Source organism: Streptomyces sp. NPDC005496 (assembly GCF_042872045.1).
Lineage (GTDB): Bacteria > Actinomycetota > Actinomycetes > Streptomycetales > Streptomycetaceae > Streptomyces.
The window spans coordinates 1-106,926 of the sequence record NZ_JBIAJQ010000017.1; the positions used below are offsets into that span (position 1 = coordinate 1).

Sequence of the window (106,926 nt, forward strand, 5' to 3'; positions counted from 1 at the left end):
GCGGGCGGGTGCGGCCCGGGGGGGCGGAGCGGCGGCGGGGTGGGGGGGGCCCGGGGGGCCGCGGGGGGGGGGGGGGGGGCGGCGGGGGGGGGCGGGGGGGGGGGCCCCGCCGGGTCCGTCCGCGTAGGCGGCCGTAGGCGGAGGCCGACCGACCGGCGGGTATGGAGCCGCGTTACCATCGCTCTCGCCATGCAGACGAAACCCACCCACACCAGTCTTGTCGCGGTCGGCGACTCCTTCACCGAGGGCATGTCGGACCTGCTGCCCGACGGCTCGTACCGCGGCTGGGCCGACCTCCTCGCGGCCCGGATGGCCGCGCACACGCCCGGCTTCCGCTACGCCAACCTGGCGGTCCGCGGCAAGCTGATCGGCCAGATCGTCGAGGAGCAGGTGCCGTTGGCCGCCGCCATGGAGGCCGACGTGATCACGCTGGTCGGCGGGCTCAACGACACCCTGCGGCCCAAGTGCGACATGGGCCGGGTCCGCGGCCTGCTGGAAGAGGCCGTGGAGCGGCTCGCGCCCTCCTGCAAGCAGCTCGTGCTCATGCGCAGCCCCGGCCGCAACGGCCCGGTGCTGGAGCGCTTCCGGCCCCGCATGGAGGAACTGTTCGCCTGCATCGACGACCTCGCGGCCCGGCACGGCGCCATCGTGGTCGACCTGTACGGCGCCGCCTCGCTGTCCGATCCGCGCATGTGGGACGTGGACCGGCTCCACCTGACGTCCGACGGGCACCGCCGGGTCACCGAGGCCGTCTGGCAGGCGCTCGGCTACGACCCCGAGGACGTCGACTGGCACGCACCGATGCCGCCCAGCCTGCCGCCCGGCTGGGTCGCGCGCCGCACGGCGGACGTGCGGTTCGCCCACCGGCACCTGCTGCCGTGGATCGGACGCCGGCTGACCGGCCGCTCCTCGGGTGACGGCCTGCCGGCCAAGCGTCCCCACCTGCTGCCGTGGGAGAAGCCGGAGGCATGAGCCCCGGCGCCCGCCGACGGGCTCGCGCTGCGTCGGCGGTGGCGTGGACCGGCGCGGTGGCGCAGGATCGGTTCGGCGGGACGCGCGGCGAAGGGAGCCAGGGTGAGCACCTCCGTGATCAACCTCAAGGGGCGGATCCACGACTTCGGCCCCCGGCTGGAGGACGCCCCCGACGACCTGGTGTACATCGGGCGGCGCTGGACCTTGGGCCACTGGGACCTCCCCCAGCACCCGCTGTACAACCCGTTCGCCTACGACACCCCCAAGAAGAAGCGTGACGGCACCCGCGCCGAGGTGATGGCCAAGTACCGGGCGTACCTCCTCGAACGGCCCGAGCTGCTGGAGCAGGTCCCCGCGCTGCGGGGCAGGACGCTGGCGTGCTGGTGCGCCCCCGAGCTGTGCCACGGCGACATCCTGGCGGAGCTGGCCGACGCCTCGTGAGCGGCCGGCCGCCGCCCGCCGGCCCGGGACGCTCCCCTGCCCCGGCGCGCACTCGTAGCTTCCGACGAACAACCCCGCGGCGCTGGCCTGCACGAATCGCCAGTAGAATCCGTACACGTGACTGCCGCGCCTGCAAAGCCCCGTATCCCGAACGTACTCGCCGGACGCTACGCCTCCGCCGAGCTCGCCACGCTCTGGTCCCCCGAGCAGAAGGTCAAGCTGGAGCGTCAGCTCTGGCTCGCCGTGCTGCGGGCCCAGCGGGACCTCGGGATCGAGGTGCCGGACGCCGCCGTCGCCGACTACGAGCGGGTGCTCGACCAGGTCGACCTGGCCTCGATCGCGGAGCGCGAGAAGGTCACGCGGCACGACGTGAAGGCGCGGATCGAGGAGTTCAACGACCTCGCCGGGCACGAGCACGTGCACAAGGGCATGACGTCCCGTGACCTCACGGAGAACGTCGAGCAGCTCCAGATCCGCCTCTCGCTGGAGCTGGTGCGCGACCGTACGGTCGCCGTCCTGGCGCGTCTGGGCAAGCTGGCCGGCGAGTACGGCGAGTTGGTCATGGCCGGCCGCTCGCACAACGTGGCCGCGCAGGCCACCACCCTCGGCAAGCGGTTCGCGACCGCGGCCGACGAGCTGCTCGTCGCCCACGCGCGGGTCGAGGAACTGCTCGGCCGCTACCCGCTGCGCGGCATCAAGGGCCCGGTCGGCACCGCGCAGGACATGCTCGACCTGCTCGGCGGCGACGCCTCGAAGCTCGCCGACCTGGAGCAGCGCATCGCCGGGCACCTCGGCTTCTCGCAGGCGTTCACCTCGGTCGGCCAGGTCTACCCCCGCTCGCTCGACTACGAGGTCGTGACCGCGCTGGTGCAGCTGGCGGCGGCTCCGTCCTCGCTGGCCAAGACGATCCGGCTGATGGCCGGCCACGAGCTGGTCACCGAGGGCTTCAAGCCGGGCCAGGTCGGCTCCTCGGCGATGCCCCACAAGATGAACACCCGCTCCTGCGAGCGCGTCAACGGCCTGATGGTGATCCTGCGGGGCTACGCCTCCATGACGGGTGAGCTGGCGGGCGACCAGTGGAACGAGGGCGACGTGTCGTGCTCGGTGGTGCGCCGGGTCGCGCTGCCGGACGCGTTCTTCGCCCTGGACGGCCTCCTGGAGACCTTCCTGACCGTCCTCGACGAGTTCGGCGCCTTCCCCGCCGTCGTCGCCCGTGAGCTGGACCGCTACCTGCCCTTCCTGGCGACCACGAAGGTCCTCATGGGCGCGGTGCGGGCCGGTGTCGGCCGCGAGGTCGCGCACGAGGCCATCAAGGAGAACGCGGTCGCCTCCGCCCTCGCCATGCGCGAGCAGGGTGCCGAGCGCAACGGGCTGCTCGACAAGCTCGCCGCGGACGAGCGCATCCCGCTGGACCGCGCCCAGCTCGACGCCCTGATGGCCGACAAGCTGTCCTTCACGGGTGCCGCCGCCGGTCAGGTCGCCGTCGTCGTCGGCCGCATCGAGGAGATCGTCAAGCAGTACCCGCAGGCCGCGGGCTACACCCCGGGGGCGATCCTCTGACGCGGCCCACTCCCGCGGACCTGGAGGCCGCCCGCGACCGGCTGGTGCCGGATGTCGTCGCGGACGGCCTCCGCGTCCTGTTCTGCGGCATCAACCCGGGTCTGATGACCGCCGCCACCGGCCACCACTTCGCCCGGCCCGGCAACCGCTTCTGGCCCGTGCTGCACCTGTCGGGTTTCACCCCGCGGCTGCTGAAGCCGTCCGAACAGGGCGAGCTGCCGTCGTACGGGCTCGGGATCACGAACGTGGTGGCGCGCGCGTCGGCGCGGGCCGACGAACTGACCGCCGAGGAGTACCGCGAGGGCGGACGGCTGCTCGCCGCCAAGGTGGAGCGGCTGCGTCCGAGGTGGCTGGCCGTGGTGGGTGTCACGGCGTACCGCGCCGCGTTCGACGACCGCAAGGCCAAGGTGGGGCCGCAGGAGCGGACGATCGGGAGCAGCCGGGTGTGGGTGCTGCCCAACCCGAGCGGTCTGAACGCCCATTGGACGGCGGCGTCGATGGCGGAGGAGTTCGCCCGTCTGCGGGAGGCCGCGGAGGCGGACGGCGGGGGTCCCTCGTAGGGACCGGTCCGCGGAGCGCGTGCCTGGCGTCCTCCGGACCCTGCTCCGAGGCGGTGCGGGCGGGCGCCGTCAGGTCAGGGCGGGTCCATGACCGTGACCACGGCGAGGAGTTGCAAGGGCAGCTCCTTGTCCCACTGCGAGACGCCGAGGGCTATCCAGCGGCCGTGCGCCTCCGCCCGCCAGAGGTGCAGGTCGGGCACGTGGGCGCTCAGCGAGCCCCACGGCTCCGGTATCTCCTCGCCCGCCTCGGCCCGTTCGAGGACGCTCATCAGGGAGAACCTCCGCGGCGGGCCCCAGCGGTCCGCCAGCCGCTCCGCGAGGCCGTCCCGGTCGGCCTCGTACTGCTCCTCCGCCTCCAGGCGGCGGGTGCCGTCGTCCTCCCAGAAGTCCTCGCTCGTGGCCAGTTCCGCCAGGTGGTAGCCCGGTCCCCCGGTGCCGACGTCCGATCGGCCGGGCTCCGGGGGGAACGCCTCGGAGCACAGCCGGTCGATCGTGGCGAGTTGCCGCGCGATGGTCATGCCGTCCAGTAAACCGACCCCCACTGACAATTGGCGGTCCGTCAGCGCCCCACCCCCGTGGGCCCGGTGACCGTCAGGGGTCGCGCCGCCGGACGCTCCACGCTCCCGCGCACAGGGCCGCCACCGCCCAGGCGGCGGTCACGGCCAGTCCGGTCCAGGGGCCGAGGGCGCCGTCCCAGCTGTCGCGCAGCGCCACTTGGCCCGCCCGGTCGGGGAGGTAGTCGGCCGCGCCGCCGGAGACCCCGCCGACCACGAAGGAGACGATGAGCAGGAACGGGATCAGGATGCCCAGTGTCGCGACCCCGCTGCGCAGCAGGGCGGTCAGTCCGGCCGCCAGAAGGGCCATGAGGGCGAGGTAGAGGCCGCAGCCGACGACGCCGCGCAGCGCCTCGGCCCCGGTGACACCGCTCCAGCGGGAGCCGAGAACCGCCTTCCCGACGGCGAGCGTCACGACTCCGGTGACCAGGCCCACGGCCAGTGCCGGTACGCCGACGGCCACCGCCTTGGCCGCGAACCAGCGCCATCGGTCCGGCATCGCGGTCAGCGAGACCCGCAGGGCCCCCTCCCGGAACTCGGCGGCGACGGCCTGCGCGCCGAAGGTGACCGCCGCGATCTGCCCGAAGCTGACGCCGAAGAACGCCGAGTACAGGGCGTCGAATCCGGTGCCGTCGGACTCGTCGGCCCCGGCGAGCGCGGAGAAGGAGGCGGTGAGCAACGGGACCGCGAGCAGCGCTCCGAGGAGTGGGCGCAGCGTACGGACCTTGATCCACTCCGCGTGGAGTGCGGGGACGAACGGCACGGTGAGGCCTCCTGAGACGGTACGGGGGACGGTGTGGCGGTGAACTCGGCCTCCGGTGAGGTCAGTTCGAGGTAGGCCTGTTCCAGGGTGGCTTCCTCCGCCGCGAGTTCGAGGATCGGGAGCCCGGCGCCGGAGACGAGGTGCCCGATGTCCTCCACGCGCGCGTGCGGCACGGTCCAGCGTCCGTCCTCGCCCTCGACGGCCTCGTGGCCGTGCCGTGCCAGCAGGCGGCTCAGCTCCTTGCCGTCCGTGGTCCGCACCCGGACGCGGGGCCGCACGCGCGCGTGGATGAACTCCCGCACGGGCGTGTCGGCGAGCAGGCGTCCCCGGCCGAGGACGATCAGGTGGTCGGCGAAGGACGCCGTCTCGGTCATCAGATGGCTGGAGACCAGGACGGTGCGGCCCTCCCGGGCGAGCCGGCGGAGCAACTCCCGTATCCAGACGATGCCTTCGGGGTCGAGTCCGTTGGACGGCTCGTCCAGCAGCAGCACCGGGGGGTCGCCGAGAAGCGCAGCCGCGATGCCGAGCCGCTGCCGCATGCCCAGCGAGTACGTTCGCACCCGGTGCCGTGCGACCGGGGCGAGTCCCGTCTCCTCCAGGACCTCGTCCACCCGGCGTCCCGGGACGCGGTTGCTCGCCGCCAGTGCGCGCAGGTGGTCGCGCGCGGTGCGGGAGCCGTGCGGGGCGCCCGCGTCGAGCAGCGCGCCCACCTGACGCAGCGGCTCGCGCAGCGAGGCGTAGGGCCGTCCCCCGATCGTGGCGGTGCCGGACGTGGGCCGGTCCAGCCCCAGCACGAGCCGCATGGTGGTGGACTTCCCGGCGCCGTTGGGCCCGAGGAACCCGGTGACCCGGCCGGGCCGCACGCTGAACGTCAGCCCGTCCACGGCGCGTCCGGTCCCGTACTCCTTGGTGAGGTCCTGTACGTCGATGCTGGTCATGGCACCAGCGTGGCCGTGTCCGGGCCGCCGTCCCTCCCCCGCGCGGGGAAAGCGTCTCCCCCGCTCGGGGGAGCCCCGCTGTCGGTGCCGCCTGGCACGATGACGCAATGGACCGGTTCCTGCGCCCGCTGACGAGCGCGACGACGTACACGCGTCTGCTGCACCTGTGGGTGCCGATGCTCTTCGTCAGCGTGTGGCTGTTCATCGACATGTCCCGGCCGTGGGTGCCGGCCCTGCTGCTGATCCCGCTGGGACTGGTTCCGGCCGTGCGGGCGGGCGAGGGTGTGCAGGCGCGCCTGATGCTGATGCCGGACGGGGGGACGGCCGTCTCGGTCACCAGGTCGGCCGCGTGGCGGGACCGGCTGCGGACGGTGCTGTGGCTGGAGGCGCGGATGGCGCTGGGGGCGGTCACGACGGCGGTGTGCGTGTGGCTGCCGGTGCTCGTCGTCGATCTGTTCCGGGCCGCCTTCGGCGACGCGCCGGTCCACGACCCGCTCCTGACGGTGGACCACCCGCACTGGGGCTACGTCCTGCTCGTCCCGCTGCCCGTGCTCGCCCTGTACGCCGCGGTCCTCGGTCTGGGCGGCCTGGTCACGGCGCTCGCGCGCCGCCTGCTCGGCCCCTCCCCCGGTGAGCGGCTGGCGGCCCTGGAGGAGCGGACCGAGCAGCTGCTGGAGCGCAACCGCATCGCCAGGGAACTGCACGACTCCATAGGGCACGCGCTGACGGTGGCCGTGGTGCAGGCTGGAGCGGCGCGCACGGCCCGGGACCCGGCGTTCACGGACCGGGCCCTGGCGGCGATCGAGGACACCGGCCGGGCCGCTCTGGAGGACCTGGAGCGGGTCCTGGGTGTGCTGCGCGAGGCGGAGCGCCCGGCGAGCAGCCGTCCCGCGCTGACCGAGGCGGACCGCCTCCTGGAGTCCGCGCGTGCCTCCGGCGCCGAGGTCGACGCCGAGGTGACGGGCCCCCTGGAGAGCGTTCCGGGCCCGGTCTCCCGGGAGGGCTACCGCATCCTCCAGGAGTCCCTCACGAACGCGCTGCGGCACGCGGGCGGAGTGCCGGTCCGGGTCCGGGTCGCGGTCGCGGACGGCACCCTCGGCCTGGAGGTGCGCAACCCGCTGACGGCGACCGTCCCCGGTCCCGGCCGGGGCAGCGGACTGCGGGGCATACGGGAGCGCGCGGCGCTGCTCGGGGGCCGCGCGCGGACGGGCCCCGACGAGGGCGAGTGGCGGGTGCGCGTGGAGCTGCCGCTGGGCTGATCTACGCTGGCCGGATGCCGGTCACCCCCGTCACCGTTCTGCTCGTCGACGACGAACCCCTCGTACGCGCGGGTCTGCGTGCCGTCCTCGAAGCGCAGCCGGACATCGAGGTGTGCGGTGAGGCGGCCGACGGCGCGGCGGTGATCCCGCTGGTGCGGCGGCTGCGCCCCGACGTGGTCGCCATGGACGTGCGGATGCCGCTGCTGGACGGGATCGAGGCCACCCGGGCGGTGCTGCGGACCGTCGCCGACCCGCCGAAGATCCTCGTGATCACGACGTTCGAGAACGACGAGTACGTCTACGAGGCGCTGCGCGCCGGCGCCGACGGGTTCCTGCTGAAGCGGGCCCGGCCCGCCGAGATCGTGCACGCCGTACGGCTGGTCGCCGAGGGCGAGTCCCTGCTGCTCCCCGCGTCCGTGCGGCAGTTGGCCGCCGAGTACGGCGACGGCGGCGGGAATCCGGCGGCCCGGGCGCTGCTGGAGCGGGCCACGCTGACCGGGCGGGAGGCGGAGGTGCTGCGCCTGATGGCCCGGGGTCTGTCCAACGCGGAGATCGCCGCCCGGCTGATCGTCGGGACCGAGACGGTCAAGTCCCACGTCAGCGCCGTACTGGCCAAACTGGGCGCCCGCGACCGCACTCAGGCGGTCATCACGGCGTACGAGTCGGGGTTCGTGTCACCGGGCTGAGACGGACCCGTCGGTAACCTGGGGGTGCCCGGCACTCGCCGGAGGCCGCCACGCCGAGTACGATCCGGCCAACACGCGCGCGAGCTGGGAGGAAAGACGTTGGGGCGGTTGACCGGCGGGGACCCCTCTCTGCTGCGAAGGATCAATTCCGCGGTGGTGCTGCACGCCCTGCGTGCCACGGACTGCGCGACCCTCACCGAGATCACCCGGGTGACCGGGCTGTCCCGGCCCACGGTCGAGGGCGTCGTCGAGGGTCTGATCGAGGCGGGGCTGGTCGTCGAGAAGGCCGCCGACGACAGTGCCGCGAGGCGCCAGGGACGGCCCGCCAGGCGCTTCAGGTTCCGGGCGGAGGCGGGGCACCTGCTGGGCCTGGAGATCGGCCCGCACCGGGTCGCCGCGCTCCTCGCCGACCTGGACGGCCGGGTGCTGGGCGCCATCTCCAAGGAGGTCGAGGAGACCGCTCCGGCGGACGAGCGGCTCGAACGGCTGCGGGGCGCGGTCGCCGAGCTGCTGCGCCGGGCGGGCGTCGCGCGCAGCTCCCTGCGGGCGGTGGGGGTGGGCAGCCCCGGCATCGTCGAGGCGGACGGCACCGTCCGACTCGGTACGGCCCTGCCGGAGTGGACGGGCCTGCCCCTCGGCGAACGGCTCAGCCGCTCCTTCAAGTGCCCGGTGCTGGTCGAGAACGACGCCAACGCGGCGGCGGTCGCGGAGCACTGGAAGGGCTCGGCGACGGAGTCCGACGACCTGGTGTTCGTCCTGGCTGGGCTGAGCCCGGGCGCCGGATCGCTGATCGGCGGCCGGCTGCACCGGGGCTACGGCGGCGCCGCCGGGGAGATCGGGGCGCTGCACCTGCTGGGCCGCGGGGCGACCCCGGAGACGCTGCTGTCGACGACGGACGAGCCCCTGCACCCCCTCGACGAGCAGGCCGTCGCCGACGTCTTCGCGCTCGCCCGCGAGGGCGACCAGCGGGCCCGGGCCGCCGTCGACCGGTTCATCCAGCGGCTGGTCCACGACGTGGCGGCGCTGGTGCTCGCGCTCGACCCGGAGCTGGTCGTCATCGGCGGCTGGGCGGCCGGTCTCGACGGTGTACTGGAGCCGTTGCGGCGGGAGTTGGCGCGCTACTGCCTGCGGCCCCCGAAGGTGGCGCTGTCCCTGCTGGGCGAGGCGGCGGTCGCCACGGGCGCGCTGCGGCTGGCCCTGGACCACGTGGAGGAGCAGCTGTTCGCCGTGGAGGGCACGGTCACCGCACGTCGCTGACACGTCCTCAAACGCGGCGAGAGACGTCGACGCCCCGGCCGGTGGCCGGGGCGTCGACGTGTCCCGCGTGAACTCGGGTGCGGGCGCTGTCGCCCGCCGGGTCAGGAGGCGCGGCGCTCCTGGTCGTGGTGGATCTCGACGCCGCCGGAGTCCCCGAAGGTCAGCCGGCAGGTATCGGCCCGGTACGTGGCCAGCGAGACGGCCACCGTGCGCCCTTCGGCGAAGAAGCGGGTCGTGACGACGAGGACGGGGGCCCCGGGGAGGCGGTCGAGTTCCTTGGCGTCGTCCGCGCGCGCGGAGCCGAGTTCCACCGCACGGTCCTGGCCCTCCAGGCCCAGGCGCTGGAGCTCGCGCAGCACGGCACGCGCGCGGGCCGGACCGGAGGGTGCGTCGATGGAGCTGAGGTCCGGCACCGAGGCGGCCGGGACGTAGAGCAGTTCGGCGGCGACCGGCTGCCCGTGCGTCACCCGGGAGCGGCGCACGACGTGCACCGCCTCGCCGCGGTCCGTCTCCAGCATGTCGGCGACCGCGCCGGGCGGCACGGCCAGTGTGCAGTCCGCGGGCTGCCAGGCGTCACCGGCCGCGCCCGGCCAGGTGTGCTGCTCGGACCCGACGGCGACGCCCACGCGCGGCGGGGCGACCGTGGTGCCCACTCCGCGGCGGCGCTGCAGGCGGCCTTCCAGTTCCAGCTGTTCGAGGGCCTGCCGGAGCGTGGCGCGGGCGACTCCGAACCGGGCCGCGAGGTCCCGCTCGTTGGGCAGGATCTCACCCACCGAGAACTCGGAGTCGAGTGCCTCACTGAGCACGGTCTTGAGATGCCAGTACTTCGGCTCCGGCACCGTTTCCAGCTGCGTGGTCCCCACCCTGTCCTCCGCAATCGCCGTGGCCCGGCGGCGTTTTAGCGCCCTTGTTTATTAAAGGTTCCTGCACTATCCCTGCGACCATAGGACGGGCCCCACCCTTGGTCAAGACCAATCCTCGATCCCTTGCGGATTGCTCGGGCGCCTTGCCGCGCAGCGTTCATACGGCGTTCGCGCCGGGTCACGTGCGCGACACGAGCGCGCGGCACGGGGCGCACGGCCGCCCGGGGACCCGGCCGCGCGTGAACCGGCGCACGGCAGGAAGCCCCCGCCGGGACGACGGGGGCTTCGGGGACTTCCGGGGCCGGTGGGGCCGGTGGGGCAGGTGGGGCCGGCGAGTCAGTGGGGTGACAGGGAGAGCAGCTTCTCCGGGTTGCGTATGACGTAGACGCACTGGATCCGGCCGTCCGTGACGTCCAACTGGAAGACGCTGTCGACCTTGTCGCCGGACAGCACCAGGAAGGCGGCGCCGCCGTTCAGCTCCACCATGCGGAACGAGACGTCCGGCACGCCCTTGCCCGAGACCGCGTGCAGGAAGCGGCCCACCTTGTCCGCGGAGTGCAGGACCCGAAGCGGCGCCTTGGACAGCCCGCCGCTGTCCCCGACCAGCTGGACCTCGGGGGCCAGCAGGGACATGAGGCCCGCCAGGTCGCCGTCCACCGCGGCGGCGAGGAACCGCTCGGTCAGCGCGCGGCGTTCGGCCGGATCGACCTCGTAGCGGGGCCGTCGTTCCTCGACGTGCCGGCGCGCCCGGCCCGCAAGCTGGCGTACCGCCGCCTCGCTGCGGTCCAGGGTGGTGGCGATCTCCGCGTACGGGAATCCGAACGCCTCCCGCAGCACGAACACCGCGCGTTCGAGGGGCGACAGGGACTCCAGGACCACGAGCACGGCGAGGGAGACGGAGTCGGCGAGCACGGCCCGTTCGGCGGTGTCCGGCGCGGTGTCCCCGAACTCGGTGACGTACGGCTCGGGCAGCCAGGGGCCCACGTAGGCCTCGTTGCGCGACTGCACCTGGCGCAGCCGGTCGATGGCGAGCCGGGTGGTGACGCGCACCAGGTAGGCGCGCGGTGTGCGCACGTCCGAGCGGTCGGAGTCCGACCAGCGGAGCCACGCCTCCTGCACCACGTCCTCGGCGTCGGCGACCCTGCCGAGCATGCGGTAGGCGACGCCCATCAGGACGGGGCGGTGCTCTTCGAAGACGTCGGTGGCGGTGCCGGTGTCCGTGGTCACCCGTCCATCCCATACGACCTCCGGCCTCGTGTCCAGGCGATATCCCACCCACGGCGCGGCGCCGGGCACTCGGCGCGCCCGCGCCGGCCGGGCGGGGCGTCGAGCCCGCGCCGTCGGGCGTTCGGTGCCGGTCGGGCACGATGTCCGGCGGGCCTTCCAAGTCGGGCCGGTACGGGGGCTACCCGCCGGTAGCCATTGCTGACAAGCTGTCTACGAACGTGTCCGTCACCCGTGCCCGTCGCCCGTCAGCGCGTCCCATGTGAGGAGCAGCACCATGTCCGCCACGGTCTCCTTCACCGTCCCCTCTCCGCACGGCCCCGAGCCGGTGACCCTGTCCTACACGCGTGTGGGCACCGGCGAACCGCTGCTCCTGCTGCACGGCATAGGCCACCACCGGCAGGCCTGGGACCCCGTCCTGCACATCCTGGCGGCCGAGCGGGACGTGATCGCGGTGGATCTCCCCGGGTTCGGCGAGTCCCCCGCCCTGCCCGTCGGGCTGACGCACGACCTCGCCACCATGAACGCCGCGCTGAGCGCGTTCTGCGACGCCCTGGACCTGGACCGACCGCACGTCGCGGGCAACTCCCTCGGCGGCCTGCTGGCCCTCGGACTCGGCCGCGACAAGCTCGTACGCTCCGTCACGGCACTGTCGCCCGCGGGCTTCTGGACGCAGGCCGAACGTCGGTACGCCTTCGGGGTCCTGACCGCGATGCGGCACGCCGCGCGCCGCCTGCCGCTGCCCCTCGTGGAGCGCCTCTCCCGGACGGCCGCCGGGCGCACGGTGCTGACGAGCAGCATCTACGCGCGGCCTCACCGCCGTTCACCCGAGGCAGTCGTCGCCGAGACGCTCGCGCTCGCCCACGCGGAGGGCTTCTCCGAGACCCTGCGGGCCGGCATCACCGTCCGGTTCACCGACGACGTCCCGGGAGTGCCGGTCACCGTCGCGTGGGGCACCCGGGACCGGCTGCTGGTCCGCCGTCAGGGCGTCCGCGCCAAGCGGATCATCCCCCGCGCCCGCCTCGTCCGGCTGCCCGGCTGCGGCCACGTCCCGATGAACGACGATCCGGCCCTGGTGGCGCGGGTCGTCCTGGACGGCAGCCGCTGACCGGCGCGCCCGCACCCTGAGCGCCCCCGAGCCCAGGGCGACACCGGCCCCCACGAGGGCACTGCCGACGGCCTGCGCGGCGCCGTACGCCCCCGTGCCGACGAGGGGCGCTGTGCAGGCGGCGGCGACGGGGATGAGCCCGGAGAAGAGCGTGGCGCGTTCCGCGCCGATGCGCTGCATGCCCATGTACCAGCAGACGAAGCCGACGACCGTGACGACCACCGCCTGCCACAGCAGGGCCGCCGCCTCGGTGGCGTCCGGTACGCGCAGCCACCCGCCGCCGTCCGCGAGCAGCCCCGCCGCGGCCGACTCGGCCGCGGCGACCGCGCAGACGGTGGCGGACAGCAGCCGGGGCCCCAGCGGGCGCAGCACGGGCACGGCGAGGACCGCGAAGCCGACCTCCCCGCCGAGCGCGCACGCGGACCAGGCGATCCCCGCGCCGTCCGTACGCCCCCATCCCTGCACGGTGAAGGCGCCGACCGCGACCAGCAACGCCCCGTACAGGACGAGGCGTTGGGGCCGGCGCCCGTCCAGGAGGGGGACGAGGACGGCGACCGCCACCGGGGCGCAGCCGACGAACACCCCTGGAACCGCCGGTTCCGCGGTGCGTTCGGCCGCGATGACGGCGAGGTTGAAGCCGACCATGCCCACCGCCGCGAGGAGAGCGAGGCGCGTCCACTGGCGCGGGGCGAGGCGGCGCAGCGGTGCCGTGCCGCCCCGGCCGAGGAGGGGCAGGAGCAGCAGGCAGGCCAGGCCGTAGCGCAGGAACTGGCCACCCGCGTACGGGTAGTGGCCCAGCACGCTGTTGGCGGTGAAGGAGCCTCCGACGAGGACGCAGGCGAAGGCGGCGAGCAGGGCTCCGCGGGTGGTGGCGTTCATGGCGGTGACGCTACGAAGCGTCCCGGTCCGGTTTAAGGTCCACTTCCATGACGCCATCGGGGACCAATCGGGACGAGGGGGCCGTGGCGCGGTCGCCGTGGGCCGCCGCCTGGGAGCTGCTGCTGCCGGCCGCGTCGGCGCCCGCACGCGCGCGTGGCCGCACCCTCCAGGCGGCGCTGCGGGAGGCGGTGCGCTCGGGACGGCTCGCGCCGGACACCCGGCTGCCGCCGAGCCGGGAACTCGCGGCCGATCTCGGGGTGTCACGAGGGCTCGTCACGGAGGCGTACGAGCAGCTGACGGCGGAGGGATACCTGCGCAGCGGCCGGGGCGCCGGGACCTGGGTGGGCGGCGCGGCCCGGGCGGCCCGACCGCCCGCGCGCGATCTCGCGCCGCGCTCCCCGGGCGCCCGCGCCGACTTCCTGCCCGGCACACCGGACCTGTCTCTGTTCCCGCGCGCCGCCTGGGCCGCCGCGCAGCGCGGGGTGCTCGCCGAACTGCCCCACCACGCACTCGGTTACCCCGATCCGCGGGGGCTGCCCCGGCTGCGGACCGCCCTGGCCGAACTGCTCTCCCGGCGCCGGGGCGTGGTCGCGGACCCGGAGCGGGTGGTGGTCGTCTCCGGGGTGGCGCAGGCGACGACGCTCCTCGGATTCGTGCTCCACGCGCGCGGGGTGCGCACCGTCGGTGTGGAGGACCCCGGCAGCCCCGAGCACGGCGCCCTCTACACCTCGGCCGGCCTCACCGCCGTCCGCCTGCCGCTCGACCGCGAGGGCCTGTCGACCGGCCCCCTGTACGACTCCGGAGTGCGGGCGGTCGTCACCACCCCCGCCCACCAGTTCCCCTCGGGGATCGCGTACTCGGCGCGGCGCCGTGCCGAACTGCTCGACTGGGCCCGCTCGGTGGACGGTCTCGTGGTCGAGGACGACTACGACGGGGACTTCCGCTACGACCGTGCCCCGGTGGGCGCGCTCCAGGGCCTGGACCCGGAGCGCGTCGCGTACACCGGGTCGGTCAGCAAGTCGCTCGCGCCCGGGCTCCGGCTGGGCTGGCTCCTCGTGCCCGGGTCGCTCGCCGAAGAGGTCGTCGAACGCAAGCGGACCATGGATCTCGGCCATCCCGCCATCGACCAGGCCCTCATGGCGCGGTTCCTGGAGCGCGGTGACTACGACCGGCAGCTGCGGCGCTGCCAGCGCGCCTACCGGGAGCGGCGCGACACGCTCGTGGCCGCCCTCGACGAGCACTTCCCCGGCACGAAGGTGTCGGGGATCGCCGCCGGACTGCACGCCATCGCCGAACTGCCCGACCGGTACGGGCCCCCGGACCGCTTCCTGCGGCTCGCGGCCGCCGAGGGCATCGCGGTGCGGCCGCTGTCGGACTACGGCACGGCGGTCGACGAGGGCGTGCGGCTGGTGCTGGGGTACGCGCACCTGTCCCCGGCCCGCATCCGGGAGGGGGTGCAGTTGATGGCGGCGGCGGTACGCCACGGGTGACGGGGATTCGCCGGTGTGTCGCCGGCCGGTGGCGCACGCCGGTTCCCCTGCCGGTGCGGTCAGTTGTTCACTTGGGGTTTCCGTGTGCGCTGCGGCGCACCAGTAGTTGTGGCACTGCACACTGGCCGGAACCCGTCCCTGGAGGCGCATCCATGTCACACCGTCCGCCGTTTCCCGGCCGCCGCAGCGTGCTGCGCGGCTCTCTCGCCGCGTCGGCGGCCCTGGCCGTGCCGGCTGCGGCCGGCGCCGCTCCGGCGTTCGCCCTGTCGGGACGGCCGGAGGCGGGCTGGGGCGTCCAGGCCGGCGACGTCACGACCGACTCCGGTCTGGTGTGGGTGCGTTCCGACCGGCCGGCCCGGATGATCGTCGAGACGTCGGCCACCGAGTCCTTCCGCAACGCCAGGAGATGGCACGGTCCGCTGCTCGGCCCCGGCACCGACTTCACCGGCACGACCAGGCTGCGCGGGCTGCCGCCGGGCGAGCAGATCCACTACCGCGTGCTGCTCGCCGACCCCGACGACCCGCGGCGCACCGGCGAGCCCGTCCCCGGCACCTTCCGCACGGCACCGGTCCGGCGGCGCGACGGCGTACGCTTCCTGTGGTCGGGCGACCTGGCCGGGCAGGGCTGGGGCATCAACCCCGACCGCGGGGGCTACCGCATCTACGACGCCATGGCGGCGCTGGACCCGGACTTCTTCCTGTGCAGCGGCGACAACATCTACGCCGACGGGCCGATCTCCGCGACCGCCGCCCTGCCCGACGGCAGCACCTGGCGGAACGTCACCACCGAGGAGAAGTCCAAGGTCGCCGAGACCCTGGCGGAGTTCCGCGGCAACTTCCGCTACAACCTGCTGGACGACAACCTCCGCCGCTTCAACGCCCAGGTGCCGTCCATCGTGCAGTGGGACGACCACGAGGTGCGCAACAACTGGTACCCGGGCGAGGTGATCGCGGCGACGGACACGCGGTACACCGAGAAGAGCGTCGACGTGCTGGCCGCGCGCGCCAACCGCGCGTTCGGCGAGTACTTCCCGGTCTCCACGCTGCGTCCGGGCGCCCGGGAGGGACGGGTGCACCGCGTCGTGCGCCACGGCCCCCTGCTCGACGTCTTCGTGCTGGACATGCGCACCTACCGCAACGCCAACACCCCCGGCACCCAGACCACCGACCCCCAGGGCATCCTCGGCGAGGAGCAACTGCGGTGGCTCAAGCGGGAACTGTCCCGCTCGCGCGCCGTGTGGAAGGTGATCGCCGCCGACATGCCCCTCGGGCTGGTCGTGCCGGACACCACCGAGGGGCAGAAGAACATCGAGGCGGTGGCCCAGGGCGATCCGGGGGCACCGCTCGGGCGCGAACTGCAGATCGCCGAGCTGCTGCGGTACATCAAGCACCGGCGGATCACGGGCACCGTGTGGCTGACGGCCGACGTCCACCACACCTCGGCCCAGCACTACCTGCCGGAGCGCGCCGCGTTCACCGACTTCGAGCCGTTCTGGGAGTTCGTCTCCGGCCCCCTGAACGCCGGCGCGTTCCCGGCCAGCGCCCTCGACGGCACGTTCGGCCCCGAGCGGGTGTTCGTGAAGGCGCCCACCGCGTCCAACGTCTCGCCCGCCGGGGGCTACCAGTTCTTCGGCGAGGTGGACATCGACGGCGGCAGCGGCGACCTGACGGTCCGGCTGCGCGAGCAGGACGGCACCGTGCTGTTCACGAAGGTGCTGCGACCGGGCCGGGTCGGGCAGTGACCCGTCGCTGAGCCGGACGGTCCCGTACCCTCGAACCGATGGGCAGCGCACCGGAGTCATCCCCCGGTGCGCCGCTCCGTTCGCCGTGCGCCACCACGGTCTGCCGGGCACAACCACCGGCGGCACAGGGGCCATTGTCAGTGGTGGCCTCTACGGTTCTCCCATGACGCGATCTCCGCACGCCGGGGTCGGCGCCCGGCCGCACCAAGCCGCGAGGGCGCGTTCCACGGCGTCCTCCACCCTCGCGCGCGCCGCGCGGACCGTGCGGCCCGGGGTCGTTCCCGGGCCGGGGCCGCCGCCCGCGCCGGGGTCGTGCGCACAGTGGGGGCCGGGAGACCGAGGATCGACGGGGGCGTGCGATGGGTGTGCTGATGGAGGCCGTGCGGGCGGGGCGGACGGCTGAGGTCGTGAGCCTGCTGGACGGCATGACCGATACGGAACGCAGGGCGTGCCTCCCGGGGCTGAGACAGCTCCGCAAGGAGCTGGGGGCGACTCCTTGGAACGTGGAGTCCCGCCGCGCCCAGCCCGCGCTGCACGCGGCCGGAGCGGCATGCCAGACCGGGGCCGCCGCGGCGGCCACCTGGCTCGCGGCGCCCGATCTGCGCTGGTCGCAGGCGTCGCCGGCCGTCCTGCTCGACGTGCTCGGGGACCGTGACCCCGCGTGGCTGGCCGACGTGACGCACCGGCTCGCCCAGCAGCCGCTCGCCTCCGGTGTGCCGTACGCGCTGATGGCGGGTCTGGTGCGGCTGTCCGGGTGTGCCGCGCCGACGACGGACGCCTATGTCCAGGGCTGGATGGAGCATCTCGGCCATGTCTGGAAGCGCGGGGACACCGTCCTGGACCGGCTGCGCAGGGATCCCCATCTGACGGAGCTGGCCACCGCCCTCTTCACGACCGACGGCATCGGCGCCCGCGTGGAGTGGCAGTACGGTGAGGGCGCCGACAGCTGGACGGTGGCCCTGGCCCGGCTCGGCGGCGAGGGCCTGCTGGACCGCCGGACCATGGTCGACGCCTGTGTGGCCAGGCTGCTGCGGGGCGGGTCGCCGGCCGACCACCGGGTGTTCCTGCGGCTGTTGGTCTCGCTGAAGCTCACCCCGGACGAACGGCGGGAGCGTGTCGGCGACTGGATCGCCCTGGTCCGCGACGCGCCCTCGGCCGTGGCCGCACACGCCCAGGCCGTGCTGGGCGCGCTCGCTCTCGACGGGCAGCTGACCGCCCGCCGTATCTCGGAGATGTCCGGCGGGGTGCTGCCGCGTAGCGAGAAGAAGCTGGTCCGCACCCAGCTCATCCTGCTGGCCAAGGTGATCGGACGCGATCCGTCCACGGCCGCGGAGCTGCTGCCCGCGGTGGCACCGGCGTTCACGCACCAGGATTCCGGGGTGCAGGAGCGGGCGCTGAAGCTCGTGGAGCGCCACTTCGACCGGCTGGAGGACGCCGCCGCGCGGTCCGAACTGTCCCGGGCGGCGCACCGGTTGACGCCGGGACTGCGCGCGCGGGCGGCCCAGTTCCTGGGAGAGGAGCCCAGCGACGGGGAGGAGGCCGGCGCGCTGCTGGCGTCCGGCTGAACGCCGCGTGACCGGGAGTGTCTCCCGTCCGCGTCACACCCGGTGACGACAATCATAGAAAATGAAATAAAAAGGACAGAGAGACACTTAACCGATCAGTCACAAAGCGTTCGTGATCACGCAACACCGTTCCTTCACAGTGGCTGCATGACTCCGGACATGTCTGATGTGACGCGCACGAAGCACGGGCGCCCCGTGCACCACTGGCGGCGGGACCTCGTCGAGCTCGCCGCCCTGTTCACGGCCGTCGCGGTGGCCGACGCCGTGGCCAACCTGATCGGGCACGGCCCCGACGGCCCCGCCCTGCTGGGGATCTCGGCCGTCGTCCTGGTCGCCACGGCCGGATTCCACACCTGGTGGGCACGACGCCACGGTCACGCACCGCCGACAGGCGATACCGGCGCCCGGCCGCCCGCCGGGGCACTCCAGGCCGGGCAGCCCGAGGCCCCGGCGTCCGGGGACGCCGCGGAGGCACCCGTCCTGTGGCGGATGCGGACCACGGTGCAGGACGCTCCGGGCTCGCTGGCCGCGCTGTGCACCGCGCTGGCCCGGCACGAGGTCGACATCCTGAGCCTGCAGACCCATCCGCTGGCCGAGGGCACAGTGGACGAGTTCCTGCTGCGCGCCCCCGCCGCCCTGACCGCCGCCGAGGTCACCCGCGCCGTCGCCGGGGCGGGCGGCAGCGGCACGTGGATCGAGCGGGCAGACGCCCACGACCTGGTGGACGCGCCGACCCGGGTCCTCGGCCTCGCCACCCGCACCGCCCTGGACGCCGCCGAACTCCCGCTGGCGCTGCGGCAGTTGCTCGGCCGCTGCACAATCCGCTCACTGCCCGCCAGGTCACCGGGTTCCGGCCGTGCGAACGAGACCGCCCCCGTCGAGGGCGCCCTTGAGGACACGGTGATGCGGCTGCGGGCTCCCGAGGGCGGCGTGATCACCGTGGAGCGGCCGTATCTGCCGTTCACGCCGACCGAGTTCGCCCGGGCGCGGGCGCTGGTCGAGCTGGACGCGCGGCTCGGACCGCGCATCCCGCGCGGCCTCGACGTCCTGACGCTGCCCGAGGGCAACGCCATCACGGTGCGCCGGGCCGACGCCGCCGACCACGAGGCCGCGAAGGCCATGCACGAGCGCTGCTCGCCGCGCACCCTGAGCATGCGGTATCACGGCCCCGTCGGGGACGCCGACCGCTATCTGAACCACCTGCTCAGCCCCCGCTTCGGGCGGACGCTCGCCGTGCAGACCGCCTCGGGCCGCATCGTCGGCCTCGGCCACCTCCTGTGGGACGGCGACGAGACCGAGGTCGCCTTGCTGGTCGAGGACGAGTGGCAGCGGCGCGGTATCGGCGGGGAACTCCTCGGCCGGCTCGTCGCCATGGCGGTCGAGGCGGGCTGCGAGAGCGTGTACGCCGTGACGCAGGCGTCCAACACGGGCATGGTCGCCGCGATGCGTGCCCTGGATCTCCCCCTCGACTACCAGATCGAGGAGGGCACCCTCGTCATCACCGCCCGCCTCGAGAGCGCCCCGTCCGCCGCACCGCAGTCGCGGAACCACGCGGGCGGACGGGCCACCCGGGACTGACGACGGAGCCCGGTGCAGGTGCCATTACGGCACCGGCACCGGCACATCCGGTACGCGGCCACGTCCGGTACGCCGGGCAAGTCCGGTAGGCCGGGCACCCCGAGCACGTCCGGTACGCCGGGCGCATCCGGTACGCCGGGCGCATCCGGTACATCGAGCACGCCTGGCACGCCGGGCACATCCGGTACGCCGGGCGCGTCCGGTAGGCCGGGCACGCCGGGCACATCCGGTACGTCGAGCACGCCGGGCACATCCGCAACACCCCGCACGCCGGGCGCCCCGGGGCCGTATGGCACACCCGCAACCGTCCGACACGCCTGGCCCGCCTGGCCCGACTGGCCCGCCTGGCCCGCCTGGACACCGGCCCGCCTGGACACCGGCCCGTCAGAGACCGTACGCGCCCGACACCCGGAACCGCAGGCACCAGAAGCACCACCGCGCTCACCGCGACGGCCAGGCCACGACGGTCCGTCGGCGGGGCCACCCGCCTCGCCGCGGGCGGCGTGTGCACCCCAGGCACGGCAAGCCCCACCCGCAGCGGCCCGGCGTAGCCCGCCGGGCCGTTCGCGCGAGCCGGGAGAGCGCGGCGCCCCGCGGGCCGACGCGACCCTCGCCCATCGACGCGACTCCCACCCGTCGGCACGGCCCCGCCGGGCCTCGGCCGTCACCTGACCGCGGCCACCACCGGTCCGCAGCACCCGCCGGTCCGCGGCCCCCTCCCCTCGGCGCCCGCCGTCAGGCCCCCTGTGCAGCCACCTCGCGCCGGCGACCCTGGTCCCGCGGCTCCGGACGCGAACCCAGTGCGGTGTCCAGGTCGGCCCACAGGTCGTCCACGTCCTCCAGGCCCACCGACAGACGCAGCAACTGGTCGCTGACGCCCGCGTCCTGGCGGTCGGCCGAGGGGACGATGCGGTGGCTGATGGACGCGGGGTGCTGGATGAGGGAGTCGACGCTGCCCAGGCTCACGGCGGGGGTGATCAGGCGGACCCCGGCGATGACCTCGTGCGGGTCGCCGACGACCTCGAAGGCGATCATGGCGCCGCCGATGCGCGGGTAGTGCACGCGGGCCACCCGCGGATCGGCGGCCAGCCGGCCGGCGAGTTCGGCGGCGTTGGCCGAGGCCGCCCGGACCCGTACCGGAAGCGTCGACAGGCCCCGCAGCAGCAGATAGCCGGCGAGCGGGTGGAGCACCCCGCCGGTCGCGAACCGCACCTGGCGCAGTCCCCGCGCGAACTCCTCGTCGCAGGCCACCACCCCGGCCATGACGTCGCCGTGTCCGCCCAGGTACTTGGTGGCGCTGTGCAGGACGAGACGGGCGCCCTGCTCGGCCGGCCGCTGGAGCACGGGCGTGGCGAAGGTGTTGTCCGCGAGCAGCGGTACCGAACCGCAGGAGTGCGCGACGGCCCGCAGGTCGAGTTCGGCGAGCGTCGGGTTGGCCGGGGACTCGACCATGACCAGTCCCGTGTCGGGCCGCAGCGCGTCCGTGATCCCGGCCGGGTCGACCCAGGTCACCTCCGAGCCCAGCAGCCCGGCGGTCAGCAGATGGTCGCTGCATCCGTACAGCGGCCGTACGGCCACCACGTGGCGCAGGCCCATCGCGTTGCGCACGAGCAGGACCGCGCTGAGCGCCGCCATGCCGCTGGCGAAGGCGACCGCGCTCTCGGTGCCTTCGAGCCGGGCCAGCGCGGTCTCGAAGCGGGCGACCGTCGGGTTGCCGAGGCGCCCGTAGACCGGCGGCCCCTCCGGTTCGGCGCCGTCCGCGGCGAAGGCGTCGATGCGGGCGGCCTCGCCCCGGCTGTCGTAGGAGGGGTAGGTGGTGGACAGGTCGATCGGCGCGGCGTGCAGGCCCAGCCGTGCGAGGTCGTCGCGCCCGGCGTGCACGGCCTCGGTGGCCAGCTTGCGGGGCGCGGGGCGAGGATCGGGGACGCGGGAGGCGTTCGGGGTGACGGAGTCCATGGCCGCAGCCTGAACACCGGACGGGCCTACGGCGTCGAACCCCGTGCTACGTTCGGGCCATGGCCGAAACCGTCGTACTGGATCCGGTGGATCTTCATCTGCTGCGGCTGCTGCAGAACGACGCACGGACCACCTACCGCGATCTTGCCACGCAGGTCGGGGTCGCGCCGTCGACCTGCCTGGACCGGGTGACCCGGCTGCGCCGCGCCGGGGTCATCCTCGGGCACCAGCTGCGGCTCGACCCGGCGAAGCTGGGGCGCGGTCTGGAGGCCCTGCTGTCCGTGCAGGTCAGGCCGCACCGGCGGGAGTTGGTCGGACCGTTCGTCGACCGCATCCGGGCGCTGCCGGAGTCCCGTACGGTCTTCCACCTCACCGGCCCCGACGACTACCTCGTGCACGTGGCGGTGTCGGACATGACGGATCTGCAGCGCCTGGTGATCGACGAGTTCACGTCCCGGCGCGAAGTGGCCCGGGTCGAGACCCGGCTGATCTTCCAGCAGTGGGACTGCGGGCCCCTGCTGCCCCCGCAGCGGGACGCCTCCACGGCCACATCGGCGCACGGGGCACAAGGAGCCACGCCCTCAGCGGAATCGGGCTGACGCGGACGGGTTCCTCGTATGAGGATTGTCCGCATGTCAGACACCAAGAGCCCGCTGCCCCGCGAGGTCGCCGACACCTATGTCGACGAGCTCATCGCCCTCGACCCGGTCACCGGTACCTACCTCGGCGACAAGGCAAGTTCGACCAGGCTGCCGGACACCTCGCCCGCGGGCCAGGAGGCCCTGGCGGAGCTGGCACGGACGACGCTGGCACGGCTCGACGAGGCCGAGCGGCAGCCTGGCGCGGACAGCGGCATCGAGCGCCGCTGCGCCCGTCTGCTGCGTGAGCGCCTGACTGCCGAACTCGCCGTGCACGACGCCGACGAGGGACTGCGGGTGGTGAGCAACCTGCACTCCCCCGCGCATTCGGTGCGTGACATCTTCTCCCTCATGCCGACCGGGACGGACGAGGACTGGGCGGCCGTCGCCGAGCGGCTGCGCGCGGTGCCCGCCGCGCTGGAGGGCTACCGCGAGTCCCTGGCCCTCGGCCTGGAGCGCAAGCTGTACGGCGGTCCGCGTCCGACGGCCACCTTCATCACCCAGCTGACCGAGTGGGCGGACCCGCACGGGCAGGGCCGCGGCTGGTTCGAGGACTTCGTCTCGCCCGGTCCCGAGGCCCTGCGCGATGATCTCGACTCGGCCGCCCGCACGGCGACCGCGGCCCTGGTGTCCCTGCGGGACTGGATGCGCGACGTGTACGCGCCCGCCATCGAAGGCGCGCCGGACACCGTGGGCCGTGAGCGGTACGCGCGCTGGTCGCGGTACTACAACGGCACGGACCTCGACCTCGACGAGGCGTACGCGTACGGCTGGTCCGAGTACCACCGGCTGCTCGGCGAGATGAAGCAGGAGGCGGAGAAGATCCTGCCGGGTGCCGCGACCCCGTGGGTGGCGCTCGCGCACCTGGACGAGCACGGCACGCACATCGAGGGGGTCGACGAGGTCCGCGACTGGCTCCAGGGCCTGATGGACGAGGCGATCGACGCTCTCGACGGCACCCACTTCGAACTCGCCGAGCGGGTACGGCGGGTGGAGTCCCGTATCGCGCCGCCCGGGAGCGCGGCGGCCCCGTACTACACGGCCCCGTCCGAGGACTTCTCGCGCCCGGGCCGTACCTGGCTGCCGACGATGGGCCAGACCAGGTTCCCGGTGTACGACCTGGTGTCGACCTGGTACCACGAGGGCGTTCCCGGTCACCACCTCCAGCTCGCGCAGTGGGCGCACGTCGCCGAGGACCTCTCCCGCTACCAGGCCGGCGTCGGCGGGGTGAGCGCCAACTGCGAGGGCTGGGCGCTGTACGCGGAGCGGCTCATGGACGAGCTGGGCTTCCTCACGGACCCGGAGCGGCGGCTCGGCTACCTGGACGCGCAGATGATGCGGGCGGCCCGGGTGATCGTGGACATCGGCATGCACCTGGAGCTGGAGATCCCGGCCGAATCGCCGTTCCACCCGGGTGAGCGCTGGACCCCGGCGCTGGCCGAGGAGTTCTTCGGCTCCCACAGCAGCCGGCCGGCGGACTTCGTGGAGAGCGAGCTGACCCGCTACCTGTCCATCCCCGGGCAGGCCATCGGCTACAAGCTCGGCGAACGGGCGTGGCTGCTCGGCCGGGAGAACGCGCGGAAGCGGCACGGTGCCGCCTTCGACGCCAAGGCCTGGCACATGGCGGCGCTCTCCCAGGGCTCCCTGGGGCTGGACGACCTGGTGGACGAGCTGTCCCGGCTGTAGCCGGTCCGCCGTCCCCGGCGGGCGGGCCCGGGCGGGAGCCCGGACCCGGCCGCCGGTCCCGTGACGGGCGCCGGGTCAGCCGGTCAGCCGGCGCAGCTGTACGAGTCCCAGCCACGTCTCGGGTCCCGGTTCCACGTAGGCCGCGCGGACGCCGTACCGGCCGGGCTCCAGGGCGACCCGCAGGTGGTCCGTCCGCTCGGAGACCCGGCCCGGCCAGGCGGCGTCGAACAGGAGCACCGGTCCGGGGACGTCCCACCGCACCTCCGGCTCCCACACCGCCGCGTCGAGCGCGGCCGGGACGCCGGCGAGGAGTTCGGCCTCGGAGTCGGCGGCGCACCACCGTACGAAGGTGCCGTGCCGGGGCAGGAACGTGGTGGAGGCGGGTTCGTCCCCGAGGACCAGGGCCCGGGTGTCCCCCACCGGCACCAGGCCGATGAACCCCTCGACGTCGCAGGCCCGGTCGTAGTCGGACGACATGTCGTCGCCGTCGGCCCCCGACCAGAACGGCAGGACCACCTCGGGAATCGCTATGAGCGGCCCGCCGCCCGACTCGACCCACTCCACCGCACCCGGTTCCGCGTAACGCGCCATGCGCAGAAGTTACAGGCAGCGTTCCGCTCGGGCTCCTCCGCTCCCCCGCTCCGCCCGAATTCCCCTGTTCCGCCCCAACGCCTCGGCGTGGCAGGCCCCTTGGGGTGCGGCGGACGGCAAACTCAGCAGCCGCACTCGTCGGCGTCCACCGGCGCGGTCAGCGCGTCGGCGCTGCGCCGCTCGCTTCCCTCCCAGGTCTCGTAGGCGAAGCCCTCGCGCACCCAGTACTCGAATCCGCCGAGCATCTCCTTGACCTGGAAGCCGAGTTCGGCGAGCGCCAGGGCGGCGCGGGTCGCGCCGTTGCAGCCGGGGCCCCAGCAGTAGGTGACGACGGGCACGGAGCGGTCGAGGAGCTGCTCGGCCTGCTCCGGGATGAGCGCGGTGGGCAGGTGGACGGCGCCGGGCACGTGTCCCTGGTCCCAGGAGGCCGTGGAGCGCGAGTCGAGCACGACGAACCCGGGGTCGCCGCCCGCCGCGAGCACGGAGGCGACGTCGGACACGTCGGCGTGGAAGGCGAGGCTCGCGCCGAAGAAGGCGGCGGCCGCGGCCGGAGTCGCGGGGGCGATCCGCAGCACGGGGTTCGTGGCGGTCGCGTCGGTGGTGGCGGTCACGGTCATGGTCAGGCCTTCCTCCCGGTCCCGTCGTACCGGCGCTTTCACCGCGCCGGCCGTACGGGACTTCCTGTCCAGAAACCTACGGTCGGCGGCCGCCTCGATGAAGTGGCGAATCACGGCGTCGGTCTTGCCCGGCCGGGGATTTCCCTGTTGTCTCTCGGGTATGACCGCGTATTCCCCGGACGCCACCGACTGGCGCATCCTCGACGTCCTGCAACGCGAGGGCCGGGCCAGCTTCGCCGAGCTGGCCCGCGCCGTCTCCATGTCCGCGAGCGCGGTCACCGAGCGGGTGCGCCGGCTGGAGGAGGCGGGCGTCATCCAGGGCTACGCGGCCGTCGTCGCCCCGGAGAGCCTCGGGCTGCCGATCCTCGCCTTCGTCCGGCTCCGGTATCCGACCGGCAACTACAAGCCCTTCCACGACCTGGTGGCGGTGACGCCCGAGATCCTGGAGGCCCACCACGTCACGGGCGACGACTGCTTCGTCATCAAGGTCGCGGCGCGCTCCATGGCCCATCTGGAGGAGGTGACGGGCCGGATCGGCACCCTGGGTTCGGTGACGACCAGCGTCGTCTACTCCTCGCCGCTGCCCCGGCGCCCGGTGGGCCGCTGAGTCCGGCAGGGGCCCGCCGGGGCGGGTCAGCCCGCGCCCCGCTGGCGTACGGCCGAACCCGTCCGGCCCTTCACGATCTCCAGCTGGGCGTGGATCCGCCGCCGCAGGTCCCCGACGTGGCTGACGATGCCGACGCTGCGGTCGCGTTCCCGGAGGGAGTCCAGTACGTCGAGGACCTCGTCCAGGGTCTGTTCGTCCAGGCTTCCGAAGCCCTCGTCGATGAAGAGGGTGTCGAGCCGGACCCCGCCGGCCTCGTCCGTGACCACGTCCGCGAGACCGAGCGCCAGCGCGAGCGAGGCGAAGAAGGTCTCGCCGCCGGACAGCGTCGCGGTGTCCCGCTCCCGGCCGGTCCAGGCGTCGACCACGTGCAGGCCGAGTCCGCTGCGGCCGCGGCCGGAGCGGTCGTCGGAGTGGACGAGGGTGTAGCGCCCGGACGACATCCGTTGCAGCCGCACGGTCGCCGCTGCGGCGACCTGCTCCAGGCGCGCGGCCAGCACGTACGACTCCAGGCGCATCTTGCGCTCGTTGTCCGCGGAGGTGCCCGCGGCGAGGCCCGCCAGTCGCGCCACCCGGTCGTACTCCTCCCGCAGGGGCCCGAGGCGGCGTACGCCCGCGAGCGCCCGCGCGGACAGCCGGTCGAGCTCGGCGCAGCACCGGGCGGCGGCGTCCCCGGCCGAGACGGCGTCCTGGAGTCCGCGGGCCGCGGACTCGGCGGCCCGCTCGACGGCCCAGAGGTCCACGGGTGGCAGCTGGGCGGCGGCCGCGGTGTCGGCCTCGGCGAGGACCGCGCGAACGGCCGCCTCCTCCGACTGCCAGGCGTCGAGGCGCCGTTGCAGGTCGCGGTGGGCCGCGTCGTCCAGCAGGGCGGCGGACGCGGCGAGCGGGGTGTCGAACCCGGCGCGGAAGGCCGCGTCGGCGAGGCGCGCGTCCGCCGACTTGAGCCGCTGCGCGGCCTCTTCGGCCTCGCGTGCGGCGTCCGCGGCGTCGGTGAGCCTGGCGGCTCGCCGCTCCAGCTGCGCCGACCGTGCCGCCACGCTGTCGGCGTCGCCCCGGACGTGCGCCAACTCCTCTTCCAGCGTGAGCCTTTCACGGTCCAGCGTGTCCCGGCGGGCCACGCGGGACGCGGCCCGTACCTCGGCCGCCTGCTGTGCCGCGACCCGGCGCCCGTGCTCGCGCTCGGCCTGGGCGAGCGCCTCCCGGGAGCCGTGCAGCCCGGAAGCGGCGGCCCGCGCCTCGGCGTACAGCCGCTCCAACTCCTCGACCTCCTCGGCGAGTTGCCCGGTCGGGGTGTCGCCCGCCTCGGCGGTGGCCGCGGCCAGCGCCTCACGTACGAGGCCGAGGCGGCGTTCGTCCTCGGCGCGCTGCTCGTCGGCGTCCTGGTAGGCGGCGAGCGCCCGCTCCTCGGCCTCCCGGTCGACGTGTCCGTCGATCTTCCGGGCCGGTGCGGGGTGTTCCGTGGCGCCGCACACGGCGCAGGGTTCGCCGTCGGCCAGGTTCGCGGCGAGTTCGGCCGCGATGCCGTTCAGCCGCTGTTCCTTGAGGTCCAGCCAGTGGGCGCGGGCGTCCGCCGCCCGCTCCCGGGAGGCGAGCACCTGCTCCTGGGCCCCGTCCGTGTCGCGGGCGAACTGGTCGCGCTGACGGGCGGCGTTCAGCCGTCTGCGGGCCGGGTCGCGCTGGACGGCCAGCTGTTCGGCGCGGGCGGCGGCCTCCTGCGCGCCCTCGATGTCCGTCTGGAGGGCGGCGCGGGTGGCGTCCCATCCAGCGAGCCAGCTCGCGGCCTCCTGGAGCACGTCCTCGTCGGCGCGCTCCTGCCGGTCGAGTCCGTCGCGCTCGGCGACGAGTTCGGCCAGCCGCTGCTCGGCACGGCGCGCCGACTCCAGGCCGCCCAGCTCCTCGGCGGCCTTGCGCGCGGCGACGGCGAGCCCGGCCGCTCCGGCCCCGGCGAACGTCTCGGGCAGCAGCTCGCGCGCGCGGGTCTCCTTCGCGGCGGCGCGCCGGTGCTCGGCCTCGGTGACCTCGCGCAGGTCGAGCGCGGGGGCCACGGCCTCGGCCTTGCGGGCCCGCTCCATCCGGGCCCGCGCCTCGCGGTAGCCGTCGGCGCGCTCCTCCAGACGCGCGGCCCGCTCGCGTGCCTCGGTGAACCGGCGCTGCAGCCGGGCCACTTCGCGCGCGTCGTCGAGTTCCCGCTCGGCGGCGGCATGCGCGGACTCCGCGGTCCGCCGGGCGCACTGGGCGACAGTGAGCCGCTCTCGGGCCGTGCTGCGGGCGATCGCCGCCCAGGTCAGGACGGCCTCGGCGAGCCCGGGGTCGCCGGGCGCGAGGTCGGGCAGGGGCTCGGTGTCGCCCGCCGCCTGCTGCATGCGGTGCGCGTCGGCGAGCAACTCGGTGTCGGCGGCGCGCACCTGGGCCTCGGCCGCCCGGCGCCGCTCGGCGAGCCGCTTCTCCACCTCGGCGAACCGGTGGGTGTCGAAGAGGCGTCCGAGGAGCTTGCCGCGTGCCTCGGCGTCGGCCCGCAGGAAACGCGCGAAGTCGCCCTGGGGCAGCAGGACGACCTGGCAGAACTGCTCGCGGCTCATGCCGAGGAGCTGGGTGATCTCCTCGCCGATCTCCTGGTGCGAGCGGCTGAGGTCCTTCCAGGCGCCCGCCGCTGCGTCGTACTCGCGCAGCCAGCTCTGCGCCTTGTCGACCGTCGTGCCCGAGCCGCGCTTCTTGGGGCGTGCCCAGGGCGGCTGCCGGGTGATCTCCAACCGGCGCCCGGACACGGTGAGTTCGAGGCGGATGGAGGTGCGCGTGCCGGGCGCCGCGTGGTCGCTGCGCAGGCTCAGGCCCTGGCCGCTCTGCCGGGCGCCCGGCACGGCTCCGTACAGGGCGTAGCAGACGGCGTCGAGGACGGACGTCTTGCCCGCGCCGGTCGGTCCGTGCAGCAGGAAGAGTCCCGCGGCGGACAGCTCGTCGAAGTCGACCTGCTGCTCGCCGCCGAAGGGGCCGAAGGCGGTGATGTCGAGCCGGTGCAGCCTCATGCGGCCCTCACCTCCGCGCGGGCGCCTCGCCGTGCCTCGGGCGCGACCGCCGGCCCGGCGACCGCTCCCCGGATGCCACGGGCGTCGGTTCCGCCGCCCGTCGCCCTTTCGGCGTCGTGTCCCAGTGCCACCGGTGCCCCCGTCCTCTCCGGCCGATGCCGTGTCACCGGGCGACCTCCCGGACCGTCTCGTCGGCGCGGACCGCGTCGAAGGCGTCGCGCAGCACGGACCGCTCGTGCGCGTCGGGTCCGGCGCCGCGCACATGGGCGACGAAGTCCTCGGCGATCTCCTGCTCGCCCCGGCCCGCGAGCCGGCGCGCGTAGGACACCTCGGGTTCGCCGGACGCCCGCTCGGGGTCGAAGACGAGGCTGAGGGTGTGCGGGAACCGCTCGGTCAGCCGGGCCATGGGTTCGGCGGGGCGCACGGGGTCGGTGAGGGTCGCCTCGACCCACGCGTCCTCGTGGCGGATCAGGGCGGGGTCGGCCAGCAGGTCTCCAAGTCGGCCGCGGATCCGGGCGAGGGCTCGCGGCACCGGGCAGTCGACGCGCTCCGCGCCGAGGGCGCCGTCGCGGCCCAGCTCCACCAGCCACATGCTCTTGCGGTGGTCGGCCTCCGAGAAGGAGTACGGCAGCGGGGAGCCCGAGTAGCGGACGCGCTCGGTGATCGTCTGACTGCCGTGCAGGTGACCGAGCGCCACGTAGTCAACGCCGTCGAAGACGCCGGCGGGCACGGCGGCGACCCCGCCGACGGTGATGTCCCGCTCGCTGTCGCTGACCTGGCCGCCGGTGACGAAGGCGTGCGCGAGGACCACGGAACGCGTGCCCGGGGGACGCGCGGCCAGGTCGGCGCGGACCCGGTCCATGGCGGCGGCGAGCACCGCCTCGTGTCCCGCCCTGTCGACGCCGAACTGGTCCTTCACCAGGGCGGGCTCCAGATACGGCAGGCCGTAGAAGGCCACGTCGCCGTGCGGGTCGGGGAGGACTACGGGGGTCCCGCACGCCGAGGCGTCGGTCCGCAGGTGGATGCCCGCCCGCCCGATGAGCCCCGCGCCGACGCCGAGCCGGCGCGCCGAGTCGTGGTTCCCGGAGATCATCACCGTCGGCACGCCCAGGTCCGCGAGCCGGTGCAGTGCGTCGTCGAAGAGCTCCACCGCGGCCAGCGGAGGCACCGCGCGGTCGTACACGTCACCCGACACGACCACCGCGTCGACGCCGCGCTCGCGCACGGTCGTGACGAGGTGACCGATGAACTCGGCCTGGGCACCGAGCATGTTCACCCGGTGGAACGCCCGGCCGAGATGCCAGTCGGAAGTGTGCAGGAGCCTCATGATCCCCGAGACTAACGGGCGGGTCGGACATCACGGACGGCTACTCCCGTATCGGCCCGTTATGCGTCCCCATATGCCTCTCCGCCCAGTTCGAACCCAGCTGTCCCCGCTGTGACGTCGGCCAGCCAGGACCGGAACGCGTCCACGTCGGCGTCCGGCAGCCCGATCCCGATGGTGACCGCCTCGCCGTAGCTCACCTCGCGCACGGCGCGTCCGGTGGACCGCAGCTCGTTCTCCAGCTTGCCCGCGCGCTGGTGGTCCACGGTCACGGTCGCCAGCCGGAACCGTCTGCGGGTGAGCGTGCCGACCGCGTCCAGCGCCTCGCCGACAGCGCCTCCGTAGGCCCTGATGAGTCCGCCGGCGCCGAGTTTGACGCCTCCGTAGTAGCGGGTCACGACCGCGACGACGTACCGCATGTCGCGGCGCAGCAGCATCTGGAGCATGGGGACGCCCGCGGTCCCGCCCGGTTCGCCGTCGTCGCTCGCCTTCTGCACGGCGGCGTCGGCTCCGATGACGTAGGCGTAGCAGTTGTGCGTGGCGTCCGCGTGCTGTCTGCGGACGCCGGCGACGAAGTCCTGGGCCTCCTGCTCGGTGGCGGCGGGAGCGAGCGCGCAGAGGAAGCGCGAGCGGTTGATCTCGGTCTCGTGCACGCCCGCGCGGGCCACTGTGCGGTACTCGTCCTGCATTCCGCCAGCGTATGCGGTGCCCCTGTCGGCGGATCACCGCGTCCGGGACCGCCGGCGCCGGGCGGCGGTCAGGGCGTGTCGTCCGGTCGCCTGCCGCGCGGGACCGTCACGTCCGTCAGGAGTGCGGCGCCGGGCGCGAGGTCCCGCCAGGCGTTGCCGTGCCAGGCGAGGATCGCCACGGCCGAGGTCGGGAACTTGGTCCGTACGTGCTCCAGCGTGTCGTCGAGTCCGTCCCCGGCGAGGGCGAGCACCAGCTCCGCGAGCCCGGGGTTGTGCCCGACGAGCAGCAGTGTCCGCACCGGGTCCGCGACCTCGCGCACGGCCTCCAGCAGGTGCGCGGCGCCGGCCCCGTACAGCCGCGGGTCGAGCCGCACGGGCGGGGGTGTGCCCCACTGCGCCGCGACGAGGTCCCAGGTCTGGCGGGCGCGTACGGCGGTGGAGCAGAGCACGAGGTCGGGGAGGCAGTCCGCCGCGGCGAGCGAGCGTCCCGCGGCCGGGGCGTCGCGGCGGCCGCGCGGGGCGAGCGGCCGTTCGTGGTCGGGTACGCCGTCGGGCCAGGCGGACTTGGCGTGCCGCAGCACGACGAGTCTGCGCAACGGTCCCGCGCCCGTGCGCGCGATCATCCCGAGGTCCCGATGTCCCGGGTGAGTTCGAGTCCGAGGAGCCGGTCCGCGTAGGCGTACGTCTCGAAGCGGGCGCCGTCCGGGATGTCCTCGGCGTTCTCCACGCCGTGCAGCACCCGCAGCACGGCGGGCACGTCAAGGTCGTCCTCCCAGGCGGCGCGCAGCTGCTGCTTCACGTGCTCGGGAACGGGCTTGGAGGGCCGGGTGGCCCAGTTCGCGACGGCCTTGCGCCACCGGGCCAGCTGCTCCCCGGCCCGGGCCACCGTCTCGTCGTCGAGGTCGGCGCGCTCCCGGCGGGGCCGGGCGAGGAGGGCGAGCCGCAGCACCCCGGGTTCGGCGGTGCCGTTCGCCGGGGCGACCTCGACGCGGATGCCGTCCGCGGGGACCGGGTCCTCGTCGGCCGTGTCCGTCCCGACGACGTGCACGGTCTGGCCGCCGGGCGCGGTGCGGCCCTCGGGCGGCCTGATGCCGAGTTCGAGGGCGAGGGCGCGGAGTCCGGGAGGTGGATCGGCGACCGTGACGACGGGGGTTTTCCCGATCTCCAGGGCCCGGGCCAGCACGTCGGCCACCAGCAGGACGCGCAGGGCCGAGGTGTCGTCCCGCGACACGTGCGCCTCGACGCGGGTCAGGCCCCGGGGGGCGGCGACGGCGTCCGTGGGCTCGCCCGTTCGGGCATCGGTGATTCGCAGCACGGGGTGAGCGTAGGCGGGGGACGGCCCGCGCGCAGGGCGGTGGGCGCCATTTTGGACAGGCCGCGCGCGGGGTGCGGCTCGGCCGGGGAATCATCGGGTGCCCCGGACCGTTTCCCGGCTGAACGTTCTTCTCTGGGACTCTAGGAGGCCGACCGTGTACGGCGACCCGGCAACGATCCGCAAGATCCTCACGGAGCTCGGCGACACGTGGGCGATCGTGGGCCTGTCGCCGAACCGGCAGCGGGCGGCGTACGGCGTCGCGGCGGTGCTCCAGCGCTACGGCAAGCGGATCGTCCCCGTCCACCCCAAGGCCGAGACGGTCCACGGCGAGCAGGGTTACGCCTCCCTGTCGGACATCCCCTTCAAGGTCGACGTGGTGGACGTGTTCGTCAACAGCGACCTCGCGGGACCCGTCGCCGACGAGGCGGTGGCGATCGGCGCCGACGCCGTCTGGTTCCAGCTCGGTGTCGTCGACGAGGCGGCCTACGAGCGCACCCGCGCGGCCGGCCGGGACATGGTCATGGACCGCTGCCCGGCGATCGAGATCGGCACCCTGGGCTAGCGGACCCGGTGTCCGGGGCGGACGGCGGCGCTCGCCACGGGCAGGCGGGAGCCGTGAGACCCCGAGCGCCGCCCGCTCCTCGTCCCAGCGCCGGTGACGCCCGACCTCGCGAACGCCGGGACTCCGACCGGTGCCCGTTACGCCGACTCCGCTTGCCGCCGCCGGTGGAAGCCGTCTCCCTCCCGCGCCGCTCAGAGCCCGATCGCCCCGTCGATCCGCTCGCGGAGCAGGTCGGCGTGGCCGTTGTGACGGGCGTACTCCTCGATCATGTGGACGAGGACCCAGCGCAGGGACACCGTGCCGCGCCAGGAGTCGACGCCCTCGATGTCGAGGTGGGGCGCGTCCGTCACGAAGTCCTCGGCGAACGCCACTTCGGCGCGCCACGCCTCCCATGCCTCCGCCGCCACGGCCGGACCGGGCACCGCTCCGCCGAAGTCGCCGTCGGGATCGGCCCGCGAGGAGAAGCGGGCCGGAGCGTCCTGCCCGGCGAGCACGGACCGGAACCAGCGGCGCTCGACGTCGGCGAGATGGCGCACGAGTCCGAGCAGCGACAGCGTCGAGGGCGGCACGGAACGCCGGCACAACTCGTCGCCCAGTCCGGCGCACTTGAGTTCCAGCGTCGTGCGCTGTGCGGCGAGGAAGCCGATGAGCAGGCGCCGTTCGTCCCCGGTCGCCGGGCCGGTGTGCCGCGGGTCGGGGCCGGCGCCGGTGAACAGGTCGCCTCTTCTGCTGGGAGTCGTCATGGGTCCATCATCAACTCCCTTACGCACGGCCGGAGTACGGCCGCCGTCTCACCCCCGCGCCGTGTAGCGGTCCACCAGGTCGTACCAGCCCGCCTCGACGCGCTCCAGCGAGACGCCCCGCCGGGTGAGCAGGTGGTGGACGAGGGTCGGGTCGAGATAGGCGAGCAGGGTGTGCGCGACGAGTTCGACGTCGCCGCCCACCCGCGCCTGCCGCAGGAGCAGGGAGACGTGGGTCAGCCGCAGGCCGTACGCGGGCGAGGTGTGGCGGCGTCCCGCTTCCGCGTGGGCGGCCAGATAGAGGTCGCGGTGGGCCTGCTCGTGGCGGATGACGGCCGCCCCGAACGACCGCAGGCGCTCCAGGGCGGGGGCGTCCGGGCCCAGCGGCGGCGGGCCGGTGAGGAAGGCGGCCTGGACCTGCCGCTCGTAGTGGTCCAGGAGCGCCATGAGCAGTCCGGTGCGGTCGCCGAACCGCCGGAAGACGGTGCCCTTGCCGACCTGCGCGGCCAGCGCGACGGCCTCCATCGTCAGATTGGCGGCGCCGCGTTCGGACGCCAGCCGGGCCGCGACCTCCAGCAGCCGCGAGCGGTTGCGGGCGGCGTCGGCCCGCAGCTGGGGCGGCTCGTCGACGGCGGTCAGGGTGAGCTCCAGCAGCCCGGCCTGGGCATCGTTCGCGGTCGGGGGCGGGGGCGGCGGGAGCGAGGTCATGGCACCAGCGTAGCGCTCACCAGGGAAAGTGGACCCTGGTCCGTTTCAGTGATAGAAATCGTACCGGACCCCGGTCCGCTTAGTCGCGGAGCGTGGGGCCGGTGCGGGCCCTCCCCGCCGCACGCCGCCTTGACCCGCTCTCTGAGGAGTTTCGCCATGTCCGTCCGCATCCTGGCGCTCGTCGGCAGCCTTCGCGCCGGTTCGCACAACCGCCAGCTCGCCGAGGCCGCCGTCAAGCACGCCCCCGAGGGCGTCGAGATCGAGCTGTTCGAGGGGCTGGCCGAGGTGCCCTTCTACAACGAGGACATCGACGTCGAGGGCGACGTGCCGGCCGCCGCCGCCCGGCTGCGCGCCGCCGCCGGCCAGGCCGACGGCTTCCTGCTCTTCTCCCCCGAGTACAACGGCACCATGCCGGCCGTGCTGAAGAACGCGATCGACTGGCTGTCCCGCCCGTACGGCGCCGGTGCGCTCGGCGGCAAGCCGGTCGCCGTGGTCGGCACCGCGTTCGGCCAGTTCGGCGGCGTCTGGGCGCAGGACGAGGCCCGCAAGGCCGCGGGCATCGCCGGCGGCACCGTGCTGGAGGACGTCAAGCTGTCCATCCCCGGCTCCGTGACCCGCTTCGCCGAGACGCACCCGGCGGACGACGACGAGGTCGTGACGGGCCTGACCGAGGTCCTCCGGCAGCTGACCTCGCAGGCCGCCCCCGCCGCCGCCTGACAAGCGCGGCCCGCCGGACGCCCGGCACCGGAACGACACAGGGGTACGGCACAAGTGCCGTACCCCTGGCGTGCGTTCGAGGCCCGGCGCGGGCAACCCCCGCTTCCGGCGCGGGAATCAGGCGACGCCCAGCCCCTCCAGCACCACGGCGTTGGGCAGTTCGGCGAACGCCTTCCCCGGCACCAGCAGCTTCCCGCGCCGCCGCCCGCTTCCGACCAGGACGTACGGCAGGTCGACGACCGCCGAGTCCACCAGCACCGGCCAGTCGTCCGGCAGCCCGAGGGGCGTGATGCCGCCGTACTCCATCCCCGTCTCCCCGGTCGCGGTGTCCATCGGGGCGAACGAGGCCTTGCGTGCGCCGAGTTGGCGCCGCACCGCGCCGTTGACGTCGACGCGGGTGGCGGAGAGTGCGACGCAGGCGGCCAGTGTGGTCTCGCCGCCGCGCCTGCCCGCGACGACCACGCAGTTGGCGGACCGGTCGAGCAGGTCCTTGCCGTAGTGCTCGACGAAGACGGCGGTGTCCGCCCACTCCGGCTCGGTGTCGACGTACAGGATCTGGTCGGCGGGCACACTGCCGCTCCAGCGGCGTACGGCGTCGGCGACCGGGGCCGTGAGCACGTCGAGGCAGTCCGGTACGGGCGTGGCGGTGTCGAAGTCTCCGATGGGTGCGCGCATGCCGGCACGCTAACAGCCGGGCGGGCGGAGCCGGCCGGGGGTCTCAGTGCACGGGCGGCACCGACACGGCCATGATCATCTCGAGTGGCTCGTCACCCTGGTTGCCGTACGTGTGGGGGACGTTGGCCTCGAAGGAGACGCTGGCGCCGGTGGGGACGCGATGGGCGACCCCGTCGAGCGTGAGCGTCAGCTCCCCCGCGGTGACGTGGATCAGCTCGACCGTGCCGCCGGGATGCGGGTCGGAGTCACTGCCCTCGCCCGGCATCAGCCGCCAGTCCCACATCTCCAGCGGGCCGGGGGCCTCGGTGCCCGCGAGCAGCCGGTTGAAGCTGCCCGCGTCGGTGTGCCACAGCCGCACCGCCTGCTCGGCCGGGACGATACGGACCTTGGGCCCCTGCTCGTAGTCGAGCAGGGTCGTGATGCTGACCCCCAGGGCGTCACCGATCTTGACGACCGTGCCGATGCTCGGGTTGGTCCTGGCCTGCTCGATCTGGATGAGCATGCCGCGGCTGACCCCGGCCCGGGCGGCGAGCGCCTCCAGAGTGAAGCCCCGCTCGGTGCGCCAGCGCTTGACGTTGCGCGCCAGGGACTGGTTCAGCAGGTCGAGGTCCGACACATTCCGTCCAATATTCTGGATGACAGAGTTCATTGTGCTGCACTACGGTGTGGTGCACCGGATTGTTCACTGCACTGTACTGCGAGGCGACCCATGACAGCACTCTTCGCCCTGGCCACCAGTCTCCTGTGGGGCCTGGCCGACTTCGGTGGCGGACTGCTGACCCGGCGCCTGCCCGCGCTGACCGTCGTCGTGGTCTCGCAGACCATCGCGGCGGGAGTCCTCGGCGCGATCGTGGTGGCGACGGGCGGGTGGCGGGAGGCGGGGCCGCAGCTGTGGTTCGCGGTGGCCGCCGGACTGGTCGGGCCGGTCGCGATGCTCGCGTTCTACAAGGCCCTGGCGCTCGGTCCGATGGGCGTCGTCTCACCGCTGGGCTCCCTGGGCGTCGCCGTGCCGGTCGGGGTGGGCCTGGTGCTGGGCGAGCGCCCGGGCATCCTTCAGTTCGCGGGCATCGCGGTCGCCGTCGCCGGGGTCGTGCTGGCCGGCGGCCCGCAGTTCAGGGGCGCCGCCGTACAGCGCCAGGCGGTGCTGCTGACCCTGCTCGCCGCGTTCGGTTTCGGCGGGGTGATGTCGCTGATCGCCGAGGCGTCCTCGACTCTCACCGGCCTCTTCCTCGCCCTGTTCGTGCAGCGCGTCACCAACGTGGCGGCGGGCGGCGCGGCCCTCTGGGTCTCCGTCCGGCGGGGCGCCAGGGCGCTCCCCGAGGACGGCGGGGCGGCCGTCGTCCGCGGTGCGCTGCCCGCCCTGGCCTTCGTCGGGCTCGCCGACGTCGCGGCCAACGGCACGTACGCGACCGCGGCCCAGCTCGGTCCGGTCACCGTGGCCGCGGTGCTCGCCTCGCTCTACCCCGTGGTCACGGCCCTCGCGGCCCGCGGCATCCTCAGCGAACGTCTCCGCGGGATCCAGGCGGCCGGCGCGGGCCTAGCCCTGATCGGCACGGTCCTGCTGGCCACCGGCTGACCGGCGCACGGGCGCACAGGACGCCCCCGGCAAGGGCGACCGGCGACCGGGTACGTTCACGCGCGGAAAGCGGGACAACGGGAACGCCGGGCGTCAGGACTCCGCCCGCACGTCCTCGGTCTCCGCGCCCGGCTCCGTGAGGCGGGCCATCGTCTCCGCGTCCAGGTCCGTCAGGCGGCTGATCTGCTCCGCGTCGAGGTCCGAGAGCGCGAGCAGCTGCTGCGGCGTCACCCCGTCCGGGATCGGCACCGGCGCCGGCGTGCGCAGCGGCGGCTGCCAGCCGAGCCGCGCGTCCCAGCGTCGTACGACCCTCGCCGGGGCCCCGGCCACGACCGCGTGGTCGGGAACCGTCCCGCGCACCACCGCCCCCGCGGCGACCACCACGTTGCGGCCGATCCGCGCCCCCGGCAGGATCACGGCCCCCGTCCCTATCCAGCACCCGGGCCCGATGGACACCGGGTCCATCCGCGGCCACTGCTTCCCGATGGGCTCGTGCGGATCGTCGTACGAGTGGTTCGTGGAGGTCACGTACACGTACGGCCCGAAATAGCAGTCGCTGCCGATGGTGACCGTCGTGTCCGCGATGACGTGGCTGCCCCGGCCGAGGACGACGCCGTCCCCGATGCGCAGGATCGGGTCGGGACCGAGGTCGAGGTCGGGCATCAGACCGGCGGTCAGCGTGACCTGCTCGGCGATGATGCAGTGCGCGCCGACATGGATCCAGGGCTCGCCGAAGACGGTGCCCAGCGGGAAGGCGAGACGCGTGCCGGTTCCCATCGCGCCGAACCGGAACCGCCCCGGCTGCGCCGCCGTGACCGCCCCGGTGCGCTGCACCCAGGCCCAGCCCGCGTGGACGGCGCGCTGCGCGAGGCGGCGCCGCCATGATGAGAACGTGTTCTTGCTCGTGGGCACCCGCTCACCGTACTCAGCGTGCCGTGCGGGCACCCGGCCGTTCACCTGTGATCTTCGCCCCACCCGGCCGCCCCGGCCCCGCGTCCATCGCCTACGGTGCCGTTGACGAGGGCCCATCGAGGAACCCATCGAGGAACAAGGAGAGTGCGATGACGCACCAGGCGCTGATCGCGGGCGTGGGCGGCAAGGAACCCCAGGTCGACCCGGGGGCGTTCACGGCCCCCACGTCCGTGGTGCTCGGCGAGGTGACGCTGAGCGCGGGCGCGAGCCTCTGGTACGGCGCCGTGCTGCGCGGCGACGGCGGCCCGATCGTCGTCGGTGCCGACAGCAACATCCAGGACAACTGCACGCTCCACGTCGACCCGGGCTTCCCCGTGACCATCGGCGAGCGCGTGTCGGTCGGGCACAACGCCGTGGTGCACGGAGCCACCGTCGAGGACGACTGCCTGATCGGGATGGGCGCCACGGTGCTGAACGGGGCCGTGATCGGGGCCGGTTCGCTGGTGGCGGCGCAGGCGCTGGTGCCGCAGGGGATGCGGGTGCCGCCGGGGTCGCTCGTCGCGGGCGTGCCCGCCAAGGTCAAGCGGGAGCTGACGGCCGAGGAGCGCGAGGGCATCGCGCTGAACGGCGCCTTCTACGTGGAGCTGGCCAGGACGCACCGGGCCGCGCACGAGGAGAGGTGAGCTCGGACCGTCCGGTCAGTCGGCGGCGGGGGCCGGGACGGGCTCCGGCTCGATGGCGGCGGCCCCGGCCGCCGGCGCCTTGTCCGCCTCGGCGTGGGCGGCCGCCTGCTTCGTCTTGCGCCGGACGATCAGCAGCGAGGTGGCCCCGATGAGCAGCGCCACCACGAGCCCCAGCCAGGAGAAGCGCTTGAGCCAGGACTCGGCGACGACGCCGACGTAGTAGATGACCGCGGTCGTGCCGCCCGCCCAGAGGATCCCGCCGAGCACGTTGGCGATGAGGAACTTCCAGTACGGCATCCGCAGCACGCCCGCGAGCGGGCCCGCGAAAATGCGGAGCAGGGCGACGAAGCGGCCGAAGAAGACCGCCCACATCCCCCACTTCTCGAAGGACCGCTCGGCGGTGGCGATGTGCCCCTCGCTGAAGTGCTTGGGAAACTTCCTGCCCAGCCAGGCGAGCAGCGGGCGTCCGCCCTTGCGGCCGATCGCGTAGCCGATGGAGTCACCGACGATCGCGCCCACGCTGGCGCAGACGCCGAGGACGACCGGGTTGATGCCGGCGTGCTGGGAGGAGAGCAGCGCCGCGGAGACCAGGATGATCTCGCCGGGCAGCGGGATACCCAGGCTCTCCAGTCCGATGACCAGTCCCACGAGCGCGTAGATGCTGACCGCGGGCACCGTCTCGAGCCATTCCTGGACGTGCAACGCCGGTTCCTCCCGTATCGCTGTGCAAGGCCCGGGCCCACCGCTGTGCGGGGTCGCCCGGCGCGCACCCTCCCCCTGGGCGCCCGCCGGGCAGCCTACCCGCTCGGCCCCCGGAGGCGGAGTCCCGGAGGGCGCCCCGGTGTTCCCGCCGCCCGGAGCCGTTCAGGGTGCCACCGCCCGCGGATGGTCCCCGTGTGGCTGGGCGGCTGGTACGGGGGCCACAACTCGCCGCCCGTGCACAGCGGTTGCCGTGGGCGTGGTGAGGACCGCGCGAGGTATCAGCTCGTCACCTCCGCGGTCGTACGCAGCCGCAGGGCGCGCGAGGACGAACCCGCCCATACCGTGCGGCGGCCGGTGCCGAGGACCCAGCCGTGGCGCTTCGCGTCCCACGAGGAGAGGGTGCGCCGTGTCACCGTCACGCCGACCCGGTGCCGCTCCCCCGCGCGCAGGGTGAGGCGCCGGTAGCCGCCGAGGATCCGGACGGCCTGGTCGAGCCGCAGGTCGGGCGAGCGTCCGACGTAGACCTGCGCCACCTCGACGCCGTCGCGCCGCCCGGTGTTGCGCACCGTGAACGTCACCTCCAGGCCGCGCCGGCTCTCCCGTACCCGCAGGTCCTCGTAGGCGAAGGAGGTGTACGACAGTCCGTGCCCGAAGGGGAAGAGCGGGCGCACGCCCTGCGCGTCGTACCACCGGTGGCCGGCGTGGACGCCCTCCGAGTACTCCTCGACGCCGTCGCCGCCCGGGTAGCGGAGCGGGTCGCCGGCGACCGGGTGGTGGGCGTCGTCGGCCGGGAAGGTCTGGGTGAGCCGCCCGCCCGGGTCGCAGTCGCCGAACAGGACGGCGGCCGTGGCGGCGGCACCCTCCTGACCGGGGTAGTACATCTGGAGCACGGCGGCCGTCCGAGGCAGCCAGGGCATCGCCGTCGACGACGAGGTGTTGAGGACGACCGTGGTGCGGGGGTTCGCCGCGGTCACCGCCTCGATTAGCTCCGCCTGGTGACCGGGCAGGGCGAGCGTGGTGCGGTCCTGGCCCTCGGTCGCGTCCTCGTAGGCGAAGAGGACGACGCTCCGCGCGGCACGGGCGGTCCGTACCGCCTCGGCGACGTCCTGCGCCCGGGTCGCGCCGGTGACGCGCCGCAGCCGGAACACCTGGCCCCGCGCGCCGCCCTTCGCGGTGATCTCCACCTTGTGCGCGCCCGCGCCGAGCCGCAGCGTCCTGCGGCGCACGGACAGCCCGTCGGGCGCGGCGGTGACGAGGCCGCCCTGGAAGTACTCGGCGTATCCGGCCCGCACGGGGTAGAGGTCCTCGCCGTCGAGGCGGACCTGGGGCCGCTCACCGGAGTAGTGGACGACGAGCGTCCACTCGTCGGCGTCCGCGACGGTCAGCGTCCCCTCGTAGGTCCACGTCCGCCCGGCCGGGACCTCCTGACCCTCCGGGTCGACGGCGACGCTGAGAGCGCCGTCCGGCAGCGGCTTGCCGTAGAGGTCCTCGCCGAGCGCGTACGACACGTGGGCGCCGCGGCCCGCGCGGGCGCGGATGGCGTCCAGGGGGCTTTCGGCGCGGTCGGGGACGACGTGCGCGCTGCCTCCGCCGCTGACGAACGGGAACGCGCCGGTGGGGCCGACGACGGCGATGCTCCGGGCGGCGGCGCCGGCCAGGGGCAGCGCGCGGTCCTCGTTGCGCAGCAGGGTGGCCCCGGCCTTGGCGACCTCCAGGGCGACGGCCGCGCCCGCTGCCGGGTCCCGCTCCGGGCGGGGCGGGGCGCTGCCGTCGAGGAGCCCGAAGCGGTCCATCACGGTGAGGACGCGGCGTACGGCCCGGTCGACGTACCGCTCGGACACGCCGCCGTCCCGTACGGCCTTCTTCAGCGGCGCGCCGAAGTACGTGCCGTCCGGCATCTCCATGTCGAGGCCGGCGGTGATCGAGGCGACGGTGCTGTGGGCGGCGGACCAGTCGGTCATCACCCAGCCCTCGAAGCCCCACCGTTCGCGCAGGACGTCGGTGAGCAGCGGCCCGCTCTCGCAGGCGAAGGTGCCGTTGACCTTGTTGTAGGCACCCATGACGGCACCGACGCCGGCGTCTACGGCCGCCTCGAAGGCGCGCAGTTCGACCTCGTGCAGGGTCTGCTCGTCGATCCGCACGTCGACGGACATGCGGTCCTTCTCCTGGTTGTTCAGCGCGAAGTGCTTGACGGTCGCGACGAGTCCCTCGTCCTGGATGCCGCGGATCTCGGCGGCGACCAGGTCCGCCGCCGCCAGCGGGTCCTCGCCGAACGTCTCGAAGTTGCGGCCCCCGTACGGGGTCCGGACGAGGTTCACCATCGGCGACAGCAGCACGTCCTGGCCGAGCGCCCGGCCCTCGCGTCCGATGACCTGGCCGTAGCGCCGGGCGAGGTCCGGGTCGAAGGCGGCGGCGAGCAGGACGGGGGCGGGCAGCGCGGTGGCGTGGCGGGTGACGCGGACTCCGGCGGGGCCGTCGGCCAGCCGGAGCGGGGGGATGCCTAGGCGGGGGACCCCGGGGACGTAGCCGGCCTGCCCGAGCGGGTCGGGGTCGGTGGCGCCGTGCAGGAGGGAGATCTTCTCGTCGAGGGTGAGCCGGGCGATCAGGCCTTCGACACGCCGGTTCGCGGGCGCGTCGCCCCTTCGGGTGGCCGCGTGCGCTCCGGCCGCGGTGCCGGTTCCGGTGGCCGCCGCGGCGACCGCGACGGCGCTGCCCAGCAGCCGCAGGGCGGAACGCCGGGAAAGGGTGGGGGACATGGGCCGTCACTCCTTCTGTGCGCGGACACGTCGTCGTGGACCGCGTGCACACGTGCCGACGGCAGCCGTGTCCGGCCCTTGCACGCACTATGCGCCGACGCCCACTTGACAGCCCGTCAGACACCACGGGAGCGGCGCGAAAACTGTGACCGCCGGTGACTCGTGCCGGCGCAGCAGCGAAGGGCAGCGGGCAGGTGCCCCGGCAGGGCGCGGAATCAGGGGGTGACGGGCCGGCGGGACGGCCAGGTCAGCCGCAGGCCGGGCCTACGTCAGCACCGGGGTTCGTCAGCACCCGGGGACGTGCGCCATCCGCACGTCGGCGGACAGTCCGCACCGGGGTTCGTCACCAGGGGTTCGTCAGCACCGGGGGCGCGCGCCTTGCGCACGCCGAACGGAAGGTCCGCACCGGGGTTCGCCGGCCGGGGACGTGCGCGCCGGGGTCATGAGCACCCGGGACAGCAGAGCCGCGGAGTCGGCGGCGGAGGCGTACGACCGGGCCTTCGTCGCGGAGCCGACACCCGACACCCGACACCCGACACCCGACACCCGACAGCCGACAGCCGACAGCCGACAGCCGACAGCCGACAGCCGAGATTCGCACGCGCCGGGATGCCCCCCCCAGGGCGTCACAGGCGCGGCAGCGACCCCGTCCGGCGCACGCGGCGCGGTCGTCCTTGCGGGCGGCCGTCCCGGGCGGCCGGAGTGGGCCGGCTGCCCGGGGCGTGGAGGATCAGCCGTTCGGGCGGAGGGTCCAGACAACCGTCATCTCGCCGGTGACGGCACCGTCCGCGCGCTGGATGGCGATGGCGACCGGGAACTCGGGCCGCTGACCCGCGTCGAGTTCGGCGATGACCTCGGCGGCCGGACGGCCCAGCGTCGCGGTGGCGGTGACGGGGCCCATGGCGAGCTTCTTGTACGCGATCGCGGCGCTGACGGCGAGCGGCACGGCGCGCGACAGCTGCTCCCCGAACGCCGCCAGGACGATCGCGCCGCTCGCGGACTCACCGAGCGTGAACATCGCTCCGGCGTGCGGGCCACCGACGTGGTTGTGGTACTCGCCCTGGTCCGGCAGGGCTACCACTGCCTTCTCCGGCGTGGTCTCCAGGAACTCCAGGTTGAGGGTCCTGGCCATCGGCACGGTGGCGGCGAGCATCTCGCCGATCGACATCTGGTCTGCGCTCATGCGCTGATGTTACCCACGAGTAGCCACCGTTGGCCAGGACCCGTGGGCGATCCCCGCGTCCCCTCGGTGCGGGTATACGGCGGAAAGCCCGGGAAAGGGCGGAACCGGTCCCCCGCCCCGGGCGCGGATGCCGGCGCCCGGTACAGGTCTGACGAGAGGCAGTGACCCAAACGTGTCACGGGCGGCACTAGGGTTACTGCCCATGTGGCCAGGACAGCAGCCGCCCGGGGGCGAGCAGAACCCGCAGGACCAGAACCAGAACCCGTACCAGCAGTCGGGTTACCAGCAGCCGAATCCGTACCAGCAGCAGGGATACCAACAGCCGGGGTACCAGCAGCCCAACCCGTACCAGCAGCAGCCGGGTTCGGGGCAGTGGGGCGCTCCCACCCCCGCGGGCGCGCCCGAGCCGTCGCCCGGTGGCGGGAAGAGCACGAAGGTCGTCGCGATCGTGGCCGCCTCGGCCGTGGTCGTCACCGCCGCTGTCACCGGTGTGCTGGTCCTCGGCGGCGACAAGGACGACAAGGCCGACGGCAAGAACACCAAGCCGTCCGCCACCGCCTCCGAGAAGCCGAGCGAGTCCCCCACGGGTGAGAACCCGCGCGGCACCGACGACGAGAAGCCGACCATCGCCGGCTGGAAGGTCGTCATCAACCCCAAGTGGGGTACGGCGTTCGACGTCCCGGCGGAGTGGGAGGTGCGCACCCCCGGCACCTTCATCGGCTTCGAGGACGCCCAGAAGGAGGACGGCTCCGCGGTCGTCGGCATGTCGGCACCTGCCTTCCTCAAGGAGAAGTGGTGCACGACCGACGACGACAAGGACGGCACGAAGGACGACACCGAGCTCGCGGCGGCCGGCACCAAGGGCCAGAGCGGCGCGAAGAGTGCGGCCCAGGCCGCCCGCAGTGACTCCGCGACCTGGGCCTGGGCCGGTTACACGGACCAGACCAAGGCCGACGAGAAGAAGATCGTGATCGGCAAGGCCGAGGACTTCACCTCGGCGTCGGGCCTCAAGGGCAGCATCGCGACGAGCTACACACGCGGGGTCAAGAAGGACGACAAGTGCGACACCGAGGGCAAGGCGACCACGTTCGCCTTCAAGAACTCCTCGGGTGACTTCGCCTCCTTCACCTTCTACGGGGCCAAGGGCGTCAAGGACGAGGTGCCGGACGCGATCGTGAAGAAGATCGCCTCCACGGTGCGGCTGCACGGCGACCCCGAGTCCTGAGCCGCCGTCCGGCACCGGACGGTCCGGTGGGCCCGGCACCTGACGGGCAATCGACTTGATGGGACGGGACGCGGCGGGGGAAAGTCGGCGGGTGAACAGTGCCGTCGACGCTCCCCGCCACCGCCCCTCCTGGGCCGGCCGGAACTACTCCCTGCTGACCGCCGCCGCGGTCGTCACCAACCTGGGCAGCCACGGCGCCCTGATCGCGGCGGCCTTCGCGGTCCTCGACGCGGGCGGTGACGGCGCGGACGTCGGCCTGGTCGCGGCGGCGCGCACCCTCCCGCTGGTCCTGTTCCTGCTGATCGGCGGCGCGGTCGCGGACCGGCTGCCGCGCCACCGGGTGATGGTCGCGGCCAACGCGCTCAACTGCCTCTCCCAGGCGGCCTTCGCGGTCCTCGTCCTCGCCGGGGAGCCGAGGCTGTGGCAGATGATGCTGCTCACCGCGCTCGGGGGCATGGGGCAGGCGTTCTTCAGCCCGGCGGCCGAGGGCATGCTGATGTCCTCCGTCACCGGGGAGCAGGCGAGCCGCGCCTTCGCCCTGTTCCGGATGGCGATGCAGGGAGCGGGACTGGGCGGCGCGGCCCTCGGCGGGGCGATGGTCGCCGTGACCGGACCCGGCTGGGTGCTGGCCGCTGACGCGCTGGCCTTCGCGGTCGCCGGATCCCTGCGCGCGTTCCTCGACGTGAGTCACATACCGTCCCGCGTGCCCGGCGGCGGAATGCTCGCCGATCTGCGCGACGGATGGCGGGAGTTCACCGGGCGGCCGTGGCTGTGGGCGATCGTCGCGCAGTTCTCCGTCGTGGTCGCGGTGGTCGGCGCCGCCGAGTCGGTCTTCGGTCCGCTGGTCGCGCGTGACAGTCTCGGCGGCGCCGGACCGTGGGGCCTGGCCCTCGGTGCGTTCGGCGCCGGCACCGTCGGCGGGGCGCTCTTGATGACGCGCTGGCAACCGCGCCGGCTGCTGCTCGCGGGCACGCTGTGCGTCTTCCCGCTGGCCGCTCCGTCCGCCGCGCTGGCCGTCCCCGTGCCGCTGGGCGCGCTGTGCGCCGTGATGTTCGTCAGCGGCCTGGCGATCGAGGTGTTCGGTGTCTCGTGGATGACCGCACTCCACCAGGAGATCCCCGAGGACAAGCTCTCCAGGGTGTCGGCGTACGACTGGTTCGGCTCGATCGCGATGGTCCCGCTGGCTACGGCCCTCGCCGGCCCGGCGGAACAGGCCTTCGGCCGCGGCGCCTCCCTGTGGGGCTGCGCGGTGCTGGTCGTCGTGGTCACGGCGGCGGTCCTGTGCGTGCCCGACGTACGGAACCTGACGCGCCGGACGAAGGCGGTGGCGCGGGCCACGCCGGTGTCGGACGTCGTCCTGGGGTCAGCCGATGCCGAAGGCTCCGTCGGGCGGCTCGGGTGAGGGCACCGCGTCCTCGTCGTGCACGGGAGCCGCGCCGCCGATGAAGTCCCGCAGTGCGGAGCCGTGTTCGACGCGGGCGGGGAAGGCGTCGGAGGCGGTACGGCGGGCGAGGGCCGCGGTGTCGAGGGGGCGGTGGGACGCCACGAGCACGGCGTTTCCGAACCGGCGGCCGCGCAGCACGCCCGGTTCGGCGATGAGCGCCAGCTCCTCGAACACCGTGGAGAAGGTGGCCAGTTGGGAGCGGAGGAAGGCGAAGGGCGCCGCGTCGGCGAGGTTGGCCAGGTAGACGCCGTCGGAGCGCAGGGCACGTCCGGCGGCGCGGGCGTAGGCCACGGACGTCAGGTGTGCCGGGACGCGCGAGCCCCCGAAGACGTCCGCGAGCACGACGTCCGCCGACCCGGGCGCGGCGGCCTCCAGCCAGTCGCGGGCGTCCGCGCCGTGCACGGTGATCGCCGCCGCCTCGGGCAGCGGCAGGTGCTCGGTGACGAGGGCCAGCAGGGCGCGGTCCGCCTCCACGACGTCCTGGTGTGAGCCGGGCCGGGTCGCCGCGAGGTAGCGGGGCAGGGTGAGGGCGCCGCCGCCGAGGTGCACGACGTCCAGTGCCCGTCCCGGTTCCGCGACGGTGTCCAGCACGTGCCCGAGCCGCCGCGCGTACTCGAACTCCAGGTGCGTCGGGGCGTCCAGGTCGACGTACGACTGCGGGGCCCCGTCGACCGTGAGCAGCCAGGCCCGCCGCCGGTCGATGTCCGGCATCAGCTTGGCGGTCCCGTGATCCACGTCCCGCGTCACGGGTATCGGCTCGTCCACGGCTCCATTGTGCCGTCGTTCACGCACCGCGAAGGGCCAGGCCCGTCCCACCGGCCAACGGGGACGGCCCGCGCTCCCCCGCCCCCGCTCAGCCCCGCCACACTTCCGCGAGCTCCGTCGCGTGTGCCGGTGCCTGGTCCAGCCCGGCTCGCGCCGCGGCTGCCCGTACTGCCGGGTCCAGCGGGTTGCGCCCGAACGCCCGCTTCGCCGCCCGGTCGGGTGTGACGACAGCCACGCGCGCACCGGCCTCCGCCAGCCTGCGGCCCTGCACGGCGGCGGGCACCAGGGGGCCGCCGCCGACGGCCAGGGGCGCGAGGACGACCACGCGCTCGTATCCGGCGGCCAGGTGGGCGTTGGCAGCGGAGTGGATACCGCCGTCGGTGTACCGGCGGCCGCCGATGGTGACCGGCGGCCAGACGCCGGGGACGGCGCAGCTCGCGGCCACGGCGTCCACGAGGGCGACGCCGCTGTCCTTGCCGAAGACGCGCAGTTCGCCGGTGGCCGTGTCCACGGCGGGCATCAGCAGGGCGCGGTCGGGCCACTCTGGCGAGACGAGCCGGCTCTCGATGGCCGCGCGGCGCTCGGCCTCGGAGGTGGTGTTCGCCGCGAGCGCCGTCCGGCCGAGCCTGCGGCCGTACGCCTCGGGGGTGCGCGAGGTCAGCGCGGACCAGACGAACCGGAGGATCAGCGCGGGACCCAGACGTCCGGCGATCTCGGCGGCGGGCGGGACGAGCTGGCGCCGGTAGAGCCCCTCCAGCGTCAGCTCGCCGGAGGTGAGCTGGGCGCCGACCGAGGATCCGGCGGACGTGCCGATCACCACGTCGGCGTCGCTCAGGTCGACGCCGGCCTCGCCGAGCCCGTACAGGATTCCCGCCAGCCAGCCGATCCCGGCGTGGCCTCCGCCACCGAGCACAAGTGCCTTGCCTGCCACGGTTTTCCGCCCTCCCGCGCCGCCCGTCGCCCTGGGAGGCCAGTGTCGCGCACGGCAGCGGCACGCACCGGCGCGGGTGCCCGCCCTCTTCGGGACGGGCACCCGCGCCGTGCGAGCCCTGCGCCGGTCTCAGCCGACCGACGTCACCGTGCCCGCGCCGACCGTCCGGCCGCCCTCGCGGATCGCGAAGCCGAGACCGGGCTCCAGCGGGACCTCGCGTCCGAGCTCCACCGTCATCGTGACGGTGTCACCGGGCCGCGCGAGGGCCGCCTCGCCCAGGTCGACGTCGCCGGCCACGTCCGCGGTGCGGATGTAGAACTGCGGCCGGTAGCCGGTCGCGACGGGCGTCGTACGGCCGCCCTCGCGCGTCGGCAGCACGTACACCCGCGCCGAGAAGCGGCGTCGGGGGACGACGCTGCCGGGCGCCGCGACCACGTGCCCGCGGCGCACCGCGTCGCGGGGCACTCCGCGCAGCAGCAGGGCCACATTGTCCCCGGCCTGCGCCTCCGCCATGGGCTTGCCGAAGGTCTCCAGGCCGGTGACGACGGTGTCCACGGCCGCGCCGAGCACCTCGACCCGGTCGCCGACCCGGATCGTGCCGCGCTCCACCGCGCCCGTCACGACCGTGCCGCGCCCGGTGATGGTGAGCACGTTCTCGACGGGGAGCAGGAACGGCGCGTCGAGATACCGCTCCGGCATGGGCACGTACGTGTCCACGGCGTCGAGCAGCGCGTCGATCGCGGCGGTCCAACGGGGGTCGCCCTCAGAGGCCTTGAGCCCGGAGACCCGTACGACGGGCACGGCGTCGCCGCCGTAGCCGTGCGCGGAGAGCAGCTCGCGGACCTCCAGCTCCACGAGGTCGGCGAGCACCGCGTCCTCACCGTCGTCCACGGCGTCGGCCTTGTTGAGGGCGACGACGATGTGGTCGACACCCACCTGCCGGGCGAGCAGCACGTGTTCGGCGGTCTGCGGCATGATCCCGTCGAGCGCGGACACGACGAGGATCGCCCCGTCGAGCTGGGCCGCGCCGGTGACCATGTTCTTCACGTAGTCGGCGTGGCCCGGCATGTCCACGTGCGCGTAGTGCCGGGTGTCGGTCTCGTACTCGACGTGGGCGATGTTGATGGTGATGCCGCGCGCGGCCTCCTCCGGCGCCCGGTCGATCCGGTGGAACGGGACGAACGTGCCGGAGCCGCGCTCGGCGAGGACCTTGGTGATGGCGGCGGTCAGGGTGGTCTTGCCGTGGTCGACGTGCCCCATGGTGCCGATGTTCAGGTGCGGTTTGGTCCGCACGTAAGCCGTCTTGGGCATGGCTGTACCTCGAAGCCTCTTCGTGTCAGCTGAGCTGAGTGAGAGCTCCGGCGCACACGGGCCGGAGCGGGGACCCCGAGGACTCGCCGACCCTCCCCCTGCGGGGTCCGCCGGACGATCCGGGAAGGGTCAGCTTCGGGCGCCGTCGACGGCGGCCGTGACGATGAGGACGGCAGCCTTCGGCGCATCCGCTGCTGCGGATGTCGCGAGGAGGAAGGCGTGCCGGAACATGAGGCGATCATCGCCGACGCGTGTGCGCACGTCGAATGGTTTTCCGCGGCCCGGTCACGCCCGGTGCCGACGGGGCGTCAGGGGCCGGTGGTGCGGCGGGCCGGCGCCGCGTGGGGGCCGACGGGTGACGGGCCCCCGGGCCTCACCGGGGCTGCGGGACGAGGGCCCCACACTCTCTGCCGACCCGACGCGGGCGGCGGATGCACGGGACGCCCGGCCGCCGGGATCCGTGACGCGGGGCCGTCCTCGCGCGACGGACAAAGAGAGGTCGCCCGCGCGCCGGGGGCAAAGAGGGGCCGCCTACGCGCCGCGGGCAAAAAGAAGAGGAAAGGAGGGGTGTCCGCTCCTTTCCACTCTCAACGTATAGCGCACCGGGGGCCTTGCGGCAAGGCCCCCGTGATGCCGCACACTGACCGGCCGAAGCCGACCGCCGTGCCACCCCGAACCGGAGCCGATGCCTGTGAATCCGCTGACCACCAGCGTGTTCGACCTTCCCGACCACCTGGCCCCCAAGGCCGACCCGGAGCTGATCGCCGCCGACGAGCGGTACTTCGCGGACCTCGCGCGGACCCTCGACCAGACGATCGCCGAGCTGTCCGATCGTCTCGCCGCCGAACGCAGGGCACCCGGCGGCACGGGCCGCCAGGCGATGGACCGGGACGCGGAGATCCACCGCCTGACCGCCCGCCTGCGCACCCTGCGCCGCTTCGGCCTGGACCTGTGCCTCGGCCACATGGTCGCCGCCGACGGGTCCGGACCCGTGTACGTCGGCCGGCTCGGCCTGACCGACAGCACGGGCCGACGGCTGCTGCTGGACTGGCGCTCACCCGCCGCCGAGCCGTTCTTCGGCGCCACCCACGCCAACCCGATGGGGCTGGCCAGTCGCCGTAGGTACCGCTGGACCCGCGGCCGGATCGGCGACTACTGGGACGAGGTGTTCACCGCGGACGGGTTCGCCGGGCACGCCGCGCTCGACGACCAGAGCGCGTTCATCGCCAGTCTCGGCGGCAACAGGTCGGCCCGGATGCGCGACGTGCTCGGCACCATCCAGGCCGACCAGGACGCCATCATCCGGGCGGGTTCCCGGGGAGCCCTCGTGGTGGACGGCGGTCCGGGTACGGGGAAGACCGTCGTCGCCCTGCACCGCTCGGCCTACCTCCTGTACTCCGACCCGCGTCTGAGGCAGCGCCGGGGCGGTGTGCTGTTCGTCGGCCCGCACCGGCCCTACCTCGCGTATGTCTCGGACGTCCTGCCCAGCCTCGGCGAGGAGGGCGTGCAGACCTGCACGCTGCGGGATCTCGTCACCGAGGGAGAGGGGGCGGCGGCCGAGACCGATCCGGAGACGGCCCGGCTCAAGTCGTCCGCGGACATGGTGCGGGCGATCGAGACCGCCGTCAGGTTCTACGAGGAGCCGCCGGCGAAGGGGATGACGGTCACCACCCCGTGGTCCGAGGTCCTGCTCGGTGCCGACGACTGGGCCACGGCGTTCGAGGCGGCGGAGCCGGGCAGCGCGCACAACGAGGCACGCGACCAGGTCTTCGAGGAGCTGCTCACGATCCTCGTCGAGAAGCACGACGAGGACGCGCCGGCCGAGGCGGTCCGCAGATCGCTGCGGCAGGACAGGGAGCTGGTCGCGGCCTTCGACCGGGCGTGGCCGCTGCTGGAGGCGGCCGACCTGGTGGGGGATCTGTGGTCGGTGCCGGCCTATCTGCGGCTGTGCGCCCCCTGGCTGAGCCGCGAGGAGGTACGCCGGCTCCAGCGCGCCGACGCCCGGGCCTGGACGGTGTCCGATCTGCCGCTGCTGGACGCGGCACGGCAGCGGCTCGGCGATCCGGAGGCCGCCCGGCGCCGGCGCCGGCAGGAGTCGGTCCTGGCGGCGCAGCGCGAGCGCATGACGCAGGTGGTCGACAACCTGATCGAGGCCGCGGCCGACTCGGGTGCCGACGGCGACGACGGCGAGGGCCTCGTGAGGATGCTGCGCGGTGAGGACGCCCGGGTCAGCCTGGTGGACGAGTCGGAGCTGCCCACCGCCGATCCGGACCTGCTCGCCGGACCGTTCGCGCACGTCGTCGTGGACGAGGCCCAGGAACTCACCGACGCGGAGTGGCAGATGCTGCTCCTGCGGTGCCCGTCACGGAGTTTCACCGTCGTCGGGGACCGCGCCCAGGCCAGGCACGGCTTCACCGAGTCGTGGCGGGAACGGCTGGAGCGGATCGGCCTCGACCGGATCACGCTCGCCTCTCTCGACGTCAACTACCGCACGCCGGCGGAGGTCATGGCGGAGGCCGAGCCGGTCATCCGTGCCGCGCTGCCGGACGCGAACGTGCCGACGTCCATCCGCAGCAGCGGCGTCCCGGTCGTCCACGGGACGGTCTCGGACCTGGACGCGGTCCTGGAGAGCTGGCTCGCCGACCACGCCGACGGGATCGCGTGCGTGATCGGAGCCCCGGGTTTCCGGGCGAGGTCCCGCGTCCGGTCGCTGACCCCCGAGCTGTCCAAGGGGCTGGAGTTCGACCTGGTCGTCCTCGTGGACCCGCAGGACTTCGGCACGGGGATCGAAGGTGCGGTGGACCGGTACGTGGCGATGACCCGGGCGACCCAGCGGCTCGTCGTCCTGACGGGTTCCTGAGCCCGGCGGGCGGTCGCTCAGCCGCCGCGGTTGAGGTGAGCGGACGGAACGTCAGCAGGGGGCGCTGTCCGGCATGCCGCCCGACACACACGATGTCGGGGAATCTGTGACCTCCGTGAGACGAACCATACGGCGATCACACACACCGGTCGGTTAGTGTCACCGGATGCTCGATGCCACCACCCGCTCTGGGGGCACCGCCACGGCCACTCCCCCGGCCACCGCCACGGAGCCCGTCTCCGCCACGCAGTTCCCCGGCACCGGACCGCTCACCGGCGCCACCCGTCCCGGACCGTCCGACCCGGACCGCTCACTGACCTCGAGAAGACTCGCCGCCCGCTGCACCGGGGTACTGCTCTCGCCCTGGTCCCGGCTGTCCCTGCTGCTCGTCCTGCTCGCGGCGGCCGCGTCCGGTGTGCTCCTCTTCGAACCGCAGCGCCTGCTCGCGGACGGCTGGCCGCCCGAGCTCGGCGGCACGGCGGCGGCCCTGGTGTTCGCGGTGGCGTACGGCCTGTGCACGGTCGCGTTCGTGCCCCGGCCGCTGCTCAACCTCGCGGCGGGCGCCCTGTTCGGCTCCCAACTGGGAGTGGGCGCCGCGCTGGGCGGGACCGTGCTCGGCGCGGGCCTTGCCTTCGGTCTCGGCCGCTTCCTGGGTCAGGACGCCCTGCGCCCGCTGCTGCGGGGCCGCTGGCTCAAGGCGGCGGACGGGCAGCTCAGCCGGCACGGCTTCCGCTCGATGATGGTGGCCCGGCTCTTCCCAGGGGTGCCGTTCTGGGCCGCCAACTACTGCGCTGCCGTATCCCGTATGGGCTGGCTGCCGTTCCTGCTCGCGACGGCGCTCGGCTCGGTGCCGAACACGGCGGCGTACGTCGTCGCCGGCGCCCGCGCCTCGGCACCGACCTCGCCCGCGTTCCTCGTCGCCATGAGCTTCATCGCGGTACCGGCACTGGTCGGCACGGTGGTGGCCTGGCGCAAGCGCCACCACCTGCGCGCCGTCCGCTGACCCGCCGAAGGCCCGGTCACCCGTTCACCTGGTGCTGCGGCTCACCGCTCCGACGGGCCTACACGGCCTCCAGCACCATCGCGTTGGCGAGGCCGCCCGCCTCGCACATCGTCTGGAGCGCGTAGCGGGCCCCGCGTTCGCGCATCGCGTGCACGAGGGTCGTCGTCAGCCGGGTGCCGCTCGCGCCCAGCGGATGACCGAGGGCGATGGCGCCGCCGTGCACGTTGACCCGGCCGAGGTCCGCTCCGGTCTCCTGCTGCCAGGCGAGGACGACGCTGGCGAAGGCCTCGTTGACCTCGAAGAGATCGATGTCGTCGAGGCCGAGCCGCGCCCTGCGGAGCACCTTCTCGGTGGCCGGGACGACGCCGGTGAGCATCAGCAGCGGATCGGAGCCGGTCACCGCGAAGCTGTGGAGTCGCGCGAGCGGGCGCAGACCGAGCCGGGCGGCCGTCTCGCTCGACGTGATGAGCACGGCCGAGGCGCCGTCGTTGATCGGGCTCGCGTTGCCCGCGGTGATGTTCCACTCGATCTGCGGGAAGCGCTCGCCGAAGGCGGGGTCGTAGTAGGCGGGCTTGAGCCCGGCGAGGGTCTCCGGAGTGCTGGCGGGCCGTACGCACTCGTCCCGCCGTACGCCGTCCAGCGGGGCCACCTCGGCGTCGAACAGGCCGTTGTCCCAGGCCGCGGCCGCCTTGCGGTGGGAACTCACCGCGAAGGCGTCCAGCTGCTCGCGCGACAGCCCCCACTTCGCGGCGATCAGTTCGGCGCTGATGCCCTGCGGGACGAGACCCTCCGGATAGCGCTCGGCGACGCCGGGCCCGAAGGGGTCCTTGCCCGCCGGCACGTTCGACCACATAGGGACGCGGCTCATGGACTCCACACCGCAGGCGACGACCAGGTCGTAGGCACCGGACAGGACGCCCTGCGCCGCGAAGTGCACGGCCTGCTGGGAGGAGCCGCACTGCCGGTCGACGGTCGTCGCGGGAACCGTCTCGGGGAACCCCGCCGACAGCACGGCGTACCGGGTGGTGTTCATGGCCTGCTCGCCGACCTGGTCGACGGTGCCGCCGATGACGTCGTCGATCAGCGCCGGATCGACGCCGGACCGCTCGACCAGGGCGCGCAGGGTGTGGGCGAGGAGTTCCACGGGGTGGACATGGGCGAGGGCGCCGTTCGGCTTGCCCTTGCCCACGGGGGTGCGTACGGCTTCGACGATCACGGCGTCGCGCATGGTGGGCCTCTCCAGTGAGGAACCGGCGGTCGGACGGGCTGGGCCGCACCGCACACCCGGAACGGGTGAGTTGGTTTCCCAAACCCGCTAAGTGACCCAAGAGTAGCCCAGAGGGTTGGAAGAACCAACCCACCCTCTAGACTGGTCGGCATGAAGGACTCCCGCCCCTGCTCGATCGCCGCCACGCTCGCCCTCGTCGGCGAGAAGTACTCCCTGCTCGTGCTCCGCGAGGTGTCCCTGGGCGCCACGCGTTTCGACCAGCTGGTCCGCAACATCGGGGCCCCGCGCGATGTGCTGACCGCGCGGCTCAAGCGGCTGGTGGAGGCGGGCGTGCTGGAGAAGGTGGAGTACAACGAGCGCCCCAAGCGCTACGAGTACCGGCCCACTCCGGCCGGCCGGGAGCTGGAGTCGGTGCTGTTCACGCTGATGGCATGGGGGGACCGGCATCTCCAGGAGGACGGTTTCCGCCCCATGGTGCTGCAGCACTCCTGCGGCCACGAGCTGGTCGCCCAGGTCGTCTGCCGGGACTGCGGCGAGGAGGTCCGGCACGACAACCTGACGGCCCACCCGCAGTCCCCGGGCTGGACGGTGACGGGGCCCGCGGCGGCATAGGGGCGGCTGTGCGCACGGCGGTTACGTGGGTTACGCAGGGGTCCGACTGCGCGCACTGGGCGTGACGTCGGGGTTCGACTGTATGCACTGCGCGTGACTTGAGGTGCGCCTGCATGCACGAGGCGTGACGTTGGGCCCGTTGCGTTCACGGCGGGTGACGTAGGGGCTTGGTTGCGTGTACGGCGGGTGGTTCGGCGTGCACGTTCTGGGCGTCGCGGTCACCGGCGCGCACCGGCCGCATGACCTGACGTACCGTCAACTAGCTTTTTGCATGGTCAAGTTACGGGATCGATCCGGCAGCCATGGAAGGTGTCGGCCCCAGGACAGTCCGCGCGGGAACAGTCCCGAGCGGCCGTGCGGCGGGCGATACCGACCCCTGCGGGGAACCCCGGCCGGGGGCGCCGGTGTTTCGAACGTCCTGCGAAGACCCTGTGGTCGGGCTGTCGGTACGGGACGCTACGCTGCCCCTCAACACCCGTGATCACCGCGCCCCGACGGCCGGTGCGCGCGGCAACGCCCCATCAACCCTTCCACGATCAGCACTTGGACCACGAAATTCCATGTCTTGGTTTGAATCCCTCGTCCTCGGACTCGTCCAGGGGCTGACCGAATTCCTTCCCGTCTCGTCCAGCGCGCACCTGCGCCTCACCGCCGCGTTCGCGGGCTGGCACGACCCGGGAGCGGCCTTCACGGCGATCACCCAGATCGGCACGGAGGCCGCGGTGCTGATCTACTTCCGTAAGGACATCGCGAGGATCGTCTCGGCGTGGTTCCGCTCGCTCACGAACAAGGCGATGCGGCACGACCAGGACGCCAAGATGGGCTGGCTGGTGATCGTCGGCTCGATCCCGATCGGCGTGCTCGGCGTGACGCTCAAGGACCAGATCGAGGGACCCTTCCGCGACCTGCGGCTGACCGCGACGATGCTGATCGTCATGGGTGTCGTGCTCGGCGTCGCCGACCGGCTGGCGGCACGCGACGAGACGGGCGGCCGGCACCGCGCCGCCAAGCAGCGCAAGTCGCTCCAGGAGCTGAGCGTCAAGGACGGCCTGATCTACGGCGTCTGCCAGGCGATGGCCTTGATCCCGGGCGTCTCCCGGTCCGGCGCCACCATCAGCGGCGGCCTGCTCATGGGCTACACCCGTGAGGCCGCCGCCCGCTACTCCTTCCTGCTCGCCGTCCCCGCCGTGCTCGCCTCCGGCGCGTTCGAGCTGAAGGACGCCAGCGAGGGCGGGCACGTCTCGTGGGGACCGACGATCTTCGCCACGATCATCGCGTTCGTGGTCGGCTACGCCGTCATCGCCTGGTTCATGAAGTTCATCTCCAGCAAGAGCTTCATGCCGTTCGTCTGGTACCGGATCGCGCTGGGCATCGTCATCATCGCGCTCGTGGCCACGGGGGCGCTGAGCCCGCACGCGGCGGAGTCCGCGGGCTGACCGGGGCGCGTCCGAGGCCGCCGCGGTGGACCCCGGCGGCCCGGCCGTGGCCGCCCCTGCCGGGCCCGTCACGCCCGCGGGTCACCTGTCAGGGCGCCCCAGGTCGCGGCAGAACACGTTCCACCAGGATCCACCGTGACCAACCACATACGGTGTGCGTAGCCGTCCGGTAGCGCAGTGTCAGTCCTTGCGCCTAGGCTGTTCCGCATGTCCCCAGATTCCGTGCCCCCTGGTTCCGTGCGGTCTGCGGCCGCGTTAAATGAGCAGATTCGTGCGCTCTGGATGCGTACGGGCGGCTCCTTGTCGGCGCAGGAGCGGGCGGAGTACGAGCTGCTGGTCGTGGAGTGGGCCGCCGCCATCCGCGGTGAGGTCATCGAGGCCGCCTGACCACCGGCCCGGCCGCCGTACCGTCCCGCACCCGCGGCTCCCGGCCATCCCGACCCGCGTCCGGAGCCTCCGGGGAGGAGTCTCCCCGCCCAGGACACCCCTACGACCGCAGATGCGCGAGAACCACCTCGGCGACCAGGTAGGTCCGCTCGTCGGGCAACAGCACGGCGGCCAGGTCGAGTTCACCGGCCCGCACGCGCGCGTGGATCTCGTGGGCGAGCGGTGTCAATTGCATGTGGCTGGTCCGAACGCTGTCATGCGGAAGCCACCACCTCGCCGGCCATGACCTGTGGAGGGTTGGGGAGCAGGGACGCAAGGTTGTCCCGCACGAAGTCCGCAGCTCTCGAGATCGATTCGGCGGCACCGGCCTGGTCCTGGAAGACGCTGGTCGAGACCATCACTCCGTCCCCGGTGTCGATCCAGTAGTAGGCCACGAAGCCGGAGACCTGGCGCATGAGCGGCACGAACCCCTCGTTCACGAGACGTGCCGCCTCGGCCGAGTCGGTCACCCCTTCGTACCGCCGGACTGCTGCGTACATCACCAAGCTCCTCAGGTCGTCCTGGGTTCGTCGTCTGCTGAGACGTCGTACCCCTGCGACGGTTGCCCGGCTCACAAGGCGTCTGGCAATCACCTAAAGGGCCGCCGTGGGTGATCCGAACGGCGGCCGCCGGCCCGGACACACGACCCTGCGCACGTCTGCCACGAGAAGGCGTCGACGCGGAGTGGAGCAGCCCAAGCCGGTGACCGCCCGCAGCCCGAGGAAAGGCTGTGAACGCGGCTTGATGACCCATGTCAAGCCGCGTTCACAGCCCTTTTGCCTTCCGAGAAGGACTTCCAGCCCTCAACGGGTCTGTGAGGGCGGCTTGGTGATCCATGCCAAGCCGCGCTGACGAATCTCACCGAGCTGCGGGCAGCCGTCAGAGGTATCGCGGAAGAGTGATCAACCATGCGCACATCTTCCATGGCGTTCGAATGACTCCTCCCGCTGCGTGGGCGGCCGCGATGGGCGCCGACTACCTGGCGCTCCCCCACGAACCGACGGGGCAGCAGGTCCGGCTGCTCACCGCAGGATTGCACCGCGTGCCTCTGCGTCCCTTCTGCCCCTGGTACCCCACCGAGTTCTACGTGGCCCCGGGGCTCGTCCTGCACGTCTCGGGCTCGGCGGACGACGACATTTTCAGCGTCTGGGCCGGCGCTACCCACCGCAGCGCTCTCGCCCCGCTGGCCGAAGCCGCTGTCGAGTGGAACCAGTTCGACGTGTGATCTCGCTTCGTCCCCTTGCTGCCCGCAAGACACGGGTGCCGACAGATGGCGGAGCGTATCGCCGGAGGGCTCCCACGACCAGCTGAGCGCACGACTCGGTCAGGCTCCGGTGCTACCGAAGAGGGTGTCGTCCAACCTGCGTGTCCACAAGGCAAGGTCGCTGCTCGTCGCCACGGCAATGGTCTGTCCGGAGGGCGAGAAGCCCGCTGTGCGGAATGTGGAGTAGTTCGCGTGGAAGATGTGCCACCACTGCTCCGCGTGCGGACCGGCGTGGGGCAGCCCGCCGTCGCGGGACAGCAGGACGCGCTCGTTCGGCCAGGCCGGGGTGACGACCTCCAGGGTCCAGCCGTCCCCGGTGGTGGTGTGCAGCCCTCCACCGAAGAGCCCCGCGATGCGCACACGGCTCCCAGCGACCGGTCCCAGTCCTGGGCAGGACAGATCGACGACCGCGTCGGGGGTGCTGTCCTCGGGGTCGAGATCGCACTCCCTGGCGATCTTGTCCCCGGTGACGGCGTCGAAGAGGCCATGACCGTCGGAGGAGACGACCATCACCAGATCACGGCCGCTGTCGGGATGCGTCGCGAAGCCGATCCCGAGCAGACCACCGACGGCAACGCCGTATGTGTGCTCGAAGACGGGCCGCCAGGGTTCAGGGGCGGGCACCACGGGGGCCGCGAGAAGCCGGTTCCGCATCGCTCGCTGGTACGCCGAGAGCTCGGGCTCACGCTCCGACTGCTCGGCCGGCCCCGCCTTCTTCGTCCACTTCACGTGTCCATGATCCACGCTTCGGCGGGCTCACCCAACGGAGTTGATGCAGCCCGGCACTTGAGCACGTGCTCTTGCGGTCTGTGAACGCGGCTCGATGACTCACGTCAGACCGTTCACATCCTTTGACGAGTACATATGCGAGATCGTGATTGCTCGATAGAGTCATCTCTTACAGTTGGTTGCGGGGACAACCAAATGCTCTTCGGCTGCCCCCGTCCTGGGGAGGGCCTGCAGCACATGAGTCGTCGTTCTACTGGTTCTGTCGGCGTCTGGGCTGAGATGCAACGGCAGCAGCAACGCCAGATGGAAACTGAAGCCAGACGCCGTAGGCAGCAGGAACAGCAAGCGCGGGCCTACCAACGCCGAGCTGCCCAGAGCCACCGCGAGTACCGACAGGCCGAGGCTCTACGGCGCACGGAGGAGTTGGACGCGCAGGTAGCGTCGTTGCAAGGTCTACTCGCCTCTGGTTGCCGGGCTCCCGCCTTCAGGGCTGCCTCTCTCATGCGACCTGAGAATGTCCAGCCCTTCGCCCCAGGACCGTTGGCACAACCGGTGCCCATGCCGGACTTCAGTCACTACCAGACACAGAGCGGTTGGACGGCGAGTCGAAGGGCCCAGGCGCAGGCCGAAGCACGAGCGCGCTTCGAGCGTGACTGGCAGGCTGCCCAGGCGGCGGAAACTCAGCGGCAGCAACAACTCGCGTCGTACCAGCGGGAGTACCAGCAATGGGCTGACACCCAGCTGGCAGATGTACGGCTGCACAACGCCGGCATCGGCGCGATGACCGAAGGCGTAAGGCGTCAGGATCCCGATTCCGTGATCGAGTACTTCACTGCCGCCCTCTACGCCTCGACGGCGTGGCCGGAGAACTTCCCACGGCAGGTGGCAGCTGCGTACGACCCGGCAGCACGGCAGTTGGTCCTGGATTGGGAGTTGCCCGCTTACAGCATCGTGCCGGAGGTCAAGGCCGTTCGGTACATGTCCGGGGTCGACCAGGACAAAGAGACTCCTCGCCCGATAGGCCAGCGCCGGGCCCTGTACGGGGAGGTGCTGGCTCAGTGCATGCTTCTCGTTCTGCACGAGCTGTTCGGCGCAGATGAGCTGGGTGCGCTCGAGTCAGTGGCCTTGAACGGGTTCGTCGACGGGCATGACCCTACGACGGGCCGACCGGGTCATATATTCCTCGCGACCGTCATGGCCTCGCGCTCGTCCTTCCGTGACTTGCACCTGGCGCAGGTCGACGCAGGTAGTTGCCTGGCTGACGCACTGCGCGGGCAGGTCTCGGTGCGACCGGACCAGCTCACGCCGGTGCGGCCGAGCAGGCGGCCGCAGGATGTCGGAAACCGTGTTGTCACCCACGGCAGCGACGAGGAACCAGACCTGTTCGCCATGGACCCGATAGCCTTCGAGAATCTCGTTGCCGATCTTTTCCGTGCCATGGGGATGCAGGCGGTGACCACCCAGCGGTCCAACGACGGCGGTGTGGACGTCGACGCGCTGGATCCGACGCCGATCCGTGGCGGCAAGATTGTCGTGCAGGTGAAGCGCTACCGCAGCACGGTGCCGCCCACGGCTGTGCGCGACTTGTACGGAACGGTCCAGGACGCCGGCGCCAACAAGGGTGTCCTCGTGACGACGTCGGGGTTCGGCCCCGGCTCACACACCTTCGCCAACGGCAAGCCGCTGGAACTCATCTCAGGTGGCGAACTCGTCGATCTGTTGCATCGCCATGGACTGCGTGGGCGACTGGGTGAGCGTGGTCAGCAGGTCTCCGCGCAGGCGACGCCCTCGGGGCCGAACAGTCGACTGCCCGACGATTACAACGTCTTGGGCATGTCATGGACCGGAAGTGTCGCCTTGGACGTGTGCGCTCTCGTCTGCCGTGGCAACGAGGTCCTCAGTGACGATCACTTCGTCTTCTACAACAACCCGCAGACGCCGGACGGCTCAGTGCGTGCTCTTCCCGCCACCGCACCTGACAAGGCCGCGATCTGTGTCTCGTTCGACGGGTTGCCCGAGGAGGCTGACCGGTTCGTACTCGTGGCCGCCATCGACCCGGAGATCAACTCGGACGCCGACCTCTCCGGCTTCACGGACGCCCGCATCCGCCTACGCGACCCAGGGCTCGCCGAGCTGGGGCAACTCGAAGTCTCCGACGGCAAGCCACGCGAAACCGCCCTGGTACTCGGCTCCTTCCGTCGAAGGTCGAACGGAGACTGGGATTTCGTCCTGGGCGGCAAGGGCTACACGGGCGGTCTGGAGGCACTCGTCCAGGATTTCGGCATCGAAGTGGAGTAGAGCCCATCGGGGTCCGGAGCCGCTGCGCTGGCTGGGGGTTGTGAACGCGGCTTGGTGATCCATGTCAAGCAGCGTTCACAGACTGTCCGGACGCACCCAAGAACTGGGGCTACGACATCGCTGTCCTGGAGAGTCCCGCTGACGTTGCCGCACGCGTTCGGTATGTCCGTGACGTGTGGACCGGTGGCTGTGCGGAGGAACCTCCGTTCTGACTCCGGAGGCCACTTGGCCAGCACGGGCGACCGTCTGCCACTTGCGGCCGGCGGGCGCCGTCGCGTCACGCAACGGGTCGAAAATCGATGGTCATCCGAGCTGACCGGGCCCACGCTGTAGGCCATGGAAGAACCGCTTCGCAGGATCCGTGCGCTCCACACGGCGTCCACGGTCACCGTCTACCAGGCGTACCGCCCGGAGATCGGCGGACCCGCCGCCCGCAAGGGCCTTTTCCCCGTCACGTGGAAGCCTGACCGCATGACGTGGATCAAGCCCAGTTTCATGTGGATGATGTACCGCTGCGGCTGGGGCACGAAGGAGGGGCAGGAGACCGTCCTCGCCGTCGAGATCACGCGCGACGGCTTCGACTGGGCGCTGCGCAACGCATGCCTGTCGCATTATGTCCGCGGACTGCATCCCGATCGGGTCACCTGGCAGCGTGACCTCAAGCGCGCACCGGCTCGGGTCCAGTGGGATCCCGAACGCGATCTGCACCTGCGTCCCCTGGCGCACCGCTCGCTGCAACTGGGGCTCGCGGGTGAGGCGTCGGCGCGTTACGCCAACGAGTGGATCGTGTCCATCAGCGACGTGACCCCGCTCGCCCATGAGATCCACGCGCTCGTCAAGGACGGCGAACTGGACGCAGCTGCCCGACTGCTCCCCCAGGAGCAGGGATACCCCGCCGGTGACGAACTGCTGGCCCACCTGCGTCCCTGACCGGCGATCCGGGCACGACCGCCGGCATCACCCACGGGTTGCATGGAGGCAAAGGTCTGTGAACGCCGCTCGATGATCCACGTCATCCCGTCGCGCTTCCACGTCGACGGGAACCGTCCCGTCCGTACCGCCGGCTCCGCCGGTTCCGGGACGGTGGGCGGTGACGGTGGACGGGGTGTGCCGGGCGCGGACCTCCAACTTGGGCCGGGTGGGCGCCCGTTGATCGTTCAAGGGGACAGGGCAGCCGCGAATGCCCGTGAAGGCCGGCGAATATGGCCGCACGCCTCTTGGCTGATCCCCTTCCGTGGCCAACACTGAGCCGATGACGCAGCGTGTGGAGCTCGCGACCGTGATGGACCGGCTTGCCGTGGACGAACTGATCACCGACTACGCGGTGGCGGTGGACGACGGCGACTGGGAGGCGTACCGGGCGCTGTTCGCACCCGAGGGCCGCGCCGACTACCGCTCGGCCGGGGGCGTCGAGGGGGACGCCGCGCAGATCGCCGGCTGGCTCACCCGGAGCCTGGGGCTGTTCGCCATGCGGCAGCACCTGATCGTCAACCGGCGGGTCAGGTTCGGCCTGCTGGAGGGCGACACCGGCGACACGGCCCGGGTCCGGGCCGACTACGTCAACCCCATGCGGTTCGCGGGGCCCGGCGAGGGCACCGACACCTCCCCGGCGTCCACGGCACCGGACTTCGTCTGCGGCGGCCGCTACGCCTTCGCGTTGCTGCGTACGACCGAGGGCTGGCGTCTGCGCGAGGTGGTCGTCCAGGAGAAGTGGCGCACGGTCGCCACACGGCCCGCCGCCGAGGCGGCACCGCCCGCCCCGCTCCCCGGGAACTGACCGGCCGACCGCACGCCCCGGCGTCGGGTCGCACCTTCCGTCCACCGCGCCGCCGTCCCCCACCACCACGACCCCGGGTCCGCCATGAAGGGGCGGCGAGGCCGGGCTCCCGGGCCCCGAGGCCCGCCCGGTGAGGCGAGGCGGTCATCCCCACCGAGGTCCGGTCCCCCGGCTGTCTGAGATCCATTGCGGCGGGCAGACTGGGAGGGCACCTACCGGGAGGAGACGCCGTATGACCAGGGGCGCTGATCGGCTCGACTCCCGCTGGTGGCGGGGCGCCGCCGCGGTCGCGGCGGGCGCGCTGCCCATGTTCGCGTTCCCGGCGCCCTCGCTGTGGTGGTTCGCCTATGTCGCCCTGGTGCCCTGGATCCTGCTGATCCGTTCGGCACCGACCGGCCGGCGCGCGGCGTACGACGGCTGGCTGGGCGGGCTCGGCTTCATGCTGGCCGTGCACCACTGGCTGCTGCCGAGCCTGCATGTGTTCACGATCGTGATAGCGGCGCTGCTGGGCGCGCTGTGGGCGCCGTGGGGCTGGCTGGTGCGGCGGTTCCTGTCGGGAGTGCCCGCACGGGGCCGGGTGGCCGGCGCGCTCGTGGTGCTGCCGTCGGGCTGGCTGATGGTCGAACTGGTCCGTTCCTGGCAGGGGTTGGGCGGGCCGTGGGGCCTGCTCGGTTCGAGTCAGTGGCAGGTGGAACCGGCGCTGCGGCTGGCCTCGGTGGGCGGGGTCTGGCTGCTGAGCTTCCTGGTGGTGGCGGTCAACATCGCGGTCGCCGTGCTGGTGTCGGTGCGCGAGTCGCGGGTTCCGGCGCTGGCCGGGCTGGTGGCCACGGCCGCCGCGACCTCCGCGGCCTGGGTGTGGTCGCCGCGCCCCGACACGGACGGCGGGGTCCGGATCGCCGTCGTCCAGCCGGGCGTCGTCGTCGACGGCCCCGGCAGCGTCGAGAAGCGGTTCGCCCGCGAGGAGGCCCTGACCCGGCAACTCGCCGACAGGCAACCGGACTTGATCGTCTGGGGCGAGAGCAGCGTCGGCTTCGACCTGGCCGACCGGCCCGACGTGGCCGACCGGATCGCCGCGTTGTCCCGCCTCACCGGCGCCGACATCCTGGTGAACGTGGACGCCCGGCGCTCCGACCGCCCCGGCATATACAAGAGCTCGGTCCTCGTCGGGCCCCAGGGCCCCACGGGCGACCGCTACGACAAGATGCGCCTGGTGCCCTTCGGCGAGTACATACCGGCGCGTTCCCTGCTCGGCTGGGCCACCTCCGTCGGGAAGGCGGCCGGCGAGGACCGCCGCAACGGCAGCGAACAGGTGGTGATGAACGTCGGGCACGGGCTGCGCGTCGGCCCCATGGTCTGCTTCGAGTCGGCGTTCCCCGACATGAGCCGCCGCCTCGCGCAGGACGGCGCGGAGGTGCTGCTCGCGCAGTCGTCGACGTCCTCGTTCCAGCACAGCTGGGCACCCGCCCAGCACGCCTCGCTGGCCGCGCTGCGGGCCGCCGAGACCGGCCGGCCCATGCTGCACGCGACGCTGACCGGGGTCTCCGCCGTCTACGGGCCGAGCGGCGAGGCAGTCGGTTCCCGGCTCGGCACCGGCACCGACGGCGCGGCGGTGTACGAGGTACCGCTGGCCACGGGTGTCACGCCGTACCTCCGCTTCGGCGACTGGCCCGTGCACCTGGCGCTGCTGGTGCTGGCCGCGCTCGGCGCCACCGAGTGCGCACGGTCGCTGCGCCTCAGGCGGACGGCTCCTGCACCGCGCGTACCACCCGCTCGCACAGTTCATGGGTCGCCAGCGCGTCCCGGGCACTGAGCACCTTCCCCGCGCGCACGGCGTCGAGGAAGGCGAGCACCACCTGCTCGATGCCGCGCTGGCGGGCCACCGGCACCCAGTCCCCGCGCCGCCGCACCGTCGGCTGGCCCTTGTGGTCGATCACGTCGGCGAGGTTGACCACCTGCCGCTTGGTGTCCTGGCCCGAGACCTCCAGGATCTCCTCGGTGGAGCCGCTGAGCCGGTTCATGACGCCGAGCGCCGTGAAACCGTCTCCGGCGAGCTGCAGCACGACGTGGTGCAGCAGCCCGTCCTCGCTGCGGGACCGCACGGTGATGTCGTCGACCGGGCCCGGGACCAGGAACCGCAGCGTGTCCACCACGTGGATGAAGTCGTCGAGGACCATGGTGCGCGGCTCCTCGGGCAGTCCGACGCGGTTCTTCTGCATCAGGATCAGCTCGCGCGGATGCTCGACGCACTGCGCGTACCCGGGTGCGTGACGCCGGTTGAAGCCCACGGCGAGGCTCACACCCCGCTCCTCGGCGAGCTCCACCAGGCGCTCGGAGTCGGCGAGTTCGTAGGCGAGGGGCTTGTCGACGTACGTCGGCACGCCCGCTTCCAGGAGCCGGGTGACGATCTCGGGGTGGGCGACGGTGGCCGCGTGCACGAAGGCCGCGTCCAGGTCCTGGGCCAGCAGCCCGGAGAGGTCGGTGTGGCGCTGCGCCGGCGGCAGGTGGAGGCTGTCGCCGATCTCGGCGAGCGTCGCGGGCGTCCGGGTCTGCAGGTGCAGTTCGATCCCCGGCAGGGTGGACAGCACCGGCAGGTACGCCTTGCGCGCGATGTCACCGAGTCCGATGCAGCCGACCTTCACGGGAGTCTCCTCGACGGGTGTGCGGGGTTTCGGGGAGTCCACTCGGGGCTCCTCACGTCGTCGGAAGCATACGGCGGCCCCGGCGGCCGCCAGTCGGCGATGCCGTCGAATCCGCGCAGGAAGAACGCCGGTGCGGCCTTCGACAGGGTGCTGACGGCGGTGTCGCGGAGGGCGGCGCCGACCCGGTTGCGCGTCATGTTCAGCCGGGCCACGCGGACGGCCTGGCGGGCGATGGCGGTCGTACGGGATCTGCGGTCCGCGGTGTACGCGGCGAGGCCGGGCAGCTCGCGTCCGGAGCCGGTGCCGTGCGGTCCGGCGTGGTGGGCGAGTACGACGGCGTCCTCGATGGCCTGGTTGCCGCCCTGGCCGAGGGTCGGCGGCATCGCGTGCGCGGCGTCGCCGAGCAGGGCGACCCGGCCCCGGTGGAAGGCGGGCAGGGGTTTCGCGATGTGGTGGACGTCGTGCCGCAGGACATCGGCGGGGGCCGCCGCGTCCAGGACGGCGGGGATCGGGTCGTGCCAGTCGCCGTACCGGCGCAGCAGTTCGGCCTTCTCGTCGTCGGGGGCACGCTGCCCCGCCGGGGCGAGGGCGGCTGCGTACGCGTAGACCCGGCCGTCCTTCAGCGGATGCGTGCCCCAGAGGTGCCCGGGGCCCCAGGTCTCGTGGGAGGCGAAGCGCAGGCCCGGCACCGGGATGACGAGGCGCCAGCTGGTGAAGCCCGCGTAGACGGGGCCGGGGTGCTCGGGGAACAGCGTGCCGCGTACGGCGGAGTTGATGCCGTCGGCTCCGACGACCAGCCCGGCCTCCAGCTCCCCGTCCGGGGTGCCGATCCGGGCCGGTGCCCCGGTGCTCTCGCCGGGGTCGAGGAGGGTCGCCCCGGACGCGGTCCGGATGCTGCCCTCGGGGAGACGGGCCGCCAGGCTCGTGATCAGGCTCGCCCGGTGCAGCACCACGAGGGGGCCGCCGAACCGCTCGGCCAGGGCGGCGGCGTCGACCCGTGACAGCCAGCGGCCCCCGGGCGTGCGCAGCCCTCCGTCGCCCTGCCAGGCGGCGAGGTCGCGGATCTCGTCGCCGAGTCCGATCACGTCGAGAGCGCGCAGGGCGTTGGGCGCGAGCGTGATGCCGGCGCCGACGGGGGCCAGCGAGGCGGCCCGTTCGAGCACGGTGACCCGCCAGCCGCGCCGGTGCAGGGCCACCGCCGCCGTGAGACCTCCGATTCCGCCTCCGACCACGACGGCGTGCGTCGACCGTGCCATGTCTCCTCCTCGGCTCCCCCGCGGGCAGCACCCCACGGACAGCGACTTCCCCGGCTACTACGCCTGTAGTGACCGGACGGCTCGACGCTACTACAGATGTAGTGAGCCGGGTAGGTTGGTCCCCATGTCCGTACGCAGCACCGGCCCCGGCCGCGCCGACCTCGTCGCCGACACCGCGCTCCGGCTCCTCGCCGAGCGCGGCATGCGGGGCCTCACCCACCGGGCCGTCGACGAGGCGGCCGGGCTCCCCCAGGGCTCGACGTCGAACCACGCCCGTACCCGGCTGGCCCTGCTGGAGAGCGCCGTCCGCAGGCTGGCCGAGCGCGAGGCGCAGATCCTCACCCCCGAGGAGCTGCCGGACCCCCGCGGCGGCCCGGACGCCCTCGCGGACGGGCTGGCCCGCACGCTGCACCGGTACCTGACCCGGCACCACCACCTGCTGATCGCCCGCTACGAACTGGCGCTGGAGGCCACCCGGCGCCCCGAGCTCCGGACCTTCTTCGACGCGGCCGGGCAGCGCTTCCGCGACCCGCTGCAGGTGCTGGTCACCGACGCCGGTTCAGCGGACCCGGCCCGGCACGTGCTGTCCCTCGTGGCCTGGTGCGACGGGCTGATGTTCTCGTGCGTGGCGGGCGCCTTCCACGCGTCGGTGCCGACCGAGGACGAACTGCGCGCCGGCCTGCGGGAGTTGCTGCGCGGCATGCTGGACGCCTGAAGCGGTCGGGCCGTGGGCCGACGGCTTGGGTGCCGTCGCCGCACGCCCGTCGCCGGCTGTGGTTCGGGCAAGCCCGAGGGACCGCGAGGCGCGCGCGGAAAAAACGGCGTGCCGTCTCCGGCCGGCGTCCGCGAAGATGGCCGCATGACTATCGAGCGCACCGTACCCGCGACCGACGGCGACGAGCGGTCCATGCTCGACGGCTGGCTGGAGTACCACCGCGAGACCCTCGCGACGAAGTGCGAGGGTCTGAGCGACGCGCAGCTCAGGACCGCGTCGGCGGCCCCCTCCGACCTCTCCCTGCTCGGTCTCGTCCGGCACATGGCGGAGGTCGAGCGCATCTGGTTCCGCAAGGTCCTGGTGGCCGACGACCCGGGGCCGATCTACTTCAGCGACGAGGACCCCGACGGCGAGTTCCATCTCACCGAGGCCGACACCTGGGACGAGGCACACGCGACCTGGCGGGAGGAGATCGCGATCGCCGCACGCAACGCGGCCCCCCTCGGCCTCGACGACCTCGCGAAGGGCCGGAGCAGGCTGACGGACGCTCCGATCACCCTGCGCTGGATCTACCTCCACATGATCGAGGAGTACGCGCGTCACAACGGGCACGCGGACCTGATCCGGGAACGCCTCGACGGCACCACCGGCGACTGACGGGCCACCCGTGCCCGGGTGACGGCACCCCGCCGGTCCGTCACCCGTGTGGGGCATCCTCCGCCTGTCCGCTCCCCAAAGGGGTCCGGACCCAGCAGAGTTGCGCGGGTGCATCGAACGACGACCACCGCAACGCTCCTGGTCACCGTGGCCGTCTCGGCCCTCACCGGCTGTATGACGGTCCCGCGGTCGCCCGCGTCCGGCCCGCCGCCCTCCCTGCCGGTGGCACCCCGCCCCGACGGCAGCGCCGAACCGCGTGTCGTACAGGCCCCGGCCCGGGAGGCGCTGGAACGCGTCGGCCCGTCCCGGCGCCCCTCGCCGACGCCGCCCGCACCGCATCGGACGACCGCCCCGCCGGCCCCCGTGGGACCGTCGCCCGCGCCCCCGCGTCCCAGGCACGAGAACCTGCCCCCGAAGCGGCAGAGGCCCGAGGCCCGGGCCGCCGTCCCGCCCGCTCCCCGCGGCGGCGGAAAGAACGCCGATGTGTGCGCGCTGGGCAGGAAGTACGGCGGCTGGGCACCGGACAGTCCGCAGGCGGTCATCTGCAAGGGTGCCTACGGCCGTTGACGACGGCGGCACCACCGCGCCATCACCCCCGACAGGCCCCCGAGGGCACCAGACCCCAGCTCACGGCGTCCGCGCGTCGATGAGGCCATACGCGCGCGGCACCGGCAAGCCGCCGAACTCCCTGGCGCCCACCGCCCACCGCGCTACGGCCGTTCCCGTCTGGGTGGTCCCAGGGTCTCCCCCGCGCCGCCGCCTGAAGCGCCGGTCCCCGGAGCGGTTCCGGTGCCGGCGGGCCGGCCGGAGCCGTGTGCGGGACCGGGCTCACGTGGGGACGCGGGTCCCCGGGAGGGGCCGGGGTCCGGCGGGGAGTCCCGGTGGCCCTCCGTCTCCCCCTCCTCGCCCAGCCTCAGTTCCAGGCGGGCGATCGCCGCCCGCACGCCGTCGCCGTAGGGGTCGTCCCCGAGCGCGTCGGCCGCGCCCCGGGCCCGGCGCAGATGCCCGCGCGCGGGCCCGGAGCGGCCGAGCTTCACGTAGTCGGCGGCCAGATTCAGGTGCAGCGAGGGGTAGAAGGCCCGCACCGCGAGCGACTCGTGGTGCTCGGCGATGCGCCCGTCGGTGAGCTCCTCGGCCGCCGACAACGCCCGCAGGTCCCAAGCCAGTTCGTCCGCGGGGTCGTCCTGGGTGTCCGCCATGTAGTGCGCCAGCGTGCAGCGGTGGAGCGGATCGCCGTCCTCGCCGATCTCGGCCCACAGGTCCAGGAAGCGCCCCCGGGCCTCCTCGCGGTCGCCGCCGTGATGCAGCATGACGGCCTGGCCGATCCTGGTCATCATGGCGTCCGGCGCCGCCTGCTCCTGCTGCTCCGCCACCGCGTCCTCCAAGCTCGTCGCCCGTCGTCCACGACGCTAACCGCAGGCACCGGCAATCACGGTCAGGCGGCTCCGTACGAGGCCGGTCCGGGACCGCGACGTCCGGGAAGCGCGCCTGCGCCCGGCGCGCCCGCCGTCAGCCGAGGTCCGGGATGCGCCAGTCGATCGGCTCGTGGCCCTGGGCGGCGACCGCGGCGTTGATCTGAGTGAACGGACGCGAGCCGAAGAACTTCTTCGCGGACAGCGGTGACGGGTGGGCGCCCTTCACCACGATGTGCCGGTCCTCGTCGATCAGGGGGAGCTTCTTCTGCGCGTAGTTGCCCCAGAGCACGAAGACGGCCGGGTCGGGACGGTCGGCCACGGCGCGGATCACGGCGTCCGTGAACTTCTCCCAGCCCTTGCCCTTGTGCGAGTTGGCCTCTCCGGCCCGCACGGTGAGCACCGCGTTGAGGAGCAGCACGCCCTGCTCGGCCCACGGCATGAGATAGCCGTTGTCCGGGATCGGCGTGCCGAGCTCCTCCTTCATCTCCTTGTAGATGTTGCGCAGCGAGGGCGGGGTGCGCACGCCGGGACGGACGGAGAAGCACAGGCCGTGGCCCTGACCCTCGCCGTGGTAGGGGTCCTGGCCCAGGACCAGCACCTTCACCCGGTCGTACGGCGTCGCGTCGAGCGCGGCGAAGACCTCCTCGCGCGGAGGGTAGACGGGACCCTTGGCGCGCTCCTCCTCAACGAACTCGGTGAGCTCCTTGAAGTAGGGCTGCTGCAGCTGCTCGCCCAGGACGTCGCGCCAGGACTCGGGCAGCATGGCGATGTCGGTCACGTCAACTTCCTCCGATGTGCGGTCACTTCCAGGCCTCAGAACCTACAGGCGACCACTGACAACCGGCCCGCGCCCCCGTCACGTCACGTCACGTCACCAGCTGGTCTTCCGGTGCAGCTCCCACATCGTCATGATCGTCGACGGGTCGAGCGCCCGCTCGCCGCCTGCGATCTCCTCGCTCGCGGCCACGTACTGCTTGCCCTGCCACAGGGGCAGCAGCCGCGCGTCGTCGACCAGGATCTGCTGCGCCTGCTCGAACTGCTTGACCACGGCCCCGCGGTCGCTCTCCCGGCGGGACTCGGGCAGCAGCACCCCGGTGATCTCGGGCGACTCGTAGGGCGTACCGAGCGCGTTCTGCTCGCCGACGAAGGGGGCGATGAAGTTCTCGGCGTCCGGGAAGTCGGGGAACCAGCCGCGCCCGAACACGGGGTACTCGCCCTTGCGGTAGCCCGCCTCGTACGTCTTCCAGGGGCGGCCCTTGACGGTGACGTCGAAGAGGCCGGAGGCGTTGAGCTGGTTCTTCAGCTCCCGGAACTCCGGTGCCGTCTCGGATCCGTAGCGGTCGGTGGTGTACCAGAGGGTGAGCGGCACGCGCTGGGTGATGCCGGCGTCCGCGAGGATCTTGCGGGCCTTGGAGGTGCTGGGGTCCCCGAAGTCGTCGAAGAAGGCCGTGGTGTGCCCGACCAGGCCCCTGGGGACCATCGAGTACAGCGGGTCGACGGTGCCCTTGTAGACCTTGTGCGCGATGGCGGGCCGGTCGACGATCTGCGCGATCGCCTTGCGGACCGCGGGCTTCTTGGCCCAGGGGTCCTTGGGGTTGAAGACCAGGTAGCTGATCTCGGTGCCCGAGCCCTCCACCAGCTGGAGGCCCTCGTCCTTGGCCCGCTGCCCCTGGAGGGCGACGACGTCCTCGGAGGCGAGGCCGCGGAAGGTGACGTCGATCTTCTTCGCCCGGAGGGCCGCGACCATCTGGGCGGAGTCCTGGAAGTAGCGGATGGTGACCGCGTCGTTCTTGCGCTCGGCGAAGCCGTCGTAGTGGTCGTTCTTGACCAGCTCGGCCTCCTTGCCCTCCTCGTACGACCGCAGACTGTAGGGCCCGGACCCGAAGACCTTGCCGTCCTTGCGCAGCGAGTCGGCCGGGTAGTCGTCGGGGTCGACGATCGACATGGCGGGGGTGGCGAGGACGAACGGGAAAGTGGCGTCCGGCTTGTTGAGGTGGAAGACGATCTCGCGGTCGCTCAGTGCCTGGATGCGCTCCAGGCTGCCGAGCAGACCGGCCGGGCCACCGCGCACGTTGATCTTGCGGATCCGGTCGATCGAGTACTTGACCGCGCGGGCGTCGAGCTTGTCGCCGTCGGAGAACTTCATGTCCTTGCGCAGCACGCACCGGTACACGCGGTTGGCGTCGTCGGTGAATTTGCAGCTCTCGGCGGCGTCGGGCTCGGGCGCGGTCGCCCCGGAGGGGTAGCTCAGCAGCGTCTGGTAGATGTTGCGGAACAGCTCCCACGAGCCGTCCCAGGAGGCGGCGGGGTCGAGCGTGCTGGGGGCGCTGGTGGTACCGACGACGATCGGCCCCTGGTCGGCGGAGGAGTCCGAGGACAGGATGCCGCACCCGGTCACCAGGGATATGGACGTGACCGCCGCCAGCTCACGCAGACATCGGTTCCGGTTGAACACGCGCACGCTCCTCGATCTGCCGTACCAAGGGTCGGCAGACGATACCGCAGTGCCCCGCCGATGGAACCGGGTTCCGGCAGGGCACTTGATCAGCACGGATGTGACTACGTTGTCATCCGGCTGTGCGGGGTGCGGAGGTCGACGCGGGCGCTGTTTCTGTCCACTGCGCCCGCGTCGAGAGAGCCGTCAGGCGACTCCGGCGTTGAGGAAGATCCCGCCGTCCACCACGAGGGTCTGACCGGTCACCCAGTCCGACTGCGACGAGGTGAGGAAGGCGGCGGCACCGCCGATGTCGGAGGGGACGCCGAGCCGTCCGAGGGGGTAGGCGGCGGCTGCCTCCGCCTCGCGGCCCTCGTACAGCGCCTGCGCGAACTTGGTCTTGACGACGGCCGGGGCGATGGCGTTGACCCGGACCTTCGGCGCGAACTCGTGCGCGAGCTGCACGGTCAGGTTGATCATGGCGGCCTTGCTGATGCCGTACGCGCCGATGAACGGCGAGGGGGCGAGGCCGGCGACGGAGGCGATGTTGACGATCGCGCCGCCGTTCTCGCTCTGCCATGCCTTCCAGGTCTGCTGGGCGAAGCCGAGGGCCGAGACGACGTTGGTCTCGAAGACCTTGCGCGCCACGTTCAGGTCCAGCTCGGCGATCGGCCCGAACACGGGGTTCGTACCGGCGTTGTTGACCAGGTAGTCGACGCGGCCGAAGGCCTCCATCGTGCGCTCGACGGCGACGGCCTGGTGCGCCTCGTCGTGGGCCTTGCCGGCCACGCCGATGACGCGGTCGGAGCCGAGCGCCTCGACGGCCTCCTTGAGGGAGTCCTCGTTGCGGCCGGTGATGCACACGCGGTCGCCGCGGGCGATCAGGGCCTCGGCGACGCCGTAGCCGATGCCGCGGCTGCCGCCGGTGATGAGCGCGACCTTGCCGGAGAGTTCGGGAAGTGTGGTCATGTCCGTGTCTCCGGGCTTCAGTTGAGGGGTCCGCCGGCGACGTACATGACCTGGCCGGAGACGAAGCCGGCCTCCTCGCCCGTGAAGAAGGCGATCGCGTTGGCGATGTCGTCCGGGCGGCCGACGCGCTGCACCGGGATCTGGGTGGCGGCGGCGGCCTGGAAGTCCTCGAAGTCCATGCCCACGCGCGCGGCGGTCTGCGCGGTCATCTCGGTGACGATGAAGCCGGGCGCGACGGCGTTGGCGGTGACGCCGAACTTGCCGAGCTCCTTGGCGAGGGTCTTGGTGAAGCCCTGCAGACCGGCCTTGGCGGCCGAGTAGTTGACCTGACCGCGGTTGCCGAGCGCCGAGGACGACGAGAGGTTCACGATGCGGCCGAACTTGGCGTCCACCATGTGCTTCTGGCAGGCCTTGGACATCAGGAAGGCGCCGCGCAGGTGCACGTTCATGACGGTGTCCCAGTCGGAGACGTCCATCTTGAACAGCAGGTTGTCGCGGAGCACGCCCGCGTTGTTCACCAGGATCGTCGGCGCCCCGAGCTCCGCGGCGATGCGCGCGACGGCGGCCTCGACCTGGGCCTCGTCGGAGACGTCGCAGCCGACGGCGATGGCCTTGCCACCGGCGGCGGTGATCTTCTCCACGGTGTCCTTGCACGCGGCTTCGTCGAGGTCGATCACGGCGACGGCACGGCCCTCGGCCGCCAGTCGTACGGCGGTCGCGGCGCCGATGCCGCGCGCGGCGCCGGTGACCACGGCGACACGCTGCTCAGTGGTGGACATTGCTGGTTCTCCTCGCCCTTGGAAAAGCCTGTCGTCATGCCTGTCTCGGCAACCTCGGCGCCCTTGCGGAGGCCTCGGGAGTCCTGAGGAGCCTGCGGCTCACACGGTACGCCCGTCCGGTGAGCGACCGCTTAGTACCCTCAGCAGACGTGACGCTAGAAGCCCTGGCACGCGGTGTCAACGGCACACCGCCCGCATGTGATCCATTACCTCACCAGCAGGGTGAGCAACCGGTCCGCCTCGGCCGCGGGATCGGCGGTCAGTCCGGTGTGCACGGGGCCCGGCTGCACGACGGTGGAGCGGGGTGCGATCAGCCAGCGAAAGCGCCGCCCGGCATCGTCATGAGCGGCCTGACCTGCGGACTTTCCTCCGGTGCAGACCCCCTCGACGGCACGCAGCGCCGCCCGCACCCCGGTCACGTCCGCCTCGGGATCGAGGGCGCGCAGCTTGGCCTCGTCCAGATGGGTGCGGACGGTGACGAAGGACCGGGCGCGGCAGTACACCAGCACGCCGGCGTTGAAGCACTCGCCGCGCTCGACGCGCGGCACCACACGCAGCAGCGCGTACTCGAAGACGTCCCGCTCGCTCACTTGTCCCCCTTGACGCGTTCGTGGATGTCGGCGGCGCGGGCCAGCAGCGGCTCCGCGTAGGCGCGGCGCAAGGCGTCCGGCGAGTCGAAGCCGGGCTCGCCCGCCAGCCAGGCGTCGGGGATCTCGGCGGTCACCTCGGCGAGCAGGTCCTCGGTGACGAGGGCGGCGAGGTCCGCCGCGGCGGAGGCGATGTCGGGGCGGAAGGGGGCGAGGGCGTGGTCGGAGGCGTCGTAGGGCTTCGCCGCGGAGGCCCGGGCGCCGGGCCAGTTGTGGTGCCAGATCATGGTGGCGCCGTGGTCGATGAGCCACAGCTCGCCCCGGCGGACCAGCAGGTTGGGGTTGCGCCAGGAGCGGTCGACGTTGTTGACCAGGGCGTCGAACCAGACGATCCGGCCGGCCTCCTCGGAGCTCACCTCGAAGGCCAGGGCGTCGAAGCCGAGGGCGCGCGACAGGAAGTCCATGCCGAGGTTGGGACCGCCGCTGGACTTCAGGAGTCCCTGCACCTCGGGATCGGGTTCGCCGAGGCCGAGGACCGGGTCGAGGTCGACGGTGACGAGGCCGGGCACCCGCAGGCCGAGGCGACGGGCGAGTTCACCGCAGACGACCTCCGCGACGAGCGTCTTGCGCCCCTGTCCGGCGCCGGTGAACTTCATGACGTAGGTCCGGAGATCGTCGGCCTCGACCAGTCCCGGCAGCGAGCCGCCCTCACGCAGGGGCGTGATGTAGCGGGTCGCGATCACTTCCTTGAGCATCGCCCCAGGCTACTGGGGTGGTCCCGGACGCCGGGCGCGCCTGTGGGCGGGCGGCAGGGGTCCGCGCCCGGTTCCGGCACCGCCCGGCTGAACGGGGTCCGCCGGCGGCCCGTACCCCTGGGTGGATCGAATCCGTGTCCGTTGAAGGGAACGTCGGCATGACCAGCGAATCGCTTGAGCCCGCCACTGTCACGGGACCGGCCCGCCGTACCGTCATGGCGGCGGTCGGCGCGGCCGGGGTCGCCGTCGCGCTGACCGCGTGCGGGTCGAAGGACAACTCGTCCGGCTCCAATGAGGTGAAGCCCGGCGGCCAGGACGGCGGATCGGGCGGCGCCGCCGCCGGGCCGGTACTGGCCAGGACCGCCGACATCCCGGAGGGCGGCGGCAAGGTCTTCGCGGACCAGGGGGTGGTGGTGACCCAGCCGGTCGCCGGCACCTTCAAGGCCTTCTCGTCCAAGTGCACCCACGCCGGGTGCGCGGTGAAGCGCGTCTCGGACGGCGTGATCAACTGCCCTTGTCACGGCAGCCAGTTCTCCGCGGCCGACGGCAGCGTCAAGAAGGGTCCCGCGACCAAGCCGCTGCCCGCCGCCGAGATCTCCGTGGACGGCGACTCGATCAAGCTCGTCTGACCGGGCGCGCGGCCGGTCGGGGGGCCGGCCGCGCACCCGGTCAGGCCCGCTGCCCGCGGCGCGGCCGCTTGAGGCAGGCGAGCACGTCGTCCGTGGTCGTGACGGTGGCGACCAGGGCGAGCGTGTGGCGGATCATGGCGGAGGTGTAGTCGGCGGGCACCCCCGCGATCGCGTCCGCGGGCACGACGGCGGTGTAGCCGCGGTTGACGGCGTCGAACACGGCGTTGGGCACGGCCACGTTGGCGGAGACGCCGGTGACGACCAGGGTGCGGCAGCCGAGGTTGCGCAGCAGCGGGTCGACGTCGGTGCCCGACAGGGGCGACAGACCGTGCAGCCGCCGTACGACGATGTCCTCCTCGGTCACCTCCACGGGCGGCGCGACGCGCACGGCGGTGGTGCCGCTGAGCTGTTGCACGGGCAGCCGCTCGGCCGCCCGGAACAGCCGGGCGTTGCGGTTGGCCCCCCTGCCGTCGGGCCTGCGTTCGGCGAGCGCGTGGATCACCTGCACCCCGCTCTCGTGCGCGGCGGCCACCAGTCGCGCGACGTTCACGAGCGCCCCCGACGAGCGTGCCTCCTTGGCCAGTTCGGGGAGCGCGCTGTCCGGGCCCACGACGCCCTGCTGGCATTCGACGGTGAGCAGCACGGTGGAGGCGGGGTCGAGGAGTTCGCTGAGCTGTTCGTACGTCGGCATGGCTCCCCCTGGTCACGGACGGCCGGAGCGGGCGAGACTAACGACCATTGCGTGCGGACGGAAGACGCCCCATGCTTTCCTGACGCAGCGTCAGACACCGGGTCCGGCGCGGACGTCCGAGACGAGGGGACCGCATGGCCGTCACTCAGCGCCGGGGCCGGAAGATCATGATGACGCCGGAGGAACTGGACGAGTTCCTGGCCGGCCGGCGCACCTGCCGTGTCGCCACGGTGTCGGCCGACGGCGCCCCGCACGTGAGCCCCCTCTGGTTCGTCTGGGACGGCACCTCGCTGTGGCTGTACTCGCTCACCCGCAGCAGGCGCTGGGCCGATCTGCGCCGGGACCCGCGGCTCGCGGTCGTCGTGGACGCCGGTGAGGAGTACGGCGAACTGCGGGGCGCCGAGCTGTCCGGCACCGTCGAGTTCGTCGGCGAGGCGCCGCGCACGGGCCAGCCGTGTCCCGAACTGGACGCCGTGGAGCGGCTGTTCGCGCGGAAGAACTTCGGCATCGACGAGCTGCCGCACGACGGCCGGCACGCCTGGATGCGGCTGACCCCCGACGCGGTCGCGTCCTGGGACTTCCGGAAGCTGGCGCGGCCGTAGGGCGTCCGCGCCCGCTTCGCCGGGGCTTCAGGAGGCGACGGCCCGGCCCGCCGTCCGCAGGGCCTCGACGGCCGCCCGGATCGACGGGCGGCGGTCGGCGTCCGCCCGCCACACGACGTACACGTGCCGCCGCACCCGCTGCTTCACCGGGACCAGGACGACGCCTCGCGGCACCGGGTGCCGGCCGAGCAGCGGCGCGATGCAGACACCCAGGCCCGCGGCGACCAGGCCGAGCTGGGTGTGCGTCTCCCCCGCGCGGTGGCCGATGCGCGGCTCGACCCCCTTGGAGCGCAGCGTGAACATCAGCCACTCGTGGCAGAACTCGCCCTGGCCCCAGGTGATCCACTCGTCCTCGGCGAAGTCGCAGAGGTCCACCTCCGCGCGGTCGGCGAAGCGGTGCCCGGCCGGGATGGCCACGTCGGCCGGGTCGTCGAGGACGGACGCCTTGACCAGGCCGTCGGGCAGCGGCATCGGCTTGTTGTACCAGTCGAGCACCACCGCCAGATCGAGGTCGCCGCGCACGACTCCCGCGACGCCGGCCTCCGGCTCCAGCTCGCTCGAACGCACCCTGAGCCCGGGGTGTTCGGCGCGCAGGGCGGCCAGCGCGGCCGGGAACAGCCCGCGAGCGGCGGTCGGGAAGGCGGACAGGCGCAGTTCGCCGGCCACCTGCCCGCGCTGGGCCTCCAGGTCGGCCTGGGCGAGCTCGACCTGGGACAGGATGCGCGCGGCGTGGTCGGCGAGCAGCCGGCCGGCGTCCGTGAGGCGCACCCCCCGCCCGTTCTTGGCGAGCAGTTGCTGTCCCACCTCGCGCTCCAGCTTGGACATCTGCTGGGAGACCGCCGAGGTCGTGACGTGCAGTCCCTCGGCGGCGGCGCTGACCGAACCGTGCCGGGCGAGGGCGTCCAGGGTGCGCAGGCGCTCCAGGTTCAACATGTAAGTGATGCTACGAGATATCGCTCGCGAATTCTCGCTTGTGCTACGAGATCGTCTGCTTCATCGTTGCCTCCATGAGCAGCGTCACCAGCCCCCGGCCCCTCGCCCCCGCCACCGCGCCCGCGGGCCGTCCGGCCCTCGACTGGCGGCTCCGCTTCGGAGCCCTCTCCCTGGTCTGGGGCTTCAGCTTCCTTCTGATCAAGGTCGGCACCGACGGGTACGCGCCGTTCCAGGTCACCCTCGGGCGGCTGGTGTTCGGCACCGCGGTGCTGGCCGCGGCGATGGCGGTGAAGCGGGAGCGGCTGCCGCGCGGCGCCCGCACGTGGGGCCATCTCACGGTCGCCGCCTTCCTGTTGAACGCGCTGCCGTTCTCGCTCTTCGCCTACTCGGAGCTGACGATCCCCTCCACGCTGGCGGGCATCTGCAACGCGACCTCCCCGCTGTGGGGCATGGCCCTGTCCCTGGTCGCCCTCTCCGAGGACCGGCCGACCCGGGTGCGGGTCGCCGGACTCGGCATCGGCTTCCTGGGCGTCTTGACGGTGCTCGGCGCCTGGCAGGGCTTCAGCGGCCTGGACGCCGCGGGCACGGCGATGGCACTGGCCGCCTCGCTCAGCTATCCCGTCGGCTGGATCTACGTCCGCCGCACCCTGGCGGGTACGGGCAACTCGCATCTGTCGATGACCGGGGCGCAGTTGTTCCTGGCCACCGTGCAACTGGCCTTCGTGACACCGCTGTTCACCACTCTGCCGACGAGGTTTCCGCTGGTGCCGCTGCTCGCGATCGCGGCGCTGGGCGCGCTCGGCACGGGGATCGCCGTGCTCATCCAGTACGGCCTGGTCGCCGAAGTGGGGCCCACGACCGCCCAGATGGTCACGTACTTCATCCCGGTCATCGCCACCGCCGCGGGCGTCGCCGTCCTCGGCGAGTCGCTGGCCTGGTCGACGCCGGTCGGCGCGGTGATCGTCCTCGCGGGGGCGGCCCTGACCCAGGCGAGGCCGCGACGAACGACGTGACCGCGGCCCCCGCGGCCCCGAAGTGCCCCACCGGAACCGGCACGGCCGACGGACACCGCGGACACCTCGCACCGGCGCGGACGGCGTGACAGCGACAGGGACACGGCCGCCCGCGCCTCACACGTACCGCCGCACCGCCTCCGGCCCGATCGCCGAGGCGACCGCGTCCGCCACCGGCACGATGTCGTCCGGGGTGAACGTCGAGACGGTGATCCTGATGCCCGGCGGCGCGTTCATCCGGAACCGCGCCCCGGGCGCGACGGCCCAGCCCGCGTGCAGCAGCCGCGCGACCACGCCCGTCTCGTCCGGGACGGGGATCCACACGTTCATCCCGCTGCGCCCGTGCGCCTCCACCCCGCGCTCCGCCAGGGCCGCGATGAGCGCGTCGCGCCGCCGTCCGTAGGCCCCCGCCACGGCCGGGACGTCCACCGCGCCACTGGTCCACAGGTGCACCACGGCCCGCTGGAGCAGCAGGCTCACCCAGCCGGGCCCGAGCCGCTGCCGCCCGTGCACCCGGTCGACGGTGACCCGGTCACCCGTCAGGACGGCGATCCGCAGGTCGGGCCCGTAGGCCTTGGCGACGGAGCGGACGAACGCCCAGTGGTGCGTCACCCCGGCCAGCGGATGCAACGGCAGGTCGACGATCCGGTGACCGTGGTCGTCCTCGACCAGCAGCGTCCGCGGATGCGCCCGCAGCACCGACCGCAGGGCACGCGCCCGGGCCGCGGTCACCGAGGCGCCGGTGGGGTTCTGCGCCCGGTCGGTGACGACCAGGGCACGCGCGCCGCCCTCCAGCGCACGGAGTACGTCCTCGGGGACCGGGCCCTCGTCGTCCACCCGCACCGGGACCGTGCGCAGCCCGAGCGCGGGCACGAGGTCGAGCAGGCTGCCCCAGCCGGGATCCTCGACGGCGACGGCGTCCCCCGGTTTCAGGTGCGCGGCCAGGACCCGCTCGATCGCGTCGAGCGATCCCGAGGCCACGACCACCGGGCCGTCCGGCACGCCGTCCGCGTCGAGATCGGCACGGGCCAGCCGCGCCAGTTCGGGCTCCACGGCGTCCTCGCCGTACATCACCGGCTCCCGGTCCGCGCGGGCGGCGGCCACCGCGAACGCCTCCGCGAGGCCGGGAAGCAGCGCCGGGTCGGGATTGCCGGCGGCCACGTTCCGTACGCCCGGCGGCACGCGGACCCCGATGTGCTCGCGGCCGGTGGTGGCGGGCTTGGAGCGCACACGGCTGCCGCGCCGCCCGGCCGTCTCGATGACACCACGCTCCCGCAGCGTGCGGTAGGCGGCCGCGACGGTGTTGGGATTGACACCCAGCTCACCGGCCAACTCCCGCATCGGTGGCAGCAGTTGGCCCGGCTCCAGCCCGCCGGAACCCACCGCGCGCTCCACACTGGCGGCGATCTCGGCTGCGCGACGTCCCTCGATCCGATACTCTCCTAGCACAAAGATGATTATGCACTAGTGCAATGGAGGCCGCAAATGACGGAGACGAGCACCCAGCCGGGGACGGCGCAGCCGGCTGCCTACACCCCGACCGACCGCACCGTCCCGACCCGTTCCCGGGAGCGCGCGGCCTACGACCACGAGATGGTGCACTCGATACTCGACGAGGGGTACGTCTGCCATCTCGGTTTCGTCCGCGACGGCGCCCCCGTCGTCCTGCCCACGCTCTACGGACGCGTCGGCGAGCGGCTCTACCTGCACGGCTCGACCGGCTCGCGCCCGCTGCGGATGGCGGACGGGACGGACCCCGGCCTTCCCGTCTGCGTGACGGTCACCCACGTCGACGGCCTGGTCCTCGCGCGGTCCGCCTTCCACCACTCGATGAACTACCGCTCCGTCGTGGTGCACGGCGTCGCCCGTACGGTGACGGACCCGGACGAGAAGCGGGAGGCCCTGGACGCGCTGGTGGACCACATCGTCCCGGGCCGCTCCCGCGACTCCCGCCCGGCCAACGCCAAGGAACTGGCCGCGACCGCCGTGATCCGCCTCGACCTGGACGAGGTCTCCGCGAAGCTGCGCACCGGCGGCCCCAATGACGAGCCCGAGGACATGGACCTCCCCCACTGGACCGGTGTGGTCCCGCTGGCCAAGGGGTACGACACCCCGGTCCCGGCCGCCGACCTCGCCCCGGGCATCGGGCTGCCGGACTATCTGACGACCCTGTGAGGCGCGGAGGCGGCTGAGGCGTGCGGGGGGTGTGCCGGCCTCCCGTCTCAGACCGGTGCCGTCTCCGCCTCCGGGACCGTGCGGGTCTCCGGGCCCGCGGCCCGGGTCTCTGCCACCGCGAGCGCGGCGACCGACGCCAGCATCACCAGCGTGCCGACGAGCGTCGCCGTCGTGAGGTGCTCACCGAGCACGGCGACCGCGAGGACAGCCGCGCTCACCGGTTCGAGCAGCATGATCACCGAGACGGTGGCCGACCGGATCACGGCCGCGCCCGCGAAGTACAGGGCGTAGGCGAGCGCCGTGGGCACGGCGGCGATGTACACCAGCAGGAGCAGGACATGGGCGGGGTGGCCGGTCTGCGGGAGCAGTCCCCCGGCCAGCCCGAAGGGCAGCAGGCACACGGTCGTCACACCGAACGCCCACACGGTCGTCCCCGACGCGTCGACCCCGCCGAACCGCCCCCACCAGCGTGTCAGCAGCGTCATCAGGGAGTACCCGGCCGCCGACAGGACCGCGAGCACGACCCCCCAGGGCCGTACGGCCGTCCCCCCGCTGCCGAGCACGAGCACCGCGAGTCCGGCGAGCGCCCCGGCGACGGCGGCGACGCCCCCGCGGCCGATCCGCTCGCCCATGGTCAGCCGGGCGCCCAGCGCGATGAGTACGGGGCCGGCGCCGAGGGTGACGACGGTGGCCACGGCGAGCCCGGTGGACTCGACGGCGGCGAAGTAGGCGGTCTGGAAGACGGCGAGTCCGAGTCCGGTGGCGCCCGCCCGCAGCGCCTTGCGGCCGAGCGGTTCCCGGACGGCGGGCGTCGTCCGCGGCCGCAGGGGACGGGCGGCGAGCAGCAGGACGAGTCCGCCCGCGCACCGCCAGAAGGACAGGGCGACGGGCCCCATGTCACTGGCCCGGTAGACCAGTGAGGCGGCCGCGCCCGCGGTGCCCCATGCGGCACCGGCGACGATCAGATAGAGCAGGCCCCGCCCGACGGGCAGGCCGGTTGCAGTGTTCGACACGTGTTTTCTCCGCGAGGTCGCAGAAGCTCATGAAGGACCTGCGACGTCACCGGCGCGGCACCCGGACGTGCGGGTGCGGCGGCCGTGCTCGGGCACGGCGTGGTGGACGTACGCGGGGGTCCTCGGACTTCTTCCGCGGGCAGCACCGCTCCGCCCGGCGGTGCGCCGGGCGTGGATCCGGGGGCCCGCCTCAGGCGGCCGGAGGCGGAAGGACGAGTGCGTGCGAGTGCATGATCAGCACACTATGCGGCCGTTCCCCGCGCGGACAACTCCCTTTCGCCGCTGCCCGTGCCCCCGGCGACCGGCCCCTGCGGAGCCTTCGCGGGCGCGGAGGACTGCGCGATGAACGCGCCCACCAGCACGACGGCCCCGCCGACGATCTGCGGCGCCGACAGGTGCTCGCCGAGCAGGACCCAGGCGAGCACGGTCGCGATGACCGCCTCCAGGCACGCCACGACCCCGGCCACCTGCGGCGACAGCTTGCGTACGGACACCACGCCGGTGACGTAGGCGACGACGGTGGCGATCAGCACGATCCAGCCGAGCAGCAGCGCGGCGGCGACGGACGTGCCGTTCATGTCGGCGCTGCCACTGAGCACCGTCCAGTCCATGGTCCAGGGGCGGGCGACGGCGGTCAGGACGAGGGCGCCGACGAGCAGCCCGTACGCGATGACGCCGAGCGGGTCCGGAGCCTCGGCGCCGGCGTCGCTGCCCTGGTCGGACAGGACGAAGTAGCCGACCTGGCAGCAGGCGGCGCCCAGCGCGAGCAGCAGTCCGAGCAGGTCGAAGCTGAGCCCCGACCACACCTCGACCACGCACGCGAGACCGCCGACGGCGAGGACGACGCCGAGCGCGGCGGCCCGCGTCACGGGGCGGCGCTGCACGAAGCGCACCCAGCCCAGCACCAGGGCGGGCGCGAGGTACTCGACGAGCAGGGCGACACCCACGGGGATGCGGGAGATCGAGGCGAAGTAGCAGGCCTGGACGCCGGCCACCGCGAGGAGGCCGTACCCCGCGAGCAGGGCGGGGCGCCGCAGGACCAGGGCGCGATGGCGCACCGCCAGGGGCAGCATCACGAGGGCGGCGCCCGCGACGCGCAGCCACACGACGTGGAGCGGGTCGAGCCCCGCTTCGATCAGCGGCTTGGCCGCGACACCGGACCCGCCGAAGGCGACCGCCGACACGAGGGCCAGGCCCAGCCCGACTCCCCTGCCGGGGTGACTCTCACTGCTCCGAGACGTACGCACCGGCACATGATGACAGGCGCGGTCATGAGCGTCACCCCCGATGACACCTGTCTCATACGCTGGACCCGGCCACGGCATGGAATCTCTGGGACGAGACGGCACCGCTTCGGGGCCCGACACCGGTCCCGTGGACGGGAGTTGGGCGCCCGCCGGAAGCGCGGCACCGCCCGGGAAGCGCGTCCTGGCATCGGCCGCGGCAGGTGGAGGCGATCGTGAGCGCACCGCGTCCGCGCGCCGACCGGCCCGGCGGACTCGCGGCGGCCGTGGCTCGTGACGCGGGCGCGACCGCCGGTTCAGCGACCGCCGTCGCCGACGCACTCCTCGTGCACGGCTCCGGCGTCGACGCGCAGCAGCAACGCCTGCGGATCGACGCCCGCGCGCCCCAGCACCTCGACGGCGCGCGACTCCGGGTCGGCGACGATCGCCGCCAGCAGATCCAGGCCGCGGGCCGTGACGTCCCCGCGCCGGCCCGCGCGCGCACAGGCTCCGTCCATCGCCCCGGCCGCCACCGGCGACCAGCCCGTCACCCCGGAGCCGGTCACGGGAACGGCGCCCGAGTCCTCGACCGAGCTCTGCCAGCGCAGCCCGTAGCCGATGCTGCGCTGGACCAGGTAGCCGAGCAGCCGCGCGAGCTGCGGTCCGCTCTCGAAGACGGCGCGCACCTCGGGGTCGTTCTCCAGGAGCGTGTGCAGCAGATGGGCCGTGTCGATCTGCCGGTCCCCGTCCCTGAGCGCCCTTCTGCGCGCGCCGGCGACCACCGACGCCAGTTCGGCACTGAGGCCGGCGTCGGGGCCGGAAGGGCCCGGCCCCTGTTCGGCGGCCGGTTGCTGGAGAGGACCGTATGGCACCCCCTCACCCCATCAGCCACCCCCGGTTCCGGGCATCCTCGGCGGGAAGCATCTTGCCGTCCGACACAGGGTGGGCATCCCCGTTCCGGTCTCCTCCCTACGGATGACATCGCGCCGTTCTCCCCCGAGGGGCGCGCGCCGCCTTGCCTTGCGCCCCGATCGCAACCGGGCCGCCCCGGAGCACGTCCGATACGGACATGGAGAGCCGGGGCTGGCTGGTCGCCCTGCCTGCCGTCGACGGCAGGCAGTACGTGTACCGGGTGGACGCGCCCGAGGACGCCCTGCTCGCCGACCTGTTCTGGGAGGCGTGGCACTGCCACGACGAGAGCGCCCTGCCGCGCGCGTGGGACGTGTTCGACGCCGCGGAGATACGGCGGCTCGGCTGAGGGCACCATCGCGCGGCCGCTCGCTCCCTCAATCTCCCGCGTGCACAGCTGTTCTGACGGTTCATCAGTATTGAATGTTCCGGGCCCCGGGGTTACGTTCCGCGACACCGCAGCTGCGCCGGGCGCAGCGCCCGAGACGAAGGGGTGGCCCCATGGCCGAAGTCAGCGCGGAGGCACGGATCGAGGCGCCCGCCGAGAAGATCTGGGCGCGGCTCACGGACTTCTCCTCGTACGGGGAGTGGAACTCCACGCACACCAGCTTCCCGAAGGGCGGTCCCGAAGTCCTGGCCGTCGGCGGCGGGTTCACGGAGAACATGAGGCTGATGAGTTTTCCCGCCGAGGTCGACTGGACCATCGAGGAGCTGGAACCGGCCCGCGTCCTCGCCATCCGCGGCAAGGGCCCGATGGCCGTCGTCGTGGCCACCCGCTACACCCTCGTCCCGGACGGCGAGGCGACCACGGTCCGCATCCACGGCGAGTTCACCGGCGCCGCCGTCTCGCTGATGGCGGGCAAGCTCAAGGACTCGGCGACGGCCGCGCTGCACGAGTCGCTGCGCAAGCTGGCCGGGCTGGTGACCTGAGCGCCCCCGCCGTCCGGCCGTCACGACGAAGGGCGCCCCGCGGAGAAGCCTCCGCGGGGCGCCCTTCATCCCGCCGCCGACAGGGGCGGGCGGTCACCGGACCGAAGCTCCGGGCGACCGCCGTACCCCTGAAGGCGGCGTACCACCACGGGCCGTCAGTCCTCGTCGGCGAGGATCAGATACAGCTTCTTGCGGGCGTCGTTGATGACCGTCAGCGCCTTGTCGCGCTGGTCCTTGCTGCCGGTCTTCCAGACCTGGCCGAACGCCTCCATCAGGCCGAAACCGGCCTGCCGGATCTCGCTCAGCGCCTCCCAGTCGACCCCGCGCCCCGCCTCTTCCCAGGGCGCGTCGGGGCCCTCGGCGGCCGCGGAACGGCCGGCCTCGGTGAGTGAGAACAGCTTCTTGCCGCCCTCGGTCTCGCTGGTGATCAGGCCCTCGTCCTCCAGCAGCTGGAGGGTGGGATAGACCGAACCCGGGCTGGGCTTCCACGCCCCGCCGCTGCGCTCGGCGATCTCCTGGATCATCTCGTAGCCGTGCATGGGCCGGTCCTTGAGCAGGGCCAGGATCGACGCGCGTACGTCGCCCCGTCGCGCCCTGCCCCGCGGACCGCCGCGGCCGCCCCGCCCACCCCAGGGGCCCGGGCCGAAGCCGGGTCCGCCGAAGCCGGGACCACCGGGACCGAAGGGCCCGAAAGCCCCCCGCCGCCCCTCGAAGCCGCCCCGACCGTGATGGCCGGGCCCGCCGTGGTGTCCATGTCCGTGTTCGTAGCCGAATTCCTGTCCATGGGAACGCATCGCAATCACTCCATTCCATCGTTGATCGGTCGCGATGCGTCAACGATATATCGGAACAGTTCGGAAGACAACCCTCTGCCACGCCGGGCGGTCACAAGGTGCCGAGCCCGGCCGCCTGCCCGCAGGTCAGTTACGTCGGACGGGGAGCCGTCCCGAAAAAGGAGGGGCCCGGGGCAGAGCAGGCAACGCCCGGCACCCCGCAACACGCAGGTCCCGACCCATCGGCCCGAAACGGGGCCGCCACTCCCGAATTGGCCTTGGCCCACGGCTCCGGGCGCCGACTAGCGTCACGCCCATGCGGATTCGAATCGTCGACGCCTTCACCGACCGCCCCTTCGCCGGCAACCCGGCCGGGGTCCTGCTCCTCGACGCCTTCCCGGACGACGCCTGGCTCCAGGACGTCGCCCGCGAGGTCAACCACGCCGAGACGGCGTTCACCCACCGGCTGCCCGATGGCGGCGAGGCGGACTGGGCCCTGCGCTGGTTCACGCCCGTCACCGAGGTCGCGCTGTGCGGTCACGCCACGCTGGCCGCCGCGCACGTCCTGCACAGCACGGGCGCCCACACGGGTCCGGTCCGGTTCGCGACCCGCAGCGGTGTGCTCATCGCGACGCCCCAGGACGACGGTTCGTTCACCCTCGACTTCCCGACCGCCCCGCTCACGGCGGCCGAGATCCCGGACGGCGTCGCCGAAGCCCTGGGCGCCCAGCCCCTCAGCGCCTTCGACACCGGGCCGAACATCGGCGACCTGCTGATCGAGCTGGCCGACGAGAAGACCGTCCTCGGCCTCGCCCCCGACCTACGGGCCCTCGCGCGGTTCTCCGAGCGCGGCATCATCGCCACCGCCCGCGCCGAAGACCCCGCGGCGGACCACGACTTCGTCTCCCGCTGCTTCTTCCCGAACGTCGGCATCGACGAGGACCCGGTCACCGGCAGCGCCCACACGGCCCTCGCCCCGTTCTGGTCGGAGCGCCTCGGCAGGGCCGACCTGACCGGCCTCCAGGCCTCAGCGCGCTCAGGACGCGTCCGCACGCGACTGCGCGGCGACCGCACCCTGCTCAGCGGCCACGCCGTCACGGTCATCGACGGCGAACTGCTCACCTGACGTCGGCAGCACCCGGGCAGAGAAAAGGGGCGTACCGCACTTGGTACGCCCCACTCGTACGGCCCCGGGCCCGCGCCGCCGCACACCCACGGCTCCTCGGACCCCGGACCCCGCTCAAGCCGTCGGCAGCCAGCCCACCTTGCCGGCCAGCAGCGCGTAACCCACGAACGCCCCGATGTCGAGCAGGGAATGGGCCACCACCAGCGGCCCGACCCGGCCCCAGCGCCGGTAGAGCCAGACGAAGACCAGGCCCATCGCGAGGTTGCCGAGGAACCCGCCGATGCCCTGGTAGAGGTGGTACGACCCGCGCAGCACCGCGCTCGCGACGAGCGCCGTGCCCGGCGTCCACCCCAACTGCCCGAGACGGCGCAGCAGATAGCCGACGACGATGACCTCTTCGAGGATCGCGTTCTGCAGGGCGGAGAGGATCAGCACCGGGTACTTCCACCACACGTCGGGCAGCGCCTCGGGCACCACCGTGAGGTTGAAGCCGAGGCCGCGCGCCGCCAGATAGAACGCGATGCCGGTACTGCCGATCACCGCCGCGACCGCGGCCCCGCGCCCGAGGTCCGGCCAGGGCCGCGTACGGTCGAAGCCGAGCGTGCGCAGCCCCTGCCCCTCCCGCAGCAGCAGGTGCGCCACCAGCGCGACCGGGACCAGCGCCGACGCGATGCCGAACAGCTGCCAGGCCAGGTCGAGCCACGGACGTCCCGGCGCGGCCGAGGCGTTCAGGGTGGCCGCCTGGTCCTTGAGACCGCCCGGCTTGGTGACCGATCCGACGAAGCTGATCAGTGCGGACACCCCGCTCGCACCGAGCGACAGCCCGAGGACCAGCAGGGTCTCGTCCCGGAAAATCCTTCGTGAAAGCCGCTCCTCGGGAAAGGATCCGGCTGCCGGCCCCGCCTCCACCTGCACTCCCGCCTCCAGTTGGGTAATCCCGTCTCGTCCCCATCTTCGCCCCGCTAGGGTCTCGAAAGAAGTTGCGAAGATCGTGCGCGACAGGCCGTCGGGGGGACGGGCACCGTCGAGGCGTACCTCCCTGTGTCCTGCCGAACAGCTGATCACGGCTCGGGGCCCAGCAGGGAGGATCGCACCGCCATGGGACGTCACAGCTTGCCCGACGGGTACGGAGCGGGTTCCGCCGACCCCCGGCTTCGCGCCCGGCGCCGCAATGTGGCGCTCGCGGCCGTCCTGGTGCTCACCGTGGCGGCGGGCACCGCCGCGGCGGTCGGCGGTGGTCTGTTCTCCTTCGGTTCCTCCTGCCAGGACGACGCCGTCCGTCTCCGGGTCGCCGCCTCCCCGGACATCGCCCCGGCCCTGAAGGCCGCGGCCGAGCACGCCCGCGCCTCACACGTCACCTCCGACGGGCACTGCCTGGACATCGCCGTGACGGCCCGGGAGGCCCACGAGGTCGCGGACACGCTCAGGTCGGGCCGCGGAGCCGGTGTCCAGGTGTGGGTGCCGGACTCGGACCTGTGGGTGCAGCGCGTCACCGGGGCCGACCGGGCGACCGGGGTGACCCGGGCGGGCGCGGTGGCCTCCTCACCGGTCGGCGTGGCCATGGTCCCGTCCGCCGCCAGGTCGCTGGGGTGGCCCGACAGGACGTACACGTGGACCGAGCTGGCGGGCGCGGGCCTGCGCGGCGACGGTCCCGGGCTCGGAGCGGCCGACCCCGCGCGCAGTGCGACCGGCCTGCTCGCCCTCACCCGGCTCAGCGCGACGGCGTCGGGCGGCAAGGGCGGCGACACCGGGGTGGCGGCGCTGGTCAAGGGCCTGTCGCGGCGCACGGCGGACGGCGACGGCCAGGTCCTCGCCACCCTGTCCGGTGGCACCGGGCGGGGCGAGGCGAACCCCAATCAGGCGCTGGTCCTCTCGGAGCAGGCCGCGTTCGCCCACAACTCCGCGGTGGAGGACGGCGCCGGACTCGACCTGTTCTACCCGGAGGACGGTTCCCCGCGCCTGGACTATCCGTTCACCCTGGTCGACGAGGCGCGGCTGACCACGGACGAGAGCCGCGCCGCCCTGCGGTTCATGACGTTCATGGGCCAGCCCGAAGGGCGCAGGATCCTGCTGCGGCACGGCTTCCGCCCGGAGGCGGACACCGCCCCGGCCGCCCTGGTCACGGCCGCGGGCGGCCGCTTCCCGCAGCCGTACGCCGAGTCCGCGCCCGAACCCGCGTCGGCCCGGGCTCTCCAGAAGGCCCTCGGCATGTGGACGGTCACCGTGCAGAGCGCCCGCGTCACCGCGGTCGTGGACACCTCCGCGTCCATGACGGAGAGGGTGCCCGGCACCACCCGGTCCCGCATGGACGTCACGAAGGCATCCCTGTCGCAGGCCCTCGCCACGTTCACCGCCGAGGACGAGGTCGGTCTGTGGACGTTCGCCGCGAAGCTCGACGGGAACCGCGACTACCGCGTCGTGGTGCCGACGAAACGACTCGGCGACCGGGTCGGCCACGGCACGCAGCGCGGCGCACTGGCGAAGGCGTTCAGCGGTCTGAGGCCGGTGCCCGGCGGCGCGACCGGCCTGTACGACACGACACTGGCCGCCTACCGGGCCGCCACCGGGTCGTACGCCCGGGGGAAGTTCAACGCCCTGGTGGTCCTGACCGACGGGGTGAACCAGGATCCCGGCAGCATCTCGCGCTCCCGCCTGGTCGAGGAGCTGGAGAAGCTCGCCGACCCCGACCGTCCGGTCCCGCTGATCGCGATCGCCGTCGGCCCGGAGGCGGACGAGGAGGAGGCGGAGCGCATCGCGGCGGCGACCGGCGGCTCGGCCCACAAGGTCAGCGAACCCTCCCGCATCCACGCGGTGATCCTGGAGGCCATCGTCGCCGCGGGCAGCCGGAGCTGATCCGGCCCGTCCGGGTGCGCCGCGCCGCCGGAGACGAGCTCGCGGAGGCGTCGGCGCACCCGGCGCCGCTCAGCCCAGCGGTACCGGCTCCGGCAGCCCCACCGGCCACGTGTGCACCGGCTCCCCGGCGTGCATCAGCTCGGAGTACCGCTTGGTGGTGGCGGCCAGCGCGGCATCGCGCCCGAGCCCCTTCTCCAGCGCCTGGTGGAAGGTGGCCGCCTGCCAACTCGCGCCGTTGACCCGGAGCCGGCACCGCTCCTCGATCACGCCCAGGTAGAAGTCCCGGTCGACGGGCTCCACACCCCACGCGTCAAGGCCTGCCGCCGCCAGCGGCAGCAGCTCGTCGCGCACCAGGTCCACGGCGTCGACTTCCGCGGTCCCGCCCGAGCGGCCCCTGCCCGGCCACTGGAGGCGCGCGTCGATACCGTCGCGGCACGCGGCCTCGAAGTTCGCGGCCGCCGCCTCGAACGGCATCCGCGTCCACACCGGCTTCGTCTCGTCGGCCAGTGCCCGGACGAGCCCGTAGTAGAAGGCGGTGTTGGCCATGACGTCGGTGACGGTGGGCCCGGCGGGCAGCACCCGGTTCTCGACCCGCAGATGCGGCACCCCGTCGGCGATGTCGTACACCGGCCGGTTCCAGCGGTAGACCGTGCCGTTGTGCAGCACGAGCTCGGACAGCTTGGGGACGCCACCGCCGTCGAGCACCTTCAGCGGGTCCTCGTCGTCACAGATGGGCAGCAGCGCCGGGAAGTAGCGCAGGTTCTCCTCGAAGAGGTCGTAGGCGGACGTGATCCACCGCTCCCCGAACCAGGTCCTCGGCCGTACGCCCTGGGCCTGGAGCTCCGGCGGCCGGGTGTCCGTGGACTGCAGGAACAGCGGCGGCCGCGATTCGCGCCACAGCTCGTGCCCGAACAGGAAGGGCGAGTTGGCCCCGACGGCGATCTGCGCGGCGGCGATCGCCTGGGCGGCGTTCCACACGTCGGCGAACCGCGCCGGGGTGACCTGGAGGTGCAGCTGCACGGAGGTGCAGGCGGCCTCCGGGGCGATGGACCGGGACGTGCAGACCAGGCGCTCCACCCCGTCGATGTCGAGCGCGAAGTCCTCACCGCGGGCCGCCACGATCTGGTCGTTCAGCAGGGTGTAGCGGTCGACGTCCGACAGGTTCGAGGAGACCAGGTCGTCACGGCCGAGAGTCGGCAGAATGCCGATCATCACGATTCCGGCGTCGACCTCCTTCGCTTTGCGGTGCGCATAGGCGAGGGACGTGCTCAGCTCCTCCGAGAGCTGGTCGAATACCCGCCCGCCCAATCGGTGTGGAGCGATGTTCACTTCAAGATTGAACATGGCGAGTTCTGTTTGGAAATCCCGGCTCGCTATCCGATCGAGTACTTGCGCATTCATCATGCGCGGCGTGCCGTCCGGCCCCGCCAGATTCAGCTCGATCTCCAGGCCCATCAGATTCCGCGGACGCTCGAAGCGCTGTTCCTCCAGCAGCCTCTCGAGCCCCGCCAGACACTCCTGGAGCTTGCTGCGGTAGCGCTGCCGATCAGACAGGTCGAACGACCCCGCCACGACCTTCTCTCCCATCGAAGTTTCCCTCCTTGGATGGGTAGGCCGATGCTCCGGCCGCTCTGGTTCACGGTCACGGTGGATGATGCCCCGGCAACGCGATCCATAACGTCCCGGGCGGGCGCCGGGCCCGCTACCCTGGACGACGAGTACCCCCCGGCACATTCACCAGGCATGGTGCCGCGCGCAGTTTCACTCCTTTGCGCGCTCGTGAAAAACGCCGACGAGAATCGGCCGACCGCTTCGGCACGGTAAATCGAGGTCAGCTCCGCGCACCCCGCGCGAAAAGGGGAGGAACGCCACCTTTCGACGACCGAATAGGTCCTTGTTCTTCATCAGCGGAACAGCTAGACGAAACATTGTGTGAACACGTGTCGTATAAACTCCGCAAACGAGGCAGAGAGTTGGCGCTCGCCGTCATTGCATCCGCCCCTCTGACCCCGAGAGCTGACAGTGTCGTCCGCCCCCGCCCTCGCGCCACCGTGCCTGTCGAATGAGAGGCGACCCACCATGCCGCTGCATGTCCCCCCGGCTCCCGCGCCCGCCCTGCGCTCTGTCCTCACGGCACTCGGTTCCCCCACCGCTGTCCGCGAGGCGCGAACCCCGTCCCTGCGCAACGCCCAGGGACCCGTGACACCCGAACTCCCCCTGCCCGTGTACGTCCTCGACCGGATCACGCCCGCCGGCGCCTCCGCCACCCGGCTCGCCGGATGGCGCTTCCTGATCCGCAGCGGCGAGCGCGCGGTGGCCGCCGCCGAGACGATGCTGACCCCCGACGGCTGGGCCTTCTCCCACTTCTTCGAGGGCCCGTACGTCACCGCCACCGAGCGTGCCCTGCGCCAGGCGGAGAACATGCAGATCCCCTACCAGCCGCGGCTGCTGTCCGTGCCCGAGCTGTACATGCTCACGCTCTGGCTGCACGGCGACTGCACCGCCGACGGCGCCGACGGCCACCCCGCCGCCACCGATCTCCTGGTGCCGCTCGCGCCCGCGCCGCCCGGTATCGCGGCCCATCGCCCGCACCGCGTCGCCGAGCTGCTGCCCGTGCTCACCCACCGGGTGACGCCCGCTCCCCTGCTCGGCTCGCCCGCCTAGGAGGACAGGGACACACCCCGGCGGCCGGCTCTCCGTTCCAGGCCCGTGCCCCGCAGTCGTCGACCGGCTGCGGGGCACGTCGCTCTCCCGTGCCACCTGGCGCTCGTACGAGTGGCGAGCCCCTCCGCCCCGTCCGGACTAGCCCCATCGGGCCACCCCGAACCACCCGAAGAGACAGTGCAGTTGGGATGAACCGCCCGCACGGGTGATGCGTCATCAACCTGTGAGAAGTGCTGCTGCCAAATCCCTGCGGATTGACGCCCGTAGGGCAACACTGGTTCCAGACCGACTTATCAAACGGGGGGCGGCCATGAACGACGTTCCGAGCCGCAAGACAGTTCCGACAGCCAGCTCACACGTCACGACCCAGCGAAAGACTCCATCCATGTGCCAGCACCAGCCACCGTGCCCGACAGCCGACTCCGCCGACCGGGAGGCCGCCCTTCATGTGGCGCACCACCCGGAGCAGGGATGGAGCCTGCTGTGCAACGGCGTCGTCCTCTTCGAGGACACCGGTGAGCTCCTGCCCGACGGCCAGATCATCGCTCCGCACCGCCCCATGGGCACGGGACAGGTGATGACGGCCGCCTGAGCCGCACCATCGGACGGCTGCGACAGCCGCCCATGCACAAGAGGGGCCGGCCCGGAGACGCACTCTCCGAACCGGCCCCGACGTATGTCCCGCGGTGACTACTCCTCGTAAGCGTCCAGCGGCGGGCAGGAGCAGACGAGGTTGCGGTCGCCGTACGCCTGGTCGATGCGGCGCACCGGCGGCCAGTACTTGTCCGCGGCCGAGACACCGGCCGGGAAGACGGCCTCGGCACGGCTGTACGCGTGCTCCCAGTCGCCGCCCAGCGCCGCGGCCGTGTGCGGAGCCCCGCGCAGCGGGTTGTCCTCCGCCGGCCACTCGCCCGAGCCGACCTTCTCGATCTCGGCACGGATCGCGATCATCGCCTCGCAGAACCGGTCCAGCTCCACCAGGTCCTCGGACTCGGTCGGCTCGATCATCAGCGTCCCCGCGACGGGGAACGACATGGTCGGCGCGTGGAAGCCGTAGTCGATGAGCCGCTTGGCGATGTCGTCCACGCTGACGCCGGTCGCCTTGGTCAGCGGGCGCAGGTCGATGATGCACTCGTGCGCGACGAGGCCACCCGGACCGGTGTAGAGCACCGGGTAGTGCGGCTCCAAGCGCTTGGCGATGTAGTTCGCGGACAGCACCGCGACCTGCGTGGCCCGCTTGAGGCCCTCGCCGCCCATGAGCCGGACGTACGCCCAGGAGATCGGCAGGATTCCGGCGGAGCCCCAGGGCGCGGCCGAGATCGGGCCCACGCCCGTCTCCGGGCCGGCCGCGGGCTGCAGCGGGTGGTTCGGCAGGTACGGGGCGAGGTGGGCGCGCACGCCGACCGGGCCGACGCCCGGGCCGCCGCCGCCGTGCGGGATGCAGAACGTCTTGTGCAGGTTCAGGTGCGAGACGTCGCCGCCGAAGTGACCGGGCTTGGCGAGACCGACCAGCGCGTTCAGGTTGGCGCCGTCGACGTACACCTGGCCTCCGGCCTCGTGCACCTGGGCGCAGATGTCGGCCACGTGCTCCTCGAACACACCGTGCGTGGAGGGGTACGTGATCATCAGCACCGACAGCTCGTCGCGGTACCGCTCGATCTTGGCCCGCAGGTCCTCGACGTCGATCTCGCCGTCCCCGGCGGTCTTCACGACGACGACCTTCATGCCGGCCATCACGGCGCTGGCCGCGTTGGTGCCGTGGGCGGAGGACGGGATGAGGCAGACGGTGCGCTGCTCGTCGCCGTTGGCCCGGTGGTATCCGCGTACCGCGAGCAGACCCGCCAGCTCGCCCTGCGAACCGGCGTTGGGCTGCAACGACACGTTGTCGTAGCCCGTGACCTCGGCGAGCCGCTCCTCCAGCTCGTGGATGAGCGTCAGGTAGCCCTGCGCCTGCTCGGCGGGCGCGAAGGGGTGCATCTGCCCGAACTCGGGCCAGGTGACCGGCTCCATCTCGGTGGTCGCGTTGAGCTTCATCGTGCAGGAGCCCAGCGGGATCATGCCGCGGTCGAGCGCGTAGTCCCGGTCCGAGAGCCGGCGCAGGTAGCGCAGCATCGCGGTCTCGGAGCGGTACTGGTGGAAGACCGGGTGCGCCAGGTAGTCGTCGGTGCGCAGCAGCGACTCGGGCAGCGTGTCGGCGGCCGAGGCGTCCAGCGCCTCGATGTCGCCCTCGACGCCGAAGGCGGTCCACACGGCGCCGAGCTGCTTGCGCCCGGTGGTCTCGTCGCAGGCGAGCGACACGTGGTCGGCGTCGACGAGGTGCAGGTTGACCCCGCCCTCGCGGGCGGCGGCCACGACGGCGGCGGCCCGGCCGGGGACCCGCGCGGTCAGCGTGTCGAAGTACGAGCCGTGGACGACCTCGACGCCGCCGGCCTCCAGGCCCGCGGCGAGGATGGTGGCGTAGCGGTGCGTGCGCCGGGCGATCGTCCGCAGGCCCTCGGGTCCGTGGTAGACGGCGTACATGCCGGCCATGACGGCGAGCAGCACCTGCGCGGTGCAGATGTTGCTGGTGGCCTTCTCCCGGCGGATGTGCTGCTCACGGGTCTGCAGGGCCAGGCGGTACGCCTTGTGCCCGTCCGCGTCCACGGAGACGCCCACGAGCCGGCCGGGCAGGCTGCGCGCAAACGACTCGCGGACGGCCATGTAACCGGCGTGCGGCCCGCCGAAGCCCATCGGCACACCGAAGCGCTGGGTGGTGCCGACGGCGATGTCGGCGCCGAGGTCGCCGGGCGCGGTGAGCAGCGTCAGGGCGAGCAGGTCGGCGGCGACCGTGACGACGGCGCCGAGCTCGTGCGCCTGCTCGATGACAGGCTTGATGTCGCGTACGGCGCCGGAGGCGCCCGGGTACTGGATCAGCACGCCGTTGATCTCGCGGCCGGCTACGTCGGCCGGGAGGCCCTCGCTCAGGTCGGCGACCACGACCTCGACGCCGGTCGGCTCGGCGCGGGTCTGGATGACCGCGATCGTCTGCGGCAGGGCGTCCGCGTCGACCAGGAAGAGGCCCTTCTTGTTCTTGCCCATCCGCCGGGACAGCGCCATCGCCTCGGCGGCGGCGGTGCCCTCGTCCAGCAGCGAGGCGCCGGACGTCGGCAGGCCGGTCAGCTCCGCGACCACGGTCTGGAAGTTGAGCAGCGCCTCGAGGCGGCCCTGCGAGATCTCCGGCTGGTACGGCGTGTACGCGGTGTACCAGGCCGGGTTCTCCATCACGTTGCGCAGGATCACCGGCGGCGTGAAGGTGCCGTAGTACCCGAGGCCGATCATGGAGTCGAGCACCTGGTTGCGGTCCGCGAGGGAGCGCAGCTCGGCCAGGACCTCGGCCTCGGTGCGCGCGCCGGGGAGGTCCAGCGCGTCGGCGTTCTTGATGACGTCCGGGACCGCGGCGGCCGTGAGCTCGTCGAGCGAGCCGTATCCGACCTGCGCGAGCATCTTGGCTTGGGCCTCGTGGTCGGGCCCGATGTGGCGCTGCTCGAACGGGATGCCCTGTTCGAGCTCGGAGAGCGGAATGCGATGGGCGGTCATTGCGGAGGCCTCCTGGTCTGACACGACCTTCGGGGGGTACCACGACGCGGGTACCCCGACGGCCTCCCCCTCTGTCATCTCAACCTGAGAGCTTCACCGGGCCGTCCAGCAGCGGACGGACCGGCTTTCACCGTCGGTGAGGGCGGGAGCCGACGACGCCCGCCCTGCTTTCCAGAGTGACCTCGTCCGTGCGGTACGTGTGCCTGAGAGATTCCGGGGAGGATTTGCTCCTTCGGCGCCTCCGGATCTCGCCGGAGGACTCTCCCGCACGGGGTCAGCAGCCGTCTGCCAGCCTACCAGCGAGGACAACGCACGGGCTTTCGAGTGGCCGCCTTCCTGAATGTGCTCTTTCGTAGTGCTTACGGATGAGTTTTGCGACCAAGAGGAGGGACCGTGCAGACCGACATCGATCCGCGCAACCTGATCGGCCGCAAGGCGTTCGACCGCAAGGGCACCAAGATCGGCACGGTCGACGAGGTGTATCTCGACGACGCCACCGGAGCGCCCGAGTGGGCTGCCATACGGACGGGCCTGTTCAGCCGGGACGCGTTCGTCCCGCTGGAGCCCAGTGAGGTCGTGGAGGGGACCCTCCGGGTGCCCTTCGACCGCGCCCTCATCAAGGACGCGCCCGATTTCGGTGTCGGCCGCCACCTCTCCCCGGAGCAGGAACTCCAGCTCTACCACCACTACGGGCTCGATCTCGCGTCGCCCGCCCCGCCGGACCGCGACTTCGGCCGGCTCGCCGGCTCGGAAGAGGCCGGACCGGCCTGAACGCCCCGCTCCTCGGCGCTCTCCCTCGCATCCGTCACCGCCGCTGTCCCGCTCGCCGTCCCCGCGCCCTCCGCGGCACCGCCGGCCCCCGGCACCGGCGCGACCAGGGGCAGCGGGTCCGCCGGCTCCAGCGCGGGATCGTCGGTCCGGAACGTGCGCACGCGCCCGGGCCCCGAGTACGGCGTCTCCAACCGCACGGTCACCCGGCCGAGGCCGCTCCCCTGGACCCAGCCGTGCCCGTACTCGGCGTGCCGCACGTCGTGCCCCGACGGCCAGCGCCGCTCGGCCGGCGCCTCCGCCTCCGTGACGGCCTCCGGCACGCCCTCCTCCTCGGCCTGCTCCTGCGCCAGCAGCTCGCCCGCGGCGGCCTGGGCCTGCGCGAACAGGTCCTCCTGGGTGTAGTCGGCCAGCCCGGTGACGCCGACGCCCAGCAGCCGGACCCCGCCGGTCGTGTCCACCGAGTCCAGCAGCCGGGCGGCGGCCTCGCGCACCACCGAAGGGTCGTCCGTGGGCCCGCGCAGCGTCTCGGACCGGGTCAGGGTGGAGAAGTCGTACCGCCGCACCTTGAGCACCACCGTCCGGCCCGAGCGCCCGGCCTTCCGCAGCCGCACCACGCACCGGTCGGCGAGCCGCTGCACCTCCGTGGACACCCGCACCCGGTCGTGGATGTCGACTTCGTAGGTGTCCTCGACCGACACCGACTTGGTCTCGCGCTCGGCGACCACGGGCCGGTCGTCGTGCGCCAGGGCCATCGCGTACAGGGCGTGTCCGTGTGCTTTGCCCACGAGCCGCACCAGCTCGTCCTCGCCCGCCTCGGCGATCTCCTCGACCGTGGTGATCCCGGCGCGCCGCAGATGGTCGCCGGTCGCGGGCCCCACGCCGGGCAGCGTCCGCACCGACATCGGCCCGAGCAGGGCGCGCTCGGTCCCCGGCTCGATCAGCACCAGCCCGTCGGGCTTGGCCTGCTCGGAGGCGATCTTGGCGATCATCTTGGAGGCGGCGAGCCCCACCGACCCGGTCAGTCCCGTGACGGCCCGGATGTCGGCGCGCAGCTTCGCGCCCACCAGCCGCGCCGAGGTCTCGTCCCAGGCGGTCCCTGCGGCCTCCAGGTCGACGAACGCCTCGTCCAGGCTCAGCGGCTCCACGAGCGGCGACAGCTCCCGCAGCAGCCCCATGACCTGCTCACTGACGTCGCGGTAGAGCTGGAAGCGCGGTACGAGGTAGGCGGCGTTCGGCGCCAGTCGGCGGGCCTGCGCCATGGGCATCGCCGAGTGCACCCCGAACACCCGCGCCTCGTAGGAGGCGGTGGCGACCACACCGCGCACCCCGAGCCCGCCCACCACCACGGCCTTGCCGCGCAGGCTCGGCTTGGCGGCCTGCTCCGCCGAGGCGAAGAAGGCGTCCATGTCGAGATGCAGGATCGTGGGCGCGGTTCTCACATGTCCGATGCTGCCCTACGCCACTGACAATGCCCTGCCGGCCGCGGACCCCCGCGACGCCGCACGTGAGACGTGGGCGCCACGAGGTCAGACGGCGCGGTTGCGGCGCCGGGCCAGCTCGTCGGTGGGGTTCTGCCCGATCAGGGTCTCGCCGGTGTCGACCCGCTCCCCGTGCAGCTGTGAGAGCGCTCCCTCGACGTCCCGCCAGACGACCCCCACGGCGATCCCGAAGACCCCCTGGCCGCCCTGGAGCAGGGCGTGGACCTCGTCGGGCGAGGAGCACTCGTAGACCGTCGCCCCGTCGCTCATCAGCGTCATCCGCTCGAGATCGGCGAATCCCCGCTCACGCAGGTGCTGGACCGCGGTGCGGATGTTCTGCAGCGACACCCCCGTGTCGAGGAACCGCTTGACGATCTTCAGGACCACGACGTCGCGGAAGCTGTAGAGGCGCTGCGTCCCCGATCCGTGGGCCGGTCTCACGCTGGGCTCCACCAGGCCGGTGCGCGCCCAGTAGTCCAGCTGGCGGTAGGTGATACCCGCCGCCGCGCACGCCGTGGGACCGCGGTATCCGATCTCGTCGGACACCGACTCTTCGTCCGGCACCGCTGTCGGCCGCTGTGGAGCGGAGCCGGCCGCGTTGCCGTGAAGCGGGTACGGGCCGCTCTCCCCCAGACTGCGTCCGGGGGCACCCCCAGCCGTACCGTCGCCGCTGCTTCTCACGCCGACCTCCGTCCTTGAACTGCCTTCTCGACGGTAGGCAGTCGCCAGGGGTGCGTCAACGATCGCCACACTCGGCACGCCGAGTGATAATCACCCTAGGAGTGGTTTCCCGTGCCCCACCGCGGGGAAAGGCTAGCCGAATGCTCTCCGCGCGGGCCGTAAGACGCCTCACTGGCCTCCGGCATGTGCCGCTCGGAACCGCGGGCGGGCGGGGACGTCACTGACTGTTGGTCCCGAAGTCCTCGGGCGAGATCTGGTCGAGGAACTCGCGGAACTTCTCCACCTCGTCCTCCTGCTCGTCCGGGATCGCGATCCCCGCGTCGTCGAGCACCCCGTCGCTGCCGTAGATCGGCGTTCCGGTGCGCAGCGCGAGCGCTATGGCGTCGGACGGCCGCGCGCTCACCTCGACCCCGCTGGCGAAGACCAGCTCGGCGTAGAAGACGCCCTCACGCAGATCCGTGATGCGTACTTCGGTGAGCTCCTGGCCGACGGCCTCCAGCACGTCCTTGAACAGGTCGTGGGTCAGCGGTCGTGCGGGGGCCATGCCCTGCTGGGCGAAGGCGATCGCCGTCGCCTCCCCCGGGCCGATCCAGATGGGGAGGTAGCGGTCGCCTCCCACTTCGCGCAGGAGCACGATCGGTTGGTTGGAGGGCATTTCGACCCGGACACCTACGACATCGAGCTCGTTCACACAGCAACCCTAGGCCGTGCTCGGGACGTTTGGGTAGTCGGGCACAGAACGGGTGGACGATCCGCCACCGGCGAACACCCTCGATCAGGGCAGCCGGACACCCAGCGCCGTCTGCACCAGAGCCGCGTGCAGCTTGACCGTGAGCCCCGCCAGCTCCTTCGCACGGGCCTCGGCATGGGCCCTGGTCTGCGGGTTGCGGTGGCGCCGCAGCGGGGCCACCACCTGGTCCACGAGACCGGCCTCACGGTCCGCGGCGGCCTTCATCGCGCGCAGGTGGCGCGGCTCGATCCCGAACCGGCCCAGCTCGACCACGAGCGCGGCCACGGTGACCGCCTCGGCGTCGTAGCCCCCGTCCGGCAGTGGAGTGACGAGCCCGTACGACTCCCACTCGGCGAGCTCCCGCTCGTCGATCTCGGCGGCGGCGAGCAGCTCGTCGCGGCCGATACGGGCCGCGGTGGGCGCCTCCGGCTCCCCGAAGAGGTCGCCCAGGCGCTCGCCGTCCCCGACGTCGCGCTGGCGGCCCAGCGTGGGCAGCCGCACGTCGTCGCCCCGCTCCAGGGCGTCCAGGTGCTCCCGGATGACCTTGAGCGGCAGGTAGTGGTCGCGCTGCATCCGCAGGACGTGGCCGAGGCGCTCGACGTCCTGCGCGCTGAACTTGCGGTACCCCGAAGGGGTCCGCCGCGGCTCGATGAGGCCCTCGGCCTCCAGGAACCTGATCTTGGAGATGGTCACTTCGGGGAACTCGTCGCGCAGCGCGCTGAGCACCGTGCCGATGCTCATCAGCCCACTGTCCGCGGCGGCGGTGCCGCTGCCGGCACCGCCGCTCGGTGTTTGAAGCATGGACCTTCCCTGGGTCCCCCCGGACGGAGTTCGGGTGGTCAGACTCCCCGCTGGCTCGCGTAGAAGACCAGCCGGTACTTGCCGATCTGCACCTCGTCGCCGTTCGACAGGGCGACCTGGTCGATCCGCTCCCGGTTGACATACGTGCCGTTCAGGCTGCCGACGTCGGCGACCGTGAACGAGCCGTCCGCGGCGCGGCGGAACTCCACGTGGCGACGCGACACCGTCACGTCGTCCAGGAAGATGTCGCTCTGCGGATGACGTCCCGCCGTGGTCAGCTCACCGTCCAGCAGGAAGCGGCTGCCCGAGTTGGGACCACGGCGCACCACCAGGAGCGCCGATCCGAGAGGCAGCGCGTCGACGGCCGCCTGCGCCTCCGGGGAGAGCGCCGGCGACGGCGTCTGGCCCGTCACCTCGGAGTCGTAGGCCTCAAGGCCGGAGATGGAGATCGTGGACGTCGTCTCCGACGGACGCTCCGGAACCGCCCCGCCCCGCAGCGGCGCACCGCAGTTGGAGCAGAAACGGCTGTTCTCCGCGTTGCGGTTGCCGCACCTCGTGCATACCAGGGCCGACATGGACGGATCCTCCTGCCGCGGCTGCCCTCCAGGGGCTTGGGACGCGTACGGACCGGAGGTGTACCCTCCGCCCGCACCCGAGGTCGACGGATCCCCGAAACCTATGCGCCCGGACGCGGCAGGGTCAACAGACGGCGCGCCCTTACCACCGGGAACGTCACCGCCCGGACCAGCGACCTGGTCCCGGAACAACGGGCGGTCGCCCTGTCCCTCCGCGTCCCCGGGGCGCGGTGCACGGTGGCGGGCAGTCGCGTTCTCGTTGCCCTCTCGTGCGCTCTTGCCGAACAACTTCGCAAACAACTTCACGGGCGATTCCCCTTGACCGAAACAGACCCGCCCGTGGGGCAGGACGAACCCTGATTGAACACACCGGTCGACCCGGACATCCTCACAACGTCCGTATCCACCTGACAGTTTCCACCACGCACCACCCATTCGGTGCGCCGACCCCCCGCAACCTCATGCCCTGGCCCGGCAGCCGCCATGCGCCCGCGCCTCACGGGGAGGACGACCGAGCGTAGTCAGGCCGCTCCGCCGGTCGCAAGGCGTCCACGACGATCTTCGTCGAACGGTCCACCGTGACGGTGGCCTGCTCCTTCTCCAGCGTCTGCACCACACCTCCGGGGATGTTGAGCGCCGGCTCCAGATCCTGCGGCTTGCCGATGACCTTGAAACGATAGGGCTGGGTGATCTTGTTCCCGTCGACGCTCACTCCGGCGCCGGAATCCGTCAGATAGGTGTCGGCGACCACCCGGACGCCGTTGACCTGGATCGCCTCGGCCCCGGCCGCGCGCAGTTCCTGGATCGCGTCGAGCAGCATGTCCGCCTGGACCGTCCCCTTCGTGTCGTCGATGGTCACCGTGATCCCGGGTCCCTGCGCCGCCACCGTGCCCGCCAGAATGCCGAGTTGCTTCTCCTTCTCGACCGTCTGCTTGCGGGCCTCCTCGGCCTGGTTCGAGCTGTTCCGCAGCTCGGTGCGCTGGTCCTCGAGACCCTGCTTCTCGTCCTCAAGACGCTGAGTACGGTCGTCGAGTTCATCGAGGATGCGTACGAGATCCTCCTGGCGGGCACCCCGCAGGGCGCTCCCGCTGTCGCTGTTCGAGGCCACCTGGACGGCCAGGCCGAACCCGAGGCCGAACAGCAGCAGCGCGACGATCAGTTGGGCGCGGGTCACCCGGGGCGGCCACAGGCCCTTCGCCAGCCGCTGACGGCCGGTCAGCGAGGGCTCGCCCTCGCCTTTCTCCTGCTCACCCGGTGCCGGCTCCGGCCCGGAGGCCGGCGGCGCGGCCGGGACCTCCTCGGGCAGTTCCCTGCGCAGGCGGTGCTCCGAACTCGCCGGAGTCTCGGAGCCCTTGGGTGTCTTGTCCTCGTCGCTCATCGGTCTCACGCCCGGAAGACGTGCCGACGGATGGCCGCGGCGTTGGAGAAGATCCGGATGCCGAGCACGACCACCACACCCGTGGAGAGCTGGGCGCCGACGCCCAGCTTGTCGCCCAGGAACACGATGAGCGCGGCGACGACGACGTTCGACAGGAACGACACCACGAAGACCTTGTCGTCGAAGATGCCGTCCAGCATCGCGCGCAGGCCTCCGAAGACGGCGTCGAGCGCCGCCACGACGGCGATCGGAAGGTACGGCTCGACGACGGCCGGGACCTCGGGCCGGACCAACAATCCAGCCACGACTCCCACGACGAGGCCCAGTACGGCGATCACGATGTGCCCTTCTCTGTGCTCGACTCTGCTGTTCGTACGATCACACTCGGTGCGGCGGGCAGCCGGACGTCATCCTCCACGGAGATGCTGGTCCGGATGTCGAAGTTCTCCCGCAGCGCGTGCAGGTACTGACCGTCGGCGCTGTTCTGGAACCGGGTGCTCAGCCGCTTGCCGTCCCCCACCGCGAGCACCGTGTACGGAGGCACGAGCGGCTTGTTGTCGACCAGTATCGCGTCACCCGCGGCCCGGATCGCCGACAGCGCCGTCAGCCGCTGTCCGTTGATGGACACGGCCTCGGCGCCGGACTGCCAGAGTCCGTTGACGACGCGCTGCATGTCACGGTCGCGCACGCGTCCCGTGTCGGAGAAGTCGGAGGTCTCGCGCGGATCGCCGTTGCCTCCCGAAGAGGCGTCCTTGGCGTCGTCGACGACCAGCCTCACACCGGGACCGTGCACCGCGGTGGCACCCGACAGGATGCCCACCAGATCGGCCTGGTCCCCGCCCCCGTCCTGCTTCAGCGCCTCGCGCTGCCGGGCGCTCACGTCGTCCCGAAGGGTGTCGACGGCGCTCTCCAGCTTGTCCGCGGCCTTGGTCTCGCTCTCGATGCGGTCGATGAGCTCCTGGCGCTCCTTGGCGACCACGGGGGCCGCGACGCGCGCCTGCGCCGCTCCCACGGTCACCACCAGCCCCGCCAGCACCAGACCGGCGGCGAGCCCCAGCTTCGCCCGGAGGGTCTTCGGCAGTCCGCCGGCTTCCTCGGACTTCTTGCGCGCGGCCGCCTCGGCGTACCCGTCGTCGAGACTGTGGTCCATGACGTTGGTGAGCAGCGACATGGAGGCGTCCGGGCGCGTAGGTCGCGTGGGGGTGCTCCGAACGGGGGGCTGCTGCGGCATGCCGCACATCGTGCCACGTCGCCGGTGCTACCTCCGAATGGCCCCACCGGCGTGCCGGACAGGCACCCTTGAGGGGCACTTGTCCGGCACGCCGCTTGCTCAGCGGCCGGCGCTGTCCACGATCGCCGACCACTCGTCGAGCAGGGCCTGGGCGGACGCGTCGTCCGGGCCCTCGGCCCACAGGTGCGTCACGGCCTCCGCGGGGTCCGGGAGGACCATCACCCAGCGGCCGTCGGCCTCCACGACCCGCACACCGTCGGTCGTGTCGACAAAGCGATCGCCGGCCGCCTCCACGACCCGCCGCATGACGAGCCCCTTGACCGCCCACGGAGTCGCCAGGTCACGCTTGAGCACGTGCGCCCGCGGGATCCGCGCGTCGATCTGGCTCAGGGTGAGCTGCGTCCGCGCCACCAGCCCGATGAGCCGTACGAAGGCCGCCGTGCCGTCGAAGACACTGCTGAACTCCGGGATGATGAAGCCGCCGCGGCCGTCGCCACCGAAGATGGTCGACTCGTCGCGCCCCACGCGGGTCAGGTCGTCGGGCGACGTCGTCGTCCACTCGACCTGGGTCCCGTGGTACGCCGCCACCTGCTCGCCGATCCGGGTGGTGGTCACCGGCAGCGCCACCCGCCCGCTGCGCCGCTCCGCGGCCACCAGGTCGAGCATCACGAGCAGGGCCCGGTCGTCCTCGACGATCCGCCCCTTCTCGTCGACGAGCGACAGCCGCTCACCAACCGGGTCGAAGCGCACACCGAAAGCGGCCCGCGCGGACGCCACGATCTCTCCGAGCCGCACCAGACCCGAGCGGCGCGCGTCCGCCGTCTCCGTGGGCCGCGACTCGTCGAGACCGGGGTTGATGGTGAGCGCGTCGACGCCGAGCTTGCCGAGCAGGCTGGGCAGTACGAGACCGGCGCTGCCGTTGGAGGCGTCGACGACGACCTTGAGGCCGGACTCGGCGATCCCGGTCGTGTCGACATTGCGCAGCAGCGAGCCCGTGTACGAGTCGTAGACGCTCGCCGGGAAGTGCAGGTCACCGATCTCGCCCGGGAACGCACGCCGGTACTCCTGACGTGCGAACACGCGGTCCAGCTTGCGCTGGCTCGCCTGCGAGAGGTCGGCGCCGTCACCGTCGAAGAACATGATGTCGACCGAGTCCGGTACACCGGTGGTCGTCCTGATCATGATGCCGCCGGCACTGCCTCGGGCCGTCTGCTGCCGGGCCACCGGCAGCGGCACGTTCTCCAGGTCGCGTACGTCGATGGCGCTGGCCTGCAGCGCCGAGATGACCGCGCGCTTCAGGGCACGCGCACCACGCGAGTGGTCACGTGCCGTCGTGACGGTGGAGCCCTTCTTCAGCGTGGTCGCGTACGCCCCCGCGAGGCGCACGGCCAGCTCCGGGGTGATCTCCACGTTGAGGATGCCGGAGACGCCACGGGCGCCGAACAGATGCGCCTGTCCGCGCGACTCCCAGATCACCGACGTGTTGACGAAGGCGCCGGCCTCGATGGTCTTGAAGGGGTAGACGCGTACGTTCCCCTGGATGATCGATTCTTCACCCACCAGGCACTCGTCACCGATGACGGCGCCGTCCTCGATCCGTGCGGCGCGCATGATGTCGGTGTTCTTCCCGACCACGCAGCCGCGCAGATTGCTGTGCTGCCCGATGTACACGTTGTCGTGCACGACGGCTCTGTGCAGGAAGGCGCCGCTCTTGACGACGACGTTGGAGCCCACGACGGTGTGCTCACGGATCTCGGCGTCCGCCTCCACCTTGGCGTAGTCGCCGATGTAGAGCGGTCCCCTGAGCACGGCGTCGGGGTGCACCTCGGCACCCTCGGCGATCCAGACGCCCGGGGAGATCTCGAAGCCGTCGATCTCGACGTCGACCTTGCGCTCCAGGACGTCGGCCTGGGCCTTGACGTAGCTCTCGTGCGTGCCGACGTCCTCCCAGTAGCCCTCGGCGACGTAGCCGTAGATGGGCTTGCCTTCCTTCATCAGCTGAGGAAAGACGTCACCGGACCAGTCGACGGAGACGTCGGCCTCGACGTAGTCGAAGACCTCGGGCTCCATCACATAGATACCGGTGTTCACCGTGTCCGAGAAGACTTGGCCCCAGGTCGGCTTCTCCAGGAAGCGCTCGACCTTGCCCTCCTCGTCCACGATGGTGATGCCGAACTCCAGCGGGTTCGGCACACGGGTCAGGCAGACGGTGACCAGCCCACCCTTTTCCTTGTGGAAATTGATCAGGTCGGTGAGGTCGAAGTCGGTCAGCGCATCGCCGGAGATGACGAGGAAGGTGTCGTCCTTGAGCGCTTCCTCGGCGTTCTTGACGCTCCCGGCGGTACCGAGTGGCTTCTCCTCATTGGCATAGGTGAGCTCCATACCGAGCTCTTCGCCGTCCCCGAAGTAGTTCTTGACCAGCGAGGCCAGGAACTGGACGGTAACGACGGTCTCATTGAGCCCATGCCTTTTGAGCAGCCGCAGCACGTGCTCCATGATCGGGCGGTTCGCCACGGGCAGGAGCGGCTTGGGCATGCTCGAGGTCATAGGGCGAAGGCGTGTGCCTTCGCCTCCGGCCATCACGACGGCCTTCATGTCGGAAGCGTCCTCCTTGAAGAGACTGACTAGCCGACTTCACCCGTCCAAATTGTCCCGCACATTTCGTCGGCGGGCCAACGAGCCACTACAGCGCCCCGATGGGCGAGCTCAATCGGCCATGGTGTCCGCCGTGACAAGACGGCGGACCTGAACCACGTAGAGGACTCCTGCCCACCAGTACAGGGTTGTACCCCACCCTGCGAACGCCCATCCAAAAATAGCTCCGAGTGACGCGATCCAGCCGCTCGCGTCGCTGAGCAGCAGCAACGGGAAGGCGTACATCAGGTTGAAGGTGGCTGCCTTTCCCAGGAAGTTCACCTGGGGCGGCGGATAGCCGTGCCGCCGGAGGATGCCCACCATCACCAGCAGGACGAGTTCGCGCGCCAGCAGTACGCCGGTCAGCCAGAGCGGAAGAATCTCCCGCCAGGTGAGGCCGACCAGGGTGGACAGGATGTAGAGGCGGTCGGCCGCGGGGTCGAGCAGCCGGCCGAGGCTGCTGATCTGGTTCCAGCGCCTGGCGAGCTTTCCGTCCAGGTAGTCGCTGATGCCGCTGAGCATGAGCACCAGGAGGGCCCAGGCGTCGCTCTTGGGGCCTCCGAACTCCGGCCAGAGGATCAACCACAGGAACACGGGCACACCGACGAGACGCGCCATGCTGAGGATGTTCGGGATGGTGAGGACCCGGTCTGTCTGGACGCGGGTCTCCTGGACCTCCACCCGGGGGCCTCCTGTGGGAAACGAGCCGACGATGCCCCCTGACCTTACCCGCAGCCTTCACACAGCGAGGCGGAGGGGTGCCGGCGCCGCCGGAAAACAAAAAAGCTCCGGCTCTCGGGCGAATGCCCAAGAGCCGGAGCTATAAAAGGAGTTCGGCGGCGTCCTACTCTCCCACAGGGTCCCCCCTGCAGTACCATCGGCGCTGTAAGGCTTAGCTTCCGGGTTCGGAATGTAACCGGGCGTTT

At 72.7% G+C, this 106,926-nt stretch carries 100 protein-coding genes, 1 rRNA gene, 3 pseudogenes and 1 riboswitch; of the genes and pseudogenes, 45 read left to right on the top strand and 59 right to left on the bottom strand.

Annotated elements, in window-relative coordinates:
- Window positions 1–189 precede the first annotated feature (189 nt).
- From ACFYQQ_RS37335 to mug, 4 genes are all read left to right on the top strand, one after another.
- Window positions 190–972, top strand: a complete 783-nt coding sequence (locus ACFYQQ_RS37335; RefSeq protein WP_356171170.1) for an SGNH/GDSL hydrolase family protein — start codon at window positions 190–192, stop codon at window positions 970–972.
- Window positions 973–1,074: 102 nt separating this feature from the next.
- On the top strand, window positions 1,075–1,413 hold the full coding sequence (locus tag ACFYQQ_RS37340; protein ID WP_355787936.1) for a DUF4326 domain-containing protein: 339 nt from the start codon (window positions 1,075–1,077) through the stop codon (window positions 1,411–1,413).
- 117 nt (window positions 1,414–1,530) lie between these two features.
- Complete coding sequence (purB, locus tag ACFYQQ_RS37345) at window positions 1,531–2,973, top strand: adenylosuccinate lyase (protein ID WP_355787939.1); 1,443 nt, start codon at window positions 1,531–1,533, stop codon at window positions 2,971–2,973.
- A gap of 44 nt (window positions 2,974–3,017) precedes the next feature.
- Window positions 3,018–3,533 (top strand): G/U mismatch-specific DNA glycosylase, encoded by a 516-nt coding sequence (gene mug / locus ACFYQQ_RS37350; protein ID WP_356171179.1) that lies wholly within the window; start codon window positions 3,018–3,020, stop codon window positions 3,531–3,533.
- Window positions 3,534–3,607: 74 nt separating this feature from the next.
- On the opposite strand, the gene ACFYQQ_RS37355 is transcribed toward mug, so the two are convergent.
- The 3 genes and pseudogenes from ACFYQQ_RS37355 to ACFYQQ_RS37365 all read right to left on the bottom strand — a co-directional run.
- Window positions 3,608–4,051, bottom strand: coding sequence for a hypothetical protein (locus ACFYQQ_RS37355; RefSeq protein WP_356171181.1), 444 nt, complete (start codon window positions 4,049–4,051; stop codon window positions 3,608–3,610).
- Between the two features lie 73 nt (window positions 4,052–4,124).
- Complete coding sequence (locus ACFYQQ_RS37360) at window positions 4,125–4,850, bottom strand: ABC transporter permease (protein WP_388906978.1); 726 nt, start codon at window positions 4,848–4,850, stop codon at window positions 4,125–4,127.
- Window positions 4,851–4,879: 29 nt separating this feature from the next.
- A pseudogene (locus ACFYQQ_RS37365) lies at window positions 4,880–5,788 on the bottom strand (ABC transporter ATP-binding protein); the annotation flags it as partial.
- 107 nt (window positions 5,789–5,895) lie between these two features.
- Between ACFYQQ_RS37365 and ACFYQQ_RS37370 the strand changes: the two are divergent.
- From ACFYQQ_RS37370 to ACFYQQ_RS37380, 3 genes are all read left to right on the top strand, one after another.
- Window positions 5,896–7,047, top strand: a complete 1,152-nt coding sequence (locus tag ACFYQQ_RS37370) for a histidine kinase (protein ID WP_355791689.1) — start codon at window positions 5,896–5,898, stop codon at window positions 7,045–7,047.
- A 14-nt stretch (window positions 7,048–7,061) separates the two neighbouring features.
- Window positions 7,062–7,733, top strand: a complete 672-nt coding sequence (locus tag ACFYQQ_RS37375; protein WP_356171191.1) for a response regulator transcription factor — start codon at window positions 7,062–7,064, stop codon at window positions 7,731–7,733.
- A gap of 99 nt (window positions 7,734–7,832) precedes the next feature.
- On the top strand, window positions 7,833–8,990 hold the full coding sequence (locus tag ACFYQQ_RS37380) for an ROK family transcriptional regulator (RefSeq protein WP_356171194.1): 1,158 nt from the start codon (window positions 7,833–7,835) through the stop codon (window positions 8,988–8,990).
- Between the two features lie 101 nt (window positions 8,991–9,091).
- On the opposite strand, the gene ACFYQQ_RS37385 is transcribed toward ACFYQQ_RS37380, so the two are convergent.
- Both ACFYQQ_RS37385 and ACFYQQ_RS37390 read right to left on the bottom strand, forming a co-directional pair.
- A complete protein-coding gene (locus ACFYQQ_RS37385; protein ID WP_388906983.1) occupies window positions 9,092–9,853 on the bottom strand; it encodes a GntR family transcriptional regulator in 762 nt (253 codons plus the stop codon).
- A 336-nt stretch (window positions 9,854–10,189) separates the two neighbouring features.
- Window positions 10,190–11,080 carry an RNA polymerase sigma-70 factor gene (locus tag ACFYQQ_RS37390; protein ID WP_356171200.1) on the bottom strand — a complete coding sequence of 297 codons (891 nt, stop codon included), beginning with the start codon at window positions 11,078–11,080 and terminating at the stop codon, window positions 10,190–10,192.
- 274 nt (window positions 11,081–11,354) lie between these two features.
- Here ACFYQQ_RS37390 and ACFYQQ_RS37395 point away from each other — a divergent pair, with 274 nt between their 5' ends.
- A complete protein-coding gene (locus ACFYQQ_RS37395) occupies window positions 11,355–12,185 on the top strand; it encodes an alpha/beta fold hydrolase (protein WP_355796196.1) in 831 nt (276 codons plus the stop codon).
- A 93-nt stretch (window positions 12,186–12,278) separates the two neighbouring features.
- On the opposite strand, the pseudogene ACFYQQ_RS37400 reads toward ACFYQQ_RS37395, so the two are convergent.
- Window positions 12,279–13,121, bottom strand: a pseudogene (locus tag ACFYQQ_RS37400) (EamA family transporter); the annotation flags it as partial.
- Between ACFYQQ_RS37400 and ACFYQQ_RS37405 the strand changes: the two are divergent.
- The 4 genes from ACFYQQ_RS37405 to ACFYQQ_RS37420 all read left to right on the top strand — a co-directional run bounded on the left by ACFYQQ_RS37405 (window position 13,112) and on the right by ACFYQQ_RS37420 (window position 19,439).
- On the top strand, window positions 13,112–14,554 hold the full coding sequence (locus tag ACFYQQ_RS37405) for a PLP-dependent aminotransferase family protein (RefSeq protein ID WP_356243720.1): 1,443 nt from the start codon (window positions 13,112–13,114) through the stop codon (window positions 14,552–14,554). The pseudogene ACFYQQ_RS37400 and the gene ACFYQQ_RS37405 overlap by 10 nt on opposite strands.
- A 152-nt stretch (window positions 14,555–14,706) precedes the next feature.
- The gene (locus ACFYQQ_RS37410) at window positions 14,707–16,296 is read left to right on the top strand and encodes an alkaline phosphatase D family protein (RefSeq protein WP_355794303.1); all 1,590 of its coding nucleotides are present in this window, start codon (window positions 14,707–14,709) and stop codon (window positions 16,294–16,296) included.
- Between the two features lie 359 nt (window positions 16,297–16,655).
- Window positions 16,656–17,861: a DUF6493 family protein gene (locus ACFYQQ_RS37415; RefSeq protein ID WP_356171205.1), complete on the top strand. Its 1,206-nt coding sequence runs from the start codon at window positions 16,656–16,658 to the stop codon at window positions 17,859–17,861.
- Window positions 17,862–18,056: 195 nt separating this feature from the next.
- Window positions 18,057–19,439, top strand: coding sequence for a GNAT family N-acetyltransferase (locus tag ACFYQQ_RS37420; protein WP_388907051.1), 1,383 nt, complete (start codon window positions 18,057–18,059; stop codon window positions 19,437–19,439).
- A gap of 735 nt (window positions 19,440–20,174) precedes the next feature.
- On the opposite strand, the gene ACFYQQ_RS37425 is transcribed toward ACFYQQ_RS37420, so the two are convergent.
- Entirely contained in the window at window positions 20,175–21,395 is a 1,221-nt protein-coding gene (locus ACFYQQ_RS37425; protein WP_355794125.1) for a PLP-dependent transferase, read from the bottom strand.
- A gap of 59 nt (window positions 21,396–21,454) precedes the next feature.
- Between ACFYQQ_RS37425 and ACFYQQ_RS37430 the strand changes: the two genes are divergently transcribed.
- Together ACFYQQ_RS37430 and ACFYQQ_RS37435 are read left to right on the top strand one after the other, a co-directional pair.
- Window positions 21,455–21,994, top strand: coding sequence for an Lrp/AsnC family transcriptional regulator (locus ACFYQQ_RS37430; protein ID WP_355794126.1), 540 nt, complete (start codon window positions 21,455–21,457; stop codon window positions 21,992–21,994).
- A 33-nt stretch (window positions 21,995–22,027) separates the two neighbouring features.
- Window positions 22,028–23,719 (top strand): DUF885 domain-containing protein, encoded by a 1,692-nt coding sequence (locus ACFYQQ_RS37435; protein WP_388906990.1) that lies wholly within the window; start codon window positions 22,028–22,030, stop codon window positions 23,717–23,719.
- Between the two features lie 75 nt (window positions 23,720–23,794).
- Here ACFYQQ_RS37435 and ACFYQQ_RS37440 read toward each other — a convergent pair whose 3' ends face one another.
- Window positions 23,795–24,310 (bottom strand): immunity 21 family protein, encoded by a 516-nt coding sequence (locus tag ACFYQQ_RS37440; RefSeq protein ID WP_356171213.1) that lies wholly within the window; start codon window positions 24,308–24,310, stop codon window positions 23,795–23,797.
- Window positions 24,311–24,432: 122 nt separating this feature from the next.
- Window positions 24,433–24,927: a rhodanese-like domain-containing protein gene (locus ACFYQQ_RS37445; RefSeq protein WP_355779627.1), complete on the bottom strand. Its 495-nt coding sequence runs from the start codon at window positions 24,925–24,927 to the stop codon at window positions 24,433–24,435.
- 160 nt (window positions 24,928–25,087) lie between these two features.
- Between ACFYQQ_RS37445 and ACFYQQ_RS37450 the strand changes: the two genes are divergently transcribed.
- Window positions 25,088–25,534 carry an Lrp/AsnC family transcriptional regulator gene (locus ACFYQQ_RS37450; RefSeq protein WP_356171217.1) on the top strand — a complete coding sequence of 149 codons (447 nt, stop codon included), beginning with the start codon at window positions 25,088–25,090 and terminating at the stop codon, window positions 25,532–25,534.
- A gap of 26 nt (window positions 25,535–25,560) precedes the next feature.
- Here the strand turns inward: ACFYQQ_RS37450 and ACFYQQ_RS37455 are convergent, their stop codons facing one another.
- The 5 genes from ACFYQQ_RS37455 to ACFYQQ_RS37475 all read right to left on the bottom strand — a co-directional run bounded on the left by ACFYQQ_RS37455 (window position 25,561) and on the right by ACFYQQ_RS37475 (window position 31,882).
- Complete coding sequence (locus tag ACFYQQ_RS37455; protein ID WP_388906994.1) at window positions 25,561–28,554, bottom strand: AAA family ATPase; 2,994 nt, start codon at window positions 28,552–28,554, stop codon at window positions 25,561–25,563.
- A gap of 163 nt (window positions 28,555–28,717) precedes the next feature.
- On the bottom strand, window positions 28,718–29,881 hold the full coding sequence (locus tag ACFYQQ_RS37460) for an exonuclease SbcCD subunit D (RefSeq protein WP_356243702.1): 1,164 nt from the start codon (window positions 29,879–29,881) through the stop codon (window positions 28,718–28,720).
- 59 nt (window positions 29,882–29,940) lie between these two features.
- On the bottom strand, window positions 29,941–30,567 hold the full coding sequence (locus ACFYQQ_RS37465; RefSeq protein WP_355794353.1) for a YigZ family protein: 627 nt from the start codon (window positions 30,565–30,567) through the stop codon (window positions 29,941–29,943).
- 68 nt (window positions 30,568–30,635) lie between these two features.
- Window positions 30,636–31,190 (bottom strand): histidine phosphatase family protein, encoded by a 555-nt coding sequence (locus ACFYQQ_RS37470; protein ID WP_356171226.1) that lies wholly within the window; start codon window positions 31,188–31,190, stop codon window positions 30,636–30,638.
- Window positions 31,187–31,882 (bottom strand): hypothetical protein, encoded by a 696-nt coding sequence (locus ACFYQQ_RS37475; protein WP_355794141.1) that lies wholly within the window; start codon window positions 31,880–31,882, stop codon window positions 31,187–31,189. Before ACFYQQ_RS37475 ends, ACFYQQ_RS37470 begins: the two co-directional genes overlap by 4 nt.
- Before the next feature lie 154 nt (window positions 31,883–32,036).
- Between ACFYQQ_RS37475 and ACFYQQ_RS37480 the strand changes: the two genes are divergently transcribed.
- Window positions 32,037–32,444: a CoA-binding protein gene (locus ACFYQQ_RS37480; RefSeq protein WP_355794142.1), complete on the top strand. Its 408-nt coding sequence runs from the start codon at window positions 32,037–32,039 to the stop codon at window positions 32,442–32,444.
- A 191-nt stretch (window positions 32,445–32,635) separates the two neighbouring features.
- On the opposite strand, the gene ACFYQQ_RS37485 is transcribed toward ACFYQQ_RS37480, so the two are convergent.
- Both ACFYQQ_RS37485 and ACFYQQ_RS37490 read right to left on the bottom strand, forming a co-directional pair.
- Window positions 32,636–33,187, bottom strand: a complete 552-nt coding sequence (locus tag ACFYQQ_RS37485; protein ID WP_355794143.1) for a DinB family protein — start codon at window positions 33,185–33,187, stop codon at window positions 32,636–32,638.
- Window positions 33,188–33,235: 48 nt separating this feature from the next.
- Window positions 33,236–33,892, bottom strand: a complete 657-nt coding sequence (locus ACFYQQ_RS37490; RefSeq protein ID WP_356171233.1) for a TetR/AcrR family transcriptional regulator — start codon at window positions 33,890–33,892, stop codon at window positions 33,236–33,238.
- 156 nt (window positions 33,893–34,048) lie between these two features.
- On the opposite strand from ACFYQQ_RS37490, the gene ACFYQQ_RS37495 reads away from it, so the two are divergent.
- A complete protein-coding gene (locus tag ACFYQQ_RS37495) occupies window positions 34,049–34,609 on the top strand; it encodes an NAD(P)H-dependent oxidoreductase (protein WP_355786526.1) in 561 nt (186 codons plus the stop codon).
- A gap of 117 nt (window positions 34,610–34,726) precedes the next feature.
- Here ACFYQQ_RS37495 and ACFYQQ_RS37500 read toward each other — a convergent pair whose 3' ends face one another.
- Window positions 34,727–35,284 carry a YbaK/EbsC family protein gene (locus tag ACFYQQ_RS37500; RefSeq protein ID WP_355786528.1) on the bottom strand — a complete coding sequence of 186 codons (558 nt, stop codon included), beginning with the start codon at window positions 35,282–35,284 and terminating at the stop codon, window positions 34,727–34,729.
- 43 nt (window positions 35,285–35,327) lie between these two features.
- Complete coding sequence (locus tag ACFYQQ_RS37505; protein ID WP_355786530.1) at window positions 35,328–35,900, bottom strand: XRE family transcriptional regulator; 573 nt, start codon at window positions 35,898–35,900, stop codon at window positions 35,328–35,330.
- 93 nt (window positions 35,901–35,993) lie between these two features.
- Here ACFYQQ_RS37505 and ACFYQQ_RS37510 point away from each other — a divergent pair, with 93 nt between their 5' ends.
- A complete protein-coding gene (locus ACFYQQ_RS37510; protein WP_355786533.1) occupies window positions 35,994–36,860 on the top strand; it encodes a DMT family transporter in 867 nt (288 codons plus the stop codon).
- Between the two features lie 93 nt (window positions 36,861–36,953).
- Here the strand turns inward: ACFYQQ_RS37510 and ACFYQQ_RS37515 are convergent, their stop codons facing one another.
- Window positions 36,954–37,772, bottom strand: a complete 819-nt coding sequence (locus ACFYQQ_RS37515) for an acyltransferase (RefSeq protein WP_355786536.1) — start codon at window positions 37,770–37,772, stop codon at window positions 36,954–36,956.
- Window positions 37,773–37,921: 149 nt separating this feature from the next.
- Here ACFYQQ_RS37515 and ACFYQQ_RS37520 point away from each other — a divergent pair, with 149 nt between their 5' ends.
- Window positions 37,922–38,455: a gamma carbonic anhydrase family protein gene (locus tag ACFYQQ_RS37520; protein ID WP_355786539.1), complete on the top strand. Its 534-nt coding sequence runs from the start codon at window positions 37,922–37,924 to the stop codon at window positions 38,453–38,455.
- Window positions 38,456–38,470: 15 nt separating this feature from the next.
- Here the strand turns inward: ACFYQQ_RS37520 and ACFYQQ_RS37525 are convergent, their stop codons facing one another.
- The 3 genes from ACFYQQ_RS37525 to ACFYQQ_RS37535 form a co-directional block, all read right to left on the bottom strand.
- Window positions 38,471–39,157, bottom strand: coding sequence for a DedA family protein (locus ACFYQQ_RS37525; protein ID WP_355786542.1), 687 nt, complete (start codon window positions 39,155–39,157; stop codon window positions 38,471–38,473).
- A 278-nt stretch (window positions 39,158–39,435) separates the two neighbouring features.
- A complete protein-coding gene (locus ACFYQQ_RS37530; protein ID WP_356171247.1) occupies window positions 39,436–41,913 on the bottom strand; it encodes a glycoside hydrolase family 3 C-terminal domain-containing protein in 2,478 nt (825 codons plus the stop codon).
- A 730-nt stretch (window positions 41,914–42,643) separates the two neighbouring features.
- Window positions 42,644–43,081, bottom strand: a complete 438-nt coding sequence (locus ACFYQQ_RS37535) for a DUF4442 domain-containing protein (RefSeq protein ID WP_355789168.1) — start codon at window positions 43,079–43,081, stop codon at window positions 42,644–42,646.
- A 217-nt stretch (window positions 43,082–43,298) separates the two neighbouring features.
- Here ACFYQQ_RS37535 and ACFYQQ_RS37540 point away from each other — a divergent pair, with 217 nt between their 5' ends.
- Both ACFYQQ_RS37540 and ACFYQQ_RS37545 read left to right on the top strand, forming a co-directional pair.
- Window positions 43,299–44,321: a hypothetical protein gene (locus ACFYQQ_RS37540; RefSeq protein ID WP_355789162.1), complete on the top strand. Its 1,023-nt coding sequence runs from the start codon at window positions 43,299–43,301 to the stop codon at window positions 44,319–44,321.
- Between the two features lie 58 nt (window positions 44,322–44,379).
- Complete coding sequence (locus tag ACFYQQ_RS37545; protein ID WP_388907004.1) at window positions 44,380–45,723, top strand: MFS transporter; 1,344 nt, start codon at window positions 44,380–44,382, stop codon at window positions 45,721–45,723.
- Here the strand turns inward: ACFYQQ_RS37545 and ACFYQQ_RS37550 are convergent.
- The 3 genes from ACFYQQ_RS37550 to tuf form a co-directional block, all read right to left on the bottom strand.
- The gene (locus ACFYQQ_RS37550; RefSeq protein WP_388907007.1) at window positions 45,685–46,530 is read right to left on the bottom strand and encodes a spermidine synthase; all 846 of its coding nucleotides are present in this window, start codon (window positions 46,528–46,530) and stop codon (window positions 45,685–45,687) included. The genes ACFYQQ_RS37545 and ACFYQQ_RS37550 overlap by 39 nt on opposite strands.
- A gap of 88 nt (window positions 46,531–46,618) precedes the next feature.
- Window positions 46,619–47,461, bottom strand: a complete 843-nt coding sequence (locus ACFYQQ_RS37555) for a patatin-like phospholipase family protein (RefSeq protein ID WP_356243688.1) — start codon at window positions 47,459–47,461, stop codon at window positions 46,619–46,621.
- A 129-nt stretch (window positions 47,462–47,590) separates the two neighbouring features.
- Window positions 47,591–48,772, bottom strand: coding sequence for an elongation factor Tu (gene tuf, locus ACFYQQ_RS37560; RefSeq protein WP_388907011.1), 1,182 nt, complete (start codon window positions 48,770–48,772; stop codon window positions 47,591–47,593).
- 691 nt (window positions 48,773–49,463) lie between these two features.
- Here tuf and helR point away from each other — a divergent pair.
- Together helR and ACFYQQ_RS37570 are read left to right on the top strand one after the other, a co-directional pair.
- Window positions 49,464–51,632 (top strand): RNA polymerase recycling motor ATPase HelR, encoded by a 2,169-nt coding sequence (gene helR, locus ACFYQQ_RS37565; protein WP_388907055.1) that lies wholly within the window; start codon window positions 49,464–49,466, stop codon window positions 51,630–51,632.
- A gap of 166 nt (window positions 51,633–51,798) precedes the next feature.
- On the top strand, window positions 51,799–52,635 hold the full coding sequence (locus tag ACFYQQ_RS37570; protein ID WP_355790175.1) for a TVP38/TMEM64 family protein: 837 nt from the start codon (window positions 51,799–51,801) through the stop codon (window positions 52,633–52,635).
- Between the two features lie 58 nt (window positions 52,636–52,693).
- Here the strand turns inward: ACFYQQ_RS37570 and ACFYQQ_RS37575 are convergent, their stop codons facing one another.
- Window positions 52,694–53,863, bottom strand: a complete 1,170-nt coding sequence (locus tag ACFYQQ_RS37575; RefSeq protein WP_355790178.1) for a thiolase family protein — start codon at window positions 53,861–53,863, stop codon at window positions 52,694–52,696.
- Window positions 53,864–54,013: 150 nt separating this feature from the next.
- Here ACFYQQ_RS37575 and ACFYQQ_RS37580 point away from each other — a divergent pair, with 150 nt between their 5' ends.
- From ACFYQQ_RS37580 to ACFYQQ_RS37590, 3 genes are all read left to right on the top strand, one after another.
- Window positions 54,014–54,475: a winged helix-turn-helix transcriptional regulator gene (locus ACFYQQ_RS37580; RefSeq protein WP_388907015.1), complete on the top strand. Its 462-nt coding sequence runs from the start codon at window positions 54,014–54,016 to the stop codon at window positions 54,473–54,475.
- A gap of 560 nt (window positions 54,476–55,035) precedes the next feature.
- Window positions 55,036–55,911 (top strand): undecaprenyl-diphosphate phosphatase, encoded by an 876-nt coding sequence (locus ACFYQQ_RS37585; protein WP_356171266.1) that lies wholly within the window; start codon window positions 55,036–55,038, stop codon window positions 55,909–55,911.
- 207 nt (window positions 55,912–56,118) lie between these two features.
- On the top strand, window positions 56,119–56,298 hold the full coding sequence (locus ACFYQQ_RS37590; RefSeq protein WP_356171269.1) for a hypothetical protein: 180 nt from the start codon (window positions 56,119–56,121) through the stop codon (window positions 56,296–56,298).
- Between the two features lie 100 nt (window positions 56,299–56,398).
- On the opposite strand, the gene ACFYQQ_RS37595 is transcribed toward ACFYQQ_RS37590, so the two are convergent.
- Both ACFYQQ_RS37595 and ACFYQQ_RS37600 read right to left on the bottom strand, forming a co-directional pair.
- Window positions 56,399–56,533 (bottom strand): hypothetical protein, encoded by a 135-nt coding sequence (locus ACFYQQ_RS37595; RefSeq protein ID WP_355784711.1) that lies wholly within the window; start codon window positions 56,531–56,533, stop codon window positions 56,399–56,401.
- 19 nt (window positions 56,534–56,552) lie between these two features.
- Window positions 56,553–56,837, bottom strand: a complete 285-nt coding sequence (locus tag ACFYQQ_RS37600) for a hypothetical protein (protein WP_355784708.1) — start codon at window positions 56,835–56,837, stop codon at window positions 56,553–56,555.
- Between the two features lie 434 nt (window positions 56,838–57,271).
- Here ACFYQQ_RS37600 and ACFYQQ_RS37605 point away from each other — a divergent pair, with 434 nt between their 5' ends.
- Window positions 57,272–57,562, top strand: coding sequence for a hypothetical protein (locus ACFYQQ_RS37605; RefSeq protein WP_355784705.1), 291 nt, complete (start codon window positions 57,272–57,274; stop codon window positions 57,560–57,562).
- Between the two features lie 99 nt (window positions 57,563–57,661).
- Here the strand turns inward: ACFYQQ_RS37605 and ACFYQQ_RS37610 are convergent, their stop codons facing one another.
- Window positions 57,662–58,255 carry a hypothetical protein gene (locus ACFYQQ_RS37610; protein WP_355784717.1) on the bottom strand — a complete coding sequence of 198 codons (594 nt, stop codon included), beginning with the start codon at window positions 58,253–58,255 and terminating at the stop codon, window positions 57,662–57,664.
- A 312-nt stretch (window positions 58,256–58,567) separates the two neighbouring features.
- Here ACFYQQ_RS37610 and ACFYQQ_RS37615 point away from each other — a divergent pair, with 312 nt between their 5' ends.
- The 4 genes from ACFYQQ_RS37615 (at window position 58,568) to lnt (ending at window position 64,215) form a co-directional block, all read left to right on the top strand.
- Window positions 58,568–60,628 (top strand): restriction endonuclease, encoded by a 2,061-nt coding sequence (locus ACFYQQ_RS37615; protein WP_355784702.1) that lies wholly within the window; start codon window positions 58,568–58,570, stop codon window positions 60,626–60,628.
- A 336-nt stretch (window positions 60,629–60,964) separates the two neighbouring features.
- On the top strand, window positions 60,965–61,558 hold the full coding sequence (locus tag ACFYQQ_RS37620; protein WP_355784699.1) for a DUF4291 domain-containing protein: 594 nt from the start codon (window positions 60,965–60,967) through the stop codon (window positions 61,556–61,558).
- Between the two features lie 322 nt (window positions 61,559–61,880).
- Window positions 61,881–62,405 (top strand): nuclear transport factor 2 family protein, encoded by a 525-nt coding sequence (locus tag ACFYQQ_RS37625; RefSeq protein ID WP_355784696.1) that lies wholly within the window; start codon window positions 61,881–61,883, stop codon window positions 62,403–62,405.
- A 232-nt stretch (window positions 62,406–62,637) separates the two neighbouring features.
- Window positions 62,638–64,215 (top strand): apolipoprotein N-acyltransferase, encoded by a 1,578-nt coding sequence (gene lnt / locus ACFYQQ_RS37630; RefSeq protein ID WP_388907022.1) that lies wholly within the window; start codon window positions 62,638–62,640, stop codon window positions 64,213–64,215.
- On the opposite strand, the gene ACFYQQ_RS37635 is transcribed toward lnt, so the two are convergent.
- Both ACFYQQ_RS37635 and ACFYQQ_RS37640 read right to left on the bottom strand, forming a co-directional pair.
- A complete protein-coding gene (locus ACFYQQ_RS37635) occupies window positions 64,139–65,044 on the bottom strand; it encodes a Gfo/Idh/MocA family oxidoreductase (protein WP_356171286.1) in 906 nt (301 codons plus the stop codon). The genes lnt and ACFYQQ_RS37635 overlap by 77 nt on opposite strands.
- Window positions 65,041–66,300, bottom strand: coding sequence for an FAD-dependent monooxygenase (locus ACFYQQ_RS37640; RefSeq protein ID WP_355791741.1), 1,260 nt, complete (start codon window positions 66,298–66,300; stop codon window positions 65,041–65,043). The genes ACFYQQ_RS37635 and ACFYQQ_RS37640 overlap by 4 nt, the downstream gene beginning before the upstream one ends.
- Window positions 66,301–66,424: 124 nt before the next feature.
- Between ACFYQQ_RS37640 and ACFYQQ_RS37645 the strand changes: the two genes are divergently transcribed.
- From ACFYQQ_RS37645 to ACFYQQ_RS37655, 3 genes are all read left to right on the top strand, one after another.
- Entirely contained in the window at window positions 66,425–67,015 is a 591-nt protein-coding gene (locus tag ACFYQQ_RS37645) for a TetR/AcrR family transcriptional regulator (RefSeq protein WP_355791744.1), read from the top strand.
- A gap of 144 nt (window positions 67,016–67,159) precedes the next feature.
- Entirely contained in the window at window positions 67,160–67,672 is a 513-nt protein-coding gene (locus ACFYQQ_RS37650) for a DinB family protein (protein WP_355791747.1), read from the top strand.
- Between the two features lie 108 nt (window positions 67,673–67,780).
- Window positions 67,781–68,239 (top strand): hypothetical protein, encoded by a 459-nt coding sequence (locus ACFYQQ_RS37655; protein WP_355782880.1) that lies wholly within the window; start codon window positions 67,781–67,783, stop codon window positions 68,237–68,239.
- Between the two features lie 287 nt (window positions 68,240–68,526).
- Here the strand turns inward: ACFYQQ_RS37655 and ACFYQQ_RS37660 are convergent.
- From ACFYQQ_RS37660 to ACFYQQ_RS37690, 7 genes and pseudogenes are all read right to left on the bottom strand, one after another.
- Window positions 68,527–69,045, bottom strand: a pseudogene (locus tag ACFYQQ_RS37660) (hypothetical protein); the annotation flags it as partial.
- Between the two features lie 136 nt (window positions 69,046–69,181).
- Window positions 69,182–69,865 (bottom strand): uracil-DNA glycosylase, encoded by a 684-nt coding sequence (gene ung, locus ACFYQQ_RS37665; protein ID WP_355782878.1) that lies wholly within the window; start codon window positions 69,863–69,865, stop codon window positions 69,182–69,184.
- Window positions 69,866–69,958: 93 nt separating this feature from the next.
- Window positions 69,959–71,542: an ABC transporter substrate-binding protein gene (locus ACFYQQ_RS37670; protein WP_355782875.1), complete on the bottom strand. Its 1,584-nt coding sequence runs from the start codon at window positions 71,540–71,542 to the stop codon at window positions 69,959–69,961.
- 186 nt (window positions 71,543–71,728) lie between these two features.
- Window positions 71,729–72,490: an SDR family oxidoreductase gene (locus ACFYQQ_RS37675; protein ID WP_355782872.1), complete on the bottom strand. Its 762-nt coding sequence runs from the start codon at window positions 72,488–72,490 to the stop codon at window positions 71,729–71,731.
- Between the two features lie 17 nt (window positions 72,491–72,507).
- Window positions 72,508–73,269: a 3-oxoacyl-ACP reductase FabG gene (gene fabG, locus ACFYQQ_RS37680; protein ID WP_355782869.1), complete on the bottom strand. Its 762-nt coding sequence runs from the start codon at window positions 73,267–73,269 to the stop codon at window positions 72,508–72,510.
- A gap of 206 nt (window positions 73,270–73,475) precedes the next feature.
- Window positions 73,476–73,859 (bottom strand): DUF3037 domain-containing protein, encoded by a 384-nt coding sequence (locus ACFYQQ_RS37685; protein ID WP_356243662.1) that lies wholly within the window; start codon window positions 73,857–73,859, stop codon window positions 73,476–73,478.
- Entirely contained in the window at window positions 73,856–74,611 is a 756-nt protein-coding gene (locus ACFYQQ_RS37690; protein ID WP_388907029.1) for a HipA family kinase, read from the bottom strand. The genes ACFYQQ_RS37685 and ACFYQQ_RS37690 overlap by 4 nt, the downstream gene beginning before the upstream one ends.
- 158 nt (window positions 74,612–74,769) lie before the next feature.
- Between ACFYQQ_RS37690 and ACFYQQ_RS37695 the strand changes: the two genes are divergently transcribed.
- Complete coding sequence (locus ACFYQQ_RS37695) at window positions 74,770–75,240, top strand: Rieske (2Fe-2S) protein (RefSeq protein WP_356171307.1); 471 nt, start codon at window positions 74,770–74,772, stop codon at window positions 75,238–75,240.
- Window positions 75,241–75,280: 40 nt separating this feature from the next.
- Here the strand turns inward: ACFYQQ_RS37695 and ACFYQQ_RS37700 are convergent, their stop codons facing one another.
- The gene (locus tag ACFYQQ_RS37700; RefSeq protein WP_356243656.1) at window positions 75,281–75,931 is read right to left on the bottom strand and encodes a cysteine hydrolase; all 651 of its coding nucleotides are present in this window, start codon (window positions 75,929–75,931) and stop codon (window positions 75,281–75,283) included.
- Between the two features lie 134 nt (window positions 75,932–76,065).
- On the opposite strand from ACFYQQ_RS37700, the gene ACFYQQ_RS37705 reads away from it, so the two are divergent.
- Window positions 76,066–76,533, top strand: a complete 468-nt coding sequence (locus ACFYQQ_RS37705; RefSeq protein WP_355795944.1) for a pyridoxamine 5'-phosphate oxidase family protein — start codon at window positions 76,066–76,068, stop codon at window positions 76,531–76,533.
- 27 nt (window positions 76,534–76,560) lie between these two features.
- Here the strand turns inward: ACFYQQ_RS37705 and ACFYQQ_RS37710 are convergent, their stop codons facing one another.
- Entirely contained in the window at window positions 76,561–77,466 is a 906-nt protein-coding gene (locus ACFYQQ_RS37710) for a LysR family transcriptional regulator (RefSeq protein ID WP_356171316.1), read from the bottom strand.
- A 74-nt stretch (window positions 77,467–77,540) separates the two neighbouring features.
- On the opposite strand from ACFYQQ_RS37710, the gene ACFYQQ_RS37715 reads away from it, so the two are divergent.
- Window positions 77,541–78,479: a DMT family transporter gene (locus ACFYQQ_RS37715; protein WP_356243653.1), complete on the top strand. Its 939-nt coding sequence runs from the start codon at window positions 77,541–77,543 to the stop codon at window positions 78,477–78,479.
- Window positions 78,480–78,596: 117 nt separating this feature from the next.
- On the opposite strand, the gene ACFYQQ_RS37720 is transcribed toward ACFYQQ_RS37715, so the two are convergent.
- The gene (locus tag ACFYQQ_RS37720) at window positions 78,597–79,928 is read right to left on the bottom strand and encodes an aminotransferase class I/II-fold pyridoxal phosphate-dependent enzyme (RefSeq protein WP_356243650.1); all 1,332 of its coding nucleotides are present in this window, start codon (window positions 79,926–79,928) and stop codon (window positions 78,597–78,599) included.
- A 36-nt stretch (window positions 79,929–79,964) separates the two neighbouring features.
- Here ACFYQQ_RS37720 and ACFYQQ_RS37725 point away from each other — a divergent pair, with 36 nt between their 5' ends.
- Entirely contained in the window at window positions 79,965–80,654 is a 690-nt protein-coding gene (locus ACFYQQ_RS37725) for a pyridoxamine 5'-phosphate oxidase family protein (protein ID WP_356171325.1), read from the top strand.
- A 47-nt stretch (window positions 80,655–80,701) separates the two neighbouring features.
- On the opposite strand, the gene ACFYQQ_RS37730 is transcribed toward ACFYQQ_RS37725, so the two are convergent.
- From ACFYQQ_RS37730 to ACFYQQ_RS37740, 3 genes are all read right to left on the bottom strand, one after another.
- Window positions 80,702–81,667 (bottom strand): EamA family transporter, encoded by a 966-nt coding sequence (locus ACFYQQ_RS37730; RefSeq protein ID WP_356171328.1) that lies wholly within the window; start codon window positions 81,665–81,667, stop codon window positions 80,702–80,704.
- Window positions 81,668–81,909: 242 nt separating this feature from the next.
- A complete protein-coding gene (locus tag ACFYQQ_RS37735; protein WP_355793221.1) occupies window positions 81,910–82,920 on the bottom strand; it encodes an EamA family transporter in 1,011 nt (336 codons plus the stop codon).
- A gap of 287 nt (window positions 82,921–83,207) precedes the next feature.
- Entirely contained in the window at window positions 83,208–83,762 is a 555-nt protein-coding gene (locus tag ACFYQQ_RS37740; RefSeq protein ID WP_355793223.1) for a Clp protease N-terminal domain-containing protein, read from the bottom strand.
- A 197-nt stretch (window positions 83,763–83,959) separates the two neighbouring features.
- On the opposite strand from ACFYQQ_RS37740, the gene ACFYQQ_RS37745 reads away from it, so the two are divergent.
- Both ACFYQQ_RS37745 and ACFYQQ_RS37750 read left to right on the top strand, forming a co-directional pair.
- On the top strand, window positions 83,960–84,148 hold the full coding sequence (locus ACFYQQ_RS37745) for a hypothetical protein (protein WP_355793224.1): 189 nt from the start codon (window positions 83,960–83,962) through the stop codon (window positions 84,146–84,148).
- A gap of 152 nt (window positions 84,149–84,300) precedes the next feature.
- Entirely contained in the window at window positions 84,301–84,729 is a 429-nt protein-coding gene (locus ACFYQQ_RS37750) for an SRPBCC family protein (protein ID WP_355793226.1), read from the top strand.
- 155 nt (window positions 84,730–84,884) lie between these two features.
- Here the strand turns inward: ACFYQQ_RS37750 and ACFYQQ_RS37755 are convergent, their stop codons facing one another.
- A complete protein-coding gene (locus ACFYQQ_RS37755; protein WP_356171336.1) occupies window positions 84,885–85,523 on the bottom strand; it encodes a PadR family transcriptional regulator in 639 nt (212 codons plus the stop codon).
- Between the two features lie 295 nt (window positions 85,524–85,818).
- Here ACFYQQ_RS37755 and ACFYQQ_RS37760 point away from each other — a divergent pair, with 295 nt between their 5' ends.
- Window positions 85,819–86,628, top strand: a complete 810-nt coding sequence (locus ACFYQQ_RS37760; protein ID WP_356171339.1) for a PhzF family phenazine biosynthesis protein — start codon at window positions 85,819–85,821, stop codon at window positions 86,626–86,628.
- Window positions 86,629–86,742: 114 nt separating this feature from the next.
- On the opposite strand, the gene ACFYQQ_RS37765 is transcribed toward ACFYQQ_RS37760, so the two are convergent.
- Window positions 86,743–87,543 (bottom strand): type II CAAX endopeptidase family protein, encoded by an 801-nt coding sequence (locus ACFYQQ_RS37765; RefSeq protein ID WP_355795191.1) that lies wholly within the window; start codon window positions 87,541–87,543, stop codon window positions 86,743–86,745.
- A gap of 183 nt (window positions 87,544–87,726) precedes the next feature.
- Between ACFYQQ_RS37765 and ACFYQQ_RS37770 the strand changes: the two genes are divergently transcribed.
- Window positions 87,727–89,481, top strand: coding sequence for a substrate-binding and VWA domain-containing protein (locus ACFYQQ_RS37770; RefSeq protein WP_388907040.1), 1,755 nt, complete (start codon window positions 87,727–87,729; stop codon window positions 89,479–89,481).
- Window positions 89,482–89,550: 69 nt separating this feature from the next.
- On the opposite strand, the gene ACFYQQ_RS37775 is transcribed toward ACFYQQ_RS37770, so the two are convergent.
- A complete protein-coding gene (locus ACFYQQ_RS37775) occupies window positions 89,551–91,068 on the bottom strand; it encodes a glutamate--cysteine ligase (RefSeq protein WP_356171344.1) in 1,518 nt (505 codons plus the stop codon).
- Between the two features lie 492 nt (window positions 91,069–91,560).
- Between ACFYQQ_RS37775 and ACFYQQ_RS37780 the strand changes: the two genes are divergently transcribed.
- Together ACFYQQ_RS37780 and ACFYQQ_RS37785 are read left to right on the top strand one after the other, a co-directional pair.
- Window positions 91,561–92,145: a hypothetical protein gene (locus tag ACFYQQ_RS37780; RefSeq protein ID WP_355788444.1), complete on the top strand. Its 585-nt coding sequence runs from the start codon at window positions 91,561–91,563 to the stop codon at window positions 92,143–92,145.
- Window positions 92,146–92,530: 385 nt separating this feature from the next.
- Window positions 92,531–92,737 (top strand): DUF5999 family protein, encoded by a 207-nt coding sequence (locus ACFYQQ_RS37785; RefSeq protein ID WP_355788441.1) that lies wholly within the window; start codon window positions 92,531–92,533, stop codon window positions 92,735–92,737.
- A gap of 98 nt (window positions 92,738–92,835) precedes the next feature.
- Here ACFYQQ_RS37785 and gcvP read toward each other — a convergent pair whose 3' ends face one another.
- Entirely contained in the window at window positions 92,836–95,721 is a 2,886-nt protein-coding gene (gcvP, locus tag ACFYQQ_RS37790; protein WP_356171350.1) for an aminomethyl-transferring glycine dehydrogenase, read from the bottom strand.
- 181 nt (window positions 95,722–95,902) lie between these two features.
- Window positions 95,903–95,998: riboswitch (glycine riboswitch) on the bottom strand.
- Window positions 95,999–96,114: 116 nt separating this feature from the next.
- Between gcvP and ACFYQQ_RS37795 the strand changes: the two genes are divergently transcribed.
- Entirely contained in the window at window positions 96,115–96,492 is a 378-nt protein-coding gene (locus tag ACFYQQ_RS37795) for a PRC-barrel domain-containing protein (RefSeq protein ID WP_355789449.1), read from the top strand.
- Here ACFYQQ_RS37795 and ACFYQQ_RS37800 read toward each other — a convergent pair.
- From ACFYQQ_RS37800 to rrf, 11 genes are all read right to left on the bottom strand, one after another.
- Entirely contained in the window at window positions 96,408–97,931 is a 1,524-nt protein-coding gene (locus tag ACFYQQ_RS37800; protein WP_355789452.1) for a DNA polymerase IV, read from the bottom strand. The genes ACFYQQ_RS37795 and ACFYQQ_RS37800 overlap by 85 nt on opposite strands.
- An 87-nt stretch (window positions 97,932–98,018) precedes the next feature.
- On the bottom strand, window positions 98,019–98,651 hold the full coding sequence (locus ACFYQQ_RS37805) for a MerR family transcriptional regulator (RefSeq protein WP_355789455.1): 633 nt from the start codon (window positions 98,649–98,651) through the stop codon (window positions 98,019–98,021).
- A gap of 217 nt (window positions 98,652–98,868) precedes the next feature.
- On the bottom strand, window positions 98,869–99,342 hold the full coding sequence (locus ACFYQQ_RS37810; RefSeq protein ID WP_006123076.1) for a bifunctional nuclease family protein: 474 nt from the start codon (window positions 99,340–99,342) through the stop codon (window positions 98,869–98,871).
- Between the two features lie 84 nt (window positions 99,343–99,426).
- Window positions 99,427–100,182, bottom strand: coding sequence for a MerR family transcriptional regulator (locus tag ACFYQQ_RS37815; RefSeq protein ID WP_356171360.1), 756 nt, complete (start codon window positions 100,180–100,182; stop codon window positions 99,427–99,429).
- Between the two features lie 38 nt (window positions 100,183–100,220).
- On the bottom strand, window positions 100,221–101,192 hold the full coding sequence (locus tag ACFYQQ_RS37820; RefSeq protein WP_355794217.1) for an FHA domain-containing protein: 972 nt from the start codon (window positions 101,190–101,192) through the stop codon (window positions 100,221–100,223).
- Window positions 101,193–101,253: 61 nt separating this feature from the next.
- Window positions 101,254–102,135 (bottom strand): DUF881 domain-containing protein, encoded by an 882-nt coding sequence (locus tag ACFYQQ_RS37825; protein WP_355794218.1) that lies wholly within the window; start codon window positions 102,133–102,135, stop codon window positions 101,254–101,256.
- A 5-nt stretch (window positions 102,136–102,140) separates the two neighbouring features.
- A complete protein-coding gene (locus ACFYQQ_RS37830; protein WP_003988855.1) occupies window positions 102,141–102,473 on the bottom strand; it encodes a small basic family protein in 333 nt (110 codons plus the stop codon).
- A complete protein-coding gene (locus ACFYQQ_RS37835; RefSeq protein ID WP_355785665.1) occupies window positions 102,470–103,366 on the bottom strand; it encodes a DUF881 domain-containing protein in 897 nt (298 codons plus the stop codon). Before ACFYQQ_RS37835 ends, ACFYQQ_RS37830 begins: the two co-directional genes overlap by 4 nt.
- Before the next feature lie 99 nt (window positions 103,367–103,465).
- A complete protein-coding gene (locus ACFYQQ_RS37840; protein WP_355785662.1) occupies window positions 103,466–105,961 on the bottom strand; it encodes a mannose-1-phosphate guanyltransferase in 2,496 nt (831 codons plus the stop codon).
- 111 nt (window positions 105,962–106,072) lie between these two features.
- Window positions 106,073–106,681: a CDP-alcohol phosphatidyltransferase family protein gene (locus ACFYQQ_RS37845; protein ID WP_356171368.1), complete on the bottom strand. Its 609-nt coding sequence runs from the start codon at window positions 106,679–106,681 to the stop codon at window positions 106,073–106,075.
- Window positions 106,682–106,831: 150 nt separating this feature from the next.
- Window positions 106,832–106,926, bottom strand: a 5S ribosomal RNA gene (rrf, locus tag ACFYQQ_RS37850); the annotation flags it as partial.

Coding starts and splice junctions, on each gene's coding strand:
- ACFYQQ_RS37760 (WP_356171339.1), top strand. CDS start 85,819: ATGCGGATTCGAATCGTCGACGCCTTCACCGACCGCCCCTTCGCCGGC.
- ACFYQQ_RS37335 (WP_356171170.1), top strand. CDS start 190: ATGCAGACGAAACCCACCCACACCAGTCTTGTCGCGGTCGGCGACTCC.
- ACFYQQ_RS37440 (WP_356171213.1), bottom strand. CDS start 24,310: ATGGCGCGTTACGCGGAACCGGGTGCGGTGGAGTGGGTCGAGTCGGGC.
- ACFYQQ_RS37490 (WP_356171233.1), bottom strand. CDS start 33,892: ATGACCTCGCTCCCGCCGCCCCCGCCCCCGACCGCGAACGATGCCCAG.
- ACFYQQ_RS37700 (WP_356243656.1), bottom strand. CDS start 75,931: ATGCCGACGTACGAACAGCTCAGCGAACTCCTCGACCCCGCCTCCACC.
- ACFYQQ_RS37495 (WP_355786526.1), top strand. CDS start 34,049: ATGTCCGTCCGCATCCTGGCGCTCGTCGGCAGCCTTCGCGCCGGTTCG.
- ACFYQQ_RS37770 (WP_388907040.1), top strand. CDS start 87,727: ATGGGACGTCACAGCTTGCCCGACGGGTACGGAGCGGGTTCCGCCGAC.
- ACFYQQ_RS37585 (WP_356171266.1), top strand. CDS start 55,036: ATGTCTTGGTTTGAATCCCTCGTCCTCGGACTCGTCCAGGGGCTGACC.
- ACFYQQ_RS37545 (WP_388907004.1), top strand. CDS start 44,380: ATGGGACGGGACGCGGCGGGGGAAAGTCGGCGGGTGAACAGTGCCGTC.
- ACFYQQ_RS37355 (WP_356171181.1), bottom strand. CDS start 4,051: ATGACCATCGCGCGGCAACTCGCCACGATCGACCGGCTGTGCTCCGAG.
- ACFYQQ_RS37610 (WP_355784717.1), bottom strand. CDS start 58,255: ATGCGGAACCGGCTTCTCGCGGCCCCCGTGGTGCCCGCCCCTGAACCC.
- ACFYQQ_RS37430 (WP_355794126.1), top strand. CDS start 21,455: ATGGCCGAAACCGTCGTACTGGATCCGGTGGATCTTCATCTGCTGCGG.
- ACFYQQ_RS37530 (WP_356171247.1), bottom strand. CDS start 41,913: ATGTCCCCCACCCTTTCCCGGCGTTCCGCCCTGCGGCTGCTGGGCAGC.
- ACFYQQ_RS37605 (WP_355784705.1), top strand. CDS start 57,272: ATGACTCCTCCCGCTGCGTGGGCGGCCGCGATGGGCGCCGACTACCTG.
- ACFYQQ_RS37675 (WP_355782872.1), bottom strand. CDS start 72,490: ATGACCACACTTCCCGAACTCTCCGGCAAGGTCGCGCTCATCACCGGC.
- ACFYQQ_RS37370 (WP_355791689.1), top strand. CDS start 5,896: ATGGACCGGTTCCTGCGCCCGCTGACGAGCGCGACGACGTACACGCGT.
- ACFYQQ_RS37835 (WP_355785665.1), bottom strand. CDS start 103,366: ATGCCGCAGCAGCCCCCCGTTCGGAGCACCCCCACGCGACCTACGCGC.
- ACFYQQ_RS37615 (WP_355784702.1), top strand. CDS start 58,568: ATGAGTCGTCGTTCTACTGGTTCTGTCGGCGTCTGGGCTGAGATGCAA.
- ACFYQQ_RS37465 (WP_355794353.1), bottom strand. CDS start 30,567: ATGCAGGACGAGTACCGCACAGTGGCCCGCGCGGGCGTGCACGAGACC.
- ACFYQQ_RS37450 (WP_356171217.1), top strand. CDS start 25,088: ATGACCGCGTATTCCCCGGACGCCACCGACTGGCGCATCCTCGACGTC.
- tuf (WP_388907011.1), bottom strand. CDS start 48,772: ATGCCCAAGACGGCTTACGTGCGGACCAAACCGCACCTGAACATCGGC.
- ACFYQQ_RS37510 (WP_355786533.1), top strand. CDS start 35,994: ATGACAGCACTCTTCGCCCTGGCCACCAGTCTCCTGTGGGGCCTGGCC.
- ACFYQQ_RS37455 (WP_388906994.1), bottom strand. CDS start 28,554: ATGAGGCTGCACCGGCTCGACATCACCGCCTTCGGCCCCTTCGGCGGC.
- ACFYQQ_RS37750 (WP_355793226.1), top strand. CDS start 84,301: ATGGCCGAAGTCAGCGCGGAGGCACGGATCGAGGCGCCCGCCGAGAAG.
- ACFYQQ_RS37840 (WP_355785662.1), bottom strand. CDS start 105,961: ATGAAGGCCGTCGTGATGGCCGGAGGCGAAGGCACACGCCTTCGCCCT.
- ACFYQQ_RS37710 (WP_356171316.1), bottom strand. CDS start 77,466: ATGTTGAACCTGGAGCGCCTGCGCACCCTGGACGCCCTCGCCCGGCAC.
- ACFYQQ_RS37570 (WP_355790175.1), top strand. CDS start 51,799: ATGCTCGATGCCACCACCCGCTCTGGGGGCACCGCCACGGCCACTCCC.
- ACFYQQ_RS37620 (WP_355784699.1), top strand. CDS start 60,965: ATGGAAGAACCGCTTCGCAGGATCCGTGCGCTCCACACGGCGTCCACG.
- ACFYQQ_RS37375 (WP_356171191.1), top strand. CDS start 7,062: ATGCCGGTCACCCCCGTCACCGTTCTGCTCGTCGACGACGAACCCCTC.
- ACFYQQ_RS37715 (WP_356243653.1), top strand. CDS start 77,541: ATGAGCAGCGTCACCAGCCCCCGGCCCCTCGCCCCCGCCACCGCGCCC.
- ACFYQQ_RS37595 (WP_355784711.1), bottom strand. CDS start 56,533: ATGCAATTGACACCGCTCGCCCACGAGATCCACGCGCGCGTGCGGGCC.
- fabG (WP_355782869.1), bottom strand. CDS start 73,269: ATGTCCACCACTGAGCAGCGTGTCGCCGTGGTCACCGGCGCCGCGCGC.
- ACFYQQ_RS37600 (WP_355784708.1), bottom strand. CDS start 56,837: ATGTACGCAGCAGTCCGGCGGTACGAAGGGGTGACCGACTCGGCCGAG.
- ACFYQQ_RS37575 (WP_355790178.1), bottom strand. CDS start 53,863: ATGCGCGACGCCGTGATCGTCGAAGCCGTACGCACCCCCGTGGGCAAG.
- ACFYQQ_RS37725 (WP_356171325.1), top strand. CDS start 79,965: ATGACGGAGACGAGCACCCAGCCGGGGACGGCGCAGCCGGCTGCCTAC.
- ACFYQQ_RS37520 (WP_355786539.1), top strand. CDS start 37,922: ATGACGCACCAGGCGCTGATCGCGGGCGTGGGCGGCAAGGAACCCCAG.
- ACFYQQ_RS37445 (WP_355779627.1), bottom strand. CDS start 24,927: ATGACCGTGACCGCCACCACCGACGCGACCGCCACGAACCCCGTGCTG.
- ACFYQQ_RS37640 (WP_355791741.1), bottom strand. CDS start 66,300: ATGGCACGGTCGACGCACGCCGTCGTGGTCGGAGGCGGAATCGGAGGT.
- ACFYQQ_RS37815 (WP_356171360.1), bottom strand. CDS start 100,182: ATGCTTCAAACACCGAGCGGCGGTGCCGGCAGCGGCACCGCCGCCGCG.
- ACFYQQ_RS37745 (WP_355793224.1), top strand. CDS start 83,960: ATGGAGAGCCGGGGCTGGCTGGTCGCCCTGCCTGCCGTCGACGGCAGG.
- ACFYQQ_RS37500 (WP_355786528.1), bottom strand. CDS start 35,284: ATGCGCGCACCCATCGGAGACTTCGACACCGCCACGCCCGTACCGGAC.
- ACFYQQ_RS37535 (WP_355789168.1), bottom strand. CDS start 43,081: ATGTCGATCGGCGAGATGCTCGCCGCCACCGTGCCGATGGCCAGGACC.
- ACFYQQ_RS37435 (WP_388906990.1), top strand. CDS start 22,028: ATGTCAGACACCAAGAGCCCGCTGCCCCGCGAGGTCGCCGACACCTAT.
- gcvP (WP_356171350.1), bottom strand. CDS start 95,721: ATGACCGCCCATCGCATTCCGCTCTCCGAGCTCGAACAGGGCATCCCG.
- ACFYQQ_RS37820 (WP_355794217.1), bottom strand. CDS start 101,192: ATGGGTGGTGCGTGGTGGAAACTGTCAGGTGGATACGGACGTTGTGAG.
- ACFYQQ_RS37410 (WP_355794303.1), top strand. CDS start 14,707: ATGTCACACCGTCCGCCGTTTCCCGGCCGCCGCAGCGTGCTGCGCGGC.
- ACFYQQ_RS37645 (WP_355791744.1), top strand. CDS start 66,425: ATGTCCGTACGCAGCACCGGCCCCGGCCGCGCCGACCTCGTCGCCGAC.
- ACFYQQ_RS37775 (WP_356171344.1), bottom strand. CDS start 91,068: ATGGGAGAGAAGGTCGTGGCGGGGTCGTTCGACCTGTCTGATCGGCAG.
- lnt (WP_388907022.1), top strand. CDS start 62,638: ATGACCAGGGGCGCTGATCGGCTCGACTCCCGCTGGTGGCGGGGCGCC.
- ACFYQQ_RS37695 (WP_356171307.1), top strand. CDS start 74,770: ATGACCAGCGAATCGCTTGAGCCCGCCACTGTCACGGGACCGGCCCGC.
- ACFYQQ_RS37625 (WP_355784696.1), top strand. CDS start 61,881: ATGACGCAGCGTGTGGAGCTCGCGACCGTGATGGACCGGCTTGCCGTG.
- ACFYQQ_RS37705 (WP_355795944.1), top strand. CDS start 76,066: ATGGCCGTCACTCAGCGCCGGGGCCGGAAGATCATGATGACGCCGGAG.
- ACFYQQ_RS37405 (WP_356243720.1), top strand. CDS start 13,112: ATGACGCCATCGGGGACCAATCGGGACGAGGGGGCCGTGGCGCGGTCG.
- ACFYQQ_RS37755 (WP_356171336.1), bottom strand. CDS start 85,523: ATGCGTTCCCATGGACAGGAATTCGGCTACGAACACGGACATGGACAC.
- ACFYQQ_RS37590 (WP_356171269.1), top strand. CDS start 56,119: ATGTCCCCAGATTCCGTGCCCCCTGGTTCCGTGCGGTCTGCGGCCGCG.
- ACFYQQ_RS37540 (WP_355789162.1), top strand. CDS start 43,299: ATGTGGCCAGGACAGCAGCCGCCCGGGGGCGAGCAGAACCCGCAGGAC.
- ACFYQQ_RS37460 (WP_356243702.1), bottom strand. CDS start 29,881: ATGAGGCTCCTGCACACTTCCGACTGGCATCTCGGCCGGGCGTTCCAC.
- ACFYQQ_RS37825 (WP_355794218.1), bottom strand. CDS start 102,135: ATGAGCGACGAGGACAAGACACCCAAGGGCTCCGAGACTCCGGCGAGT.
- ACFYQQ_RS37395 (WP_355796196.1), top strand. CDS start 11,355: ATGTCCGCCACGGTCTCCTTCACCGTCCCCTCTCCGCACGGCCCCGAG.
- ACFYQQ_RS37650 (WP_355791747.1), top strand. CDS start 67,160: ATGACTATCGAGCGCACCGTACCCGCGACCGACGGCGACGAGCGGTCC.
- ACFYQQ_RS37425 (WP_355794125.1), bottom strand. CDS start 21,395: ATGGACTCCGTCACCCCGAACGCCTCCCGCGTCCCCGATCCTCGCCCC.
- ACFYQQ_RS37780 (WP_355788444.1), top strand. CDS start 91,561: ATGCCGCTGCATGTCCCCCCGGCTCCCGCGCCCGCCCTGCGCTCTGTC.
- ACFYQQ_RS37690 (WP_388907029.1), bottom strand. CDS start 74,611: ATGCTCAAGGAAGTGATCGCGACCCGCTACATCACGCCCCTGCGTGAG.
- ACFYQQ_RS37785 (WP_355788441.1), top strand. CDS start 92,531: ATGTGCCAGCACCAGCCACCGTGCCCGACAGCCGACTCCGCCGACCGG.
- ACFYQQ_RS37485 (WP_355794143.1), bottom strand. CDS start 33,187: ATGACGACTCCCAGCAGAAGAGGCGACCTGTTCACCGGCGCCGGCCCC.
- ACFYQQ_RS37415 (WP_356171205.1), top strand. CDS start 16,656: ATGGGTGTGCTGATGGAGGCCGTGCGGGCGGGGCGGACGGCTGAGGTC.
- ACFYQQ_RS37580 (WP_388907015.1), top strand. CDS start 54,014: ATGAAGGACTCCCGCCCCTGCTCGATCGCCGCCACGCTCGCCCTCGTC.
- ACFYQQ_RS37470 (WP_356171226.1), bottom strand. CDS start 31,190: ATGATCGCGCGCACGGGCGCGGGACCGTTGCGCAGACTCGTCGTGCTG.